Annotated in this window: 109 protein-coding genes and 1 other RNA gene (2 of these 110 only partly in view); 59 read left to right on the forward strand and 51 right to left on the reverse strand. The window is 44.3% G+C overall.

What is annotated here, in order from left to right; translation table 11 throughout:
- A protein-coding gene (locus DRW07_RS01050; RefSeq protein WP_124026034.1) for an ABC transporter substrate-binding protein crosses the window boundary here: on the forward strand, positions 1-1,023 show its 3' portion. 117 nt of this gene lie to the left of the window's left edge; only the last 1,023 of its 1,140 coding nucleotides appear in the window; the start codon falls outside the window, past its left edge; its stop codon occupies positions 1,021-1,023.
- A gap of 37 nt (positions 1,024-1,060) precedes the next feature.
- Here DRW07_RS01050 and DRW07_RS01055 read toward each other — a convergent pair whose 3' ends face one another.
- The 3 genes from DRW07_RS01055 to DRW07_RS01065 all read right to left on the reverse strand — a co-directional run bounded on the left by DRW07_RS01055 (position 1,061) and on the right by DRW07_RS01065 (position 5,489).
- Positions 1,061-2,185, reverse strand: coding sequence for a topoisomerase IV (locus DRW07_RS01055; protein WP_124026035.1), 1,125 nt, complete (start codon positions 2,183-2,185; stop codon positions 1,061-1,063).
- Positions 2,186-2,196: 11 nt separating this feature from the next.
- Complete coding sequence (locus DRW07_RS01060) at positions 2,197-2,604, reverse strand: type 2 periplasmic-binding domain-containing protein (protein WP_124026036.1); 408 nt, start codon at positions 2,602-2,604, stop codon at positions 2,197-2,199.
- A 185-nt stretch (positions 2,605-2,789) separates the two neighbouring features.
- On the reverse strand, positions 2,790-5,489 hold the full coding sequence (locus DRW07_RS01065; protein ID WP_124026037.1) for a M14 family metallopeptidase: 2,700 nt from the start codon (positions 5,487-5,489) through the stop codon (positions 2,790-2,792).
- A gap of 212 nt (positions 5,490-5,701) precedes the next feature.
- On the opposite strand from DRW07_RS01065, the gene DRW07_RS01070 reads away from it, so the two are divergent.
- Positions 5,702-6,793 carry a hypothetical protein gene (locus tag DRW07_RS01070; protein WP_124026038.1) on the forward strand — a complete coding sequence of 364 codons (1,092 nt, stop codon included), beginning with the start codon at positions 5,702-5,704 and terminating at the stop codon, positions 6,791-6,793.
- 8 nt (positions 6,794-6,801) lie between these two features.
- Here DRW07_RS01070 and DRW07_RS01075 read toward each other — a convergent pair whose 3' ends face one another.
- The 3 genes from DRW07_RS01075 to DRW07_RS01085 all read right to left on the reverse strand — a co-directional run bounded on the left by DRW07_RS01075 (position 6,802) and on the right by DRW07_RS01085 (position 10,916).
- The gene (locus tag DRW07_RS01075; protein ID WP_124026039.1) at positions 6,802-8,214 is read right to left on the reverse strand and encodes a TonB-dependent receptor; all 1,413 of its coding nucleotides are present in this window, start codon (positions 8,212-8,214) and stop codon (positions 6,802-6,804) included.
- Positions 8,215-8,351: 137 nt separating this feature from the next.
- Positions 8,352-10,424: a TonB-dependent receptor plug domain-containing protein gene (locus DRW07_RS01080; RefSeq protein WP_124026040.1), complete on the reverse strand. Its 2,073-nt coding sequence runs from the start codon at positions 10,422-10,424 to the stop codon at positions 8,352-8,354.
- 69 nt (positions 10,425-10,493) lie between these two features.
- Positions 10,494-10,916, reverse strand: coding sequence for a hypothetical protein (locus DRW07_RS01085; RefSeq protein ID WP_124026041.1), 423 nt, complete (start codon positions 10,914-10,916; stop codon positions 10,494-10,496).
- Between the two features lie 298 nt (positions 10,917-11,214).
- On the opposite strand from DRW07_RS01085, the gene DRW07_RS01090 reads away from it, so the two are divergent.
- From DRW07_RS01090 to DRW07_RS01120, 7 genes are all read left to right on the forward strand, one after another.
- Positions 11,215-13,821 carry a TonB-dependent receptor gene (locus DRW07_RS01090; protein ID WP_124026042.1) on the forward strand — a complete coding sequence of 869 codons (2,607 nt, stop codon included), beginning with the start codon at positions 11,215-11,217 and terminating at the stop codon, positions 13,819-13,821.
- 88 nt (positions 13,822-13,909) lie between these two features.
- Positions 13,910-14,965: a helix-turn-helix domain-containing protein gene (locus DRW07_RS01095; RefSeq protein ID WP_124026043.1), complete on the forward strand. Its 1,056-nt coding sequence runs from the start codon at positions 13,910-13,912 to the stop codon at positions 14,963-14,965.
- 97 nt (positions 14,966-15,062) lie between these two features.
- Positions 15,063-15,677 carry a c-type cytochrome gene (locus tag DRW07_RS01100; protein ID WP_124026044.1) on the forward strand — a complete coding sequence of 205 codons (615 nt, stop codon included), beginning with the start codon at positions 15,063-15,065 and terminating at the stop codon, positions 15,675-15,677.
- 36 nt (positions 15,678-15,713) lie between these two features.
- On the forward strand, positions 15,714-16,892 hold the full coding sequence (locus DRW07_RS01105; protein WP_124026810.1) for a cytochrome-c peroxidase: 1,179 nt from the start codon (positions 15,714-15,716) through the stop codon (positions 16,890-16,892).
- Positions 16,889-18,403, forward strand: coding sequence for a parallel beta-helix domain-containing protein (locus DRW07_RS01110; RefSeq protein WP_124026045.1), 1,515 nt, complete (start codon positions 16,889-16,891; stop codon positions 18,401-18,403). Before DRW07_RS01105 ends, DRW07_RS01110 begins: the two co-directional genes overlap by 4 nt.
- A 5-nt stretch (positions 18,404-18,408) precedes the next feature.
- A complete protein-coding gene (locus DRW07_RS01115) occupies positions 18,409-19,119 on the forward strand; it encodes an SOS response-associated peptidase family protein (protein ID WP_124026046.1) in 711 nt (236 codons plus the stop codon).
- Between the two features lie 164 nt (positions 19,120-19,283).
- Positions 19,284-20,039 (forward strand): GGDEF domain-containing protein, encoded by a 756-nt coding sequence (locus tag DRW07_RS01120; protein ID WP_124026047.1) that lies wholly within the window; start codon positions 19,284-19,286, stop codon positions 20,037-20,039.
- On the opposite strand, the gene DRW07_RS01125 is transcribed toward DRW07_RS01120, so the two are convergent.
- Positions 20,036-22,168, reverse strand: a complete 2,133-nt coding sequence (locus tag DRW07_RS01125; RefSeq protein ID WP_377923143.1) for a molybdopterin-dependent oxidoreductase — start codon at positions 22,166-22,168, stop codon at positions 20,036-20,038. The genes DRW07_RS01120 and DRW07_RS01125 overlap by 4 nt on opposite strands.
- 297 nt (positions 22,169-22,465) lie before the next feature.
- Here DRW07_RS01125 and rplM point away from each other — a divergent pair, with 297 nt between their 5' ends.
- The 7 genes from rplM to DRW07_RS01160 all read left to right on the forward strand — a co-directional run bounded on the left by rplM (position 22,466) and on the right by DRW07_RS01160 (position 27,371).
- Entirely contained in the window at positions 22,466-22,894 is a 429-nt protein-coding gene (gene rplM / locus DRW07_RS01130) for a 50S ribosomal protein L13 (RefSeq protein ID WP_124026049.1), read from the forward strand.
- Positions 22,895-22,906: 12 nt separating this feature from the next.
- Positions 22,907-23,299, forward strand: coding sequence for a 30S ribosomal protein S9 (rpsI, locus tag DRW07_RS01135; protein ID WP_124026050.1), 393 nt, complete (start codon positions 22,907-22,909; stop codon positions 23,297-23,299).
- Positions 23,300-23,576: 277 nt separating this feature from the next.
- The gene (petA, locus tag DRW07_RS01140) at positions 23,577-24,209 is read left to right on the forward strand and encodes a ubiquinol-cytochrome c reductase iron-sulfur subunit (protein ID WP_124026051.1); all 633 of its coding nucleotides are present in this window, start codon (positions 23,577-23,579) and stop codon (positions 24,207-24,209) included.
- Between the two features lie 3 nt (positions 24,210-24,212).
- The gene (locus DRW07_RS01145; RefSeq protein WP_124026052.1) at positions 24,213-25,478 is read left to right on the forward strand and encodes a cytochrome b; all 1,266 of its coding nucleotides are present in this window, start codon (positions 24,213-24,215) and stop codon (positions 25,476-25,478) included.
- Positions 25,475-26,209: a cytochrome c1 gene (locus tag DRW07_RS01150; protein WP_124026053.1), complete on the forward strand. Its 735-nt coding sequence runs from the start codon at positions 25,475-25,477 to the stop codon at positions 26,207-26,209. Before DRW07_RS01145 ends, DRW07_RS01150 begins: the two co-directional genes overlap by 4 nt.
- 71 nt (positions 26,210-26,280) lie before the next feature.
- Positions 26,281-26,913, forward strand: a complete 633-nt coding sequence (gene sspA, locus DRW07_RS01155; protein ID WP_124026054.1) for a stringent starvation protein SspA — start codon at positions 26,281-26,283, stop codon at positions 26,911-26,913.
- Complete coding sequence (locus DRW07_RS01160; RefSeq protein ID WP_205665341.1) at positions 26,910-27,371, forward strand: ClpXP protease specificity-enhancing factor; 462 nt, start codon at positions 26,910-26,912, stop codon at positions 27,369-27,371. Before sspA ends, DRW07_RS01160 begins: the two co-directional genes overlap by 4 nt.
- A gap of 6 nt (positions 27,372-27,377) precedes the next feature.
- Here DRW07_RS01160 and mgtE read toward each other — a convergent pair whose 3' ends face one another.
- The 12 genes from mgtE to DRW07_RS01220 all read right to left on the reverse strand — a co-directional run bounded on the left by mgtE (position 27,378) and on the right by DRW07_RS01220 (position 36,400).
- Positions 27,378-28,736 carry a magnesium transporter gene (gene mgtE / locus DRW07_RS01165; RefSeq protein ID WP_124026055.1) on the reverse strand — a complete coding sequence of 453 codons (1,359 nt, stop codon included), beginning with the start codon at positions 28,734-28,736 and terminating at the stop codon, positions 27,378-27,380.
- An 83-nt stretch (positions 28,737-28,819) separates the two neighbouring features.
- The gene (locus DRW07_RS01170) at positions 28,820-29,539 is read right to left on the reverse strand and encodes a hypothetical protein (RefSeq protein WP_124026056.1); all 720 of its coding nucleotides are present in this window, start codon (positions 29,537-29,539) and stop codon (positions 28,820-28,822) included.
- 29 nt (positions 29,540-29,568) lie between these two features.
- Positions 29,569-29,841 carry an HPr family phosphocarrier protein gene (locus DRW07_RS01175; RefSeq protein WP_124026057.1) on the reverse strand — a complete coding sequence of 91 codons (273 nt, stop codon included), beginning with the start codon at positions 29,839-29,841 and terminating at the stop codon, positions 29,569-29,571.
- A 10-nt stretch (positions 29,842-29,851) separates the two neighbouring features.
- Positions 29,852-30,697, reverse strand: a complete 846-nt coding sequence (rapZ, locus tag DRW07_RS01180) for an RNase adapter RapZ (protein ID WP_124026058.1) — start codon at positions 30,695-30,697, stop codon at positions 29,852-29,854.
- Positions 30,698-30,716: 19 nt separating this feature from the next.
- On the reverse strand, positions 30,717-31,160 hold the full coding sequence (gene ptsN, locus DRW07_RS01185; RefSeq protein WP_124026059.1) for a PTS IIA-like nitrogen regulatory protein PtsN: 444 nt from the start codon (positions 31,158-31,160) through the stop codon (positions 30,717-30,719).
- A gap of 9 nt (positions 31,161-31,169) precedes the next feature.
- Positions 31,170-31,457, reverse strand: a complete 288-nt coding sequence (hpf, locus tag DRW07_RS01190; RefSeq protein ID WP_124026060.1) for a ribosome hibernation promoting factor — start codon at positions 31,455-31,457, stop codon at positions 31,170-31,172.
- A gap of 25 nt (positions 31,458-31,482) precedes the next feature.
- On the reverse strand, positions 31,483-32,982 hold the full coding sequence (locus DRW07_RS01195) for an RNA polymerase factor sigma-54 (RefSeq protein WP_124026061.1): 1,500 nt from the start codon (positions 32,980-32,982) through the stop codon (positions 31,483-31,485).
- Positions 32,983-33,066: 84 nt separating this feature from the next.
- The gene (gene lptB / locus DRW07_RS01200) at positions 33,067-33,792 is read right to left on the reverse strand and encodes an LPS export ABC transporter ATP-binding protein (RefSeq protein WP_124026062.1); all 726 of its coding nucleotides are present in this window, start codon (positions 33,790-33,792) and stop codon (positions 33,067-33,069) included.
- Positions 33,789-34,334, reverse strand: coding sequence for a lipopolysaccharide transport periplasmic protein LptA (lptA, locus tag DRW07_RS01205; RefSeq protein ID WP_124026063.1), 546 nt, complete (start codon positions 34,332-34,334; stop codon positions 33,789-33,791). The genes lptB and lptA overlap by 4 nt, the downstream gene beginning before the upstream one ends.
- Positions 34,300-34,866, reverse strand: coding sequence for an LPS export ABC transporter periplasmic protein LptC (gene lptC / locus DRW07_RS01210; protein ID WP_124026064.1), 567 nt, complete (start codon positions 34,864-34,866; stop codon positions 34,300-34,302). Before lptC ends, lptA begins: the two co-directional genes overlap by 35 nt.
- On the reverse strand, positions 34,863-35,414 hold the full coding sequence (kdsC, locus tag DRW07_RS01215; RefSeq protein WP_124026065.1) for a 3-deoxy-manno-octulosonate-8-phosphatase KdsC: 552 nt from the start codon (positions 35,412-35,414) through the stop codon (positions 34,863-34,865). The genes lptC and kdsC overlap by 4 nt, the downstream gene beginning before the upstream one ends.
- Positions 35,414-36,400 (reverse strand): KpsF/GutQ family sugar-phosphate isomerase, encoded by a 987-nt coding sequence (locus tag DRW07_RS01220; RefSeq protein WP_124026066.1) that lies wholly within the window; start codon positions 36,398-36,400, stop codon positions 35,414-35,416. Before DRW07_RS01220 ends, kdsC begins: the two co-directional genes overlap by 1 nt.
- A gap of 337 nt (positions 36,401-36,737) precedes the next feature.
- Between DRW07_RS01220 and mlaF the strand changes: the two genes are divergently transcribed.
- The 7 genes from mlaF to murA are packed head-to-tail and all read left to right on the forward strand — an operon-like array spanning position 36,738 to position 41,324.
- Complete coding sequence (gene mlaF, locus DRW07_RS01225) at positions 36,738-37,538, forward strand: phospholipid ABC transporter ATP-binding protein MlaF (protein ID WP_124026067.1); 801 nt, start codon at positions 36,738-36,740, stop codon at positions 37,536-37,538.
- Positions 37,535-38,311: a lipid asymmetry maintenance ABC transporter permease subunit MlaE gene (gene mlaE / locus DRW07_RS01230; protein WP_124026068.1), complete on the forward strand. Its 777-nt coding sequence runs from the start codon at positions 37,535-37,537 to the stop codon at positions 38,309-38,311. Before mlaF ends, mlaE begins: the two co-directional genes overlap by 4 nt.
- A 12-nt stretch (positions 38,312-38,323) precedes the next feature.
- Positions 38,324-38,791: an outer membrane lipid asymmetry maintenance protein MlaD gene (mlaD, locus tag DRW07_RS01235; RefSeq protein WP_124026812.1), complete on the forward strand. Its 468-nt coding sequence runs from the start codon at positions 38,324-38,326 to the stop codon at positions 38,789-38,791.
- Positions 38,792-38,809: 18 nt separating this feature from the next.
- On the forward strand, positions 38,810-39,475 hold the full coding sequence (locus DRW07_RS01240; RefSeq protein ID WP_124026069.1) for an MlaC/ttg2D family ABC transporter substrate-binding protein: 666 nt from the start codon (positions 38,810-38,812) through the stop codon (positions 39,473-39,475).
- On the forward strand, positions 39,472-39,786 hold the full coding sequence (locus tag DRW07_RS01245; protein WP_124026070.1) for an STAS domain-containing protein: 315 nt from the start codon (positions 39,472-39,474) through the stop codon (positions 39,784-39,786). The genes DRW07_RS01240 and DRW07_RS01245 overlap by 4 nt, the downstream gene beginning before the upstream one ends.
- A gap of 2 nt (positions 39,787-39,788) precedes the next feature.
- Entirely contained in the window at positions 39,789-40,049 is a 261-nt protein-coding gene (locus DRW07_RS01250) for a BolA family protein (RefSeq protein WP_124026071.1), read from the forward strand.
- A gap of 12 nt (positions 40,050-40,061) precedes the next feature.
- Positions 40,062-41,324 (forward strand): UDP-N-acetylglucosamine 1-carboxyvinyltransferase, encoded by a 1,263-nt coding sequence (gene murA, locus DRW07_RS01255; protein ID WP_124026072.1) that lies wholly within the window; start codon positions 40,062-40,064, stop codon positions 41,322-41,324.
- 19 nt (positions 41,325-41,343) lie between these two features.
- Here the strand turns inward: murA and DRW07_RS01260 are convergent, their stop codons facing one another.
- The 3 genes from DRW07_RS01260 to DRW07_RS01270 all read right to left on the reverse strand — a co-directional run bounded on the left by DRW07_RS01260 (position 41,344) and on the right by DRW07_RS01270 (position 44,407).
- Positions 41,344-42,402 (reverse strand): trypsin-like peptidase domain-containing protein, encoded by a 1,059-nt coding sequence (locus DRW07_RS01260; protein ID WP_124026813.1) that lies wholly within the window; start codon positions 42,400-42,402, stop codon positions 41,344-41,346.
- Between the two features lie 110 nt (positions 42,403-42,512).
- Positions 42,513-43,877 carry a DegQ family serine endoprotease gene (locus tag DRW07_RS01265; RefSeq protein WP_124026073.1) on the reverse strand — a complete coding sequence of 455 codons (1,365 nt, stop codon included), beginning with the start codon at positions 43,875-43,877 and terminating at the stop codon, positions 42,513-42,515.
- 65 nt (positions 43,878-43,942) lie between these two features.
- Positions 43,943-44,407 (reverse strand): ZapG family protein, encoded by a 465-nt coding sequence (locus DRW07_RS01270; RefSeq protein WP_124026074.1) that lies wholly within the window; start codon positions 44,405-44,407, stop codon positions 43,943-43,945.
- Between the two features lie 282 nt (positions 44,408-44,689).
- On the opposite strand from DRW07_RS01270, the gene zapE reads away from it, so the two are divergent.
- On the forward strand, positions 44,690-45,787 hold the full coding sequence (zapE, locus tag DRW07_RS01275) for a cell division protein ZapE (RefSeq protein WP_124026075.1): 1,098 nt from the start codon (positions 44,690-44,692) through the stop codon (positions 45,785-45,787).
- 66 nt (positions 45,788-45,853) lie between these two features.
- Positions 45,854-46,576, forward strand: a complete 723-nt coding sequence (locus DRW07_RS01280) for a YebC/PmpR family DNA-binding transcriptional regulator (protein ID WP_124026076.1) — start codon at positions 45,854-45,856, stop codon at positions 46,574-46,576.
- 67 nt (positions 46,577-46,643) lie between these two features.
- Here DRW07_RS01280 and DRW07_RS01285 read toward each other — a convergent pair whose 3' ends face one another.
- Positions 46,644-47,510, reverse strand: coding sequence for a dienelactone hydrolase family protein (locus tag DRW07_RS01285; protein ID WP_124026077.1), 867 nt, complete (start codon positions 47,508-47,510; stop codon positions 46,644-46,646).
- 354 nt (positions 47,511-47,864) lie between these two features.
- Here DRW07_RS01285 and rnpB point away from each other — a divergent pair.
- Positions 47,865-48,213: RNase P RNA component class A (gene rnpB, locus DRW07_RS01290), an RNA gene on the forward strand.
- Between the two features lie 209 nt (positions 48,214-48,422).
- On the forward strand, positions 48,423-49,079 hold the full coding sequence (locus DRW07_RS01295) for a hypothetical protein (RefSeq protein WP_124026078.1): 657 nt from the start codon (positions 48,423-48,425) through the stop codon (positions 49,077-49,079).
- A 49-nt stretch (positions 49,080-49,128) separates the two neighbouring features.
- Here the strand turns inward: DRW07_RS01295 and DRW07_RS01300 are convergent, their stop codons facing one another.
- The 9 genes from DRW07_RS01300 to DRW07_RS01340 form a co-directional block, all read right to left on the reverse strand.
- Positions 49,129-50,073 carry a S41 family peptidase gene (locus tag DRW07_RS01300; RefSeq protein ID WP_124026079.1) on the reverse strand — a complete coding sequence of 315 codons (945 nt, stop codon included), beginning with the start codon at positions 50,071-50,073 and terminating at the stop codon, positions 49,129-49,131.
- A gap of 72 nt (positions 50,074-50,145) precedes the next feature.
- Positions 50,146-50,571 carry a hypothetical protein gene (locus DRW07_RS01305; RefSeq protein ID WP_124026080.1) on the reverse strand — a complete coding sequence of 142 codons (426 nt, stop codon included), beginning with the start codon at positions 50,569-50,571 and terminating at the stop codon, positions 50,146-50,148.
- A gap of 302 nt (positions 50,572-50,873) precedes the next feature.
- Complete coding sequence (locus tag DRW07_RS01310; protein WP_124026081.1) at positions 50,874-51,527, reverse strand: hypothetical protein; 654 nt, start codon at positions 51,525-51,527, stop codon at positions 50,874-50,876.
- 19 nt (positions 51,528-51,546) lie between these two features.
- Positions 51,547-52,038 carry an RNA polymerase sigma factor gene (locus DRW07_RS01315; RefSeq protein WP_124026082.1) on the reverse strand — a complete coding sequence of 164 codons (492 nt, stop codon included), beginning with the start codon at positions 52,036-52,038 and terminating at the stop codon, positions 51,547-51,549.
- A 368-nt stretch (positions 52,039-52,406) separates the two neighbouring features.
- On the reverse strand, positions 52,407-53,396 hold the full coding sequence (locus DRW07_RS01320; RefSeq protein ID WP_124026083.1) for a Gfo/Idh/MocA family protein: 990 nt from the start codon (positions 53,394-53,396) through the stop codon (positions 52,407-52,409).
- 357 nt (positions 53,397-53,753) lie between these two features.
- Complete coding sequence (locus tag DRW07_RS01325; RefSeq protein WP_124026084.1) at positions 53,754-54,266, reverse strand: hypothetical protein; 513 nt, start codon at positions 54,264-54,266, stop codon at positions 53,754-53,756.
- Between the two features lie 92 nt (positions 54,267-54,358).
- Positions 54,359-55,039 (reverse strand): OmpW family outer membrane protein, encoded by a 681-nt coding sequence (locus DRW07_RS01330; protein WP_124026085.1) that lies wholly within the window; start codon positions 55,037-55,039, stop codon positions 54,359-54,361.
- A 113-nt stretch (positions 55,040-55,152) separates the two neighbouring features.
- Positions 55,153-55,839, reverse strand: coding sequence for a response regulator transcription factor (locus DRW07_RS01335; RefSeq protein WP_124026086.1), 687 nt, complete (start codon positions 55,837-55,839; stop codon positions 55,153-55,155).
- The gene (locus tag DRW07_RS01340; RefSeq protein WP_124026087.1) at positions 55,836-57,401 is read right to left on the reverse strand and encodes a sensor histidine kinase; all 1,566 of its coding nucleotides are present in this window, start codon (positions 57,399-57,401) and stop codon (positions 55,836-55,838) included. The genes DRW07_RS01335 and DRW07_RS01340 overlap by 4 nt, the downstream gene beginning before the upstream one ends.
- A 178-nt stretch (positions 57,402-57,579) precedes the next feature.
- Here DRW07_RS01340 and DRW07_RS01345 point away from each other — a divergent pair, with 178 nt between their 5' ends.
- Positions 57,580-58,239 carry a class I SAM-dependent methyltransferase gene (locus DRW07_RS01345; protein WP_124026088.1) on the forward strand — a complete coding sequence of 220 codons (660 nt, stop codon included), beginning with the start codon at positions 57,580-57,582 and terminating at the stop codon, positions 58,237-58,239.
- Positions 58,240-58,279: 40 nt separating this feature from the next.
- Here the strand turns inward: DRW07_RS01345 and DRW07_RS01350 are convergent, their stop codons facing one another.
- Positions 58,280-59,158 (reverse strand): TraB/GumN family protein, encoded by an 879-nt coding sequence (locus tag DRW07_RS01350; protein WP_165870355.1) that lies wholly within the window; start codon positions 59,156-59,158, stop codon positions 58,280-58,282.
- A gap of 337 nt (positions 59,159-59,495) precedes the next feature.
- Here DRW07_RS01350 and DRW07_RS01355 point away from each other — a divergent pair, with 337 nt between their 5' ends.
- The 6 genes from DRW07_RS01355 (at position 59,496) to fghA (ending at position 66,075) form a co-directional block, all read left to right on the forward strand.
- Positions 59,496-61,034 carry a methyl-accepting chemotaxis protein gene (locus DRW07_RS01355; protein WP_124026090.1) on the forward strand — a complete coding sequence of 513 codons (1,539 nt, stop codon included), beginning with the start codon at positions 59,496-59,498 and terminating at the stop codon, positions 61,032-61,034.
- Positions 61,035-61,113: 79 nt separating this feature from the next.
- On the forward strand, positions 61,114-62,457 hold the full coding sequence (locus DRW07_RS01360; protein ID WP_165870356.1) for a serine hydrolase domain-containing protein: 1,344 nt from the start codon (positions 61,114-61,116) through the stop codon (positions 62,455-62,457).
- Positions 62,458-62,629: 172 nt separating this feature from the next.
- A complete protein-coding gene (locus DRW07_RS01365) occupies positions 62,630-63,589 on the forward strand; it encodes a GGDEF domain-containing response regulator (protein ID WP_124026092.1) in 960 nt (319 codons plus the stop codon).
- Positions 63,590-63,625: 36 nt separating this feature from the next.
- The gene (locus tag DRW07_RS01370) at positions 63,626-64,069 is read left to right on the forward strand and encodes a DUF2721 domain-containing protein (protein WP_240630473.1); all 444 of its coding nucleotides are present in this window, start codon (positions 63,626-63,628) and stop codon (positions 64,067-64,069) included.
- 12 nt (positions 64,070-64,081) lie between these two features.
- Entirely contained in the window at positions 64,082-65,236 is a 1,155-nt protein-coding gene (locus DRW07_RS01375; RefSeq protein WP_124026093.1) for an S-(hydroxymethyl)glutathione dehydrogenase/class III alcohol dehydrogenase, read from the forward strand.
- A gap of 5 nt (positions 65,237-65,241) precedes the next feature.
- Positions 65,242-66,075 (forward strand): S-formylglutathione hydrolase, encoded by an 834-nt coding sequence (gene fghA, locus DRW07_RS01380; RefSeq protein WP_124026094.1) that lies wholly within the window; start codon positions 65,242-65,244, stop codon positions 66,073-66,075.
- A gap of 44 nt (positions 66,076-66,119) precedes the next feature.
- Here the strand turns inward: fghA and DRW07_RS01385 are convergent, their stop codons facing one another.
- On the reverse strand, positions 66,120-66,728 hold the full coding sequence (locus DRW07_RS01385) for a redoxin domain-containing protein (RefSeq protein ID WP_124026095.1): 609 nt from the start codon (positions 66,726-66,728) through the stop codon (positions 66,120-66,122).
- A complete protein-coding gene (locus DRW07_RS01390) occupies positions 66,718-68,781 on the reverse strand; it encodes a protein-disulfide reductase DsbD family protein (protein ID WP_124026096.1) in 2,064 nt (687 codons plus the stop codon). The genes DRW07_RS01385 and DRW07_RS01390 overlap by 11 nt, the downstream gene beginning before the upstream one ends.
- Positions 68,782-68,841: 60 nt before the next feature.
- Between DRW07_RS01390 and DRW07_RS01395 the strand changes: the two genes are divergently transcribed.
- The 5 genes from DRW07_RS01395 to DRW07_RS01410 all read left to right on the forward strand — a co-directional run bounded on the left by DRW07_RS01395 (position 68,842) and on the right by DRW07_RS01410 (position 72,854).
- Complete coding sequence (locus tag DRW07_RS01395) at positions 68,842-69,267, forward strand: DUF4174 domain-containing protein (RefSeq protein ID WP_165870357.1); 426 nt, start codon at positions 68,842-68,844, stop codon at positions 69,265-69,267.
- On the forward strand, positions 69,264-70,052 hold the full coding sequence (locus tag DRW07_RS01400) for a ferredoxin--NADP reductase (RefSeq protein WP_124026098.1): 789 nt from the start codon (positions 69,264-69,266) through the stop codon (positions 70,050-70,052). Before DRW07_RS01395 ends, DRW07_RS01400 begins: the two co-directional genes overlap by 4 nt.
- 107 nt (positions 70,053-70,159) lie before the next feature.
- On the forward strand, positions 70,160-70,318 hold the full coding sequence (locus tag DRW07_RS18235; RefSeq protein WP_165870358.1) for a hypothetical protein: 159 nt from the start codon (positions 70,160-70,162) through the stop codon (positions 70,316-70,318).
- Between the two features lie 164 nt (positions 70,319-70,482).
- The gene (locus DRW07_RS01405) at positions 70,483-71,367 is read left to right on the forward strand and encodes a DUF6597 domain-containing transcriptional factor (RefSeq protein WP_124026099.1); all 885 of its coding nucleotides are present in this window, start codon (positions 70,483-70,485) and stop codon (positions 71,365-71,367) included.
- Between the two features lie 77 nt (positions 71,368-71,444).
- Positions 71,445-72,854 carry a S41 family peptidase gene (locus DRW07_RS01410; protein WP_124026100.1) on the forward strand — a complete coding sequence of 470 codons (1,410 nt, stop codon included), beginning with the start codon at positions 71,445-71,447 and terminating at the stop codon, positions 72,852-72,854.
- A gap of 83 nt (positions 72,855-72,937) precedes the next feature.
- Here the strand turns inward: DRW07_RS01410 and DRW07_RS01415 are convergent, their stop codons facing one another.
- Positions 72,938-73,744, reverse strand: a complete 807-nt coding sequence (locus tag DRW07_RS01415; protein ID WP_124026101.1) for an ion transporter — start codon at positions 73,742-73,744, stop codon at positions 72,938-72,940.
- Positions 73,745-73,906: 162 nt separating this feature from the next.
- Here DRW07_RS01415 and DRW07_RS01420 point away from each other — a divergent pair, with 162 nt between their 5' ends.
- Positions 73,907-74,695: a lipase family protein gene (locus DRW07_RS01420; RefSeq protein ID WP_124026102.1), complete on the forward strand. Its 789-nt coding sequence runs from the start codon at positions 73,907-73,909 to the stop codon at positions 74,693-74,695.
- Positions 74,696-74,713: 18 nt separating this feature from the next.
- Here the strand turns inward: DRW07_RS01420 and glpK are convergent, their stop codons facing one another.
- The 3 genes from glpK to DRW07_RS01435 all read right to left on the reverse strand — a co-directional run bounded on the left by glpK (position 74,714) and on the right by DRW07_RS01435 (position 80,747).
- Positions 74,714-76,195, reverse strand: a complete 1,482-nt coding sequence (glpK, locus tag DRW07_RS01425) for a glycerol kinase GlpK (RefSeq protein ID WP_124026103.1) — start codon at positions 76,193-76,195, stop codon at positions 74,714-74,716.
- Positions 76,196-76,330: 135 nt separating this feature from the next.
- Positions 76,331-79,486: an efflux RND transporter permease subunit gene (locus DRW07_RS01430; protein WP_124026104.1), complete on the reverse strand. Its 3,156-nt coding sequence runs from the start codon at positions 79,484-79,486 to the stop codon at positions 76,331-76,333.
- A gap of 1 nt (position 79,487) precedes the next feature.
- The gene (locus DRW07_RS01435; protein ID WP_124026105.1) at positions 79,488-80,747 is read right to left on the reverse strand and encodes an efflux RND transporter periplasmic adaptor subunit; all 1,260 of its coding nucleotides are present in this window, start codon (positions 80,745-80,747) and stop codon (positions 79,488-79,490) included.
- A 123-nt stretch (positions 80,748-80,870) separates the two neighbouring features.
- On the opposite strand from DRW07_RS01435, the gene DRW07_RS01440 reads away from it, so the two are divergent.
- The 4 genes from DRW07_RS01440 (at position 80,871) to DRW07_RS01455 (ending at position 84,503) form a co-directional block, all read left to right on the forward strand.
- Positions 80,871-81,824, forward strand: a complete 954-nt coding sequence (locus DRW07_RS01440) for a LysR family transcriptional regulator (protein ID WP_240630474.1) — start codon at positions 80,871-80,873, stop codon at positions 81,822-81,824.
- A gap of 12 nt (positions 81,825-81,836) precedes the next feature.
- Positions 81,837-82,676: a glutathione-dependent disulfide-bond oxidoreductase gene (yghU, locus tag DRW07_RS01445; protein ID WP_124026106.1), complete on the forward strand. Its 840-nt coding sequence runs from the start codon at positions 81,837-81,839 to the stop codon at positions 82,674-82,676.
- 68 nt (positions 82,677-82,744) lie between these two features.
- Positions 82,745-83,263, forward strand: coding sequence for a 3'-5' exonuclease family protein (locus DRW07_RS01450; RefSeq protein WP_124026107.1), 519 nt, complete (start codon positions 82,745-82,747; stop codon positions 83,261-83,263).
- 154 nt (positions 83,264-83,417) lie between these two features.
- Positions 83,418-84,503, forward strand: coding sequence for a porin (locus DRW07_RS01455; protein WP_124026108.1), 1,086 nt, complete (start codon positions 83,418-83,420; stop codon positions 84,501-84,503).
- A 48-nt stretch (positions 84,504-84,551) separates the two neighbouring features.
- On the opposite strand, the gene DRW07_RS01460 is transcribed toward DRW07_RS01455, so the two are convergent.
- The 3 genes from DRW07_RS01460 to DRW07_RS01470 all read right to left on the reverse strand — a co-directional run bounded on the left by DRW07_RS01460 (position 84,552) and on the right by DRW07_RS01470 (position 86,906).
- The gene (locus DRW07_RS01460; protein WP_124026109.1) at positions 84,552-85,064 is read right to left on the reverse strand and encodes a hypothetical protein; all 513 of its coding nucleotides are present in this window, start codon (positions 85,062-85,064) and stop codon (positions 84,552-84,554) included.
- Between the two features lie 70 nt (positions 85,065-85,134).
- Positions 85,135-85,776, reverse strand: a complete 642-nt coding sequence (locus DRW07_RS01465) for a response regulator transcription factor (RefSeq protein ID WP_124026110.1) — start codon at positions 85,774-85,776, stop codon at positions 85,135-85,137.
- Positions 85,773-86,906, reverse strand: a complete 1,134-nt coding sequence (locus DRW07_RS01470) for a sensor histidine kinase (RefSeq protein ID WP_124026111.1) — start codon at positions 86,904-86,906, stop codon at positions 85,773-85,775. The genes DRW07_RS01465 and DRW07_RS01470 overlap by 4 nt, the downstream gene beginning before the upstream one ends.
- Before the next feature lie 176 nt (positions 86,907-87,082).
- Here DRW07_RS01470 and DRW07_RS01475 point away from each other — a divergent pair, with 176 nt between their 5' ends.
- Complete coding sequence (locus tag DRW07_RS01475) at positions 87,083-87,820, forward strand: hypothetical protein (protein WP_124026112.1); 738 nt, start codon at positions 87,083-87,085, stop codon at positions 87,818-87,820.
- 76 nt (positions 87,821-87,896) lie between these two features.
- Here the strand turns inward: DRW07_RS01475 and DRW07_RS01480 are convergent, their stop codons facing one another.
- Both DRW07_RS01480 and DRW07_RS01485 read right to left on the reverse strand, forming a co-directional pair.
- Positions 87,897-88,490 (reverse strand): hypothetical protein, encoded by a 594-nt coding sequence (locus DRW07_RS01480; RefSeq protein ID WP_124026113.1) that lies wholly within the window; start codon positions 88,488-88,490, stop codon positions 87,897-87,899.
- Between the two features lie 293 nt (positions 88,491-88,783).
- Positions 88,784-89,539 (reverse strand): substrate-binding periplasmic protein, encoded by a 756-nt coding sequence (locus DRW07_RS01485; protein WP_205665342.1) that lies wholly within the window; start codon positions 89,537-89,539, stop codon positions 88,784-88,786.
- Between the two features lie 245 nt (positions 89,540-89,784).
- Between DRW07_RS01485 and DRW07_RS01490 the strand changes: the two genes are divergently transcribed.
- The 3 genes from DRW07_RS01490 (at position 89,785) to DRW07_RS01500 (ending at position 92,619) form a co-directional block, all read left to right on the forward strand.
- A complete protein-coding gene (locus DRW07_RS01490) occupies positions 89,785-90,528 on the forward strand; it encodes a substrate-binding periplasmic protein (protein WP_124026114.1) in 744 nt (247 codons plus the stop codon).
- Positions 90,529-90,555: 27 nt separating this feature from the next.
- Positions 90,556-92,052 carry a methyl-accepting chemotaxis protein gene (locus DRW07_RS01495; protein WP_124026115.1) on the forward strand — a complete coding sequence of 499 codons (1,497 nt, stop codon included), beginning with the start codon at positions 90,556-90,558 and terminating at the stop codon, positions 92,050-92,052.
- Positions 92,053-92,151: 99 nt separating this feature from the next.
- Entirely contained in the window at positions 92,152-92,619 is a 468-nt protein-coding gene (locus DRW07_RS01500) for an SRPBCC family protein (RefSeq protein WP_240630475.1), read from the forward strand.
- A 52-nt stretch (positions 92,620-92,671) separates the two neighbouring features.
- On the opposite strand, the gene metK is transcribed toward DRW07_RS01500, so the two are convergent.
- Positions 92,672-93,817, reverse strand: coding sequence for a methionine adenosyltransferase (gene metK / locus DRW07_RS01505; protein ID WP_124026817.1), 1,146 nt, complete (start codon positions 93,815-93,817; stop codon positions 92,672-92,674).
- Positions 93,818-94,173: 356 nt separating this feature from the next.
- Here metK and tkt point away from each other — a divergent pair, with 356 nt between their 5' ends.
- The 5 genes from tkt (at position 94,174) to DRW07_RS01530 (ending at position 100,695) form a co-directional block, all read left to right on the forward strand.
- Positions 94,174-96,165, forward strand: a complete 1,992-nt coding sequence (tkt, locus tag DRW07_RS01510) for a transketolase (protein ID WP_124026117.1) — start codon at positions 94,174-94,176, stop codon at positions 96,163-96,165.
- A 9-nt stretch (positions 96,166-96,174) separates the two neighbouring features.
- Positions 96,175-97,194 (forward strand): erythrose-4-phosphate dehydrogenase, encoded by a 1,020-nt coding sequence (gene epd / locus DRW07_RS01515; RefSeq protein WP_124026118.1) that lies wholly within the window; start codon positions 96,175-96,177, stop codon positions 97,192-97,194.
- Positions 97,195-97,203: 9 nt separating this feature from the next.
- Positions 97,204-98,379: a phosphoglycerate kinase gene (locus DRW07_RS01520; protein ID WP_124026119.1), complete on the forward strand. Its 1,176-nt coding sequence runs from the start codon at positions 97,204-97,206 to the stop codon at positions 98,377-98,379.
- Positions 98,380-98,424: 45 nt separating this feature from the next.
- Complete coding sequence (locus tag DRW07_RS01525) at positions 98,425-99,324, forward strand: fructose bisphosphate aldolase (protein ID WP_124026120.1); 900 nt, start codon at positions 98,425-98,427, stop codon at positions 99,322-99,324.
- Positions 99,325-99,507: 183 nt separating this feature from the next.
- A complete protein-coding gene (locus DRW07_RS01530; protein WP_124026121.1) occupies positions 99,508-100,695 on the forward strand; it encodes an HD-GYP domain-containing protein in 1,188 nt (395 codons plus the stop codon).
- 423 nt (positions 100,696-101,118) lie between these two features.
- Here DRW07_RS01530 and DRW07_RS01535 read toward each other — a convergent pair whose 3' ends face one another.
- On the reverse strand, positions 101,119-101,919 hold the full coding sequence (locus tag DRW07_RS01535) for a LytR/AlgR family response regulator transcription factor (protein ID WP_124026122.1): 801 nt from the start codon (positions 101,917-101,919) through the stop codon (positions 101,119-101,121).
- Between the two features lie 106 nt (positions 101,920-102,025).
- Between DRW07_RS01535 and DRW07_RS01540 the strand changes: the two genes are divergently transcribed.
- From DRW07_RS01540 to DRW07_RS01550, 3 genes are all read left to right on the forward strand, one after another.
- Positions 102,026-103,336 carry an alpha/beta fold hydrolase gene (locus DRW07_RS01540; RefSeq protein WP_124026123.1) on the forward strand — a complete coding sequence of 437 codons (1,311 nt, stop codon included), beginning with the start codon at positions 102,026-102,028 and terminating at the stop codon, positions 103,334-103,336.
- Positions 103,337-103,515: 179 nt separating this feature from the next.
- Positions 103,516-104,592 carry a DUF5694 domain-containing protein gene (locus DRW07_RS01545; RefSeq protein ID WP_124026124.1) on the forward strand — a complete coding sequence of 359 codons (1,077 nt, stop codon included), beginning with the start codon at positions 103,516-103,518 and terminating at the stop codon, positions 104,590-104,592.
- A 265-nt stretch (positions 104,593-104,857) separates the two neighbouring features.
- Positions 104,858-106,090 (forward strand): hypothetical protein, encoded by a 1,233-nt coding sequence (locus DRW07_RS01550; RefSeq protein WP_124026125.1) that lies wholly within the window; start codon positions 104,858-104,860, stop codon positions 106,088-106,090.
- Positions 106,091-106,639: 549 nt separating this feature from the next.
- On the opposite strand, the gene DRW07_RS01555 is transcribed toward DRW07_RS01550, so the two are convergent.
- Entirely contained in the window at positions 106,640-107,989 is a 1,350-nt protein-coding gene (locus tag DRW07_RS01555; RefSeq protein ID WP_124026126.1) for an amidohydrolase family protein, read from the reverse strand.
- A gap of 51 nt (positions 107,990-108,040) precedes the next feature.
- The gene (locus DRW07_RS01560; RefSeq protein WP_124026127.1) at positions 108,041-109,177 is read right to left on the reverse strand and encodes a 3-keto-alpha-glucoside-1,2-lyase-like domain-containing protein; all 1,137 of its coding nucleotides are present in this window, start codon (positions 109,175-109,177) and stop codon (positions 108,041-108,043) included.
- 91 nt (positions 109,178-109,268) lie between these two features.
- Between DRW07_RS01560 and DRW07_RS01565 the strand changes: the two genes are divergently transcribed.
- Entirely contained in the window at positions 109,269-110,195 is a 927-nt protein-coding gene (locus tag DRW07_RS01565; RefSeq protein WP_124026128.1) for an AraC family transcriptional regulator, read from the forward strand.
- A gap of 71 nt (positions 110,196-110,266) precedes the next feature.
- Here the strand turns inward: DRW07_RS01565 and DRW07_RS01570 are convergent, their stop codons facing one another.
- Both DRW07_RS01570 and DRW07_RS01575 read right to left on the reverse strand, forming a co-directional pair.
- Positions 110,267-111,502, reverse strand: a complete 1,236-nt coding sequence (locus DRW07_RS01570) for a TraB/GumN family protein (protein ID WP_124026129.1) — start codon at positions 111,500-111,502, stop codon at positions 110,267-110,269.
- Between the two features lie 38 nt (positions 111,503-111,540).
- Positions 111,541-112,824 carry an amidohydrolase family protein gene (locus DRW07_RS01575; protein WP_165870359.1) on the reverse strand — a complete coding sequence of 428 codons (1,284 nt, stop codon included), beginning with the start codon at positions 112,822-112,824 and terminating at the stop codon, positions 111,541-111,543.
- 354 nt (positions 112,825-113,178) lie between these two features.
- On the opposite strand from DRW07_RS01575, the gene DRW07_RS01580 reads away from it, so the two are divergent.
- Both DRW07_RS01580 and DRW07_RS01585 read left to right on the forward strand, forming a co-directional pair.
- Entirely contained in the window at positions 113,179-113,958 is a 780-nt protein-coding gene (locus tag DRW07_RS01580) for a LytR/AlgR family response regulator transcription factor (protein ID WP_124026131.1), read from the forward strand.
- A gap of 134 nt (positions 113,959-114,092) precedes the next feature.
- Positions 114,093-114,710, forward strand: a complete 618-nt coding sequence (locus DRW07_RS01585; RefSeq protein WP_124026132.1) for a hypothetical protein — start codon at positions 114,093-114,095, stop codon at positions 114,708-114,710.
- Between the two features lie 127 nt (positions 114,711-114,837).
- Here the strand turns inward: DRW07_RS01585 and DRW07_RS01590 are convergent, their stop codons facing one another.
- A protein-coding gene (locus DRW07_RS01590; protein ID WP_124026133.1) for an ankyrin repeat domain-containing protein crosses the window boundary here: on the reverse strand, positions 114,838-115,343 show its 3' portion. The gene runs 211 nt beyond the window's last position; only the last 506 of its 717 coding nucleotides appear in the window; its start codon lies off the right edge, out of view; its stop codon occupies positions 114,838-114,840.

Raw genomic sequence — 115,343 nt, forward strand, 5'->3', positions numbered from 1 at the left:
AACAAAAAAATTAATATTCTGTATTTTTACGTGAACAATCACGATGAATCATTTTGGCATCTTCACCAACAAGTCACTGAAGCAGCAGCAAAAAGTCTTGGGATTAATCTGATTAGTGTGGCGATAGAGGAAGAATACCGTCATAGAATTGCTTATTTAGACTTGGTAAAACGTCACCTTGACTCAGACAACAAGCCTGATGCTGCTATTGGTATCTTCTATGCCAAAGGCGAAGCAAATTTGCTAACGCTGTTCGAACAGTATCAAGTGCCATTTTTTTCCGTCAATACTAGCCTCGATGAGCCAACCTGGGCAGCGTTACAATTACCTCGCCAACGATATGCTCAGTGGTTGGGACACATGGCACCGGATGACTATCAGGGGGGCTATGATCTTGCCGTTCAATTAAATAGACAGCCAGGCGAACGAGCAGCCTTGGTTGCTATTGCAGGGGCTTTACAGTCTGCGGTGAGCAACAATCGTAAAGCGGGTTATTTGGCGGCCGCTGATGCCGTTGGCTTTACCATTATGCCCAGTTTTTCTACCGACTGGACGCCAGAGAACAGTCGGATGGTCGTTGATAAAGCCTTAGAACGATTACCCGATATCGATACCATTTGGACAGCTGGGCCAGATATTGCAAAAGGGGCTTTTATTGCGTTGCAGAATATCAGTGCCGCTCGACGAGAGAGTATGCGCATTGGCACATTTGACTGGTCTAAAGACGTCGTGGATATGATGCAAAAGGAGCAGGTGGTGCTCAGTTATGGCGGTCATTTTGCTGAAGGGGCGTGGGCATTGATTATGCTTGTCGATTACCTCAACGGTATTGATTTTGTTGAGGATATCGGTGTGAAGTTTAATACACAACTGGAAGCATTGACCCGTGACAATATTGACCGGTACGCTGCATTTCTAACTCAGGAAAAGTGGCAACATATTGACTTTAAAAAATACAGCAAGTGCTATACTCCTGCACTTAAGCAGTACCATTTTTCTGCAACACAGTTATTACACCACTGATTAAAAAGCCTGCTTGAAGCAGGCTTTCGCTTACTTACTAAAAAACATAATTCACGGCGAATCTCAGCAAGGTCGCATCACCTTGACTATCCAAGTCATCGTTTCGTTTAGTCAGTTCTGCTTTTAACGCGATATTTGCTTCAAGGTCATAACGCACAGAGGCAGATAAAATGTCGTACTCACTCATATTAACAACTTGTACTCCCGCTACAGCTGGCAACAAAGCCTGTTGAACCGGGGCCGGGAACGGCGTTAAAAAACTAAGGCCTTTGATATCGTTGTTCGAATCAAAAGTTTCATACGTTACAGCCGGTGTCCATTTACCCCGTCTTATCCCTGCTGTTACATAGAAGGCTGTTTGCTCCGAGAAAAAAGAATCTTCAATGTCGATGAGGGTGTACTCTGACCCAATGAACCAGGTGAAATGGTCTATATCAATGCCCACGCCAGAAAATGTACTGGTGTCATCGTCCAGCCTGAGATATTCCGCCAACGGTTGAGACGCCGTAGATATTGCCTGTAACGCCGCTTCTGCCTCTGCAATGCCGCTCAACGTGCTTTTGGCGACACCATATACACCTCGCACCTTAAACCAGTCGTAGGTGGCTTCGGCTGTCAAAACGAACGTATTTTTTCCTTCAAAATCACCGCCAAATACGGGGTTACTAAACGTGCCGTAGGCGCCCTGTAAATAAATCTCCCAATCGCCCTGAAACGTTGAGTAGTCGATTCGAATGCCGTCAAGGTTGTTGGCAGGGACGTTATACATACCATTTGGTGCAGAGATCCAGTGTTGAGAATACCCCACATCTAAGGATGCCGAATAGCGAAACAATGGAGTGCGAACCCGTCCTGCGGTTATTGCTACTTTGTCATTCACCTGATAGCTGAGGTAAGCCCATTCAAATTCAACATCAAAATCCTCGTTACCCCTAGCCAGTAATTGGGCTGTGGCCGTTAACTTGTCGCTGACATTACTGCTTACCTGAAGTGCAAACAAGCTTTGTTCGCTGAAGTCTATTTCGTCGCTAAAACCGTACAGGCTGTCATCACTGCTGGTAATACCGCCTACTAAATTTGCGAAGCCATTGATTCTCACTTCTGCGCTGGCTGGCTGCACTAATGCCATTGCTAACCCGGTCGCTAAATACAAATTTTTCATACTGGTTTTCCTTAAAATGTGGCTACCACTTTAACTGCATCAGTAACAGCGGCGACGTCGACATAGCCGATGGCATTCGGTTTACTCGTAACTTCGGCGATCACCGCGGATGCATCGTTCACTTCACTGGGTGGCACGCCTTTACCTGTAAACACCAATTTTGACCAATAGGCAGTCACCTGACTGGAGCTTCTACCAAGGACTTTGTCATCAAATTCCTCGCGCAGGGGGTCTGCTGTCACTATGTTGACAGGTGCTGCGTTACCGCCATCGGGAAAGGACTTTGCCTTGCCAAGAAAAATCCTTTGAATATCTTTATCTGTCAGAGCACTGGCATTAGACGGGTTGACTATTACCGCGACATCGGCTGATGCGACAGCAGTTATAAAAATAAAACAGAAACTGCAAAATTTCTTCATAAGCGCACACTCTCTTTGTAGAGTTTAGTTAAAAAACACACACTTTAAAGCTAGTACACTTCTGTGGATTTCGCCAAAACCAGAATGATTTTTATTTTAGCTTACAGATGGTTACGCTTACTTTTTCAAGACAGGGGCCATCAGAGAGGAGTAAGGCGGATGCTGGTACACCCGCCCTTGCGGCATTAATTCTTGGTATGGGCGCTTGCTCTAAAAATACTGTTGGTCAGTAAAACATTCATGCCTTCCAGGTACGCTCTGAATGTAGGAGACTGGGTATAGCCAATTACCATGCCGCGCCCCATTGGCTGGTGAATTAACACCGGCTTATAGGCTAATTGCGCTTTGTTTTCTGCCCATAAGTAACCGCTGGCCAACACGTCTTCCGGGCCGGAAAACCAGACCAGGTTTTTGCCAGAATCTAGCTTTATCGGTGTGTAGATATCACTGCCATAAGCGACAGTGACGAGGTTTTCGTCAACACCAGCGGTAAGCCAGTGTTCTTGATCAACCTCAACATTAGCCAAAACACCCGCAACGAAGCTAGGTGATGTTTCAGCTTCAATAATCGCATTGGATAAGTCATCTTTACTGGTAAACAACTGACCTTCCACCTTGTTATCATCACTTTCTGCATCATCAGGTGCTTTGTTGTCATCGTCGTTTCTATGCGCTAATTCACGTTTTACGTCAAGCAGAGCATACTCTTCGTCGGCTAAAAAGCGGTTAGCACTACCTAAAGCGATGAGCACCCCACCTTTGCTTACCCAATCTTGCAAGTTATCGGCACCAGCTTGACCTAGCGCTCGTCCGTAGTAGCCCTCAGGCAGAATAATTACATCGTATCCACTTAGATCGGCTCGAGCCAAAATCGGTACTCGAATGGCCGTGACTGGGTAGCCAAGCTGCCTTTCTATCACAAAACGTGTGTTGCCTGCACTTAGCGAACTGGTCGGGGTATCCCAAGCAATAGCCACTTTGGGAGCATTCATTGTAACGGTTTTATCACTGCCAAAGCTGGGTCCTTTGGTTACCCAGCTTGAGTCTGTTCCCTCGACAATAGCGCCGGTTTTTTCAGCGATAGCTTGGATCTTAAGGTTTAAATCATCTTTATTTTTACTGCGCTCGATAATCAATGAGCCGGCTGGATAAGTACGCTTACCCTCTAACACAAAGGCTTCGTCAGCACTTTTAAGTGAAATCCCCGCGCGAAGCGCGTGCGTTAGAAAACGCCCCGCTGCCATATCGCCCCATGGCACAATGAACCCGACTTTAGCATCCATATTGGTCACATTAGCGGCCAACGCATGACTGGGTGAAATAAATGTTCCTTTCGCCTTAATGGCTTTGTCGCAGGCGATGGTGTCGACATTGAACATCATCGGCAATGACCAGCCAGTCACATCGTAAATTTGGTCGCCTAAATTACGCGCTCGCCGTCTTTCCTGTTCAGCGATAAACTCAGCAGACATATCAACCTGTTCGGCAAACACGGTAGTGACAAATTTTCCTCTGGGTTGCGCTGTATCGATAACATAACTGCCAGCCTTGAAATTCCTGCCGCACGCTTTAAAAGACTCCTCCATCAGTTTGACTTCAGCGCCATGCTCAGCCATCAATGTGGCTAGCCTGTGTGTACCATGACGATTTTTTTCGTTGGTTAGAATATAGGTTCTGGCGTCGTTGTCCTTGCCTTCTTCGATCGCATCAAGCTGGTATTGATAGAAGTCGTTAAGTAATTTTTCTCTGCCTATTGCGGTACCTTCTGCAGTAGACAATGAGGCGACAAATTGCATTTGAACCGTATCTCGGTAGGTAAGTACCTCTCCATTTCGACGATGGAAAACATGCCCCCTTGCTGAGCCAACTTCATAGGTTGACGCCGATGCCCCATAGAAGGTAGGCCAGCTGTCGCCATAACCGGGGTAAAATGCATCGAATATTTCCCGGGTAAAATAGTCAAAACCCAGCGCATCGAAGTGCTTGGCGTGATTGCGACCAATCTCATCCATATTCGCAATTTGTGTCGCGGTCATGTGCGGGTTGAAAGGCTTAGCTGCCGGTGCAAAGTAATAAGTTTGATCACCGCCCATCTCGTGAACATCCACGATAACCTGCGGTTTGAAGGTGTTAATTGCCGCAATTCTGCCCTTGGTTTCTGGCTGGGTAGCGGCAAGCCAGTCTCTGTTCATGTCAAACAGATAATGGTTCGAACGTCCTCTTGGCCAAGGTTCATTTTGCTCAGCGCTCAGTCTGTCTCCGCTGTGTTCCAAGCCAACGGTTGCGTAGTAACGGGATGTAAAGCGTGCTCTGCCATCTGGGTTTTGCAGCGGATCGATGAACACAATGGTGTTGTCCATAATCTGTTGCGTAATTGCATCATTTTGAGCAGCAAGCAAGTGATAAGCTAAAAACATGGCCGCGTCAGTACTACTAATTTCATTACCATGCACGCCGTATTGTAGCCATACACCAGCAGGTAAGATGTTAATGAGCTGTTGAGCTTGTGTTTTATTGGTCTTTCTCGGGTCAGCTAACGCTTGGATGCGGGTTGAATAGGAATCCAGTGAAGCAAGATTTTCGGGTTTCCCAATTGCGACATAGATTAACGCCCTGCCTTCCCAGCTTGTGGCGTATTGTTGCAGCTTAATTCTGTCTGGTGCTGCTTCTTGTAGGGCCTCAAAATAACGTTGTATCTGATGATAATTTGAAATACGTTCGCCCGGTGAAAAACCCAATACCTTTTCAAATGTGGGTATAGCAGGGTCATAACTTGCGCCCGGCCACATCGGTTCTTGTGCAGGTGTTTCTGCGACTGCTGCGCTGGGGATGCTAATCGACATAGCGATATATAGCATCAGGTTGTTAAGAAATCTTGCCGTCATAATCTTGCCCTGTGCGAATGTAAAGATAGAGATATCAAACATTAAACTCTACACCCAAACTAACAAAGCGCAAACTATGATTACAGGTTAAGTAATGGGCACGTGGTGTAAATACAGTTTTTTATCAAAGAGATAAATTAGGCGTTAAGTCCTCAGCAAAGGTTCCGATACAAGGAAAATGAATATGCAAACAGCAAGGTTGCTGATTAACGATGGCTAAAGCCCTTTTGATTTTCGGTTCCAATCAGTACGGTGTGGTTTCACATTTTTTCGAAGGTATGGCGACAGATTTATTGGCATCGGGTGTCACTGTTGATTTATTGGACTTTTCTTCTCCGGAAACGGTTGAAGCCACTGCCACTAATATTGATAAATTAGACAACTATGACTTTATTGTATCCTTTAACGGCGTAGGTCAGGATATTAAACTGGACAACACTCGTTTGTCTGACTACGCGAAAAGACGTCCACTTTTTATCTTTTTGGTCGATCATCCTATCCACCTCATGAAGCGGTTTGTTGGCATACCTGCCACAATATTGTGTGTCGATCAGGAGCATGTGTCATTCTGCCAATTGTGTGGCTTTAACGCGCGCTTCTTCCCTCATGCTGTCAGTGCAAAGACGCTTGACCGCAAAGCCATTAAAGATAGAACCAATAAGTCGGGTGAAATCCTGTTTCCCGTCTCATATTTTGACCTGAACAATGCCTTTGAAACGCTAAAGCCGGTATGGCATCAAATAGCTGCAATAACCGAGCAGGCAACAACAGTAACGCGCTTTTTACAACTTTTGGGTGTGTTACCAATGGGAAGCCGTCCTGCCAGCATCGCTTTGGATGAAAACATTCGTAGGATTGCCGTTTGGGTTGACCATTATTTGCGAGCCAAAAGTCGCACTAAAATATTGGAAGCATGTCAGCAAAGAGGGATCAAGCTGACGGTTGTGGGAAAGGGCTCAGACAAGTATGCGGCTGATTTTCCGATGCATCATTATGAAGATGCATCAGACTACCCTATGCTGGTGGAACGTATTAGAAACGCAGATTTTGTGCTGCATAATTCCCCAGGTTTTGAACTTGGTTTACATGAAAGGGTTGTGGCCCCCCTTTCTGTTGGTACGCCAGTCATTGCCGACAGTGAGTATATTCATGGGCAATTTCCTAAAGGCATCTTAACGATGGATAATTACGCCAGCCTGACCGATGAGGCTTACCGAGAACACCAGATATCAGGGTTCGAGAGCGTGCACTCAAAGCATACCTGGCATCAACGCTGGAAAGATGTGCTGAAAGAGGTTGGCTAACTCGAGTGCTAGCCTTTATAACCAAAAAGTTTTTGTTCAACAATTTCTGATGCGACCTTCTCAGGTACCATATTCATCCAATCCTTGGAGCCGGAGGGGATTTGTTTTAGCACTTCTCTAGAGAAAATTTCGAAGAGTGCGGGGTCGCTGCAATCAATACCGGCAATAAAATCATTTTCTAACAGGTGGCGGTAAAGAAAACGCAGGTGATTGGGTACTTTCACTTCGGTAAAGTGCGTCGGCTGCCCGTCTTCAGCTTTCTCTGGATACACATACAATTGTGTGTTGTCGGGAAATAGCTTACCAAAGCCTTCAAGTATGCCGCCTTCCACACCGCGATAGAAGTTTTCATCGAAGATTTGCTTAATATTAATCATGCCAACCACAATGCCAATATGCATCTTGGTATATTGGCGGAAATAGGCTCGCAGTGAAAAGTAACGTGTATAGTCTGAAATCATCACATTGTATCCAAGACTATTAAGCAATTGCACACGTTCGATAAGATCGGCTTCCGGAAAATTGGCGTCGTTTCCATAAGCATCATTAAGCGAGATTTCTGCAATGGCTACCGTATTGGATTCATCCACGCCTTGCTGTGCAAAAAATGCCTTTTTTCCTTGCTCAATCATATCCACATTCAATTTAGTCACTGGCCTGAACGAGCCGCGAATAGTGAGCACATTTTTCTTATAGAGCATGTCTGCCGGTATAGCGACGGAGCCGTCGGGTTTAAACATTACCGCGCGTGTTTTCCAACTCCGTATTAAATGAATATTCTTTGCACGATTGTCTAAGTCATCAAAATAGGGGCCGTGGAATTCAACCGAGTCTATTTCGACCCGGTTTGGCTTCATGCCATCTGTGAGTGAATCAATGATCTTGCGGGGGTCTTCAAAGTAATAATAGGCCGCATAGATAAGGTTCACACCCAACACGCCTAACGCCTGTTGCTGAGCTTCTGCGTTGTCGTCGAACATTCGTACGTGAACCACAATATCCGACGGTTCTGCGCCCGGATACATTTGTACTCTAATACCACACCACGCATGACATTCGTTGTTCCCTTTGAAGCTTTTAGCGGCGACTGTAGCAGCATAGGAAAAGAAACGAGAAGACTTGGGCCTGACATCAGCAATGCGTTCAATCACTAAGTCAAATTCTTGTGCCATCATGGCTTGTACGCGTGATTTACTGACATAACGTCTGTCTTGCTGGACGCCGTAGATAGCGTCAGAAAACTTCATGTCATAAGCTGACATCGTTTTTGCAATCGTACCCGCCGCTGCGCCTGCGAGAAAGAACTGCCGGGCAACTTCCTGTCCGGCACCAATTTCCACAATAGTGCCGTACTTCTTTTCATCCAAATTTACCCGTAAGGCTTTGGCTCTGGTATCTCTTGAGCTAACCTGTTTTGACATAATAATTCTCGCTGTTGGCCGACGCTTTTTTATTAGTATTGCAATGGTTTAGCGCAATTTCTAGTCTGAAATAGGGTGAATGAAGAATTGACGTGGACAGGTTGTCCACGTCTGTGTTTTTAAATGGCGTATTAGCGTTAAAATTGAAGTGCTATTGTTAGGTTGATATCACGGCCTTGAGCAAAGAGCTTTTCACCAACGGGAAGCGCTTCACCAGCAACCCGGTTAATGCCGCCCAAATGTGGCTGATATTGTTTGTCAAATAAGTTGCTCACAATGCCTTTAATGGCTAGGTTTTTATTTATATTGTAGGTGAAATGCGCGTTAAATACGCCGTACCCGGCACTGCGCTGCTCATTTTGCTGTTCAGACACGCTTGACTGACGGGCGGCGAGCTCAGATTCCAGAGCAAGTTGCCACTGACCTGTCTCCCATTGCAATGTGGTTATCAATGTGGCGGGGGCGATGCGATAAAGTGGTGTATTGCTGTCGTCTCTTTCAGCTTTTACATAAGAAGCAATCATTTGCACTGACCAGTGTTTATTTATACTAGCCAATGCTTCAAGATCAGCACCATAAAGGGTGGCATCGACGTTTTGCCATTGTAATGGAATATTACCTGTCATCATGTTGGAAATCCTATTCGCGGGCATATCAGTAGAGGGATCACCCACAATAAAATCAGCAACTTGCTGATAGAACAAACGAGGAGCGATAGTCAGTTTATCGTTTGCATAGGTTACGCTTAGGTCGATTTGTGAAGCGGTCTCGTGCTGTAAATCTAGATTACCCAGATAGTTTCTACCGTCGGCACGACCAGCAGAAATGCCTAATGGAAGCCAGACAAACATCTCGGTATAACTCGGAGCCCGATTTTTTTGCGCCATACCGATTTGCCATGACCAGTTATCCGACAAAGGAGAAGTCGCATGCAAAGTCAGGTCGACAAAGTCGAAATCTTTATTGCGATCAGCGTCGTTAAAGCGGTTGACCAGAGTGGCTACCATGGGGTTCATCATTGCCATTGAGTTACTGACATTTCCAGCTGACATTTCTACGCGGGTATAACGCATGCCGCCTGAATAGGTAATGTCAGACACATTTGTGTCCCATTGAAGATAGCCACTTGCCAGTGTGCGCTCAATATTGTTGAAGTTATTGATGGTCAGGTTATTGAGCTTAGGGTTGGTGATAACCGAATTGTGTGACTGCGAATGCCAGTTGGCTCCAGCGGTTAAAACACTGCCGTCTAAGTGCTGTAGCCATTGAGCATTATACCCTCTGGAAAGACTGTCAACGGTGTTGAGTCGAGCCATGGGATCCATCCTTGACCGGAAGGAAAAGTTGTTCATGCCATGTTGATTGCTGTTGCCACTGGCTGAGAGGGTCAATTGAGAATGCAGACTAGGCTCATACTGATATTGCAGACGGTAGCTTCTACTGTCTATATAGATAATGTCCATCGCCAACGCCGCCGTACCGCTTTCCCCGGTATCGACTACCTGGTAATGCCCATTAAACTGGTGTTTGTTGGTCCGCCAGCCTGTATTTAGACCGAATGCTTGACGGTCAAAAAAACTATTGGGTATTCGCCCGTTTTCACCGTCTTCGACGTCGTCTTGTTGTTGGTCAGCAATAAAACCATGCAAATAAGTGTCGGCATTGGCATAGCCCCCCATCAGTGAAGTATTTCGTGCATTCCCTTGTTCCCCAAAACCGGCAGACAGTTTACTAAACCACTCACTCTCGGAGGTAAACGCAGCATCATCAAAAACATTGACCCTAATGTTACTGGTTAAGGTTTCTGCGCCATGACTCACAGGGGCTATTCCTCGATGTAGCGAGATACTTGTGCCCGGCATGGCAAAAACATGGGAAAGTGGAGAATCCATAGCATTTGGACCAGCCCCTGCCAGTGGCGAACCTGCGAATAATAGGGGGACTCTGTCACCAAACAGGCCTCTGTACTGAGTTACGGCGGTAACGGGGCCATTATTATTGGTGTGCACACCCGGTAGCTTTTTCATAGCGTCTCTGAAATCAACTTCGCTGGAGACCATGTCATCGAGCGATAGCTGAGCCACGGTGGCTTGCTGCGAGCCGATAACATTGATGCGTTCAATATTTTCGGAAATAGCAGTTTCAGCATCGGCGGTAAATGTAAAGTTGCAGCAGGTCACGCTAAGACCCGCAAAAAGTATTTTTTTCATCTTTGCTCTCGTAATACTTGCGCATAGGCGCACTCGATTTTCCGGCACAGCGCCGGCCCTATTTATGCTTTAAATTGCAATAGAAACAGGGGGAGAGCGAGGCTGTGATTTTCGGTAGGCAAACAGTGTGTAGGGGCGCTGGTAAAGCGACTCCACAATGGCTAAAAAAATGAGGTTAGTTATTTGAATAGTGTCAATTGTAATATTGATTTGTGACTGATTATCAGCAAGCGTAGCGACTGGGCAGGTTACGTCTAATAAAGGCGAAGGGTGATCACTGTTATCTGGTTGAAAATCAACAAAAACAAATTGTCCTGCGGCCTGTGTTTTTGAAACAGACACCCATTTCATGGTTGAGCCGGTGCATATCAGTTCTATATCTGCAGGCGCATTGTGTTGCAAATTTGCGATATGCTTATTTTGTATCAATGCAATAGCACCACTGTGCAACGCCAGCAGAAGACACAAAATGTATATGCTCTTGGTAGACAACTCGATACGTTTCCTTACTTTTTCTGATGATGAGTCTACGGTTATTTGACCTAAAAACAACGGTTTTTTTGTCTTTTGGTAAACCGAATTAACGACAGTGGTGCATTGTCAATGAGAAAGGTTTAGTTGCTGTCTTTATCGTGGAGCATTAGTGTTAACATACTGTTTACAATAATCCGTCAGTTTATTTTTAGAATCCGTCATGCATTTCCCATAATGCGTAAGTCTTGCTTTTCAACTATTTATATAGTGCTGATTAGAAAACTATAAAAAGCTGCAAACAGCAACGAGGAACGCAATGAAACCAATAACAATTGGCACACCAAGCTATGTCTGCACGGCGGTAATTGCCGCGCTCTGCTTTTCGTCTCCCCTAGTATCAGCACAGGAGTTGGCCGAAGAGAACAAAGAAAAGCAAGCATTTGAATTGATCGAGGTAACGGCGCAAAAGAGGGTGCAGAATGTGATGAAAGTGCCTGTTACTGTTAGTACTGTCAGTGCACAGTTACTAGAAGAAAGTGCGTCTATTTTACTCAGTGATGTAGACAAATTTGTTCCAGGGTTTGAGTTCTCTGACGGTAATATGACCCAGGCAGGGATTAGAATGCGCGGTATATCCAGCCCTAATATCAGTGTGGGCGGCGACCCTTCCTCCGCATCTTTTTATGATGACACCTACATGCCCCGTGCGGCTCAAAATGTACTGTTTTCAGATATTGAAAGGGTTGAGGTACTAAAAGGTCCACAAGGTACTTTGTTTGGCAGAAATGCTGCAATGGGTGTGGTAAGTGTTATTCCTGTGAGACCGCAAGAAGATTATGAGAGCTTCGTCAAAGCGTCTTTAGGTACCGATGACCTCGTTCGACTCGAAGGTATGTTCAATGCCCCGCTATCCGACTCTCTATTTATGCGTGCCAATCTACTGAGTAACAAACAAGATGGTATTGTCGAAAATATAGCCAGGCCAAAATGGAATAAGAAGAATACGATTTACGATTTAGGAGAACGTCAACACTTAGCGGCAAAAATATCCTTGTTATGGCAAGCGTCATCAGATACACAAGTTTATCTGTCTTATGATCACGATGACTTGGAACAAGGTCCTCCTATGGCGGTAGGTACGAGTGAATTCGCTTATGCTGGTGGTACTGACCCTTTTACTGCACAAGCTGAAAATGATGTGAGAGAAGGCGTCGAATCGCGCGATATGTACGGGGTGATTGGCAAGGTTCTGCACGACTTCAACGACCAGTGGTCAATGAAGTTTGTTGCCAGTAAACGAGACTGGCAAACCGTTAACCGAGAAGATGAAGATGGTACCGCTGATATTACCCGTTATTTTGATACGTCAAACAACGAAGACTCCGACATATTCTATTCGGAACTGCAATTTTCCTATGTCAGTGATCGAATAAATGCGGTTACCGGTGTGTCGTATTCAAAAGAAAACGTTTCGCAGCAAACCGAACTCAACCTAACTACAGATACGATTGCCCGTTTGGTAACGGGCGAAATCAATGGTCAGGTGCGCGGCCAGGTGGCCGCCCAGCTCGCTGCGGCGCTGGGTGGTACATCAGACGATATTGTGGCTGCCGTTTTTGGGCCTGGTGCAACGTTCGAAGGCGTAGTAGACCAACAATTTCAGGGCTTGGGTTTTCCCATGGACCATATGTGGAACGCCGATGAATGGGCGAACGCGCTGACAGCGCTTGGTGCTGCGGGCGATATTATGGCCGCTATTGGATTTCCCGATGCGCCCCTGACTGGCTTTGTCGTCAATGCACTCGGCGATTTAACCTATGATCTGGTCGCCTCAGAGCTAGGTGATCCTATTATATTTGGGCCTAGTTATGCCGGTCAGTTCTGGCAGGAGAACGTGTTTAATACCGGGACGTTTACCAATATTGGTGTGTATGCTGATATTGATTATGCTGTTACAGAGAAATGGCATGTTATTGCGGGTATTCGTTATTCATCTGACGACAAAGACTTTACCTGGTTCATACCTGAAAATTCGTTTGCGCAAACTATTCCCGGTGTGGCCAATCAATTGTTCCCACAGGTCAATATAGCTGCGTCGGATAGTTGGAGTAAAGTGACGGGGCGGCTCGTCACCAATTATCAGCTTGATAATGATCAAATGATCTTCGCCTCTTATTCTACTGGCTATAAATCGGGGGGCTTTGACTCGCTCGTTCCGGTTGATCAGTCTATTGGGCAGTCCGCCTTTGCACCGGAAGATACTACCAATTTTGAAGTCGGTTACAAAGCTACGCTGTGGGACAGTGTTAGAGTTAATCTCGCCTTTTTTGACACTCAACTTGATAACTTCCAAGTGGCTATTGAGTCTCGACAACCCGGCAGTAATCAGGCTATTCCCTCTATTATTAACGAAAACCGTGAGATTAAGGGGTTTGAGGCCGAAGTAGTATGGCAGGCAACCGATTCAGTGAGGCTGGGTTTGATTACTGAAATTCGCAGCACTGACGTTGAGACACCTGAATTCTACGATGCTTCAGGTGAGCTTGTTGCGGCGCGCAAAGAGTCATTTGACGCCGACACTAATTACACGCTGATGTTTGACTGGACGCCTGACCTCCCATGGGGAATAGTTAATGTGCACTTTAACTATCGCTTTGAGGAAAACACCAATGACCAAAATCCAGGCATTCAGGATTTCCAACTAGCAGTTCCCGCTTATTTTAAAGATATTAGAGATTTAGATGGCCGTATCTCTTGGTCTGATTTTGACGAAAAAGTGGAAGTGGGCCTGTGGGCTCGTAACATTACAGATGAGCGCTATGTACTGAGTTTGGGGGGCAGAACAGCCTCGGTGCTGGGCACGCCGTTTGCTCGCATAAATCGAGGTAGAGAACTGGGTATTGATTTTAAATACCGTTTTTAATTAAACCGTTTCAAAGCCCCGTACTATTGCGGGGCTTTTTTGTTTCAGGCTATATTGTGAAAAAGGGGAAACAACAACAAGACTATAAATGACCTCATTTAGCCAATTTCTGGCGCACTTCGCTTTTATCCAAATGGCAACCTGTTCGGTTCTTTTAGCCCCCGTGTGGCGAAAAAATCAGTCTGCGGCGTTATTTTCACTCCTGCTATTGTTGGGCTGCGGCTACCATCTCAGTGATTTGTTTGGTCCATTGAACGACATGGATTTTCTGTGGTGGGTGGATTATTTGTCAGGTAATGCCTTACCCGGTGTGTTTTGGCTAGTGTCACTGAGCATCTTTGGCGACCATAAAGTCCTCAAACCTTGGCAATACTGGTTGGCCTCATCAACGTTACTTATTCCATTCCTCACACTGATTGTCCAACTTGTGTTTGCATTTGATTTGCGCAGCTACCCTGCTTTTTACGGGTTAACCAAGTACGGTGCAATGGCATTGGAGCTGGCACTTATTTGCTATGCCATGATAGTTGCAATGAAAAACTGGCAAGACGATTTAGTACAGGAAAGACGCTACATGCGAGGGAGCATTATTGCATTAGCCGGTATTTATGTATTTGGTATCATTCTGATTGAACAGCTTTTTAATGTGGAGTGGGCTTGGTTAAGGCCATTGGAGTTTGCGCTTTTGGGCGCCATGATGATTTGGATAAATCTGCTCTTATTTACCCTTCGTCAGGGGACCTTATTTGATGAAGTTAAGTCTTCGTCGCAAGAGCAGAGCACACATCAGAGTATGTCACCTGAGTTGAAACGCATAGTCAATGCGATGACGCAGGAGCAGTTATACCGGGAAGAAGGCATGACCATCAGTGTGTTGGCAAAACATCTGGCTATTCATGAATATAAATTACGCAAGCTGATTAATGGTGAGCTTGAATACAGAAACTTTAATGATTTTTTAAACTACTATCGCATCAAAGAAGTGTCAGAAAAGTTGGAAGACACGCAGCAAAAAGACATTCCTGTGTTAACGCTGGCATTGGAAAGTGGCTTTCGAAGTTTAAGTTCATTTAATAAGGCATTTAAAGCCACACACGGCATGACACCAACCGAATACAGGCACACGCATTTGGCAAAAAGCTGATGGATTTTAGAATTCGTCAGCTTTTTTCAGTAATCAATAAGTCGCGGCACGCATTGAAGATTAAAGTTAATAGCAATTGCGTTTAAGAGACATACTAATGCTTCAATCTACACTTCGATTATGCGCCCTGTTCTTCGTAATTTTTGTTAGTCACAGCGGCTATGCCAATCAGGGAGAAGCCATCTATCAACAGTGTGTGGCGTGTCATGGTGTAAATGCCGAAGGAAATACTGCGATGAAGTCACCGGCATTGGCTGGGCAGTCAGAAGCCTACTTGTTGCGGCAATTGACACACTTTAAAACGGGTCTTCGTGGCAAGCACCCCGCAGATATTTATGGTTCACAGATGACAGCTTTGGTTGCAAATCTGGACGATAATGCACTTAAGGAAGTGAGTGCTTACTTATCATCTTTGCCTTCCTCGGTTTCGGAAGAACAGAGAAGCGGGGATGAGCGAAAAGGGTATGCTTATTATCAGGGCAAGTGTGGAGCCTGTCATGGTGGGCAAGCACAGGGCAATCCTGCATTTAAAGCGCCTCGGCTTGCTGGTTTATCCTCCGATTATATTGAGCGTCAAATGCAATATTTTAGAGAGGGCATAAGAGGTACAGACAAAACTGATAAACCTGGACGTCAGATGGCAGCCATGTCGCGAACTGTTTCAGATGAACAACTGCATGATATTTTGCTGTTTATAAGCCAACAGGATTAAGACGTGTTGCGCCTTTCCATCAAGAGAACATTGAGTATGTTAGTGCTGATGACGGTGTTCACATCTCATGCTTCTGAGTTTGTCTTGTCTGAACGTTGCCCGCCAAGTTTTGACCTGGATGAACAGGGTAAATGCAGGTTGGTCACCCGCTATCAATGGTATACCTCCGTACAGGATAGGGGAGTTGGCGGTACACGCACTGCGTTACCAGCGCATAGGGATGGTTTTACCCCGGCGCAAATTGATTTAGGGCGACTGCTGTTTTTTGACCCCATCTTATCTAAAGACGGGAGTGTATCCTGCGCCAGCTGTCATCAGCCAGAAAAAGGCTTTAGTGATGGCCTTGGTAAGAGTGTAGGCATTCAGGGCAAAAGAGGGCAGCGCTCGGCACCGACATTGTGGAACGTAGCGTTCCTTGACAGGTTTTTCTGGGATGGTCGGGCAAATACTCTGGAGGAGCAAGCGGCTGGCCCATTATTCAGTCCTGTGGAAATGGGCAATTCACCTGCTCAGCTGTTAAGCACGCTTAACCAAGATCCCATCTATGTCTCGCTGTTTAAACAGGCTTTTCCCGATACAGACGGCATTGCATTGGAAAGTGTCTACCAAGCACTTGCTGGCTTCCAGGTTTCACTGATTTCACTTAACAGCCGCTACGACAGATATGCCCACGGACATCACAACGCATTGACTCAACGTGAAATTGCAGGAATGAACGTATTTCGTTCTTTTGTGGCCCGCTGTGCTGAATGTCATCAGCCCCCTTTGTTTACCAATAATCAGATAGCGGTTATCGGCGTGCCTGAAAAAAACGGTGACCCTTTTGACGCAGGCGCCGAGGCTACGTTTAATGCCAAAAAATTGCGCGGGGGATTTAAGGTCCCAACCTTGCGCAACATCACACTAACCGAACCATACATGCATGCAGGCAATTTTGAATCGCTTGAAGAATCTGTTGAGTTTTATACCAAAGGGCGTGGCCATGCGGTACCTGAAAACGAGACACTTCAATTGCACTGGCATATCTGGGAGCCTAATTTGACCCGGGAAGAGGTGCTGCTCATTGTTGAATTTTTGGGCACATTGACAGATGAAAGTTTAATCCCCGCCATTCCTGACAAAGTGCCCTCGGGCCGCTCGGTCACGCAGGCATTACAGGTGCAATCCACCCTATTTACTGATTCGCAAGCGCGAACAGCTCAAGGAGAAGAATGATGAAAACAAAGATCTTAGCTGCGGTGCTTATTGTTGGCGCTTTTGCCGGTGGAGCCTATTATGGCGCGCAAAATCGTGCGCCAGTATTCACTTCAAGTGCGGGTGGAGCAACGTATTCCGGTGGTTACGATCAGACTGCCGATACGGCCATGTCAGACAACACGTCTGGCGTTGTTTTGGCGGGCTCGGGAAAAACCTGGGTTGTTGAAGATGGCGATGTGATCATGGATGCAGTGAAGCAGGCGGCGCCAGGAGATACCATTCAAATTATGCCCGGTACGTATCATGAAACTGTCTACATAGATAAAGACGGCATACGCATTTCTGGTGTGATTGAAGAAGGTAAACGCGCAACTTTACATGGAGAAGGGCGCTTGAATGACGCCATCTTGTATTCGGGAAATAATGTTGTGGTAGAAAACCTGCTTATCACCAAGTACAAGGGCAACGCGATCATGGGGCAGGCGGGCAATAATTTTGAAATCCGCAATAATGTCATTGTCGACACTGGCGTTTATGGTGTCTTTCCCCAACTGGGTAAAAACGGTGTGGTTGAGCACAACGTTATTTCAGGCATTGAAGATGCAGCCATTTATGTTGGCATGAGCGACAATATCCACGTTGCGCACAACGAAGTCTTTGATTCTGTTGCGGGTATTGAAATAGAAAACAGCCGTCATGCCATTGTGGAGAACAATTATGTGCATAACAATACGGGCGGATTGTTAGCTTTTATCACCCCTGGTTTGCCGATAAAAACCACGTACGACGTGATTTTTCGCAATAACTTTGTGGTCAACAATAATACGCCAAACTTCGCTGCACCGGGTTCAACCGTCGCTGGCATCCCCGCTGGAACAGGCATTTTGGTTATGGCTGCCGATCAGGTCATTGTGGAGGGCAATATCATTACGGGTAATAAAACAGCGGGTATCATTATTACTGACCACAACAACGCACCGAATACCACTATAGACCCTGAGTCTGACCCAGCCTCTGACGAAGTGATGATCTTAGATAACCTAATGATGAATAATGGGTTTGATACTATCGATGAAGTCAAAGCGTTAATGCTGACAGAATTCAAAACGCGTGATAATGCAGATATTGTTAGAGTTGGCGTGAGTAGAGGCAGTTGCATTATCAACCGGCATCGTTATGTGCATGTGGGTGTAAGTGACTGGGATGAATGTGACTTTACGAATACCGATGCCATTGACGACTATTTGCTCGATGAGCCAGTACCGCCAAGAGATATCGACCAGTCTGAACAAGGCAAGGTGACCTACTTAGGGATATGTACAGGCTGTCATACATATACCGGCAGAATGATAGGACCGCCAGTGGAAATTATACAGGCATTATACATGGATGACCCCCAGGGCTTAGCAGACTACATCGCCAATCCGGTGAAAAAGCGCGATGACTATCCGGAAATGCCACCACAGGATTATTTAAGCCCTGAAATTCGTTTAGCGGTTGCAGAATACATGCTGAAAGTAAACAATTAGAGGCTATGTGCGGAAGATTAAACGTCGTCGACAATCCGGCGCTCATTGAGCTTATAGAAGGCCTGGGCATTGCGCTTGGGCCATCGCAGCTGCGTACTGGCCGTTTTAAACGGGCGACTGACCGCATAAGTATTATTCGCAACAAAGACGGCACCCGCCGTTTAGACGATGCTATTTGGTGGTTGTTGCTTGAGCCTGCGGAACAGGGGTTTAAGCCCTCCAAATACACCTCTTTCAATACCCGCTATGACAAGCTAAATAAGCCCGGGAGTGCCGGGTTTACAGCCTTTCGGCAGTCCCGTTGCGTGATCCCCGTTATGGGCTTCGGTGAGAGTGAATTTATCAATAAAAAGCCAGTGCATTACCACGATTTTATTGCTGAGCAGGGCGCATTATTGATGGGCGGTATATATCGGGAGTGGATGAATAAGGCGACGGGAGAAATAACCTTGTCGTGTTCGGTGATCACTGTGCCACCGCATCCTAAACTCAGGCCATACCATGCAAAGTCATCGCCACTAATCATGCCGCAAGATAGCGCCCTATTAAATGCCTGGTTAAACGAAAACGAGCACAATACTGCGCAATTTGAAGTACTACTTGAACCGCACATACCTAACAATCTGCGCGTATTTCAAATTGACAAACCCAGTCTGCACAATGTGATCAAAGACAAAGAACTCGTGGCCGCCGACCCTTCGTGCAGTGCGGATTGAATTGTCAGCTTTACTTAACACACCAAAATGGTGCATAGTGCCATGCGAAATATTTATCAGAGCCGGTAGTTTGACAAGGTTAGTCAAGTTGTTGAGGGAAAAGCACGGATCTTCATTTTCGAGTGACAACGCTGTCGTTCAGCGATGCAAGGCTCAGGGAGTATATGAAGCATCTAACCAAGAATTTAATCAATAAGGTGATCAATAAACGTTTATCTACCGACGTTATATTGTTAGTGGCTGTCAATCTAGTCGCATTTTCAATATTGGCTTACCTCGATGCGTTTGAATGGTTTTATCAGTATTCGAGAAGTCACGAAAACTGGGAATTGGATGAGTTGTTGGTGCTAACCTTTACCTTATCCATTACGTCTGCATTCTTTGCCTTCAGACGCATTCGCGAGATGAAAAAGTTACAGCAACGGTTAGAGCGCTATGCACAAACAGACTTTCTGACAGGCTTGTACAACCGTCGCAAGTTGCACCAAGTAGGCAAGCATGCGCTTGATCGACTTGAAAGGGGCGAGCTATCTGCGATGTCAGTATTGTTACTTGATCTGGACAACTTCAAACAATTGAATGATTTGTATGGTCATTTAATCGGTGATGAAGTCATCAAAGAAGTGGCTCAGGTGTTGAAATCTTGTGTCGGTAAAAGTGATGCGGTCGCACGTTGGGGAGGGGAAGAGTTTTTGGTTGTGTGTCCTGCCAAGTCGGAACAGGAGGCAATGAAGCTGGCTGAGTTGATGCGAAAATCTATCGAAAGGCGAACCTTTAATATGGACCATCCTCTCTCGGTAAGTATTGGCCTGAGTAGCTGGTCGAAAGGCATGACATTCAATGATATTTTACACAAAGCAGACGATGCCCTTTTCATGGCTAAAAACCAGGGAAAAAACCAAGTGAGGGTGCTGCACTAGGCAGTAATGGGATAAATCTCAACTGGCACACCGTTAAGTACGGCGTTGCCACTGAGTTCATCCACAACGCTGGCATCGGTCAGATCGTTGCAGCTTACACCAGGGTGCGCTATTGCCACAGTTGAACTTATTTCCTGATGTGTGTGGCCCCATCCATGGGGGATAGAAACAACATTGGGCATAATGTCGTCCGTTACCTCGGCATCAATTTCTATATTTCCAACCCGAGACTTCACACCAATGCGTTGGCCATCGGTGATGTTGTGCGACGCTGCGGTAGATGAATGCAGCTGCGCAGTGCATCTGTTGCTACCTTTGAGCATTCTAGGGTTATTATGCAACCAGCTATTGTTTGATTTGATGTGCCTTCTGCCAATAAGCACCACGTGTTTTGCGGCGGGAGAAGCAAAAAAATGCGCGTTCAGCCGTGTTAAATCTGCCATAAAAAAGTCGAAACACAGATGAATTCTTTTGTCTTCGGTAAAAAGTGCTTCTGGCAATGCGGTTTGCAGGGGGCCTAAGTCTACGCCGTGAGGATGGTTGAGTAAGGTATCGATACTGAGTTTGTGGCTTTCACTATAGCGCCCCTCTTTTAAAAGGGTATCAACTACACCTCGCGGTTGCTGAGCATGCAATGATGCGTAATGTGCTGTAGGTGCGCCATAGTGACTGTCGAACTTTTCAGCCAAACGTAAATATATCTGCCAATCACTAAGTTCGTCGTCTCTGGGCGCAATGGCGGGGGGAGAAAAACTCGCGCAATTGCGCACTGCAAGCTTGTGAAAAACAATATCGTAGTGGTCTCTTTGCAGTGCGGTAACTGGGGGCAAAATGATATCTGCATGCCGGTTACTCTCATTGATGTAAAAGTCAACCGATACCATAAATGCCAGAGAGGAAAAGGCCTCGTCTAGTTGTCGACCATTAGGGGTAGACAGAACAGGGTTTCCCGCGCCGATGATCATGGCTTTTATTTGACCTTCACCTGGCGTCATAATCTCTTCAGCCAAACAGGCTACTGGCAATTCGCCACCAAAACTAGGTAGCTTTCGCACTCGTGAACAGTGATTGCCAAACCCACCCCGGCTTTTCTGGTTGCGTGTATCTGCGGCTGGCTGTGTGAACATAGCCCCTCCAGGAGCATCCAAATTGCCCGTGATAATATTAAGCAGCGTAATCAGATACTGTGACAAGGTCCCAAACTGCTGGACACTTGCGCCCATGCGACCATAGCAAACTGCTGTTTTGGCTGTAGCAAACATTTTGGCTAGGTGAATAATTTGTTCGGGCGTCATACCGACATAGCCAGCAACTTTATGAGGCGGATAGTCGTCTACCCATTGCGCTAACACAGGTAGCTCTGGAGCAAGTTCGCTCAATTTACCTGGTTTTTGTAAGTTCAAATCAAAAATCGTGTGGAGCAAGCCAAGTAATAGTAGGGCATCTGACCCTGGTCTTATGTAATAGTGATGATCACTCAAGCTGGCAGTCGCTGTTTTTTTGGGATCAACGACTACAACCTTTCCGCCTCTTGCCTGAATGGCTTTAAGACGTTGCTTTATATTCGGCGCACTCATGATGCTGCCATTTGATGCTAATGGATTACCACCAAGGATCAGGAAGAAGTCGGTACGATCAATGTCAGGAATAGGGATTTGCATTTGATGGCCGAACAATTGCCGACTCACGATATGATGAGGAAGCTGGTCAACTGATGTAGCAGAAAAGCGGTTTCTTGTTCTTAATGCGCGATAAAAAAGTGGACCATAAAGCAAGGCGCCAAGATTATGTGCATTGGGGTTACCCAAATACAAGCCTACCGCATTGAGACCAAACTCTGATTGAATGTCAGTAATCCTGTTGGCGACAGTGTCAATGGCGTGTTCCCAGCTAACAGGCACCCACTGTCCATTGGCTTTTTTTAGCGGCTGGCGAATGCGCTCTGGGTCATCGTAATAGTCTTTCAAGGTAGCGGCTTTAGGGCAAATGTAACCCTGGCTAAATGGGTTTTGCTTATCACCTCTAATGGACAAAATCGCGTCGCCATCGGTAGTGACTTCGATGCCACACATGGCTTCACAAAGTGTACAAGTGGAATAATGTGTTTGTGGCATACGGTTTGAACACATGCTGTAAGGTATTTAACAAAATAGTAACAATAAAAGTGAGTTCAGTGCCAATGTATGACAGTGGGCAATAAAAAAATGCTGCTTAATTTGAAATAAATTTTCGCTTAGAGGTTCGCTTTTCACTCAAAATCTGTATAATTCGCGCCCTGCCCAGTTACGTCCGTCTGATTTTTCCCAATCAAGGCGGCAGATCAGCATCACTCGAAGGGGTGGTATTGCGGTCATATGGCGAGTTTGACACTCGTGACGAGTGGGTAAACTCAAGTAACGACGAATTTATTTTTCGGGTATATATAAATGAAAACTTTTGTAGCCAAACCAGAAACGGTTCAGCGCGATTGGTTTGTGGTTGATGCCACTGACAAAGTACTTGGACGTTTGGCGTCTGAGATTGCGCATCGCTTACGCGGCAAGCATAAGCCAGAATACACACCTCACACAGATGCAGGTGATTATATTGTTGTTGTTAACGCTGATAAAATCCGCGTAACCGGCAACAAAGCGAAAGACAAAATGTACTACGCGCACTCTGGTTACCCAGGCGGTTTAAAAGAAACCAACTTTGAAAAACTGCTTGCTCACAAGCCTGAAATGGTGCTTGAAAAAGCAGTTAAAGGTATGTTGCCAAAAGGCCCTCTAGGGCGTGCGATGTTCCGTAAAATGAAGGTGTATGCCGGTGCTGAGCACAAGCATACTGCACAACAACCTCAAGTACTGGATATTTAAGGAACGACACTCATGGCAGATACTCAATATTACGGCACTGGCCGTCGTAAAAGCTCTACCGCACGCGTTTTCTTGCGTCCTGGTACAGGCAATATCACTGTAAACCAGCGTCCTCTTGACGAGTTCTTTGGTCGTGAAACTGCACGCATGGTTGTTCGTCAGCCTCTTGAGCTTGTAGAGATGACTGAAAAGTTTGACCTATACATCACTGTTAAAGGTGGTGGTATCAGTGGGCAAGCTGGCGCAATTCGCCACGGTATCACTCGTGCTTTGATGGAATATGACGAAGCACTTCGTTCAGACCTTCGCAAAGCTGGCTTTGTTACGCGTGATGCACGTCGCGTTGAACGTAAGAAAGTGGGTCTACACAAAGCGCGTAAGAAACCACAGTTTTCGAAACGTTAATCGTTTTATATGTGTTTTTCAAAAAGCCCGGTTTTGCACCGGGCTTTTTTTTGATCGTACATTTTACTAACACTAGCGTTCAGCTTCTGTTACATAGACTTTGATCTTCTGCACTAAAAACAGCCTTCTACACAAGTAAAACCTTGTGTTTATAAGGGGTTTTCTTTTATCATTCGCTATTGATAAACAAATATAAAAATAAGCCTGTTGGCGTTAATCAGGTGATAGTTCAAATATTGCTGTTTGCGCCCGAGAATCCAACTCTGGAGACATGTGGATGAGTAATGTGTCAGTAGATGCGAATCAATCTGCGCCTGCTAAGCAAGACCAGCCCGATAACAACAATCGTCGTAAGTTTCTGACGGTTGCCACCTCGGTTATTGGTGGTGTCGGTGCGATAGGTGCAGCCGTTCCTTTTATCGGCTCTTGGAACCCAAGTGCCAAAGCCAAAGCCGCAGGTGCTGACGTCGAAGTCGATATCAGCGCTGTTGAGCCGGGTCAGTTAATTCGAGTTATGTGGCGTAGTAAGCCTGTGTGGATAGTGCGACGCACGCCAGAAATCCTTGCCGCACTGGATAAGCATGAAGACCAGCTCCGCGACCCCAATTCGGAAATGGAGCAACAACCTACATTTGCACAAAACAGACACCGCTCATTGAAAGATGAATACCTTATCTTGGTGGGGATTTGTACGCATTTAGGGTGCTCACCACAGCATTTGAAAAACGGCGCGATGGAAGAATATGCAGAGGGCGTAACAGACGGTTTCTTCTGTCCTTGTCACGGCTCTAAGTTCGATATGGCAGGACGTGTATTCCAGAACGTTCCGGCTCCATTGAACCTGGTTGTGCCACCTTATCAATTTGTTGATGACACTACAGTCATCATCGGTTCTGAAGCGGAGGCATAGTTCATGAAAGCACTGATGGACTGGATTGAATATCGAATTCCTTTGATGCGTGTTGCAAACATGCACGCAATACAATACCCCGCGCCCATGAACATGAACTTCTGGTACGTGTTCGGTTTCTTGGCAACCATTGTTCTGGTTAACCAGATAGTTACTGGTATCTGGCTAACGATGAATTTTGTTCCGTCAGCAGAAGGTGCGTTTGCCTCTGTTGAATATATTATGCGTGAAGTGGATTATGGTTGGATTATCCGTTATATGCATAGTACCGGTGCGTCGGCCTTCTTCGTGGTTGTCTACCTTCACATGTTCAGAGGCATGATTTATGGCTCTTACCAGAAGCCCCGCGAATTGTTGTGGGTGTTTGGTATGCTTATTTATCTCGCGTTAATGGCTGAGGCCTTTATGGGGTATGTGTTGCCATGGGGACAAATGTCTTACTGGGGGGCTCAGGTAATTGTTTCATTGTTTGGGGCAATTCCTGTTATCGGCGAAGACTTGGTTATTTGGCTTCAGGGCGACTACGTTATCTCTGGCGCTACGCTTAACCGCTTCTTTGCGCTGCACGTTATTGCGCTTCCTCTGGTCATTGTTATCTTGGTGTTCTTGCACATTATTGCCTTGCATGAAGTGGGTTCAAACAACCCTGACGGTATTCCAATCAAACATCCAAAAGGTTCTTTGTCTGAAGATGAAAAAACCAAGTGGGAAATTCACGAATACTATACAAGCAAATACGACATTGCCGATGACGTTCTGCCGTTCTTCCCGCACATTGTATTGAAAGATCTAGTGGCCTTTACCATATTCCTATTCGCATTCTGCTACGTTATGTTTTTTGCGCCAGAAATGGGGGGTAAATTCCTTGAACATCCTAACTTTGAAATTGCTAATCCGCTAAAAACGCCTCAGCATATTTTCCCTGTTTGGTACTTCACGCCCTTCTACGCCATTTTGAAAGCGGTACCTGATAAGCTCTTCGGTGTTATTGCTATGTTTTCAGCTATCGCAGCGCTGTTTGCATTGCCGTGGTTAGACCGTAGTAATGTTCGCTCGTGGCGTTATCGCAGTGGTCTGCACAAAGCAAACCTGATCGTATTCGCAATTGTGTTCATTTTCTTAGGCTACCTCGGCGGCACACCGCAGGAGAACTGGAAAATTACAGCGTCGCAAATTGCCACTGTTATGTACTTTGGTTTCTTTGCTGCACTCTTCTTGTACAGCAAAAACGAAAAGACCAAGCCTGTACCTACGAGGATCCCTAAATGAAAAAATTGATATGTATTTTAGCATTTGTGTTTCCTCAGCTAGTTTTGGCTGCGGGCAGCAACTATCCGTTGGAAAAAGCCAACATTGATTTGACTGACAATGCGTCATTGCAACGCGGCGCACAGATATTTATGAACTATTGTCTGGGCTGTCACTCAATGCAGTATCAGCGTTATCAGCGCACGTTCAGCGATTTGGGCATTCCAGATGAGTTAGGTCAAGAGTATCTTCAGTTTACCGGTGAGAAGGTTACTGACTATATTACACGTGCTATGCCAGGCGAATCTGCAGCAACTTGGTTTGGTGCTCCACCACCTGATTTAACCTTGGTTGCTCGTGTACGTGGGCCAGACTGGTTATACACTTACCTTACGACTTTTTACGAAGATGAAAGCCGTCCTTTTGGTGTGAACAACAAAGTATTCCCCGATGTGGGCATGCCGCATGTGCTTGAGCCGCTGCAGGGTACACCGCGCATTTCATACACAGAAAGAATGGTAGACGGTGAAGTAATCAAAGATGTAGATGGTATTAAATCAGACGGCACAGGTTCCATGTCACCCGAGGAGTTCGACCAAGCGATGCATGACTTGGTTAACTTCTTGGAGTATACAGGCGAGCCTTCAAGGCTTCAGTCAGAGGCAATAGGTAAATGGGTTCTCGTATTTATCGTTGTGTTTGGCATCTTTGCTTATCTATTGAAGAAAGAATACTGGCGTGACGTCCACTAAATAGTTACGTCAAGATTATATTATTGCAAGGGGCGTGCTATGCCCCTTTTTTACCTTTTGGAGGTTAATACATGGCCGTTGCCGCGAATAAACGTTCTATCATGACGTTGTTCTCAGATACTATTGATATCTACAGTCATCAAGTCAGGATCGTACTTGCTGAAAAGGGTGTTGGTGTTGAAATTAGTTACACTGAACCTAGTAATTTGCCCGAGGAGTTACTTGAACTCAACCCATACGGAACCGTGCCAACATTAGTTGATCGCGAACTGGTCTTGTACAAGTCTCATATTATTATGGAATACTTGGACGAGCGATTCCCTCATCCTCCACTTATGCCGGTTTATCCTGTATCTCGTGGCCAAAGTCGCTTGATGATGCACCGTATTGAGCAGGATTGGTACTCTTTGGCTGCACGCATTTTCCGTGGTGAAGGCGATGTAGAAGCTGCACGCAATGAGTTAAGAGAAGCGCTGTTAAGTATGGCCCCGATCTTTGCTGAAACGCCATTCTTTATGAGCGAAGAATTTAGCTTGGTTGATTGTTACCTTGCGCCGTTGCTGTGGCGTTTACCTGCGCTCGGGATTACCCTGAATGGCGCTGGAAGCAAAGAGATTTTAGGCTATATGAATAATATCTTTGAACGTCCGACATTTAAGGCATCATTGACTGATCAGGAAAGGGAAATCCACAACCCGCTATGAAAGACATGACTTCTAATCAGCCCTACTTGCTGAGAGCGTTCTACGATTGGATTGTCGATAACGGTCTAACGCCTTATGTAGTGGTTGACGCAAACAAAGACGGCGTTGATGTGCCCAGAGAGTTTGTTCAGAACGGTCAGATAGTTCTGAACATCTCGCCGAGTGCGTGTGTCAGTTTGCACCTTGATTTAGAAATATTGTCTTTTCAGGCTCGGTTTGGCGGCACACCGCGATTTATATCTATGCCATGTAACGCCATTTCAGCCATTTACGCACGTGAAAATGGCGCGGGTACAGTCTTCGTGGCAGAAGGTGAGTCAGCGACTACTGATGAGTCTCAAGGCACTGCCGATACTAAACTGGAGTCGGTTGATAGTGCTTCAGAGCAAACACCTGAACAGTCAGATACTAAGCCACCAAGGCCTAGCGGGAAGCCCACGTTAAAAGTCATTAAGTAATCATACTTAAAGTAAAAACAGCGTAGCGGTTCCCAGAAACGCAAAGATCCCCACAACGTCGGTAATGGTTGTTAATATCACGCTGCCGGCGAGTGCGGGGTCTATTTTTAATTTTTTCATGATCAGAGGCAAAGTCGCTCCAGACAAGGCGGCAGCAACCATGTTCATCATCATGGCAAACGCTATAATGACGCCGAGCATATAGTCTTGTTTCCACAGCGCAATAACAGTAGCGATTAATACCGCCCAGATCACACCATTAAAAAAGCCTATCGCTAACTCTTTGCTTATTAAATAGCGAGAGTTGTCTTGGTTGACATGTCCCAGTGCCATACCGCGAATAACCAAGGTTAAGGTTTGGTTTCCAGCAACGCCACCCATACTGGGTACAATGGTATTTAGTATAGCTAATACCGCGAGCTGACTTAGGGTAGCTTCGAACATATCACTTACTGCAGCTGCCATTAGCGCGGTAATCAGGTTTACGCCTAACCATACCGACCGCCGCTTGGTACTTTGCAGTACAGGGGCAAAGGTATCTTCTTCATCGTCAAGACCGGCCATACTCATCATAGAGTGCTCAGCATCTTCGCGAATGATGTCTACAACATCGTCTATCGTTATACGACCAACTAAGCGACCCTTGTCGTCTACTACTGGCGCAGAAAGCCAATTATAACGTTCGAATAGGCTGGCCACCTCGCGCTCTGGCATATCTACAGGAATAGCCTCAGCTTCATCAACCATAACCTCTTGGATCGTTTGATCAGTGTCGGCTGTTAATAGACGAACTATGGGAATTAATCCCATCAAATTATCAGTGCGATTGACCACGTAGAGTGTATCGGTATTTTCAGGCAATTCTCCTTTAAGGCGAATATAACGAAGCACAACATCAACAGACACGTCGGCTCGCAACGTAATTGTGTCTGTGTTCATAATAAAACCGGCGGTGTCTTCTCCGTATGCCAGTGCCTGTTCTGCTCTATGCCTGTCCTGGGTATCCATTGACTGCAGGATATCCTGTAGCACTTCATCTGGTAGGGTACTTAAGGTTTCAGCCAGATCATCAGTGTCCATTTCTTCAAGGGCATCAACTACCATTGAAGGCATCATTTTACTGATAATGCCGTTTCGAACTTCCTCCGAGAGCTCTTCTATCACGTCACTGTGATAATCACTGTCCATGAGCTCCCACAACTCGTCACGGGTTTTGGTTGGGCTAGATTCGAGGAGGAGCGCCACATCACTGGGCTGCAGGCTGTGCAATAATTTGCGGACAGAGACAAACCGACCCTCGGCAAGGGCATCATTTATTGTGCGAAGTTGATTTTGCGTATGTTTTGTTGCTAGAGCTTCGGCCACAGTAAACCTTACGCAAGTACTTGAAACTAGTTAGGAATAGCCTAACTCAGATAGGTAAATTTAGCCATTGAAAAATTACTCTGTTAAGTCCGAACACCGTGGCGAAATACGCAGCCAGCGGGGAAATATCCTGTGTTTGCCGGGAATAAATCGATAAAAGAAATCTCGCCGACTATATCTTTTTCGAATGATTTCCTGATTTCAAAATACTGTGATGCATAGGTGTCACCTTCTGCCCAAAATTCAATGTAGGGAAACTGACGGTATTTCCATTTCCCTTGCAGTTTCATTGTACCGTAAGCTAACTCTGTAGAGTGGGAAAACTGATATGCGCCATTTGCCTTGAGCGTTAATGTGAGTTTAGGAGGGCACTTATGGCCCTGATATGTCTGGATCAAGTCCTCGACAAAAACATCTGTTTGGCCTGCTGGATTATCGGGAATAAGAAACACAGCAATAGCATTTGTGGTATACCAGTGATTGCCCTTTGTGAGCGCCTGGGTGTTGATAACTGGCAGATTGTTTTGGTCTGAAATACGCTCTGCAAGCGAGATAACGTCTGGATCAGATAACAATAAAGAATAAATAATCGTATTTTGATTTATTGATGATGGAAAGTCTAAGTTGTTGAAAATAATATCGTAGTTGGCATTATCAAAGCCACGTTCTAAGGTCGCTTTTTGTTCATCACTTAAATACTTGGCATATATATGTATATCGGGCTTCGACGTGCATCCAATGGTGAATAGACAACAAAAAATGGCTGTGTAAACAGCACGTAAATTACTTAACGTGATGTGCATAATAACCGTTTGTCGCTCATGGGAAAGTGTTACTCGTTTTCGTTGAATTTACCGACAATCAAGGTTTCTATTGCAGAAAGCGCATGCTCTGCGTCTTGGCCTTCACAGATTACTTTAACATCTTGCCCCTGGTGACTTTCCAGCATCATTAAACCTAAGACGCTGGACGCATCGGCCTGCTTTTCACCGTTACAAATTGTGCATTTTGCGTCGTATTTTTGCGCAACCTGTACTAGCTGAGTCGCCGCTCTGGCATGCAATCCAAGCTTATTGACTATGGTAATGTTTTTTTCTTTTCGCACGTTTCAGCCTCTACTTATGAAGTTCGCGGTGCCGAATTTGAACATCGGGGTGGATATCGCTGAATGTTTTTGACAACGACTGTGCAATAAAGACGGAACGATGCTGACCACCTGTACAGCCAATGGCTACGGTAACATAGCTACGATTATTGCGTTCTAGGTGAGGCAACCAGGTAGTGATCAGGTTTTGAATCTGCCATATAAATTTTGTGACCAGAGGCTGTGATCCCAAAAATATTTCTACCGGACTGTCGAGGCCCGTCAGGGGCTTAAGGTCGGGCTCCCAGTGTGGATTGGGTAAAAAACGGGCATCAAAAACATAGTCGGCGTCTTTTGGAATACCGTGTTTGAAGCCAAAAGATTCAAATACCAGCACTAGGCGGGAACTTTTTTTACCTAAAATACGCTCCCTGATAAGTTCAGCAAGCTGGTGTACAGAGAGGGAATCGGTATCCACATAGAGATCGGCCCGCTCTGTAATGGGCGCAAGCAAATCAGACTCTGCTTTTATGGCTTCGACCAATGACTTATTGTGTTTGGTAAGTGGATGCAGGCGTCGGGTTTCACTAAAGCGCTTCACTAAAATATCATCACTGGCATCGATGTAAACGATGGTTAGCTTCCATGATGTTGGAAGGTAATCTAGGATCTCATTAAGCTCATTCGCTTCTTTGGGTAAATTTCTAACATCAATACTTACCGCAACCTGATCATATTCATCTACCACAGTATGGGTAAGTGTCGGCAACAAATTTACCGGGATATTGTCGACACAGTAATACCCTAAGTCTTCCAATGCGCGCAAGGCGACTGACTTGCCAGAGCCGGAACGGCCACTGATGATGATTAAGTTCACGTAGTATCCCTCTAGTGCTTTACTGAAGTGCGCTTACAATATCACTACTTGTTGACGCATTGCGAATGGCTTTTACAATCGTTTTATCACTGAGTTTTTGCGCTACCATGGCCAGTGTTTGCAGGTGCCCTTCGGTTTGCGCTTCAGGCACCAACAACGTAAAGAAAATGTCCACGGGTTTATCGTCTATGGCGTCGAAATCAATGGCGGGTGTGCTGGTAACGATAATGGCGATAACTTGCTCCAGCTCGGGCAGTCTGCCATGTGGAAGCGCGATCCCGTTACCTATTCCTGTACTGCCCATCTTTTCGCGTGCCAAGAGACTGGTTAACACAGTGGCAGCTTCAATCTGTGGATTATTGCTGGCCGCTATATCACTGATAATTTCTAAAATTCTCTTTTTACTATTGCACTGGACCGCACATTCTGTGCGGTCCAGGCTGACTATTGCTTGTATGTCCATTGATTCATCTTAATGGCGTTTGAGTTTTTCCTTGTGCTTAAGGACCTGCCTGTCGAGTTTGTCTACCATACTGTCGATGGCGGCATACATGTCAGTGTTTTCTGATGAGGCAAATACTTCAGCTCCACTTAAGTGCATAGTAGCTTCTGCTTTCTGACTGAGTTTCTCGACATTTAAGATCACATGCACGTTAGATATGTGATCGAAGTGTCGTTCCAACTTGGAAAACTTAGTGTCAACGTAGTTACGTAGTGAGTCCGTGATTTCTACATGATGACCGGTCAAGTTTATTTGCATAGACGTCTTCCTTCTATATGGGAGCCTAGAGCAGGCTCTTGCGTTGGTTTGACGGTGGGATCGATAATGATTCCCGGTATTTTGCTATTGTTCGCCGAGCCACTTTAATACCTTGGTCGGCTAACAATTGGGCAATCTTACTGTCACTGAGTGGCTTGCTGGGTGTTTCTGCGGCCACCAGTTTTTTGATCAGTGCGCGAATAGCGGTCGAAGAGCACTCTCCACCTGATTCAGTAGCAACATGGCTAGAAAAGAAATACTTAAGCTCAAAGATACCACGCGGTGTATGCATATATTTTTGTGTAGTGACACGGGAAATAGTGGACTCGTGCATGTCTACCATTTCGGCTACGTCATTTAACACCATGGGTTTCATCATTTCAGGCCCATGTTCAAAAAAACCTATCTGCTGCTGAACAATGCAATTAGTAACCTTCATCAGAGTGTCGTTGCGCGATTCCAAACTTTTAATAAACCACTTTGCTTCTTGCAGGTGCGAGCGGATAAACTGACTGTCGTTACTGTTTTTAGCCTGTCTGCTCATCGCTGCATATTGTTGATTTATACTTAGTTTGGGTAAACTTTCTGGATTTAGTTCCACAACCCAGCGACCATTTTTTTTCATTACCGATACATCGGGAATAACATACTCTGGTTCTTTGGTGATCAGTGCACTGCCAGGACGTGGGTTCAGGGTTTGCAACAGACGCATCACCTCGCGTAATTCATCTTCTTTGAGACGAGACTTGCGCATCAGTGTTCTGTAATCTTTGCTGCTAAGCAGATCACTGTACTCCCTGATCAATACCTTGGCTTCTTCTATCCATGGTGTGTCAGCTGCAAACTGATTTAATTGAACTAACAGACACTCTTGCGGTGTTCTTGAGCCTGCTCCAACAGGATCGAACATTTGAATACGCTTGAGTACGCATTCAATTTCGTCCATTTCAATGCTTTCTTCTACTGGTAAATCATCGCTGTTTACGGCCTCTAAAATTTCATCTAGCGATACTGTGAGGTAACCGGATTCGTCGATGCTATCAATAATCGCAATAGCGATGGCTCTGTCCACTTCACTAAAAGGCGTTAGCCTCATCTGCCAGAGCAGGTGCTCCTGTATATCATCGGTTGTTTCACCTTGATAGATGTTGTCATCATCATTTGTGGCAGGACCGGGTGCTGGCGAAGATGATGCCGAATAATACTCATCCCAGGTACTGTCAATTGGCAATTCATCAGGTAAATCGTTTTTTTCAAGCGCATCACCTGACTCGATACTGTCAGACTGCACAGGTTCACTGTCTGGTGAGGCCTCACCGTTGGCTGTTTCTTTTATTGTATTGAGGCTCTCTTCACCAGAGGGGACATCCGCTTCGTCAACTTCAAGCAAAGGGTTTGCATCAAGCGCTTCCTGAATTTCCTGTTGCAGGTCTAACGTTGACAGCTGCAACAGTTTAATCGCCTGCTGCAACTGAGGAGTCATTGTAAGTTGTTGACTGAATTTAAGCTGTAATGATGGTTTCATCTACGTCTTGTTTTACTTGTTACGCTCTAGCTTGTGCTGTGTTGATAGTATGACATTGGTCACAAATGAAATGTCCTTCCTTAACTATAGCCTGAATTGTTCGCCTAGGTATACATCTCTTACTTTTTGATTTGCTAACACGGTTTCCGCATCGCCTTGGGCGATGAGTTCACCATGGCTGACAATGTACGCCATTTCACAAACATCTAATGTCTCTCTTACATTGTGGTCGGTGATTAAAATACCAATACCGCGGTCTCGTAAATGCGTAATGATTTTTTTGATATCGTTAACCGAAATGGGGTCTACACCCGCAAATGGCTCGTCCAGCAAGATAAACTTAGGGCTTGCGGCAAGCGCTCTGGCGATTTCTACGCGCCGCCTTTCACCCCCTGACAGCGCCATACCCAGACTATTTCTTATGTGATTGATATTGAATTCATCTAGCAGATCATCGGCTTCCTGCTCACGCTGCGTATTAGATAACTCCTTGCGGGTTTGCAAAATAGCCATGATGTTTTCATAGACGGTCAGTTTTCTAAAAATAGACGCTTCTTGGGGAAGATAGCCAATTCCATGTCGCGCCCTTTCGTGCATAGGTTGTTGAGATAACTCGGTTTGGTCAATATAAATTTCACCGTGATCAGAGGGTACGAGGCCCACTATCATATAAAACGTGGTGGTTTTACCTGCACCATTTGGACCTAGCAGGCCAACAATCTGTCCAGTAGATACCGACAAGCTTACGTCGCGTACAACCTGTCTAGATTTGTAGGATTTTGCCAGCCCAGTTGCCGATAAGGTACTCATTGTGCCGGCGGCTCCTCTTTCTCTTTTTTCTTTGAACCCGGCAAGGCACCAGGTTTAAATACTGTCGTGACCCTTCCGTCTTCATTGCCTGTGCCGTCAGCCAGAAGCTGTTCGTTTATCATATCGAAGGTAATTGCACCGCCAGACACCGAGCTGGTGTCACGGATTAACTCGGCGCTGCCAACGAGTGAAAGAATACGCGTATCCAGCTGGTAGGTGATTTCTGTCGCTTTTGCACTCACTGTCTGACCATCGTCCAGTTGTTGTGAATAACTGGCCGGAGAGCCTTTTGCTGTGAACACTTCTTTGCCTTCACCTTGGCTGGCATCAATTTCCAGCTCATCGGCTTTTATTAATAGCGAACCTTGTCTTATTACCACGTTCCCTCTCAGGAAAGACACTTTTTCTTTACCATCTGCAAACTGATGGTCAGAGCTGATTTCTACTGGTTTTTCAAAATCTTCCTCTCCTGCCAGGCTCGGCGATGCCAGCCCTATGGCCAAAAGGCTACTTAATAACAGGTGAATAGACGGTTTTAACATGGTTTTGTAACTCATAATATTCTGAACGCAAATCTGCGCTAAATCCGATACTGGTGATGGTAAACCGTGAACCAGAAAGAATAACTTCCTGATCTGACGCCATCGTTTGATTTTCTAGCTCAACATTGATGAACTCTGTCTGAATCGTTTTTACGTATTCGTCGTCACCCAAGCTGGTGATTGTGACATTATTTTCCAGTTGAATCACTTGGTTATCATACAAGGTGCCTTCTGCAGCGTTGAGCTGCCACGGCGAGGTATTTTCTCTTGAATACAGGGTATAAAGCGGTTGTTCAAATACAATGAAACCAAGCTGGTCGAAATGCTGCATTTCTCTGGCGAAAACCTGATGGGTCAAGTTGCCTTTTGCATCATACAGTTTTGTGGTCAGATTCTTTGCCTGATAAGTCGGCTCAAGGGCATCCAGGCCCGTTTTCTTCTGTTGTTCTTCTGACTCATCCATCCAGCTCGGTAGATAGAGTAACAGTGCTGCTATAAACAATGAGCCAATGCTCAAGCCAAGGCGATTCATATACTCATGCCCTGAATACCGGCCAGCTTATTGTGAACTTGCAACAGTGTATCTGCGACTTCTCTCACTGCGCCAAATCCTCCAGGCATAGTGGTGATCCAGTTAGCTTTGGCTTTTACCACAGGGTGTGCGTCAGCCACAGCGATACGCACAGAGGCCAGGTCATACATGCCTGTATCTGGCATATCATCACCAATGGCTGCAATCTGTTGTGACGTCAGTTGTTCTTGTGCCATCAAGGTCTTCAATGCATCCTTTTTGTTGTCTTCGCCTTGGACAATATGCTTCACCGAAAGTGCCCGCATTCTGTCTTCAACAATGCGCGAGCGCCTACCCGTGATGACTGCCAAGGTAAACCCATTGACTGATAATGCCTTAACACCGTAGCCATCTCTGGTGTGAAAGGCTTTGAGTTCTTCACCTTGGTTGCCTAAATAAATACGGCCATCAGAGAATACGCCGTCCACGTCACATACCAACATGCGTACCTGTTTCAGACTTTCAACCAATTCGTCACTAATCTGAGTGTAAAGCGAAGTAAAAGGCATCAGACCACTCCCGCTCTTAGCAACATATGCATGTTAAAGGCACCCAGGATCCTGCGTTGCTCGTCAATCGCAAATAAAGCATTAATTTTGTGCTTCTCCATGATATTCAGTGCGTTTACCGCCAACTCGTTTGCTGTGACGGTTATGCCATTCTTTGTCATGACATCCGACACGTGCGTCGTGTGAATATCCAACCTGTCGTCCAGTATTCTTCTGAGGTCACCATCCGTAAAAATGCCAATTAGCTCAGCCTCATGGTTGACAATGCCGGTAATGCCCAAGCCTTTTTCTGAAATCTCAAATAAGGCCTCTTTTATAGTCGCTGTGTGCGTCACCTTTGGAATGGCGTGGTCGGTTAGCATGACATCCGAGACTTTAAGCAGCAGTTTTCTACCTAAGCTACCGCCGGGATGTGATAAAGCAAAATCGTCAGAAGTAAAACCATTTGCATCTAATAGCGCAACAGCCAGCGCATCACCCAATACTAAGGTCACAGTCGTACTCGTGGTGGGGGCAAGGCCAAGCGAACAGGCTTCCTTTTCTACACTGATATCAAGGACGGTATTCGCCTGCTGCCCTAAAGAAGACAGCGTACTGTTAGTCATGGCAATGACAGGGACGCTCAGACGTTTTACAACAGGTAATAAATTGAGTACTTCGGCTGTTTCACCACTATTTGATATCGCAATTAACACATCATCCTTGGATAACATGCCTAAATCACCGTGGTTGGCCTCTCCCGGGTGCATAAAAAAAGCAGGTGTGCCGGTGCTGGCCAAAGTAGCAGCTATTTTGTTGCCCACATGACCTGACTTACCCATACCAGTTACAACAACTTTACCTTTGCACTGCATCAAAAGATTACATGCGTCTATGAACGATTGGTCGAGGCGATGAGTAAGCTGCTGAACAGCTTTAGTTTCAATTTCAATGACGCGTTTTGCCGATTGAACAAGTATGTTGTCTGTAGTTTGGTGCCCTGTCATGTGTTGCCTTATCATGCTCTTACCACCACATTATGCGTCAAACTCAAGCGCATTTACATTGCAAAAATGCTGTTTGTAGGGAAATTAAGCGCACTTTATCTCATAAAACATGAAATTAATGTCATATTCGAAACATAATAGAGAAAAAAGCGTTCTTAGTGCGTAAAATATCGAGAAATAACAATGGTTACTTCTTATTCAGATACACAATTTTACATTTCTTGATGCAATTAAACAAAGTTGGAATTGGTATAATAAGCGTAACAGGATACCGTTAGCGCTAAATATAGAGGCCAACAAAAATCCTATGACACAATTCCCTTACAGGTAATCAGATTTGGAAACACTGGTAGAAATTAACAATATGTCCTTTAGCCGAGGGAAGCGTACTATTTACGATGGCATATCCGTGAAGGTGCCGAGAGGCGGAATTACTGCGGTGATGGGACCAAGCGGCATTGGAAAAACCACACTCTTAAAGCTTATTGGTGGGCAATTGATGCCTGATTCCGGCGACATTTGTTTTGATGGGCAATCAATTCCCAAAATGTCACGAGGGCAGTTGTACAAAAATCGCAAGCGCATGAGCATGCTTTTTCAGAGTGGTGCGCTGTTTACTGATATATCGGTTTTTGACAATGTTGCTTATCCATTACGTGAGCACACTAATTTGAGCGAAAGTCTTATTGCTACAATAGTAAAGCTCAAATTGGAAGCGGTGGGCCTGCGCGGCGCGGCGTATCTTATGCCCAGTGAGCTTTCAGGCGGGATGGCCAGACGTGCGGCATTGGCCAGAGCCATTGCGTTGGACCCTGAGCTTATTATGTACGACGAGCCTTTCGCTGGGCAGGACCCCATATCCATGGGGGTGCTCGTTAAGCTTATTCGCGAACTTGGCTCAACACTGAACCTGACCAGTATTGTGGTGACCCACGACGTCAACGAAGTGCTCAGTATTGCTGATCACGTCTATATCTTAGCTGATCAACGCATTATTGGGTCGGGCACGCCAGATGAAATTATCAACTCATCGTCAGCACAAGTTCAGCAATTTCTTAAGGGGCAGGCTGATGGCCCTGTGCCTTTTCATTATCCCGCAGAGGACATTGAAGAGACATTTTTAGGGGCGAAGGCATGAACGCAATTCAAGCGATAGGTGCAAAGACACTCAGTAAAATCGCAACGTTTGGACGTGCCGGCCAAATGTTATTCGGTGCGCTAGTTGCGCTGCCTACATTAAAAAACGTGCATCTCACGGTAAAGCAAATGTACGTTGTGGGTGTACAGTCATTGTTGATCATTATCGTATCGGGATTATTTATCGGCATGGTAATGGCGCTGCAAGGTTATACTATACTGGTCGGCTATGGTGCTGAAGGCAGTTTAGGTCCGCTCGTGGCCTTGTCGTTGCTAAGGGAGCTTGGTCCTGTCGTTACCGCACTCCTCTTTGCCGGACGAGCTGGTTCAGCGCTGACTGCTGAAATTGGATTGATGAAGGCAACCGAACAGTTGAGCAGTTTAGAGATGATGGCGGTGGATCCACTCCGACGTGTAGTCTCTCCGCGCTTCTGGGCTGGTTTTATTTCTATGCCAATGCTTGCTCTGATATTCAGCGCGGTGGGCATTCTCGGTGGTTATCTGGTCGGTGTCGACTGGTTAGGCGTCGATGCAGGAAGCTACTGGTCTATCATGCAAGCAACGGTGGAATGGGACAAAGATGTAATGAATGGCGTTATTAAAAGTATCGTCTTCGCCATTGTTGTTACCTGGATTGCTATTTTTAAAGGTTATGATTGTATCCCTACCTCTGAAGGGATAAGCAAGGCCACTACACAAACTGTTGTGTACTCTTCTTTGGCCGTGTTGGGGCTAGACTTTGTGCTTACCGCCCTTATGTTTGGAATTGAATAATTGGAGTAAATGATGAATCGAGCAAAAACGGAACTGTTAGTTGGCTTGTTTGTCGTACTAACCATAGCGGCGGGATTGTTGCTGGCGTTACAAGTGGCAAACCAAAATATGTCAACCGATGGTGAAAGCTACACGCTGTATGCCAAGTTTGACAACATTGGTGGGTTGAAACCGCGCTCAGCGGTGAAAGTAGGGGGGGTTGTTGTTGGTCGCGTAGCCTCTATTTCGCTGGATAAAGAGGATTTCACACCCGTTGTTGCTTTGAGTATCTCCAGTCAATATTCAGCGTTTCCCGAAACCAGTTCGGTTTCGATATTAACGTCTGGGTTATTGGGTGAGCAATATGTAGGTTTTCAACCGGGTTTTTCAATCGACGGTATTGAAAACTTGCAAGACGGTGACTATATCGCAGATACGAAATCTGCCTTAGTACTGGAAGATTTGATTGGACAATTTCTGTTCAGTCGAGGTGATGATTAAGTTTTGACGGAGAGAGTTATGATGAAGTTTTTTACCACCCTAATCATCGCAATTGGACTGACTGCATCAAGTATGGTTGCGGCGCAGGAAAACGCTGAGAATCCCTACGAACTAGTTCAATCGGTTGCCATGAAAACCTTTGACAGAATGAAGAACGAGCAGGCAGCGATAGAGCAAGATCCAGAGCGCTTACGTCAAATAATGGAACAGGAACTATTGCCCCATATTGATTATCAATTCGCGGCATTTAAAGTGCTTGGCAAGCATTTTCGTTCAGTACCTAAAGAGAAGCTAGCTGAATATGTCAAGGTGTTTAGAGAGTACTTGATTACCACTTATGCTGTGGCCATGGGGTACTACGACAACCAAACTGTTCAGTTTGAGCCAGCTGGCAGTATTGACGGTAAAAAAGCAGTTACTGTGCGTGCTGTGGTGAAAGATCCTGTTCGTCCCGATATTAAAATTGCATTTCAGGTGAGAAAAAGTAGTAATACCAACCAATGGAAAGCCTATGACATGGTGGCAGAAGGGATCAGCCTTATCGATGCCAAGCGCAGTGAGTTTGAGTCGATATTACGTCAGGACGGTATTGACGCTGTATTGGCCATTATGCGAGACAAGATTGAACGCCCTATTGAGCTGAATGCTGACGATAAGAAGGCCAAAGCGGAAAGCGCAGAATGAAAGTAGCGTTGCAACTAGACAACACGCAACTGACGGTTAGTGGCGATTTAGATCGCAACAGCCTTAAGCAAGACGGTTGGCAAATGTTGTCGAATAGCCAACAAAACGGTCTCATTAAGGCTGGGCGGGTAGAAATTCTTTTTCAGCAAATTGAGCATGTGGATAGTGCTGGCCTAGCTTGGGTGTTAAACTGGATAAAAGACGCATCTGCAAAAGGGGTTACCCCAACCTTGAGCAAGGTGCCATCAAAACTTATCCAGTTGGCCAAACTGTCTAGTGTGGCTGAATTACTTCCAATTCAAGACGATTAAACATGACGAACGAAGAGATAAAACAAACGCTTTTAGCGGCCCTTGATTTAGACGAAGTCTACGTAAAAAATGATGGCTCACATTTTTCAATTATTGCTGTTGGCAATCTTTTTTCAGAGTTATCCCGCGTGAAACGTCAGCAAGCGGTATATGGCCCGCTGTCAGAAAAAGTCGCAGACGGTACTATGCATGCAGTATCGATTAAAACATTTACCCCTGAGGACTGGGCAAGAGAGCGTAGTTTTCACGAGCCGTTAAATTAAGGCAGCGTTGACTTGGACAAATTAGTAATTAAAAAGAGCCCGGCGTTGTCGGGCGACGTCGTTATTTCAGGTGCCAAAAATGCGGCACTTCCTCTGTTGATGACGAGCTTACTGACAGACGACTCCTGCTTGTTTAGAAATGTGCCTGCATTGAGAGATATCAACACCACTACCTCATTGTTGAGTGAATTAGGGGCGACTGTTGAAAAGCACGATGCCAATAGCTTGACTATTTGTGCCGCTACCCTGAGCAGCGTTACTGCATCTTACGACCTTGTCAGAACAATGCGGGCCTCAATTTTAGTGTTAGGCCCTTTGCTGGCAAAACAAGGCAAGGCCAATGTATCTCTGCCTGGCGGCTGTGCCATTGGTGCCAGACCAGTTAATCTCCATCTTGAGGGCTTAACCCAGATGGGCGCAGACATCACAGTTGAAGAGGGATATATACGCGCAAGTGTGAATGGACGCCTTAAAGGTGCGCATATCTTTATGGATATGGTGAGTGTAGGCGCGACAGAAAACCTTATGATGGCCGCAGCACTGGCAGAAGGCCAAACAGTGATAGAAAATGCGGCCAGAGAGCCCGAGATTGTCGACCTAGCAGATTGTCTGAATAAAATGGGCGCCAATGTAACAGGGGCGGGCACCAATACCTTAGTTATACAGGGCGTAGAACAGTTAACAGGTGTTGACCACAAGGTTTTGCCTGACAGGATAGAAACCGGCACCTTTTTGGTGGCAGCGGCTGCTTCAGGTGGTAAAGTGCGTTGTTTAAACGCTGCACCAGACACACTGGAAGCCGTGTTGAATAAACTGCGTCAGGCTGGTGCTGACATTGAGACAGGTGCAGACTGGATTACGCTGGACATGCGGGGCAAAAAACCGAAAGCCGTTAAACTTAAAACTGCACCACACCCTGGATTTCCCACGGATATGCAAGCTCAATTCGTTACGTTGAACTGCCTCGCTGAAGGAACTGGGGTTATTACCGAAACCATTTTTGAAAACCGCTTTATGCATGTCCCTGAGCTACAGCGAATGGGAGCAAAAATAGAACTGGAAGGTAACAATGCAGTGTCACCCGGCAATTCTCAATTGAAAGGCGCACCCGTGATGGCAACCGACCTTCGCGCGTCTGCGAGTTTGGTTATTGCGGGCTTAGTGGCAGAAGGTGAGACCCATGTTAATCGTATCTATCATTTAGATCGCGGTTATGAAGCTATTGAAGAAAAGCTCAGCAAACTTGGCGCAATCATTCACAGAGAGAAAGAATAGTACCTTCTCTCTGTGAGGGTTACACGTCTAATTCGGCGATCACAGCTGTCATAGTAAGCAGGTCGCCATCCCGGCTAACAACCAGTTCAATTTCCGTTCCAGGTGTCGTTTCTGCAATCATATCTTGCGTTTCTAACGCACTTTCAAGACGCACACCGTCAATAGCTAATATGATGTCTTCTGGTCGTAACCCTGCCAATGCGGCCGGACTATTTGGTGCAACGTTGGTGACTTCAATTCCCGGACGATCAGTGTGCTCTCTACCTTCGAACCCTAACTGCCCACGCGTTACTTTGCCACTGGTGATGATTTCATCCATTACGCGCTTGGCCAGTTCATAAGGTACCGCGAAGTTAATGCCATCAACGTTGCGTACACCTCTGCGGCGATCTCTGATTTGAAAGTTAGCGTTGGTGATACCTACCAAATTGCCTTTACTGTCGACTAACGCGCCGCCGGAATTACCTTGATTCAATACCGCGTCAGTCTGAATGTAGTCTACGTAGTTGGACAGTCCATTGTGCCCAGCCCGACTTACAATGCCCTGGGTAATTGTTTGTCCAAGGTCATAAGGATTACCAATGGCCATGACCATATCGCCTACCCGAATGTCTGGTGTCTCTAGCTGCGGGATGACCGTGAGGTTGTCTGCGCTAACTTTGAGGACTGCTAAATCTGTTAGCTGATCAAAACCCACTATTTGCGCTTCCATTACACGACTGTCCTGTAAGGCAACATAAATGCTGTCTGCATTTTGCACCACATGATAGCAGGTTAATAAGTAGCCTGAAGACGTCATCATTACACCTGACCCTAAGTTAGTTCTTTCCCTCGGTTGCCTTCTAAATAGGCCTGAGCCATTTTCAATGGAAATACTATAAATGTTAACCACCGCAGGCGCAGCACGGCTCAAAGCATCATGATAGGTGACTCGTCCTTCTCGAGGGTCTGGCCCGTTCAGCCACCCCTGCACCAGGCTATTGCCACTACGCAATTCAGGTATTAGTAATAGAAGTAAGGCGGCAACGATAATGCCGAGTAACGTAGAACGGATTAAAAAGCCAAGTGGTGAGCGCAATGGATTAACTACTATTTTGTGGGCCAAGATTCCTTGTCGGATAATAGCACTGGTTTTCTACATATGAAAACGCCAGCTATCGAAGCTGGCGTTTTGCTCATCCTACTTATCTATCTGATAACCAGATATAAACTCGTGCTTCCGCGGTTAACATTTAAAGCAATAACACCACTTGCACCATCCAAAGCGTTTCTGAACTCTGTAAGGTTAGTAATGCGCTGACGGTTGACAGCAACTATTACATCCTCAGGCTGTAACCCAAAACGAGCGGCAGGGCTGTTACGTTCGACGTCGGTTACCTCTATCCCTGCGTTGCCGCGAGCGTCAGTGCCTGCTGCTAGAGTCGCGCCTTCCAGTGCCGGTAGAATCTCTGCTGCCGTTATCTGCACGTCTGATGCATCATCCAGCACAACCTTAAGGTCAATACTGTCTCCCCGTCGCAATACGGTCAGCTCGACTTCTGCGCCGGCACCCATACTGGCCACTTTAGCCCGCAATTCACGGAAACTATTTAGCTCTTTGCCATTCACAGCAATAATAATATCGCCTGCTTCCAGACCACCTTTCTCTGCCGCTGAGTCAGGCTGAACTTCGCTGACAAAAGCGCCTTTATTAATGTCTGAATTCATTGCCTCTGCAAGCCCTGCATCGACATCACTGCCCAGAATACCCAACAGACCACGGCGTACTTCACCAAATTCGATGATTTGGTCCACCAGGCGCTTCATCATGTTGCTGGGAATCGCAAAACCAATCCCGACATTCCCCCCATTGGGACCAAAGATGGCGGTATTAATACCCACCAGTTCGCCTTTTAAGTTAACCAGTGCGCCCCCTGAGTTACCTCGGTTGATGGCGGCATCAGTTTGAATGAAGTCTTCAAGCCCACCGATGTTTAAGCCAGAACGGCTCAGTGCACTGACGATCCCTGATGTTACCGTTTGACTGAGACCAAAAGGATTGCCGATAGCAACAACAAAGTCGCCTACTAACAGTGCATCAGAATCAGCCAGTGGTAATTCAGTAAGATCTTCTGGATCAATTTTTAGCAGTGCAATGTCGCTCTGTTCATCAGCGCCCAGCTTTTTGGCCTTAAATTCGCGACCGTCATTTAACTTAACCGTGATTTCGTCCGCATTATCAACGACATGGTTGTTAGTGACAACGTAGCCTTCCTCTGCATCAATAATGACACCTGACCCTAACCCTCTGAATGGACGCTCCTGAACCTGCTCCTGCGGAGCGCCAAAGAAATAGCGGAACATTTCAGGTACGCGCTGACGCGAGGTCTGTGTGCCTTCTACCGCTATACTTACTACGGCTGGCGTCGCTTCTTGTAGCATTGGGGCCAGTGAAGGCACTTCATCTTTATCAGAAGAGAAAAAAGGCAGTGCTGCATAAGTTGGCGCAACCAGGGTGGCGGCACAAATTGTTAAACCTGTAGCAATTAAACCAGTACGGAAATGCTTAATCATCGACGTAACTTCTCCTGTTAGTATCGGAATCGTAATGACAACTGTGTTTTTAACAGACGCCTTATTTAGGATTTTGTTCCCTTTGCCTCATCGGTAATTGTTTCAGATTGTTTCGATGAGTCACCGGCAAACAAACCTGAACCTGCTGCGGCAAAGTCCCTCGGCTGTGTGTCTGTAGAAGACGCTTTGTGCAATTTTGCATCTCGATTTAAAGTATTACGTAAATAGGTGCTAGCATGTTCACCATAAAAAGGTACTTCGGGTGCTTGTGTTGATTCATCAGGTCGCAACAGAGATTCATAATTGTTCAACTGCTCTTTCATGGCTTCACATTGTTTTTCAACGGTGTCGATCAGCGCTCTGCTTTGATAAACGTGATGCTCGGCCTGCTGTGCCAACAGGGCCTTGAGGTTATTCTCTGCCTGTTGAACGGTTGCTTGTGATGGCCCTCTGCCATACCAGTAGCGCGCTGCGAAAAAGCCGATCACACCACCGACAATCAGTAGGGAAAGAGAGATAATAATTTCCATTGTGTTGTACTCCACAAATAACATAGGGCGATTCTACCCTGAATACGTGATAAATTAAGGCCAATCAACTTGTTTTCAAGCAGGTCGGGGCAGTATTCTAGTTATTTTAGGCCAGAAACACGAAAAGAAGTGGAAGAGGCTTTCTTTTTTACCATGCTGTGAACCCATCTATAGGGGCGCCACCTCAGCATCCGTGTCCCGGAAAGGTAAAAAAGAAAGCCTCTTCCACTTCTTTTCTAAATTGGTCAAATAAAATAACTGAACGTGGGAGATAAGAAGGCGATGACGCCGTGGGAAAAGTACCAGTCTGATTTAAAAAGAGACGATTTCAGTTACGACGAAGCGCAGGAAAATGCGGTGAAACACCTGCAGCGTTTATATGAAGATTTGAGCAAGCCGCAAGAAAAAATGGAATTTGGCGCGAAGATAAAGGCGCTGTTCGGAAAAAAAGAGAAAAGCACGCCAATTCAGGGTTTATACTTTTGGGGTGGTGTGGGACGCGGAAAAACCTATTTGGTTGATACCTTTTATACGTGCCTGCCTTTCGAGCAAAAGATGCGTGTGCACTTCCACCGTTTTATGCATCGTATTCATGACGAATTGAAACACGCCGCGGGCAGACAGGACCCGCTGCAGAGCATCGCTAAAAAAATCGCGGGGGAAGCGCGGGTTATTTGCTTTGATGAGTTTTTTGTGTCTGACATTACCGACGCAATGATCCTTGGCACTTTGCTTGAGGCATTGTTCAAATACAATATCGTGTTAGTGGCAACATCGAACATCGTACCCGATGAGCTATACAAAAACGGTTTGCAGCGCGCGCGTTTTTTACCCGCAATAGATTTACTTAATCAATATACTGATGTTGTGAATGTTGATAGCGGCGTTGACTATCGTTTGCGCACCCTTGAACAGGCTGAGATTTATCACCATCCGCTGGACGAAGTTGCTACGACTAATCTGGTCACATACTTTACACAGCTGGCGCCGGAAGAAGGCACCGTGGGCAAAGATATTGAGATCAATAACAGGCCGATTGCTACCCTACGAAATGCAGATGGTGTGCTGATGACCACCTTTGAAAGCCTATGTGACGGGCCACGTGGACAGTCTGACTACATTGAGTTGAGTCGGTTATACCATTCTGTGTTGCTGGCGAATGTGAAGCAGATGGGGCAAAAAAATGACGATGTAGCCAGACGTTTTATCGCTATGGTTGATGAATTTTACGAGCGTAATGTCAAACTCATTATGTCTGCAGAGGTGTCAATGCAATCCTTGTACACGGACGGGCGCTTGTCGTTTGAGTTCAAACGTTGCCTGAGTCGACTGCAAGAGATGCAATCAACAGAGTATTTAAAGAAAGAGCATTTGCCCTAAGGTGCCTGCACTGGGTAAAATTACGTGCTAATCGATTAACATTGCTACATAAAGAAGAGAATCCCGATGGGAAGAGCGTTTGAAGTAAGAAAAGCCGCCATGGCGAAGACCGCCGGCGCAAAAACAAAGGTCTACTCAAAGTACGGAAAAGAAATCTACGTTTGTGCAAAAAACGGCGGCACCGATCCCGATGCCAATTTAGCATTGCGTCGTTTAATGGATAAAGCTAAAAAAGATCAGGTGCCCGGTCACGTGATCGACAAAGCTATTGACAAAGCAGCGGGTGGTGCGGGTGAAGATTTTGTGCCTGCGCGCTACGAAGGGTTTGGTCCAGGCAACTGCATGGTCATCGTTGATTGCCTTACCGATAATAACAACCGCACTATTACAGATGTACGCAACTGCTTCACGAAGACTGGAGCTAAAATTGGTGCGCCAGGTGCGGTGTCACATATGTTCGATCATCAAGCGATTTTTCAGTTTGAAGGCGATGATGAAGACGGCATTCTTGAAATTCTTATGGAAGCAGATGTAGACGTAACCGATGTTGAGGTAGAAGACGGAAAAACCACCGTTTATGCACCTCACACAGAATTTTACGCGGTTAAAACTGCCCTGACAGATGCGATGGAAGATATTAAATTTGATGCTGAAGAGATTAGCTTCATTCCTCAAACCCACGTCGATATAAGCGAAGACGACATGCCCATGTTCGAAAAATTCATGGATATGCTAAATGACTGTGACGATGTTCAGGATGTATACCATAACGCCGTAGTGCCAAATTAAACGTTGTTATTTTTGCGTTCAACGATAAAAAAGCCCTCGTAGTGAGGGCTTTTTTTATTGGCACTGCTTAGTTTGTTTCGAATACTTCTGTAAAAAACTTAACCACTTTCTTACGCGATTTTCGCGCGGTTTTTTTATCTGGCGCTAACGTCACCATACCGCCAACGCCAAGATATGCTACCGGGTCAAACACCTCAATTTCTGGCTCAAGGCGATCCCAGGTATGAAACACATTTTTATATTCAATCACTTCAACCACTGCTTGGTCAGCTTCAGGTATCTGACTCACCATAAGTGGACAGGCCCCCGGAAAATCGTAGTGATCAAGCTCGGCTGACTGTATTAGCACAGGCGCGCCGGTTAGGTTTTCAAATTCAAAACCGGGTACATTGTTGTAGCCATAGCAAATGGGGTAGTGTGCCACGTGAGCGGCGAATTTGAACGGAAGACCGGCTAAATCATCATATTGCTTAGTTGCCGTTAACATAGTAACTACTGCTCCCCATGAAAACCCCATAATACCAATCTTGTTGGCATCTATGTCTGGGCGTTGTGCCAAATAAGCTAATGCCGTGTAGGCGTCGGGCAGCGTTTCCTGGGGAGCAGCAGGACGGCTTGTCGCGCCGCCACTAAGGCCTCGTCCACCCCACAAATCAAGCTCTAAAGTGGCAATGCCCGCGTTGTTCAATTTCTTGGCGTAAAAGCTGCCTGTGCTGTCGATACCTGCAGTGGTATGTAAGAGGATTACCGCCGGTACGGGCCCCTTTGCATCTCTGGGGATCCTAAGTTGGCCAGCAGTGGTGATGTTGACTCCAGGCGCGACTTCCACCGGTAAAGACACATAGTTGATAAATGGCAATTGCGCTTTTTCTATTTTGGCATGTGAAGCAAAAGCGCAGAGGGTAATGGACAAAACAAACAGGAGTTTTTTCATATTAATTCCCTTTAATGTGTGAAATGAAAGTATTTTCAAAACCACTATAGCCCAGTTGGTGATCACTGCAAGACATAATGTGATGAAATTTCGTACTTTGAAAAAAGTGTGTATAGAAAGTTAGGCACCCATAGCCACCTTCATATATAATCCACCGCGGAGTTGGCCAGGCAACCGCTGCTCCGCTACCCAAGTTGTTTTTTAATAACTCTTAACACCCGAAAGTGTGTCAGGGAGAGGCGTATACGATTTATAAGCTTCCGAGGCATGGATGCCGAGGCAGAGCCCCCATGGATGGGTTTACTGCGTCTTATAAATCGTATACGCCTCGTACTGACAAAGCGCTTTCGGTGCGATGTTGAATACAAAACAACTTGGGTAGCGGAGGGGAGGAAAGTCCGGGCTCCACAGGGCAGGGTGCCAGATAACGTCTGGGCGGCGCGAGCCGACGACAAGTGCAGCAGAGAGTAGACCGCCTAAGCGGAGCAATCCGCCGGTAAGGCTGAAAGGGTGCGGTAAGAGCGCACCGCGCAACTGGTAACAGTTTGTGGCGAGGTAAACTCCACCCGGAGCAAGACCAAATAGGCTTTCAATACGCACGGCCCGTGCGGAAAGCGGGTAGGTTGCTTGAACCAGTCAGCAATGGCTGGTCTAGAGGAATGGTTGCCCACGACAGAACCCGGCTTATCGGCCAACTCCACTATCCAATGTTGCTATGCCCCCAAAACGCGAGAGTTTTGCAGACTTAAAATATTAAGTTTTTGTCAATATTTTTTACACAGTTTTAAACCTTCTTATTTGTAAATTTTTAAGTAATTGTTTTATCTTGTTTTTTTCTGTGGCATGTAATGTGCTTATAATTATTCAAGCGATAGCCAATTTCAGCTCTTCGACTTTTATAAGAGAATTAATATGAAAAAGTTAATAGCAATGTTTGTTTTTTTACTGCTTCCAGTTTCAGCCGGCGCTTCATTGATTACTACAGAGCATATTGTTAATGGTGATTTTGAAACAGGTGATTTAACAGGGTGGACGAACGTTAACACTGGTTCAGGTGGTTGGGCTATCAACAATGGTACGTTTGACCCTACTGGGCCAGGTCTTCCATTGTCGCCTATAGACGGTGCTTTTGATGTTGTGAGCTTCCAAAGTGGAGGTGGTTTTCACAATCTGTATCAGATCGTAAATTTGCCGTCACTGTTTTCATCAGCCACACTCAGCTGGAGTGACCGCATTAGAAATGCTGCTGGAACTTATTCAGATCCTAATCAAGAGTGGCGAGTTCTTGTAGAAGACCTCAACGGTGGATTAATTGGCGAGGTATTTTCTACCAACCCAGATGATGTTCTTCTACAAACAGGCCCAAATAATAGAAGCTTTGATCTCACTGCTCTCTTACAGCCACTAGGGGGCCAAAGTGTTCGAATTAGTTTTGAACAGCAAGATAATCTGTTTTATTTCAACGCTACACTGGATAATGTAAGCTTCACAACATCGGTAGTGTCTGCCCCTGCTACTGTTGTTATGCTGGGTTTAGTCATTGCTTTAGTCAGGTTGCGGAGACGATAGTCTGCGAAGCTTCTTCAGATTAACGAAAAGGCCAAAGTGATTTTTTTGCTCAATCACATTGAGTAGGTATGGTTTGAGAAATTAATGAAAGGGTTGCTGCTATTGCCTCTTCGGCTCCACATTGGACATCCGGCACAACCCCCTCTTCCTGCCAATCAGTCTGCGTTTTAGGATTTATCATCTTCGCATATGCCATCTTTATGCTTAATTGTTCGCTCAGTGGCTTCGTAACTGTCATAAACCCCAATCCAATAGTTGGCTTTCCAACGATAGTTGCGCGACCTGCTTGCTGTAGGGTATAGGCAATAAATTCCCAAGCACCAGCCACAAAAGGTGAGGTCACAATATAGACCTCAACATTCTGATTTATCGGATTTTCGATTTCTTTTGATCGCAGTTCAATATGCTCTTGATGCGCCAGAGAAACTTTAGACAAAAACTGACTTGGTGGCAGAAAATAGCTTAGGATATGTTGAGAGAATGCTAGTGTACTCAACCCTGCATCTCTTACATCGATAACTAACGCTCTACTGTCAGACAACGCAGTCATAGCAAAATCCAGCTCTGTTTGCCAAAAATCATCGATTAAATCGCCATCGACCGCCAGATAACCAATGTTATTATCGAGCATCATTGTATGGATTGCGCCCGGTATAATTTCATCAGCCGTTACATTCGTTTTTGACAACCCGGAACGAAAGCGTAATTCAAAGTTAGAATCTCTAGTAACTTCAAACAACATAGATTCTAATTTGATTTTAAAGCGTCGATAAGGAAAGTATCCATTAAATTCACCCCTATTAAGTGCTGCCGATAATACTGTAACGGCCTTTTCACTTAGATTTTCATGAATATAATCCTGCTCAATCAAGCTGATTAAATTTTTTACAGCTGTAGTGATTTCCTGCTGTGATAATGGCTTTTCACGCACATCAGCAGCCTCGGTATTACCCAAAAGGCTCATCAATATTAGTATTGTTACCAAGACTGACATTATTTTCACATGTATTTTCCGTGTGCTATGAGTCAAGTACTTCCCCTGTAGTTAAATATCATTGTCCAGTTTCTAAACAAAAAACATTCTAGACAACTCTATAGTGAATCCCATTAAAGCCAAAACGAGTCCAACGCCGCCTATTGCGTTTCCCCTGCCTAATACAATGCCTAGTTTGACAAACACTTTACTAACAAAAAACACTGTCCCTAAAAACACAGTGAATATTGTAAACGCTACATTTGCTACGATACTCATTGAGGGCTCCATGAGGGAAACCGTGGCTACTGAAATTACCCAAATAGCGATGTATGAACCTATCGCTACCCAATTCCAGTATTGTGTTGTTGCTGGTCTACCAAATAATCGAAACTGTACACTTTCCAGGAAGGTTTTTAGGCGTTCAGCCAAAGGCGGCAAGTAGAGTTCAATAGTAATCAACAATAAGCCAACAATCTGTATCGTAAAGCTCACCCAATTTATTACATCGTTAGCCAAAATTTTCCAACCTCATCGTATAGCACATCAATTAACCCGATAGATGAAATAAATTCCAAATGACGAGCAAAGCGTGCGTGGCTAAAACCGACGGCAGTGAGGCTATGATTTAAATACCGCGATGATTTGCTAACTATTTGAATATTATAAAAAATACAGTAGATGCTATTTTTTACGTTTTGTCGCTGCAATAGCAATTATTACAACTATCATAACTACCACCACACCACCAATTACTGAACTGCTCATAAATACCTCTTCTGATAAACTATATTAAAAACCAGGTTAACTAACCTTACGATTCAGTCTTTTTCCATATTTTCGAACTGGTCTAACAAGTGTGTTAGCCTACGGCCTGATACTTCCTGATATAACCAACCAATTAACTTGTTACCCCGATTTTCTGGTTTGAGCTTGTTAATAAGAAGCACCACCAGAAGTCCAAGTAAAAGGGCAACTATTGCGAATACAATTTTTGTTTCGTTAGTCATATGAGTGAATAAATCAACACCAAAAACAAGGTCGTACCCCAAAAATACATAAGCCATGTAGAATGGTGCAGATAGAATTAGCAGTTTGAAAACGTTCAAGCTATGCGTCCTTACAGCAATAAGATCGTTTAGTGTTTCTTTAATCGGTTTGGAAAAGTCTATCTTACTTAACAGCACGATTTGACCGACGCTCCCAGCTAACCCCACTATCGCAAATACGTTGAGTACAAAGGCTGATATGACCGGTGCAGTTAAACCCCAAGACAAGGCCATGTAACTACCCAATGAAAATACAATGCAGAAAAATACAAAACCTTCAATTGCTCCTGTAAAAATCAGCTTGTTCAATTCACTTTTGTGACCTTTTGATTGTATCTTATGAAGCAGTGTTTTATTCAGACTCATACATTCATTCAGTCTTTCACTATGTACTTGCCACATAGATTGCATTTGATCTAAATTCATACCAGATTTCCTCTTGTCACTAAGCCTTTTTCTGACTTAACTTTTGTTTAATTCGACTGATTTTGGTGGAGACATTAGAAGTAGTAATATTTAGGTTTGTCCCAATTTCAGACTGGCTTTCACCTTCTAAATACATCATTAATATTGCTTTATCTATGTCGTTTAGTCCGTTAATGAATTCGTATAATTCACTCAAATTCTGCTCATGCTCACTCTCCTTATTCATGTCGTAACTTAGCAATTTGTCTTCCATTTCTGTGTGTTTGTATGCGGACGACTTGTCTTTTCTGTAAAAGGAAATGGCAACGTTTAGCGCTACTCGATACAGCCAGGTCGTAATTTTAAAGTTGTCATTATAGGTGTCTAACGAGCGCCAAATTTGAGCGAGAATTTCTTGTACTAAATCTTCTCTGTCAAATTCATTGCTGCAATATGATCGAGCGACTTTAAACACAATGCCCTTGTGCTTTTCTAAGATGTCCAAGTACATCTTATGCCGATCAATGTTCATTTAACTTGTCTCAATTGTTTGGCCCTGTTCATAGTTCAAGTCTAAATGCCTTATTCGCCTGTTAAATGATTGCAGTATCCATATTCATCACCGGCGCTTACTTATTCCCAAATTAATGTAGTTAACCAATGATTCGCAATCTCGACAAAAACCTCACACAATTTTTTTAATTAATTTAAAAAATTGTTTAGTGTGAACTTATATCTTCAATATAAAAATATTTTCTAAGGTGTTGAAAAGAGGGGGGCAAGACAAAAACTAATGAAAACGGGATGCCGCGTATTGGACCTTCAGCAGCGCAGCTAACTCCACTTTTCAAACACTTTAATCAAAGCATTTGAAACTTAGCTATAGCCAAAAAGCGCTGTTCACTCGCTATCTGAAGGGTAAATTACGCCAATTTGGGCGCGTGCATCATCTAGTATTGCGATTACTTGGCGAGATAATTCAAAGGTATTTATTGGAGACTGTGTTTTTCCGGCGGCAACCAGCGCTATAAAGTGCTCTACCTCATGAGCCATGAAATGGTCATTGCATTGTTCTGATAACCGTTCATGTGTACCGTCATTGAGGTACAGGTCTACTTGTTCAAGTAGTGAAGGCCCGCTAATTTGGATACGTCCAAGTTCTCCCTGAATTTCTGATATGTTATCGCCATTGTTTATTTTTGAATAGCTGATCACTGCCTGTTTATCTGGATAGTGCAGGATCAGATCGCCTGCTCCATCGACACCGCTATCCAGCATTAGACCGCTGGCTAATACGCTTTCCGGTTTTCCAAACAAGGCCACTGCGGTATACAGCGGATAGATGCCTATATCTACTAGCGCGCCATTGGCATAGTCTGGTAGAAACGTATTGACCTTTTCTCCCCGCTTATGTTTGTCGTAACGGGAACTGTATTGGCTGAATTGCCCAATGTATTTGCGCACTTTACCTATCTTAACAATGGCCTCTTCGATGCGCCTAAAATTAGGAAGATGTGTTGTCATTAAGGCTTCCATATACAGACAATTATTGGATTCAGAAGCCTTGATGATATTCTCCAGTTGACGGCTATTGGCGGCAGACGGCTTTTCACCAAGAACATGCTTGCCACTTGATAAACACATCACAGCTTGGTGTTCATGAAAACTATTGGGCGAGGCAATATACACGCATTGAACATTCGGGTCGGCACAAACCTGTTCAACGGAAGTAAAAACTTTTGCATGTTCGCAATTGTGCTTAGCCAAAAAAGACTGGCCCGTTTCCCGCTGGCGAGAGCAGACGCCATATAGATGGAAATCTGAAAGCGTGTTAGCTGCCTCTAGAAAGGTATCGCTTATGAAATTGGTTCCGACAATAACAAAATTCATGAATGCTCCGAGCTTTTAGAAAACGCAATATCCAAAACCAATGGCTAAGGTTTATGGAAGTACATGTTGAGACTTACCCTTGTCCTTGTAAAGACTGTTTTTTACCGGCAGAAAGTAGGGTGTTGAGAGCGACTAACAACGATGAAGTCTTTCAATCGCTTGCAATTGTCTGAATAGGAGAAGTCAATGTCAAAAAGAAAGAGTTGCAACCCTGTGTTTAGGTAATTTGGGGCCCGCTTCCAAGTCACTTTTTGTCAGTAACTTTTATAGTAAAAAGGCGCCTAATCTCTATTGAGCGCCTTTGAATATATCGGGATTTTTTCAAAATTTGTGTAACTTTATGCTGTTTGTCTGTCCCTAGTTGACCGCGAATGGTAATGATGAGTGGTGAACATTAATCTTAACGTTTCCTTCGTCATCTCTTGTGTAGGCAAATGTGTACTCAACCTTCACTACGTCACCATTTGTCTTGGTAAAGAAGTAGTTCCCCATTGCTTTGGCAGAATCACCATCAGTAATGATGCCTTCGTTTTCCCAACGAACATTCGTGTACGGCGCCAGGGCAAAGCCCTTGTCTTCAGCCATATCCTGACCGATGAAATAAGACAATGCTTCCTTTTTAGTTCCTCGGAACTGGTCTACGGAAGCCAGTGTTGGCTTAAATAAAACCTGACCATGGTCGAAGTTGTAAAACTCGTCGATGTGTGCGATTGCCGCTTTTTTGGCGTCTCGCGCTTTACCAATTTTGACAATACCTTCACCCCAGGCCTTTTGCGCAGCTTCAACTTCAGCCGTAGTAATGGGGGTGGCGAATACGCTGCTGGCTGCGAAAGAAGACGCGACCAATGTGCTAAGAGCTAGTTTTTTCATGATAGTCTCCAATGACTGAATTAAATACTTTAATTTATGTTTTATTGATAAATCACCCCGCAACCCTAATCGGCGGGGCGAGTGAGAATCCGCTAGAAGCGGTATCCTACAGACAAGGTGTACACCATAGGGTCGATTTGAATATCATCCACTCTGCCCGGTGTGCCACTTAGGTTGAACTCTGCTTGAGTATCAATGTCTATCCAGCGAATAGCACCGTTGATAAACCAGGTTTTATCGATTTTGTAGTCGGCTCCCAGCTGAAAAGCCAAACCCAATGAATCGTCCAGTGATAAGTCCTGCAGGCCTGCACCGCTGTTTGTGTCAGTGAATTCTTCATCGAAGAAAATGGTGTAGTTTATGCCTGCACCTACATAGGGCTGAAACGCACTTGTGGAACCCATGAAGTAATAGTTAACGGTAACCGTTGGCGGCAAATGGGTAACTTCCCCGAGCTGATTGCCTGTACCAAGTGGGTCTGCTACTGCAAAGTTAACATCGTGTTTGAACGGTGTAGCCGCCAAAACTTCCACATTCCAGTTATCTTTGAAAAAGTAGGCGAACGTAAGTCCCAACTGTGTATTGTTATCAACAGAAAGACCGAATCCTAGATCACTGCCAACGAAAACATTAGATGTAGCGTCATCGGGTACCACGGTAGCGAGGCCTGCTCTAACAAGTATATCGCCTTCTTGAAAGGCCTGAGCGAAAGGGGCAACTGTGAATGACGCTGCAAGCAGCGCAGATATATACCGTTTCTTGAATGTGTTCATTAATACAACCTTTCTCGTTTTCTTAAGACGGAAAAGATTGTATTGATGTCTTCTGAAAAAGACTTTAACCCAACATTAAAAGAACATTAAAATTTGCAAATAAAGCACCCTGATCATTGGATCAGCGCACAGTCAAGTCTATAACCGTTACCTCGAAGCGTTTGAACATTCAAGTTTGTATCATTTGCGAGCTTTTTTCGTAATCTACTTATGTATACATCCACGATGTTAGTGTGTGGGTCACTCTGCGTGCTCCAAACCCGACTCAATATTCGTTCTCGTGACAATACTTTGTTTTGGTTTTCTGCCAGATAAAGCAGCAATTCGAACTCTATCCTGGTAAGGGGCAGTTCTTTATTAAACAAGTGTGCGACACGCTCTTCGGTCATAAGTGTTAAGTTGCTGACACTAATCGACTTGTCATGAAGAGTTGGTGCTGCCCTCAAACGGCGCCCAAGTGCGGTGATCCTCGCCAATAATTCGTCGAAATCAAATGGTTTACACAAATAGTCATCAGCGCCATCTTGTAATCCTTTAACGCGCTCATTTACTTCGTCTAACGCTGTTAACATCAGCACTAGTGGGGGAGAGGGTAAAGATTTTATTGAAGGTAATATTGTTACGCTGTCTTCATTGCCGAACAGTCGGTCAAGTACAAGGATGTCTGGAGTATGTTTTCGAACAAAAGGAAGTACTTCATGCAACATCGTCAAAGTGGTACATGTATAGCCTTCAGCGACCAACCCTTTATTGAGGAATTTTAATAGTGGTTCTTCATCATCTGCAAGCAGTATATTCATTGCTGTTCTCCTTCAAAAACAGGCAGCCGAATAGAAAAAGTGGAACCTGATCCCTGAGTAGAATCAACATGAATATAACCGTCATGCGCTTCAACAATAGCTTTCGCAATAGGTAGCCCCAACCCCAGACCATCGTTATGTTTACTAAAGCGAACAAAGCGTTCGAATACGTTTTCGATTTCTGTGGCAGAAATACCGCACCCTTTATCGTGTATAGCAATCGTGCACCAGCTATTTTCTTGATTCACTGTTAATAACACAGGTTGGCCCGCCGCTGAATATTTAACAGCGTTATCAATTAATATAGACAGGACCTGCTGAATACGAAGCTTATCAATAGAAATGCTAATTGAAGCATGGCCTGTCTGATCAATAAGTCTGATATCTCTGTCTGTGTATAATTTTTGCCATTTACTTGTTTCGGCTTCAAGCATAGGAATAATTGGTTCCGGTATGATGGCCAGTTGCAATTGATTCATTTCTGCCCGAGCAAGTAAGAGCAAATCATCGACCAAACGGGTAAGGTTTACCGACTGCTCTAAAATCGATGTTAGAGTTTCCTTATAGTCATCGATATCAGGAGACTTAAGTCGTAGTGTTACCTGAGCTTCCCCTCGAATGATAGTTAACGGCGTTCTTAGTTCATGAGAAATATCGGCAAGAAACTGCTTTCTTCTGACATCAATTGTAGTCAGTTGTTGATTGGCTCTAGTCAGTTCACTCGTGCGTTGTTCAACCTCATACTTCAACATTTTTCGGGATTTTTCAGCTTCAAATTCATGTTGTCTAAGTCGCTTGGCAAGCTGGTTGATCGCGGATGATAACTCTTGGAATTCCTGGTCCAAATTCTCTGAAATTGGCTGTTCATAGTCGCCCGCGGCGACAGCGTTAGTGGCATTTTTTAACACTACAAGTGGGTGATAAAGCTGGTTAAACAACCAGTAACAGCCATAAGTTAGAAGTGGTAAAGCGATACAGCCTAACCCAAATGCAAACCATACAATACTGCTATTTACCGCGGCGATACGCGCATTGATTGCGGCAACAACACTACTTTGTCTGGCTACAGCCGTATTGATTGACTCCCTAAATTCATTATCTATAGTTACTTCTAATAAACTGCGCAGACGATCTTGTTTACTGAGTGGCGCAGAACCATTGAGTTTTAACACTTCTTGAAACTCATCGATAATATTATTAATTAAGCTCTCAAGCTCATCAGTATCTTCAACGCTGCCCTGAGTAAATTGCTTTCCCAAGGCTAGCCTTTGTTCGATCTCTAACTGGCGGATGTTCTCCATCGACTGTTTTATAAGGGCTTGCTTGTTGCGCACATGTGCCTGATTAGCTGTATCGCCGAATATGACTTCATCAGTTAGCTGTTTAAACAGCCGGTAGGAAATGCTGGATATTTGCTGATGTTCTAATAGCAAGCGTTGCGCGATACTACTTTGCTGCAGATTTTCACGAATTAGGTGCGCCGAGGCCGCAGTAGAAATAAGTACAATAAAAAGAATAAGCGCAGTTGTGGCACCAAAGAAAAACAGTTTTCGTTTGTACATTTTTGATTGCATTGAAAGAGAACAAGAATTAATAATCTAATACGTTGATATCTTTAATAAGTTTTAAATTATTTAGAGTATAGTCGATATGCACTTTGACAGTGTTTAGTGGAGCTTGCAGCTTGATTTTCAACGCTTTATCATTTCAACAAATTTTTCATCAAAAAGAAAAGCATCTATGCGTACATGTCCGATATGCGGCTGGCAAGGCGATCAGTTTTTACCTCAAAATCTAAAGTTTAAAGATGATCCTTCCCGCCAATTGCACAAAGACTGCACTTGTCCTAGCTGCAAAAGCCATCACCGCCATAGAAGTGCTTGGTTAACGCTTGACCACTTTAACTTACCGGCACCAAATCAGGCTATTTTGCATGTTGCGCCCGAGCCTTTTTTAGTATCTCGAATGAGAGAAAACGCGCAATCGTACACAGCAATAGACATTTACATTGATGCTAGATTTGAAGGTATTGAAGTAAAAAAAATGAGTTTAACGGAGCTTGAATTCAAGGATGATACTTTTGACTTTATTTATTGTGCACATGTTTTAGAGCATATTCCTGATGATCGCAAAGCTATCGGTGAAATATTCAGGGTACTCAAATCAGGGGCTAAGGCAGCGCTTAGTGTCCCCATTTATCCAATAGAAAAAACGGCTGATTTGTACCCTCTCTCTCCAGACAAAATGAATCACGTACATCAGCCGGGCAAAGACTATTTTGATCGCTATCGCGAGGCGGGATTTAATACTGAGGTGTACTATCCTGAGGACTTGTTTGATGTTGATAAGTACGGTTTGCGCAAAATATGGGACCCGATGGCAATAGTCACCAAGCCCTGAATAGCCAGCGCAGTATTGCACTGGCGTCATGTGGGTTAGCTTACAACTGCTCTACGGTATAGCCTTTATTAATAAGCTGTTGCAATACGCCCTCTTCGCCTGCAAGGTGGCCAGCACCAACCAAGATAAATTCCACTTCTTTTGTGGTTAACATATCACTTATTTTGGGAACCCAATCGTTGTTACGCTTGACCAAAAGGTTGTAATAAAGCTCTTCACTGTAACCTAACATGGCTTCGCCCATAATGGCATGGAGTGAATCCATGTCACCGGCGCGCCAGGCTTTTATCAGGCCGCCAAACATTTCCTTGGTTTTAGGCAAATCTGCTAACGTTTTCTTGACAAAATCTTCCTCAACACCTTCACCAAAGCTGCTAATCACAGAAATTTGATAATCGATGGTCTCTAGCCCACTGCGTGCTTTGTTGTCTGATTTGGCTTTTTCTTCAAAAAACTTATCAACACCTTCACCCGCCATGCCCAAATTGGTGAATTCCGCCATGGTTAGCATAATGCTGATTAGTGCGGGTTTAAACATAGTAAGGTTTTCTATAGGCATGCCATATTCAGCACAGACTTTGGCCAGTTGCTGGTAGGTTTCTTCAGACAGTACAGACTGTAAAGTACGACCATCCTGGTACATCATATTAGCCATTATCTTTTGCTGAATTTCAGGCGATTGCGGGTCAAGGTCGATGACCTCAAGTACAATTGATTCAGATGCTTTATAGGCTTTTTCAAATTCTTCAGGCAGAGGAAACTGATCGGCCGGCAATAGGTGAACTGTACCGCCCACAAACAAATGTGCATCGCCCTTACTGACTTTCCACACTGATGAATCTGCCCAAACAGCATTGCTCACAGTGAGAGCGATAGGCAGAGCTGCCAGTTTGAATGCTTTTTTGATATTAGATAACACGCTGAATTCCTTTTTTATCAAATGTTTTGTGAGGGCGCAGTGTAATGCATGAGACTGACAAATGAAAATCCCACAAGAAGCAATTTCCATTTACAGCAGTACATCTTTGCTTACCCATGTTGTATATAGAATATCAATCTACGCTGTGGTCATAAAAAGCTGGCTTTATGTCAATTAAAAGCGTTGTTTTTGTTTGCTTTTTTAAAGAAGTAGCACTAACTAATTTATTTTTTCATTTATAATTATCACAACAATATTACACCTATCTATTCTCTAAAGATTATTCACATCTATCAGTAGATAATAGAGACCTTTTGCCACTCGATGGAGGAACACAGTGCGGCGCAATCAGCAGATTATTAATGAAGAAGTCACCTTCAGTGAACATGAAGAGTTAGTGTCTGTTACCGATACTCGGGGCGTTATTCAATACGCAAATCCCGAGTTTTGTCGTGTTGCTGGCTTTACAGAGTGTGAATTGATTGGCAAAAACCACAATATTGTTCGGCACCCAGATATGCCTAAAGCGGCATTTGCTGATATGTGGGAAAAGCTCAAAGCAGGCAAGTCTTGGCGTGGCGCCGTTAAGAACCGTTGCAAAGACGGTCGCTACTACTGGGTCGATGCCTTTGTTACCCCTGTATTTAAAAATGGAGAACTCACAGGTTATCAGTCGGTCAGGGCGGTTTTTCCACCAGAAACTAAGCAACGTGCACAAACATTATATGCCTCTATAAACAGCAAAGGCTTGCCGAAGCAGCCTATTTGGCAGCAAATGCAGTTTCGCCGTGCAGGGTTCATTGTACTTTCTATGCTGGTGGCATTTTCTGCTCTTTATTATCCACTGATGAGTTTTTTCATTCCGCTACTGGCGTTGCTTTGTTTTGCGGAAGAGCTGTTTATCCTGCCCAGAGCGCTTAACGGAAAAAAAGAAAAATACGACAGCGTGTCCCGCCTAGTCTACTCAGGCACTGATGCAGTGAGCATCATGGCGTTTCATGAATCGCTTCATCAAGGGCGCACAAAAACCATTTTGGGGAGAGTGGCGGATGGTGCAAAGCTTTTGCTCAGTAGTTCAGAAGAGCTTGATGATGTCTCTGCTAAAACCCTGGATGGCGTACAGCAGCAAACTAACGAGCTACATCAGCTGGCAACAGCCATGGAGGAAATGTCCGTCACGATAAAAGAAGTGGCAGCAAATACTTCTGATACGGCAGCAAAGGTGGAAGGGGTGCACCAGGATTGTCGTGGAGCCACAGAGTCTATGGAACAAACACGACAAGCTGTAGCGACCTTAGCTGATGATGTTGCACAGTCTTCCATTGCTGCCAATGAACTGTCTGCGGAAGCTGAACAAATTGGCACCATAACTGAAGAGATTCAAGGTATTGCAGACCAAACCAACTTGCTGGCATTGAATGCTGCTATTGAGGCGGCCAGAGCAGGTGAGCATGGCAGAGGTTTTGCCGTAGTTGCTGAAGAAGTAAGAGCGCTGTCGTCCAGGACTCATGCAGCGACTGAGCAAATACAATCATCGATGAACGATATTCGCTCAACACTTATGAGCTGGTCTGAGACTATGCGGGAAAGCAAGCTTAAAGCCGACGAATGTGTCTCTGAAACGGGTGCCACCCTGGTAAAAATCGAGAAGATTTACAATGATGTCTCTCACATTTCAGACCTAACCATACAAATTTCGAGCGCAGCAGAAGAGCAAGGTGTAGTGGCAGCTGAAATTGCCAAAAATGTTGAGTCGATCAATGAAGTGTCAAATGCTAATCAGCAATTAGCACATAGAGTGGCGACGCAATCAGGAGCAATCAATTCTCGCGCGTCAGCCCTGGCTTCTATGCCGTTGAGCTTTGCTGAAAAATAGCCCCTTGGTAGCCTAGTTGCTGGGTTCTGACTCCCAGTGGTATGGTAGGGTTAAACCTTGAAGTTAGAATGTGATGAAAATGCGATTACTCACCACCATAGTGTCTTTGAGCATGATTTTTTCAGCCTTTGCTGGTAACCATGATTCAGCAACCCAGCAATTGGATGAGGTACTGTTAGGTTGGAATAACCCAGATGCGGCGATCGCAGGACTGGTCGCCCTAAAGTTGTCAGACGGCGAGGTGGAGTACGTATATGCCAAAAGACACCCCGACATCGCTCATGACAAAGGCTACACAGAACACAGTAAATTTCGCATTGCATCTATATCCAAATTAGTCACCGCGATTGGCGTAATGCAATTAGTTGAGCAAGGTATACTGGGCTTAGATACCGACGTAAGCGAGTACTTAGGGTTTGCATTGCGAAATCCGCATTATCCGCAACAACAGATTACTACACGAATGTTGCTGTCTCATACTTCTGGGATCCTTGACGGCCAACAGTATTCTATTGGGCCAAACCATACTATTCAGTCATTTTTTGAGCCATCAGGTAAATACTGGGATAACGGCGCTCACTTTGCCGATTCGACTCAGCAAAATGGCTTGCCTTTGGGAGCTTATTTTCATTATTCAAATTTAAACTTTGGAGTGTTGGGTACCTTAATTGAACGTGTGAGCGGTCAGCGGTTTGACCTTTATATGGACGAATACCTTTTTAAACCGCTATCTATTGACGCTGCATTTAACGTTCGCTTGATGTCAGATGAGGGCTTTAATGAAGTGCACCCTCTTTACCGGAAGCAAGATAATCAATGGGTTGCTCAGGTTGATAATTATCACGGAGTCAGGCCTGACAATACTATTCAAACTGAAAACCCAGACACTAAAAGCACCGCTGATACGGAACATTTTGATTTGGCGGACTACAAAATAGGCACAAACGGAACCTTCTTTTCACCCCAAGGAGGACTGCGCATCTCAATAGCAGATTTGGCTAAGTTGGCAAAAGTGCTGATTAATAAAGGTAGTTATAATGGTGTGCAGATACTGAAACCTGAAACTGTGTCGGCGATGGAGAAGGTGAATTGGCGGTTCAATGGGCATGAAGGCTTACAAGCCAATGGCGACACCTATTATGGGTTGATGCAGTCCTATGGATTGTCTGTGCATCATTTAATCGGGCGTAATACAAAGCAAGGCGGAGACATGCCATTTGAGGGGTACAATGGCGGCCTTAAAGGCCATACTGGTGAAGCATATGGGCTGTTATCAGGCTTTTTTTATCACCGGGAAACGGGCGACGCATATTTATATTTCATCACGGGCACCCCAGAACTTGAGCACGGTATTGGTCGGTACTCATCCTTTTATAGATGGGAAGAAGCGATTCTCACTGTGTTAACAAATATCAAAAATTGAAAATATATTGTATTTTTTCGTTTACAGCCGATATAAGTACTATACTTAAACACAATTGTATAGTGAACAAGCGGGCAGCGTGAAAACGCTTTGTTCAGACCTCTATGATGTGTAGGTAATTGGCCCAGCAGCGGGTGAATAAAACGGTATTTTTCACCCTAAAAATATAACCATGAATAATTTAAAAGAACTCGACACACTACTCATCAGGCAGCTCAGTGCCAAACTTACCCAACGCGTCAAAAAGGCAACCGTTTTGTTGGTTGATGACGACTCGATCACAAGAGAGCTTATTGCTCATCAGCTAAGTCATTGTTTTGAGGTGGACCAAGCCTACTCAGGGCTTGAAGCCATTGAATACTGTAATGTCTATAAGCCCGATATTGTGTTGTTGGATGTCGAGATGCCAGGTATAGACGGACTGGAAGTCTGCCGAAAAATTCGCACCAGTCTCAGTACCCATGCGGTGCCTGTCGTCTTTATCACGGCGCATACCGGAATCGAAGCTGAAAATGCTTGTTGGGACGCTGGTGGGTCTGATTTTGTGACAAAGCCTATCAATACCCAAACATTGATAAGACGCCTTCAATCTCACTTGTCCTCAAAGTTTAGCAATGAAATGCTTGAGGATTTGGCCTTCAGAGATGGATTAACAGGGGTATACAACAAACGCTACTTCAATGAAGTCATGCCGTCTTTACTTAGTTTTTCTCAACGGTCAAACACCGAAATGGCCTTGATCATGATTGATGTAGACAATTTTAAGCATTACAACGACCGTTATGGCCACTTGGCTGGGGACCGCTGCCTGCAGGAGGTAAGCAAGGTGGTAACCCACTGTCTAAAACGCCCCACTGATATAGTGGCAAGATTTGGTGGTGAGGAATTCGTATGTATTATGCCAAATACTAACAAAATGTCAGCACTCGCCATGTGTCAACACATACTTACTGGCGTTGAACACATGGCGAACGGGCCAGACAAAACACTTAAAGAAAAGGTGACCGTCAGTATTGGTCTCGCCCTGAATCACCAGTTCGATCAGTATCCCGCCGGAGAGGAATTGCTCAACACGGCCGATGCTAACCTTTATCAGGCTAAATCCATGGGAAAAAACCGCGTAGTGTTGTAATGTTTCAGGCATGACCATTGAACCTGGACAGCGCATTTGGCTTTAGAAAATACCCAAAACATAGTTGAGATTATTCAATTGGCATTAACACCAGTATTCCTGCTGGTGGCCATTGGTACCATGATTAATGTGGTAACTGGACGTGTTGCCAGAGTCATTGATCGCGCTCGTTGGTACGAAAACGAAATATCACACCATAATCTTCAGCTGTCTTCGCAAAACAAAAAAGAGCTCAGTTCGTTGGACAAACGTTTGAAAATGGCCAATTGGTCCATTAGCTTTCTAACAACGGCTGCCGTGATCGTGTGTATGGACATTATTTTACTCATGTTAAGTGGCTTGGTTAGCTATAACCTGGAAACCGTTCTCATGGTTATGTTTATGTTAAGTATTTCATTTATTACCGGCGGGTTAGTGGCCTTTTTAATGGAAGTCAGCGTAGCAACAGCTACATTAAAAATTCCCAAGAATCTGCAATAATCAGGAGACCCTATGACACTATCATTGCAACCAGGACAAACATCTATTCGCTGCAAGGCTGCCGTGGCCTGGAAAGCAGGCGCACCATTATCCATTGAAGATGTTGATGTTGAACTGCCTAAGAAAGGTGAGGTGTTAGTTCGCATCGTGGCATCGGGAGTGTGTCATACTGATGCGTTTACGCTTTCAGGGGACGATCCAGAGGGGGTTTTCCCTAGCATATTGGGCCATGAAGGTGGTGGCATTGTTGAGATGGTAGGCGAGGGCGTGACCAGTGTCGCTGTGGGCGACCATGTGATCCCTTTGTATACCGCTGAATGTCGGGAGTGCAAATTTTGTCAGTCAGGCAAAACCAATCTTTGTCAGGCAGTAAGGGAAACTCAGGGCAAGGGCCTGATGCCAGATGGTACCAGCCGGTTTAGCCAAAACGGCAAGCCCATTTATCACTACATGGGCTGTTCAACCTTTTCTGAATATACTGTGTTGCCAGAAATATCTCTGGCCAAAGTGAATAAGACGGCACCGTTGGAAGAAGTGTGCTTGTTAGGTTGCGGCGTGACCACAGGCATGGGTGCTGTATTGAATACCGCTAAAGTACAACCGGGCGATTCTGTTGCGATTTTTGGCTTGGGTGGCATTGGTTTATCTGCCATTATCGGAGCCAAAATGGCGGGTGCCGGTCGCATCATCGGTGTAGACATTAATACCAGTAAATTTGAGTTAGCCAAGCAACTTGGTGCAACCGACACTATTAACCCTAAAGACTTTGAGCAGTCAATTACAGACGTCATCATTGATATGACCGATGGTGGCGTAGATTTTTCTTTCGAATGTATTGGCAATGTCGATGTTATGCGCCAAGCACTTGAATGCTGCCATAAAGGCTGGGGTGAATCAGTAATTATAGGCGTAGCGGGAGCGGGGCAAGAAATCTCAACCCGACCTTTTCAGTTGGTAACCGGTCGCGTATGGCGCGGAACGGCTTTTGGTGGCGTGAAAGGAAGAACCGAACTACCGGGCATTGTTGAACAGTACCTAGCCGGTGACTTCGACCTGCATCCGTTTATTACCCATACCATGTCCCTTGGGCAGATCAATGATGCTTTTGACCTGATGCATGAAGGTAAAAGTATTCGTTCAGTCGTGCATTTACAGCAGGGAGACTAGTAGCGATGGAAATGGTGAGCGAAACAAAAGTATGGGATGGGCTGCATCAGCAATTCACACATAGCTCATCCCGGTGTCAATGTGACATGCGGTTTGCGGTATTTTTACCGCCGCAGGCCAGCCAAAATAATCGTGTGCCCGTGGTGTACTGGCTGTCAGGTCTTACCTGTACAGACGAAAACTTTATGCAAAAAGCAGGTGCATTTCGTACGGCAGCTGAATTGGGAATTGCGATAGTCGCACCTGATACCAGCCCCCGAGGCGAGAGCGTTGCAGATGATGAAAGCTATGATTTGGGTCAGGGCGCTGGGTTTTATGTCAATGCGACACAAGCGCCTTGGTCACAGCACTTTCAGATGTATGATTACATTACCCATGAACTTCCGGCTTTGATTGAAGCCAATTTTCCGGTATCGAACAGAAAATCACTGGCTGGGCACAGCATGGGTGGGCACGGTGCTTTAGTTATTGGTTTGAGTAATATGAGCCAGTATCAAAGCATTTCTGCATTTAGTCCCATCAGTAATCCAACGCAGTGCCCATGGGGAAAAAAAGCATTTACTGCATACCTCGGGGCTAACCAAAGTGAGTGGCAAGAGTATGACGCTAGTCATTTGCTGGCAAATTGCCACCTTGCGCCGCCCATATTGATTGATCAGGGAGACAGGGATACGTTTTTAAAAGAGCAACTAAAGCCAGAGACGTTGCAGAGTGCGGCAACTAAGAGTGGTGTGAACATCACTCTAAGAATGCAACCTGGCTACGACCATAGTTACTACTTTATTCAAACATTTATTGATGAACATTTGCGCTTTCACTATCAATACCTAAGACAGTAAGTTGATAGGGCAGGCCTAGTGAGCTCTCCAAGCCTGCCTATTCGCTAGCTTTTGTATTTAATCGAACAACCGTAAGGGATTGTAAGGTCAGGATCAGGTGACAGGCCTTTTTCAAGAGCCATCATGCCTGCTGTTACATAGTTAACAGCCTTGGGGATGTCTTTCGGATTAGTTGACTTAATGCTGTCAATGGCGCCTGCATATTGCAAGACTCCTTGTGGGTCAATAATATACATATGCGGCGTCGTTTTTGCTGCATATTGTTTGCCTACTGTGCCTTCAGGGTCAAACAGTACATGGGTGGGAGCGGCACCACGAGATGAGGTTAGCGCGTTAGCTTTATCAGCACTCACATGACCTTGCTTACCGGGTGCAGAAGAAATAATGGATAACCATACAACGTCTTGGCTCGTATAATCTCGCTGCAAAGACTGCATGTTGTCACTGCCGTAGTGTTTAACAACGTAAGGGCACTGATGATTAGTCCATTCCAGTACAACGTGCTTGCCCGCAAAATCTGATAAAGTCACAGTATTGCCATGGCTATCCTTCAGTGTGAAATTAGGGGCCGTGGAACCCACTTTTGCACTGGCAAATACCTGGGCACTGATTAACAACGCGCAGCAAGCGCCGAGTAGAGTTTTAATTGACATTGTTTAGCTCCTGTTTGGCTGTCGTTAGGGCATCAACAACTAGCCCTGGGGTCAATATTTGCGGTAACACCCGCCCTTTATTGCTTCCTGCATAGACAACATACAAAGGCACGCCGGCCCTATCGTATTGTTGCAGGTACTCTAAAATCTGTTGGTTGCGGTTAGTCCAATCACCTACCATGTAATGAACATTTTCTGCATCTAACGCTAATTTTACCTGTTGCGTCGTCAACGCTACTTGCTCGTTGACTTTACACGTAATGCACCAATCCGCTGTCATGTTAACTAAAACAATATCGTTTTTACTTCTTAGCCTTTGCAACAAATCAGGATCAAAAGCCTGTGCGGAGGTGGGGGCTAACTTGTCAATATTGGTGGACGAATACAAGGATATTGGTGCTAGGACACAAGCCAGCATGACACACCCACATACTATTTTGCCGAGAGTTTTAAGCTGTGCTAGCAGATAACCGCACATCGCAAAAACCACTAGACAAACCAACAAGATGAACTGCGCTTGGTTGCCTTGTTGACCAGCATACACCCAACACAACCAGGCAACCGTGGCGAGCATTGGAAAAGCCAAAAGGTGCTTGAACGTTTGCATCCACGCTCCGGGTTTAGGTAGCCAGCCACGTATGTTGGACGACATAAAGAGCAAGGTCATCGGCAAAGCAAACCCGACTGCAAGGGCATTAAAAATAACAAGCGTGGTAAGTGTGTCGCTGACCATGGCAACGCCAAGCGCTGAGGCCATAAAAGGCGCAGTACAGGGTGAGGCAACCACAACAGCCAGTAAACCAGTAAAAAAATGGCTTTTTGCAGAGTGTCCTGTCACTAAGGTTTCGCCAATATCAGACATTGTAGTGCCTACGGTAAATACGTCCCACAAAATAAGCGCAATAAAGGTAAACAAAAAGGCAAGCAGAATAATGACTGATGGAGATTGCATGTGAAAGCCCCATCCGAGTTGTTCACCAGATTGCTGAAGAACAATTACCGTGAGCGCAAACAGATTGAAACAGAGCAACACCCCTACCAAGTAGGCAATTTGCTGTATACGCGAGCTAGCCTCTTGATTTAGCGCCATGGCCTTTATTGAAATTACAGGTAATACACAGGGCATAATATTTAATATTAGCCCCCCTACAAATGCCATTGCCGCCAACAATAAAAGTTGCGAAAGGGTGAGAGAAGAATGTCTGGATGAATTCTCAACATTACTTTCATCAACGTTTGCCTGGGATACATCGAGGTAAAACCCTTTATTCCCTTGCTTTACAAGAAAACGGGCCTGGTTGAGCTTGCTGGGGAAATAGTCTGATTTTGGTATCGCTAGACTGATTTTCCCCTCGCTGCTGACCTGGCTTTGTGGGGCCGCGTGGTCAATGACATCTCCACGGAATGGCAGTACTGTCCAACGCTCGGGAGATGCCGCATATCCAGACGGCGCATTGAAACTGATCGCTATGTTGTCCCGGTTTATTTCTAACGTACCTTGCAACGTGACCTCATGCGGCAAGTCCTTGCGCGCCTGTTCAAATAAATCAGCGTGAACTGATTTTGCCAACTCCGCTGTGACAGGCAGCGATAACCGTAGTTGCGCCGAACCAGGGATACAGTCTTCTTTACAAACCAGCCAAGTCAGGTCTGCTGTCAAGGTAACAACTTCACCCACTGTGAGTGTGTTTGGCACAGTGATTGGCACCATCAGCAAGTGCGCATTGCTATACCCGTAATTCACAAGATGCGCGACTGGGATAGGTGCCGGGACTGGCCACAGAATGTCGCCGAACGTGATTGCTTCAGATGACTGCCACTGTATTGCAGGTGGCTCGCCACTGTCACCGGGATTCAACCAATATGTATGCCATTCTGGATCAGGCCGCATTTCTATGGCCAGTGTTTGAACACTACCAGGCTTGAGGCCACTGTGTTCTGCAAGCAAGCGAACTTGAATGTGAGGTCCTTCTGCTTCGTAATCGCTTGCTAGTGACATTGAAGAAAAACACACACTAAAAAGCAGCCATGTGATAACAAAAAATTTATTCATCAAGGTACTTTCATCAACTATCAACAATCTAAGTATCTTATGTTTACGTATCAAATCAACATGAAGAACATCGCACTAATTCTATTATTGAACGTATTGACTTTGCCGCTTTCCGCAACGCCCTTTTGGGCGCAATATAAATGGCAGTCACGCATTGTTGTTTATTATGCCGAAAGTGAGAGTGATATGTCTGCATCCATTGTTAACGCGCACCAATATGAATGGGCGTTTAGTGAGAGGCGGTTGCGGTTTATCGTTGTTTTTGAAGAGACAGTGAGGCGATTTCCCGATAACGGTGATAACGTTACACTTCAACCTGACAACGCGTATGCTGTCTCCCCTGGTGAAAGTCTGCTGATAGGCTTAGACGGTGGAATTAAGCACCACTACACTGATTTAGTGTGGCAGGAAATATTCCGCGATATCGATAGGATGCCGATGCGGCGTGCTGAAATAGAACAAAGGAAACAGAGTAAGGATTCATGAGAAAAACCAATACTGAGACGGTCACATACGTCCACCACTGGAATGACACGTTGTTTAGCTTTCGCACCACCCGTTCGCAAACGCTGACCTTTGAAAATGGTCAATTTATTATGATCGGCCTAGAAGTGGATGGAAAACCACTATTACGTGCATACAGTATTGCCAGTCCAAACTATGCAGAAGAACTCGAGTTTTTCAGCATTAAGGTACCTGACGGCGCCCTGACGTCAAAGCTACAAAATATTAAGGTGGGAGACAAGATACTAATTGGTTCAAGGCCCACAGGCACATTGGTTCCTGGACACCTAATCCCAGGAAAGAGATTGTACCTGTTGTCTACGGGAACAGGGCTAGCCCCTTTCATGAGTGTCATTCAGGATCCTGATGTTTACGAGCAGTATGAAAAAGTCATTTTGGTTCACGGTACGCGCTGGCGATCTGAGTTGGCCTATGAACAACTGATCAGAGATAGATTGCCCAACAATGAATATTTTGGTGACTTGGTGCGGGAAAAGCTAAAATATTACCCAACCGTTACCAGAGAACCTTATCAGTATGAAGGGGTTGTGCATGAAGGGCGGATAACCGATTTATTGACGAGCGGCAAACTGCTGAGTGACTTAGTCCTGCCTTCCCTTTCGCCAGAAGAAGACAGGTTTATGTTATGTGGCAACGACAATATGCTGCAAGACCTAATGATGTTGTTAAATGATTGGGGTTTTACAAAAGCAAACAGTCGTCGGTTGGGCCACTATGTTATTGAACAGGCCTTCTTAGAAAAGTAAATAAAGCTGGTAACGCAAACACATTTCGCCTATTCTTGCCCTGTCCGTTTTTTGGTCTATACTTTAAGGCGGAAAGGGAGTATTCCAGTTTTTAGAGGAGAAGGCTTATGTTTGGTTATTGGGTTCCAGAGCCAGTTTATCGTTCAAAACCATATTTATTGCTTGCAGGCGGAGCTTGGGCGTTTATTGCAACTAATCCGCTCGGGGCTGCATCAGGGGCTTTGTTGATTGGTGTCGGTGCTTTGATATGGAAGATGCGCCACTGATATAAGCTACTCTAATTCAAATTTTTGAAAACGCCCTTACGTGGGCGTTTTTTGTGTCTGCTGGGCATGAAATGTTACATATTGGTATAGTAAAAAGCTGGTAACTTGTTTGATGTCAATTATGATAAGGCTCTGGATGAAGGATTAGTAAGGAGTAAGCAATTATGTATGTGGAGCAGCTTCCCAGTGCTGAGTTGTCTTCTCATATAGAGTGCTTCTGGTCTAAACAGATTTCACCCACATGTCACACGCCAGCTATTCAGCCGCCGCAAGGCACCTTTGAACTTATTTTCACTAAAGAAGCGTTAGTTTTTTCTGCATTCAATGGACAGGCTTTTATAAATCAAATATTGCCACCCGGAGTATGGTTGATTGGACAGCAAACTCGATGCTTTTTTTGGCAATGTGATAAAAAAACGGAAGTGTGGGGAGCACGTATCAAGCCCTTTGCCCTGTTTTCATGTTTAAATGCCTCTCCCAATGAACTAAAAAATAAGGTTGTAGAGCTGAAAGAACTGACTAGGTCTCCCTGCGCAAATAGTTCAAAACTATTGGAGTATTTGTTTGATAGGCACGTTGAAGAGCGGCTGTACTTTAAAACACGTTTAATGCTGTTGGAGCGTTTTATTCGAGACCTATTTATGGATGATTTTCAGGTCGCAAAAAGAGTGAGATCCATCAGCAATATGATTATGAGGCAAAGAGGAAATTTAAAGCTTGCTGATTTATGCCAGCAATTTGAAGTCAGTAAAGTGACCCTGCGTAATCATTTTTTATCTACCATTGGAATATTACCAAAGGAGCTATCAAAGCTTTGGCGGTTAAATTACTGTTTACTATTACAATATCAGTATCCTCATTACAGTCTCACAGACATTGGTTTGCTTAGCGGATACTATGATCAAGCACATCTAATAAAGGAGTTTAAGTCGGTTTTTCCTCTGACACCTTCGCAATTGATTAAGCGAGATTCTCTGCTTGAAATAGATTCTGTCCATCAAATTAATCGGCGTTTAAATGCCGGTTATGTCCCCCGAACTGCAAGCTGAACACGTTAACTTTTTTACAATTTTTATCAATCATATATTGCTATCTTTTATCTGTTCATGGCTTATTGAGGTTAATTATGAAGAAGTTTATTTCTCTGACAGGTGTTGGTATGTTGCTAATAGCACAGTGCAATATGGCGACGGCAAAGGAAATTGATCAATCGGTAATAGAGGATACCGTTCATCAAGTGGGCAAATTAATGGAAAACAATTATGTGTCTGCTGAACAAGGTAAGCAAACTGCAGAGCTTCTCATCAATAAGTTAGGTGAAGGCGCATTCAATAATATTACAGATAGTAAGGTACTTGCAGACACCATTACTGACACATTAAGAGAAGTCACCGGTGACAAACATCTTAGGGTCAGAGCTGCTAGGTCTGGTGGTAAACATCATACGGAAGAAGACCTAATTAATGAGCAGCTTGATAGACAGGAACGAGACAGATACAGAAATAACGGCGTTCATCAGGTTCGCAAACTTGAAGGGAATGTTGGCTATCTTGAATTAACCGGTTTTCAGCACCTTTCGAATGCAAAGGCACCAATTGATGCAGCAATGAGTCTGCTTGCATCTTCTGATGCCTTAATCATTGATTTACGTAAAAATGGCGGCGGTTCACCTTCTACAGTGCAGTATCTATGCAGCTATTTCTTTGATGAAAAATTACTCCTTAATAGCTTGTACTGGCGGGAGGGTGACGTTACTGATGAGTTTTGGACGCTAGAGAGTGTCAATGGTCAAAAATTGCCAGAAATACCACTGTATGTGCTTACCAGTCGTCGAACGTTTTCTGGTGCAGAGGAATTCAGTTACAACATGAAAACTCGTGAACGGGCTGTCCTTATTGGCGAAACTACGGGAGGCGGCGCCAATCCTGGAGGCATGTTTCGAGTCAATGACCATTTTGGTGTTTTCATCGCGACGGGTAAAGCTATTAACCCGGTTACTGGCACAAATTGGGAAGGTACAGGTGTGGTCCCTGATATTAGCGTCAGCAAGGATGAAGCTTTTGACAAAGCTGTGGCATTGGCCTCTGAGCAAGCTAGCATAGTCAGAGAAAAACGACGCACGGTATTTAAGGCCGCTATGACTGAAATGACCCGTATGCTAGATAATGTTGGTGAGAAAGTCTCTGTGGAATCGCTGAAAGCACATCAATCAACATTCTTTTCCCAGATGACAGCGTTTGCGCGCACCTTGTCACTTTCCGAAGGACAAATAAATGGGATGGGGTATGATTATCTCATGCAGAAACAGCAGCCTGCAACAGCACTGTTAATCATGCAGTTCAATGTGCATCTGCATCCAAACTCCGCCAACGCGCTAGATAGTTTGGGGGAAGTCTGGTTAAAGTTAGACAGGCCCAAAGAGGCTAAAGCGAACTTTTTAGCTGGACTATCTTTGGTCGGCGAGGACAATCATAGGCTAAGAGATATACTTCAAAAAAATCTACAAAAAGCAGATGACAAACTCAATGCAACATAAAAAAACAAGCTAAATAACTCAGCTAATTTTAGACTAAGGCCAGCGGTGTAGGGTCACCGGTGGCCACATCTCAAATCAATGCGCTAACTTGCTTTGTTTTTTTGTTGCTCAACCAAGGTTGTTAAATGTTCAATTTGTCTTTGCAGCATATGGATGTCTTCTTGCGTTGCATGTGCGGGTTTGGCCTTATCTTCCTCTTCATGCATGATCTGCATTGCATCGACAATAATCCCGATAAATAAATTCAGCACCGCAAAGCTGGTAATAATAATGAAGGGTACAAAGAACACCCAGCTCCAGGGAAAGATCTCCATAGTAGGGCGCACAATGCCCATAGACCAACTTTCCAGTGTCATCACCTGAAAAAGGGTATATGCAGAGCTGCCAATACTGCCAAACCACTCTTGCATATTGGGGTCGCTATGGGTGCCAAATAGTTTTGTTACCAGTACAGCTGAGACATAAAAAATAATCCCTAACACGCCAACGACTGACGCCATGCCAGGTAATGAGTGTCCGAGCGCACCTATCACTCGGCGCATCTGCGGAACCACAGAGAACAGTCGCAATACACGTAATATACGGAAAGCCCGTAATACCGATAAGGCACCACTCGTGGGCATCCAAGAAATGGTGACAATAATGAAGTCAAACCAATTCCATCCCCCACTGAAGAAGCTTTTGCGGTAAACAATAAGCTTAAGAATCAGCTCAATAGTGAAAACGCACAGGATAACCACATCCACAATATGCAAGGTAGCCATATGTTGCTTACCTAACGCCGTAGTTTCTAAACCCAGCGTTACGGCGTTAAATAAAATCAACCCAATGATAGTGTTTTGGAACAGGGTTGATTCCACAATAGCTTTTAATTTGCTTGCCAAAGTCATAGTTGCACGACGAATAAGGTTTTTTTTGAAAAGTGGGGGCAAATTTTCAAAAGCCAATTGGGTATATGATAAGAATGTGACACTTTTATAAATATGCAATACAACGCGCGTAGACTTAATTTACACCAATTTATAAAACCTATGTTCACAGCCCAATTGTTGATGAAAAAGCTCAAACGTTATCAATACGAGCGGTATGCCATACTTTGCCAACTGGCCTACCCAGATGCAGAGGCGCATTATCAAAAAGTGCTTACACCCTTTCATGAGCGTCAGTTGGTCGATAAATATGGTCGAAAGAGTGTCAGAATTTTATGGATGGAGGATAAAAAGGAAGTCATCGTGGTTTTCAGAGGCTCCTTAGGCGTAAAAGATTGGTTGGCAAACCTGATTTTTTTACCGGCTAAAATTCAGCAGGTAGATTGCCATTTTCATGTGCATTGGGGGTTTCGTCGTTTTCTTAATCTGCCGATGTATTCCAGTACAAAAACAATTGATGAAGCATTGCCTTTGCGAGAGTTGTTGTGCAAAGTTCTTGAACCGCTTAGAGCGAAGGGCAAGCGATTTACTTTTATTGGCCATTCTTCAGGAGGCGCAGTTGCTGTGCTGTTGGCGGACTATTACGAAAGGACACACAAAAAAGCGGTCAAACGAGTGGTGACCTTTGGCCAGCCCGCCGTTGGAAGTCGTGCCTGGTATAAAAACTACCTACTCCATCATAAAACGTACCGCATTTGTTGTGACTTAGATATAGTGACTTTTATGCCGCCTTTTCCCTTCTACTTTTGGCATGTTGGAAAGATGTTATGGCTGCACGATGATCAAATTTATGAGAATACGCCCACTCACGAGCGCTTTCTGAAGTCATTACAAAGCTGGCTAATGCGACCGATTACCTACCATTACATGCGAAAGTACATTCGCAATAAGTCGCTATTTGACGAGCACTAGCTAAGGGGCTCATCCAGGCTAATGTTGCCTCACTCGTTCAACCGCCTGGCACCATCCTGAATATGCCGCATCCCGCTCTGCTTTGGTTAATTTAGGCGTGAACGATTTATCAATTTTCCACAGTGAGGTGAGTGCGGAAAAATTCTCAAAAATACCCGCTTGCAGTCCAGCGAGATAGGCGACACCTAATGCAGTGGTTTCTGTAATCTTCGGCCTGTCTACTTGTGCACCTAGCACATCAGCCAAGTAGGCCATCACCCAATCATTATTGCTCATGCCTCCGTCGACGCGCAGCGTGATTGGCCTGGCACCATCACTTTCCATTGCCTTTTGCAGGTCTTTAGTTTGATAGCAAACCGACTGTAGTCCGGCAGCGACGATTTCGGCAATACCAGTGTCTCTGGTTAACCCCATGATGGCACCTCTGGCGTCAGGGTCCCAATAGGGTGCTCCTAACCCTGTGAAAGCCGGTACTAGGAATACGCCATTATTCTTACTGGCTTTTTTAGCCAGCGCTTCACTTTCAGAGGCATGAGAGATCAGTTGCAGCCCATCTCGCAACCATTGCACAGTCGCGCCAGCCATGAATATGCTGCCTTCTAGTGCATAGGTAGGTTGCCCATTGAGCCGATAGGCAACGGTAGTTAGCAATTTGTGGTTTGACCGAAGTGGTGTTTCACCTGTGTTTAGCATCATAAAACAGCCTGTCCCGTAGGTGCTTTTTGCCATGCCCTTTTCAAAACAGGTCTGCCCAAACAGCGCGGCCTGCTGATCACCGGCAACGGCCTGAATGGGAATGGGGGCGCCGAGCAGTGTGGGGTCGACGAGGCCAAACTCATCGGCACTGTCTTTGACCTCGGGAAGCAAAGTCTGAGGGACTGAAAATGTTTCAAGTAAGTGTGGGTCCCATTGTTGTTTTTCCAGGTCAAATAATAAGGTTCTTGATGCATTAGTCGCGTCAGTATAGTGACAGCGTCCTCCGGTGAGCTTCCAAATAAGATAAGTGTCTATGGTACCAAAGGCTAATCCCCCATTTTCAGCCCTTGTTCTTGCATCAGTAACATTATCGAGGATCCATTTGATTTTGGTGGCAGAAAAATAAGGGTCGAGCAGTAAACCTGTTTTTTGGCGCAGGTACTCGTCGAGTTCAGCATCCTGACTCAATGATTCACAATAGGGGGCTGTGCGCCTGTCTTGCCATACGATCGCAGGGTATATGGGCACAGAAGTGCTTTTGTCCCATATGACGGTTGTTTCCCGCTGGTTGGTGATCCCCAGAGTATTGATTTGATTCGCAGAAATACCTGACTTTGCCAATACTTCGCGGCACGTGTTAAGTACAGATTGCCAAATTTGCTCGGGGTCGTGTTCCACCCAGCCGTCACAAGGAAAAGCTTGTGGAAATTCCTGCTGCGCAGTGTGTAAAGGCTCCCCTTTGGAAGAGAATATAATGGCACGGGTACTGGTAGTGCCCTGATCAATAGCGAGAATGAACGACATATTCGTTTCCATCTTGAAACAAGTATGGAAAGCATAGTGCAGCATTTACATTAAATTAACAATGAAGAGAGGCACCTTACACTTGTCGAGGAGACAATGTTTGAGCAAGTTTCATGTGTAAGGGCCTCTAAACCCCTAGGCAGGTAAGGCTTGCTTAACTGCCTTTTTTATCCGCTTTCTGCGTAATAAGTAATAAAAAACGGGGGTCAACAGCAAACCAAATACCGTGACACCTATCATGCCAGAGAACACGGCAATGCCCATTGCTTGACGCATCTCTGCGCCCGCGCCTGAAGATATAGCCATAGGCAATACGCCCATAATAAAGGCGAAGGACGTCATCAGAATTGGACGCAATCGCAACCTGCCTGCTTCTTTTATCGCTGCCAAGGCAGCCATGCCTTTGTCTTCAAGTTCTTTGGCAAACTCTACCATTAATATTGCATTTTTCATGGCAAGACCAACCAGAACGATAAACCCAATTTGGGTGAAGACATTGTTATCACCGCCAGTCAGAATAACGCCTGTCATCGCTGACAATAGAGTCATAGGTACAATTAGAATAATCGCAACGGGCATAGACAAGCTCTCGTATTGAGCAGCTAACACAAGAAATACCAATAGGACCACGAGCGGAAAAATAAGAAGAGCACTATTGCCAGCGAGGATCTGCTGGTAGGTAAGTTCTGTCCACTCATAGTCCATGCCTATGGGGAGCGTTTCTTCAAGTATCTCGGCCATTTTTGCCTGTGCCTGACCAGAGCTAAAGCCCGCTGCGGGTGAACCGTTAATTTCGGCTGTTGTGTAACCGTTATAGTGCATAACGCGGTCTGGACCAGCACTTTGTACAACATTAACAAAGGAACCCAGCGGGATCATTTCACCATAAGCGTTTCTTACTTTAATCTGGGTAATTTGTTCAGGTTCTTGCCTGAAACTGTCTTCCGCCTGGACGTTGACCTGATAAGTACGGCCAAACTGATTGAAGTCGTTGACGTAGAGTGAGCCTAAGTAGGCCTGCATTGTGGTGAACACATCATCAATGTTAACCCCCTGGCTCTTGGCCTTGGTGCGGTCAAGGTCTACGTCAAGTTGTGGCACATTCACCTGATAACTGCTGAATACACCCGTCAGCTCAGGTGTCATCCAGGCTTTTTGCATGACCTGCTGCGTAACCTGATAAAGCGATTCATACCCTAAGTTTCCTCTGTCCTGAATTTGCAGACGGAAGCCGCCAATTGTCCCGAGGCCTTGCACGGGCGGCGGTGGAAAAATAGCGATGAAAGCACCCTGAATACTGCCAAATTGCTGGTTTAGTGATTGCGCGATGGCATTGGCAGAAAGGTCCGGACTTTGCCGTTTATCAAAATCATCCAGTGACACAAATACAATGCCACTGCTTGAGCTGTTAGTGAAACCATTTATGTTGAGACCAGGAAAAGCAACGGCCGAACGGACACCTGGATGTTTGAGTATGATAGATGACATATCTCGAATGACGGCCTCAGTTCTGTCCAACGATGCAGCATCAGGCAGTTGGGCAAAAGACACCAAGTACATTTTGTCCTGACTGGGCACATAGCCAGTCGGCGTGCTGGCAAATTGCTGATAGGTTAATCCCATAAGCCCGGCATACAAGACCAGAATGATGGCACTCGTGCGAGCCAATTTTTCAATACCATTTTTGTAGCCTTCAGCAGAACGTTTGAACAAGCGATTGAAGGGCGTAAAAATGTACCGTCCAAATGCCTTGTCGATAATCCGAGTCAGCCAGTCTTTAGGTGCATCATGGGGTTTCAGCAACAACGCTGAAAGTGCAGGACTAAGCGTGAGTGAATTCACAGCAGAAATCACCGTTGAAATCGTAATCGTTAGCGCAAACTGCTTGTAAAATTGACCGGTCAATCCAGACATAAAAGCAGTAGGCACAAAAACAGCAATCAGGACTAAGGTAATGGCGAAAATGGGGCCGGTCACTTCAGACATGGCCTTTCGCGTGGCTGCGATAGGGGTCAGCCCCTCTTGAATGTTGCGCTCGACATTTTCTACCACCACTATGGCATCATCCACAACTATCCCTATTGCCAGAACCAAGCCAAACAAGGAAAGCGCATTCAAAGAAAAGCCCAATAAGTGCATGACAGCCAGCGTGCCAACCAATGACACGGGCACTGCGACAAGGGGAATGATTGATGCGCGCCACGTTTGCAGAAAAAGTACGACGACGAGAACAACCAGTAGCACGGCTTCAAGTAACGTTGTGAGTACCGCATCGATTGAACCGCGAACAAACACTGTGGGGTCATACACAATACTGTAGTCTATGCCAGCAGGAAAACGCTGCTTCAGCAGGCGCATTTGCTCACGCACGTCGTCTGATATTTGGATCGCATTTGAGCCAGGTGCTTGAAATATAGGCAGCGCAACGGCGGGTTTGTTGTCTAATAAGGAACGCAGAGAGTAATTGTTGGCACCCAGTTCAATACGGGCAACATCACGCAGGCGTGAAAGACCGCCGTTTTCATTTACTTTGATAATAATGTCGCCAAATTCCTGCTCACTTGCCAGGCGGCCCTTCATGTTGATTAGCAACTGAAAATCGTTATTACCAGAGGGTTGAGCACCTAAAGAACCTGCCGCTGCTTGCTGGTTTTGTTCCCTGATTGCGGCAACAATATCACTAGGATTCAAGCCCAAGTTGGCGACTTTTTCGGGATCCAGCCAAATGCGCATAGAAAATTCACCAGCACCGAACAGCTGAACGTCACCGACTCCTTCAATGCGGGCCAGTTCGTCTTTGACATTTAGTCGGGCATAGTTTGAAAGGTAAAGCATGTCGTATGCGTCATCAGGTGACGTAACGTGAACCACCATGGTTAAATCGGGCGATGACTTTTGGGTTACCACGCCAAGTCTTTGCACTTCCTGTGGTAAACGTGGTAGGGCACGATCAACACGGTTTTGAACAAGCGTTGTCGCGCGGTCTGGATCTGTACCAATGGCAAACGTTAATGTTAACGTCATACGACCGTCAGACGTTGCCTGAGACGACATATAAAGTAAGTCTTCAACGCCATTGATTTCTTGTTCAAGTGGTGAGGCTACAGTATCTGCTATGACGTTGGGATTTGCGCCTGGATAGCTGGCTGTGACAACAACAGTGGGAGGCACCACGTCAGGGTACTCGGTGATTGGTAACTTGTTTAGTGCCAACGCGCCAGCAATAAATATCAGTAGTGATAATACACCCGCAAAAATAGGCCGGCTAATGAAGAAGTTTGAAAAATTCATGTTAGCCTCCAACTACGCTATCTGGGGCTTGTTGTGTCGCGGCTATTTTTGACTTGTCTTTTGCAGTTACTGCAAACGTATCGAGCAAATGCTGAGCATGCCTAATGGCGGTCAGTTTGGCGTCTGTCGTCATAGTAACGATTTTTGGGGTAACGGGTGTACCCGGGCGCACGCGTTGCAGGCCATTTACGACAATTTTATCGTCTATAGATAACCCTGATTTGACGATTCTTAAGCCATTAAATTTATCACCCAGTGTGATGGCACGATATTGCACAGTATTGTCTTCAGACAATACCAGCACAAACTTGTTGTTTAAGTCTGTGCCGATGGCTTTATCGTCTATTAGAATGCCCTGATAAGCCGCACTGCCAACGAGCTTAAGTCGTGCAAATAGGCCGGGAATAAGATCGCCTTGCTCATTGTCAAACACCGCCCGGCCACGGATGGTTCCGCTGGAAGGGTTTATCTGGTTGTCTACAAAGTCAATGTGGCCCTGATAGGGGAAATTTTGATCGGAAGCTAAGCCCATGAGAACAGGGTTTTTATGGTTACGAGAGCTCGGACGTGCTCCTTCTTTATTAAGCTTTGCATAATTCAGGTAGGTTCGTTCATCAGCATCAAAGTAAGCGTACACTTTGCCAACTGAGACAAGGTTGGTCAGAACTGATTGACCGGCATTGACATAGTTGCCCTTAGTCACCAAAGCCCGAGATACTCGCCCGGCAATTGGCGCTTCAACACGCGTATAGCTGAGCTCAAGGCGAGCAAGCTCCAGTGAAGCTTGGGTGGCAGCAATATTGGCTTCTGCCTCCTGATATTGTGCTAAGCGTTGATCTAGCTGTTCTATCGAGATGGCGTTTTGCGTGACCAGATCCTGTGCACGTGCAAACTCGGATTCAGCCAAAACGAAGCGTGCTTTAGCGGTTTTCAAAGCAGCTTCAAGCCTTTTGACTTCGGCTTTGTAGGCTCTGTTATCAATGAAAAAAAGCGGGTCACCGGCTTTGACGATGGCACCCTCTTCGTAAGCCACAATATCTACATATCCTGATACACGTGGTCGCAGTTCCACGCTTTGAGGCGCCTCAAGACGGCCCGTAAAAGTATCCCATTCAGTAAGCCTTTCACTCACCACTTGTGCGACTGACACTTCTGGAGCTGGTGGCATCTGCGTTGACTCTGTCTGTGAACCACAGGCAGAGAGTAAAAGGGTCATAGATGCCCACGTGGCCACTTTAATAGCATGGGAAAGTGAATTCATGGTTTGCTCCTCAACAAGTCCAATTTGATTTGACGGCGGCAAGTATGAGGGCTAAATTAAAATAAATATAATTATATTAAAGTATGTAACTCATCACTTTTTAGAATGTATCGGGGAGGTCCTATGCGGACTCAGGAATTAAACTTACTGATGGTATTTGATGCTGTCATGACCGAAGGGTCTATCACCCGAGCGGCCGAACGCTTGGCGATGACACAGCCTGCCGTATCTAATGCCGTTTCGCGCATGCGAATGGTTTGGAAAGATGAACTATTTGTGAAGGAAGGCAGACGTATCCAGCCCACGTTGTTTGCGCAAAATTTATGGACGCAAGTTCGTACTCCATTGCAAGCGTTAAGTGAAGCTGTTGATCCGCAAGATTTTGACCCTGCAACGTCAACGCGAACTTTCAGGATAGCAGTCGCAAGCGCTGGTGTAGATATTGCCTGGAAACCGTTGCGTGCGATTATTGAAGCACAGGCGCAGAATGTGAATATCCACGCCATACCCTACACCATTGCTAATGGCGAAAAAGTGCTCATTGATGCCGAAGTCGATTTAGTTATCGGTACCATGGGTAACATGATGTCGCCCGTTATTCATAGCGAATTCCTTTTTAACCCCTGCTATGTTTGCATCATGCGGCCAGGTCACCCCTTGGCTAAAAAAGATCTTACACTGGAAGAGTTTGCCAGTGCTCCGCATTTATTGGTTTCTCTCTCTGGTGACGTAACCGGGTATACAGATCAGGTACTGGCTCAGCATGGCTTAAAACGACGAATTGCAATGTCGGTGAATCATTTTTCGGCGGTTCCCGGTCTTATCGAAAGCAGTGATTTGATTGCTGTGGTTCCACCCACTGCGTTAGAAGAATCTATCTTCAGTGGTCGAGTAGCCGTAACAGAGCCACCATTACCTATTCCTGGTTCACATATAGGTAGTTTTTGGCACAAACGCCAAGAAACTGATGCAGGTTTATGCTGGCTGCGCTCACATTTAAGTCAAATAATGAAACAGCACGCAGAGAAACATTTTGCAGAGCTTGAAAAAAGGTTCTGTGGTGCCTGCGCTGCGTAAACAGGAGACACAATGTCAGATTCAACATACACCCCTCCAGAAATTTGGGCGTTTGATTCAGAGAATGGCGGTACTTTTGGTGCGATAAATCGCCCGACAGCCGGTGCGCGGTTTGAAAAGGGGTTACCACGAGGCAAGCATCCGTTTCAGCTTTATTCCATGGCGACGCCAAATGGGGTGAAGGTAACGTTAATGTTTGAAGAGTTGCTTGAGAAGGGTTTTAGCGATGCTGAGTACGATGCCTTTCCCATCAATATCGGTGAGGGTGATCAGTTTGGCAGTGGTTTTGTCAGTATTAACCCCAATTCAAAGATTCCAGCCCTTGTTGATACCACCAAGGATCCCGAAACCCGCCTATTCGAGTCGGGTGCTATTTTAGTGTACTTAGCAGAGAAATTTTCGGCCTTTTTGCCACGCGATCACGCGGGAAGAACAGAAACGCTAAACTGGTTATTTTGGCAAATGGGCAGTGCCCCTTTCCTAGGAGGTGGGTTTGGTCATTTTTATAACTACGCACCTGAAAAATATGAATATCCTATTAACCGATATGCCATGGAGACAAAAAGGCAGCTTGATGTACTCGACAGAATACTCGCGACGCGTCCGTTTATTGCTGGTGATGATTATAGTATTGCTGACATGGCTATTTGGCCTTGGTACGGTGCTCTGGTATTAGGCAGGCTATACGATGCAGCCACATTTTTGCAGGTTGAGAGTTATAGCCATGTGGTTCGCTGGGCAAAAGAGATCGATGCAAGACCCGCAGCGAAAAGAGGACTAAGAGTGAATAAAACCTGGGGTGATGAATCTGAACAGCTGCCTGAGCGCCACAGCAAAGCGGATTTTGATTGATCCTTTTGCAAAGCCTGCTACTGTAATAAATTGTTAACACTTTGGTAACATTGGTAGGTGTTTAATTCATGTCAATAATGACGCCAACGATCATCGATATTGAAGCTAGCGGTTTTGGTAGTCAAAGCTATCCGATTGAAGTGGGCGTTATTACGGCAGACGGCAGACGATTTTGTCGTTTGATAAAGCCGCTACCACATTGGTCTCATTGGGATCCTCAAGCTGAGGGACTACATGGAATTTCAAAACAAGACCTCGTTCAGCATGGTGAAGATCCGCGCCGAGTTTGTCATCAATTAAATGCTTTTTTAAATACAACTACGGTCTACTCTGATGGGTGGACCGTAGATTCAAGCTGGATAAATCGCTTGTTCGGTGATGTTGGCGTCAATATGGTATTTCATGTGAGCCCGCTGGAGTTAATTCTCAGTGAGGCCCAAATGTCGATATGGCATAGGGTTAAGGAAAGTATGCTAAAACGCCAAGACTGTCGCCGACACCGAGCGAGTAACGACGCCAAACTGGTTCAGTCAACCTACAGCAAAACCAAAGAAATGCTAGAGGCTGCACTTACTGACTGCCAGTAATTCTCTTCAGTAATAACGCTCCGGCACTTACCTGATCCTGCTCATGGATGCTGCTTTATGTAAAGATTCATGACCAAAATTAGCTTTCTGTCGTTCATTTACTAAACTAATGTTTGTAAAAACAAAAGCTCACATTCAGGTTCGGGACAAAAAAATGAAAAAACGCATCATAATTTTTGCCTTATGCAGTTTGTTTATTTCAGCCTCATCATTTGCTGAAGTGCGATTCAGTGGTTTTGCCAGTATTAATGCCGGTAAGGTACTAAGCGGGTCTGGTGTCCCCCAATTTGGTCTTGAACCTACATTTTTGGCGGATTATCCAATTGTGTCAGCCTACGATGAAGACATCTCTTTTAGTCCAGAGAGTCTGTTTGGGTTACAAGTTTATGCCGATATCGGAGAAGGGCTATCTGCCACTGCTCAAATTGTTGCTAGGGGTGCTGATGACTATGATGCGCAATTCGAGTGGGCGTATCTGAGTTATGTTATCAATGACGCCTGGACAGTTCAGGCAGGCAAAAAACGATTACCACTTTTTTACTATTCAGATTTTTATGATGTGGGCTATGCATATGTTTGGATGCGTCCGCCCGCAGACAATTACACGTGGCAGATTTTTAACTATGAAGGCGTTAATTTCTTGTATAACGGGCAATGGGGAGACTGGTCGGTCACTGGAAATCTGTATACAGGTAAAGAAGACAGCAAAGAAAACCGCTTACTTAGTGAGTTTTTCTTCCAAGAGCCAACGCGTGAAATTTGGAAGGATATTATGGGGGGAGTTCTCGGCCTCAGCAAAGACTGGTTAGAACTAAGACTGACGCATATGCGCTATACTAACGAACGCTTCAGAAGCGGTGAACAAACCTTGTTCGATGGTAGCACAGAGCGCGATGGCAAGTTTTATGGTCTTGCGGCAAATGCTGACTGGGGTACTTGGTTTGTCCTTACTGAATTTAACCGTCTGGACCTAGGCGGTAATTTAGATACTGCCATGGTGAGTGTGGGCTATCGTCATGATGATTTAACCCCCTATATTGGCTATTCCACCTTTGAGCAAAAAGACGCCGATGACGGTGATGGAGAAGATCACAACACCACATTTATTGGATTACGCTGGGATTTTGTGCCGTCGGCCGCTTTCAAAGTGCAGTTTGATAAAGTAAAAGACAATTCTTTTAACTTGGCTGTGGCGGGTGACAGCGAATCTATTACGCTGGGAGTTGATTTAGTTTTCTAACTCAGTGAAAGTTAACCTATAGGGGCGCTAAGAACTTCAGCGCCCTTTTTATTCCTCAACGGTAAGTACCTTGTTAACTTGTTGGCGGGCCAGCTTCCTTGACCATTCGCACACATAATAAGTAACCACAATAAACAGCGCGGCTTGAAGCAAAGAAAAGCGTCCTATCAGATTGACCGGCCAGATGATAGCGGACACGAAGTTTGTAATTTGCTCGATGAAAAAACTAATTATTGTTCCAATACCTAGGCTTTGCAAAAATGCTACGATACCTGGCCCTTCAAGTATAAACTCGCGCACTTGTGCAATCTCAATAAAAATAAGCTTAATGAAGGCCACAATGCCGTAATAACCACCGCCAAAATCCAACCACTTATCAAGCAACGCATTGCCCGTTTTAAATTTGCGTTTTTTTCCGTTTTCATCGCGCTTTAAGTACTTGGCAGAGACGATGTCTGCTTCATTACCCAGGTTTTTCATGTAGGCGATGTAATGAAGACCATAGCCCAACACAAACACCAGTGCGCTCATATACGCTATATCCCACAAAAGACTCAGCATTTGTGACCTTCCTTCAAAAGTGATAACGAGGTGAACGTGTACTCAACATCATAACCCTTTTTGCAGTTAATTAAATTAACCCTAACTCAAGGGCTTTAATAACGGCACGGGTGCGATCCCGTGTACCCAGTTTGGCAAGAATGCTTGAGACCTGATTTTTAATAGTGCCCGTTGAGCGAAATAAAGTATCAGCGATTTCCTGATTGCTAAACCCGGAAGACATAAGTCGCAATACTTCCAATTCCTTTGGCGTGAGCGGCTCTATGACGGGTTCATGCGTAACAGGCGTATTGAGCTGCTGTAAGCCTTGGGTAATTTTTTCTTTAGCCAGTGGAGCAATTAGGGTGTGCCCGGCGCATACGCGTTTGATAGCGTCAGTCAGGTCTTCCAGTGAGGCATCTTTCAATAAATAGCCTTTTGCACCGGCTTGTATAGCCGCATTCACTTGTGATTTATCATCAAACGTTGTCAGCATAATAACCGGAATATCAGGGTAGTGTTCTTTGATAACCTGAGTGGCTGAAATGCCGTCCATTTTGGGCATTTGTATGTCCATAAGCACGATGTCAACCTTGTGCTCATCCAGCTGTGCAATAGCACTCTCACCATCACAGGCCTGATGGGCGACAACAATGTCGTCCGTGAGTGATAGCAAACTGCAAATTCCGGTTCTTACAAGTTGTTGGTCATCAACCAATAATACAGATATCACGAGACCTCCAATGGAAAGCGCAAGTGTGTTTTAAAACCGGTTTGCGTTATTTCAAAGTTTGTTTGCCCGCCAATTTGCGCCAGCCGTTCACGCATTCCAGTAAGTCCGTTACCTTCCGTGTAGTCTTTGGTCGCAGCACCATTGTCCTCGAGTATCAGCGTTATATGTGTTGCGTCGCTCGTCACTTGTATGGTCATTTTATCGGCTCGACTGTGTTTGAGCGTATTGGTGATGCTCTCCTGTACACTACGGACTATGCATTGGGCCACCGCAGGATCAGGAGTATTGATATCAGTTTGCATCGACAAATCAATCTTAAGACGCGGCGTCGTAGCAATCATTTCATTGAGTGTTTTGTAAAGGTCAATCGGTTGAAGTTCACGCATGTCGCTCACGGCTTCGCGTACATCGCTTAATAAAAGGCGTGAAATTTGTAAGCACTCATCAATGGTGGCTTTGGTTTCCATGTCGGTTTTATGGCTGGCATATTGTAACTTTATCGTGAGAGCGGTGAGATGATGGCCAAGCAAGTCATGGATATTCCTTGCGATCCGGATCCTCTCTGTTTGTTCAGAGGTTTGTTGCAGTATTTTTTGGGTAGCTGTGAGTTCGGCGTTCAGCAATTCTGCAAGTTCTCTCGCTTGTTTTTCTTTTTCACTGACTTGCAGCGTGACAATCACAAATATGTTGAAGGTGAAAAAAAGTATTGCATTGATAAAGACCCAGCTGTGGCCCCAATGTAGGGAATAAATCAAGGTAAAAGGTACGTAAATAGCCACGATACTGATGATCAGTGCGCGGTGCAGAGATACCAAATAAGCAACCACCGCTGACCATAAAATACTTAAAATAACGACGTATGCATTGGGTAAGAGAAAAAAGAGCGTAGTAAAACAACCCCACTGTACAACCAAGTAGATGTACATTTTTTTATCACTGACTTGGGTGTCTTCAGTCGCCAATAGCCAGGTTATGATGAAAATGACAAACAAGCATCCGGCAAGCAGGATTTCAGGCGAAGAGGTTTCACTAGGATGAGAAACAAAAAATAAGCTAGTGACAGCCACCACAGCCCAGGTCAAAAAAGCTACGGCATGTAAAAAGCTAAAGTTTTTAAGGCGGTTATGCATATTCTATTTCATCTCTCGTTAGCCAACTCATGATCTCTGAGTTTGCCTTTTCCCACAATAGGACAAAAGTCACCTTTTTAAACGAGCATCATGTCCATGACTTTTGGCACTATTGACGACATGCCATCCTGCTTATTATTTGCTCATTATCAAACCTCAATGAAAGAGTGACTGACATGTTGGGCATAAATCGACTTTTATTAATCACACACATTGCAGCAGGTGTGGTGTCGCTGTTGTTATTCTGGCTACCGATTATCACCCAAAAGGGAGGGATTAATCACAGACGAACTGGGACACTGTATAGCAAGGCGATGTATCTGGCTATTGGCACAGGTGCAGTACTAGCTATCGGCAACATACTCTTGCCCCAAACTTTTAAACCCACATTGTTTGATACCACTATGAGTACTCAAGCAGTCTATGAAATTGAATGGCAACTTAGACGCTTTTGGGCGTTTATCCTTTACCTTGGCTTATTTACTTGGCTGTTAATTAAACATGGCAATGCGGTACTTCATAGTAAGACACACAACGTGTTAAACACTTGGACGTATTTACTTCCTATCGTTGTCGTTCTGCTTTTGGGAATTGGTATTTTTGCCATTGGCGTTGCGTATGAAAGGTGGCTGTCGATGATATTCGGCATTCTGGGTATTTCCATTGCTTTGGGGCAGTTACGGTTTTGTTTGCGAGGAAACTCAACAAAGCGTGAGCGAATTGTTGAGCATATTGGCGCCATGATTGGCTCTGGTATTGGCGCACACACCGCATTTTTAACCTTTGGTGCACGGTCTATGCTTCAACTAGAAGGTTATTGGCAGCTAGCGGTTTGGATTGCACCCGGTGTGATGGGGGGATTAGCTATTTATTATGCGAGTAAGCCTTATGAACAAAAAAGGAAGGCCTGCTAGTAGGCAGTAGCCTTCCAATCCATTAATCACATTTCATATTATTACAATGATGCCATACAAGGCTTATTTTGCGGCATCATTGACCTTTTCTCTCGTTATAGGCTTTTTTGGCATCGCCGAATTCAACTAGCTTTGCCAACAGCTCTGGATGCTTTTTGACCAACTCTTCAGAATACTTTGCAAATTCTGCTTTTTCGTTAGTGGTCACTATGTCTGTTTCAGACGCAGAAGGCGTACGTAAGCCGGCCTGCAGCGCAAAGTTAGAGTCTTTTGCCAACTTTGATAACAGATATTGAGGGTAACAAACAGTGTGTTGTACACGACTGCCCAGTGGCGACTCTTTGCGGCATTTCACTTTAAATTTGTCTACATCTACGTAGTCATTAAATGCTTGATAGAATTCAAGTTCAGCAAGCTGGGATTTTCTCTTAAAATACCCGAGAGGTCTTGAGCCCGTAACCTCGATAACTTCAATGTCTTTGGCAAGTTCAGCGGCAAGTTCTTCGTGCGAAAGCTCTTCATTAACCTGCATTTGTTCAGATTGTAATGCCTTTTCATTTTGAACCTGACTCGTTGCGTCTGAAGCAAAAGCATTGAGTGCAATGAGACTGCTCATCAGCGTTGCGGCAGAAAACATTTTTACGGTGTGTGTAAAGTGACGACTGTTCATATCTGTGATCCCTCTATTCATAATAACAATATTTGGACGAATACCATTAAGTCCAATTTAAGCAACTGTGTTTGTTGCTAGGCTTCATGCCTGTTGCGTGATACTGCAACGTCCACATTAATTGTTTCAGAGTTTTTTGCATTTGTTAAAAAAACAAATGTAATGAAGTATGAAAACTGTGTCTGAACAGACACAAGGCATCAGTGTTAGTTATTCAAATGGTAGGTATGTAAAAGCCGGTACAGGGGGCGTACCGGCCTTTAATATTTTCACTTAATCTGTCAGGAACTTAGCTATTCCCAGTCGGACATACCATACCGCGCTAATATTTCACTCAGTTTCCCTGAGGCTCGAAGTGCGTCTGTCCCCTTGTCTATTAACTCAACATAATTGCTTGAACTTGGCTTAGCCGGACTGCATGCAATGTACATGGGGGAGGCTTCACCCAACGTACCAGCTTGCTTAACATTGCTTAATTTCAGCTCTTCTAATTTTGCGCGCATAACATTGGGCGACTCAATAATGATATCAATGCGTCCAGCGGTGAGCTTTTTGATATTTTTTTCCAGCGCGTCATTTCCTCCTAACCCACTGAAAACCGAGGGGTTGTTTGAAATCAGCTCATCTAACTCTTCGCCGTAGGCATACCCATTTATCACCCCAACTTTCTTTGTTAACAGTGAATTCAGAGAATCAAATTTCCAATCACTGTCGTTGTTCACAAAAAAACCTGTACTGTCTAATCCCCAGTGATTTTTGGGGAAAACAAAATCAGGGGCATCTTCTTTATAGGCACCTACAACGCAGTCATGCGACCCTTTTCTCACAGAATCAAGCGCTCTTTCCCATGGCATGACTTGATAATCGACTGAATGACCAGCTGGCTCCAATACGGCTTTCGCTAATTCAATCATAAAACCAGGTTTATTAGAATTCGGATCTCCATTAATCGGGTACCACTCATCTGCCCGAATGGTGACAGTGTCGCTGAGTACACTCTTAGATACGAGCGCTAAAATAAATACAAATATCATCTTAGATCTGTTCATTTGTCTCTCACAATTTATGGCCATTCAATGGCATCATCACGCCTGTTTAGATAAGACCTTAACAAGGTGTTATCACTGAAAGACAATAGTTGAATAAACGCGACTTTTCCAAAATCTCACTCTTTTTTCGCCATAGGGCTAATAAAAACGGTCTTTTCTTACCAAGTGTCTATACTCAAGCTAGACCTTTAAATATAAAACCGTGCCGACTCAATGTACGCAAAATTGACGTGTGAGGAATAGCAATGAAATTCAGAATGATTTTAACGGTGTTAACAGTCATGTTTGTGATGCCTGCTCAAAAAATCAACGCCGAAACGGTTTACCTGACATCGCTGGCGTGGCCTCCCTATTCTGAACCAAAACTGGCAGAGCAAGGGGCTTCGGTTGCGGTTGCAAAGGCTGCTTTTGCCGAAATGGGACACGAGTTGGTAGTCGATTTTTTTCCATGGACCCGAGCCGTCAAATTAGCTGAGGACCCAAAAAGCAAATACATTGGTTACATGCCCGAGTATTTGTACGAAAGTGACACTTTTGTTTTTTCCTCACCAATGGGTACTGGGCCTTTGGGGTTGGTTGAATCGACTGACAAACCAATTTCTTGGGCATCATATGATGACCTTTCACAGTACACCATTGGGGTAGTTCAGGATTACGTCAATACGGAAGAGTTAGATGAAAGAATAGCGTCTGGAGCAATTTCGTCCCAGACGGTGACGTCTGACGACAAAAATTTACTCAAGGTAGCCGCTGGGCGAATAGATGCCGCGGTCATCGACGCTAATGTTTTTAAGTATTTGGTCGAAAACCAACCTGGGCTTTCCAAAGTAGCGAACAAGCTTCAAATGAACGAAAAATTGTTGGTTGAAAAAGAGTTGTATATCGCCTTTAAAAATACGCCCGAAGGTCAAAAATGGCTATCCATATTTAATCAAGGTTTGAGCAAAGTAGATATTGAAGCCGTTATGACTGAATATTTGAACCGCTAGTTGTTTGCAGTTGGGAGTTGTTGATTAATGAAAGTGACAAATTCAATATCCTTCAAACTGATCACCGCTATTTTAGCGGTGATTGTTATTGTGATTGTTGTGTCAGGTGTTTTTGAGTATACGTCGCAAAAAAGCCGTCTCAACGAACGATTAGAAACGCAAATTGCAATGACCGGAGCCAGACTTCAGCTAAATCTGCCGGGTGCTATTTGGAATTTCGAAGAGCAGCAGATTGCGCGTATTCTTGATGCAGAACTCAAATCTGAAAACATCTCGAAACTAGAGTTATTCAACGATTCGGGTGAAAGTGTTAATGCCACACAAGGTACTGTCAGTAAGGATATACGCACTTTCAATTTACGCTTTGACGATGGTGGTTCAGAAACGGATGTTGGAGAAATTAACATTCATGTTGACCACTCTCCTGTTGAATCAGATCTAAGTAGTCTTGCTGCTATCACAGTGTTCAAAGGGTTGATATTGTCTGTTCTTTTAATCGTATCCTTATATTTGTTGTTTGAATATCTCGTGCGAAGACCTCTTGCTGAAGTTGCTGATGCACTTGAGAACATTGCCAGAGGGGAAGGTGATTTAACCCGGCGTATTGTGGTCAAGAAATCAGATGAAATCGGTAAAGTTGCCCATTCTTTTAATGACTTTGTTTCCAAAATCCAGGATCTTGTCATCGCGATACAAGGGTCAATATCTGAAGCTTGTGACAATGCATTGTCAGTAGAAAATGGCACTACCATCGGGAAAGGTCACATTGAAAAGCAACAAATTGAAACAGACCAAGTGGCCGCTGCTATTACCCAAATGTCTTCAGCCTCACGTGAGATTGCACAAAACATTCAAAATACCGCTGACGCAGCTGAACAAGTGAGTAACGATGCTCAACAGGTGTCCAATGTTATCGGTGAATCAGTCTCATCAATCAACGAACTATCAGCCCAGTTGGACAAAGCAACAGAGGTAATACAGTCGCTAGAAACTGATGTGGAAGGCATTGTTAGCGTACTAGAGGTGATAATTAGTATAGCTGAACAAACTAATTTGTTAGCTCTCAACGCTGCAATAGAGGCAGCCCGTGCAGGTGAGCAGGGAAGAGGTTTTGCAGTAGTTGCCGATGAAGTCAGAGCGCTTGCCAGCAGAACGCAGGAAAGCACAACTCAAATTCAAAGCACCATAAGCAAACTTCAGTCGAGCGCAAAGTCTGCTGTTAATGTCATGTCAGACAGCCAGCATCAAAGTAAGCGTTCTGTAGAGTCGGCGTCGAGCTCCAGTGAATCTATCAGTGGTATTCTCCATTCAACACAAAATATCACAGGCATGGCTGCACAGATTGCGACAGCGGTAGAGCAGCAAAGTACAGTGTCAGAGGAACTTAGCCATAATATCAACCGTATTGTTAGTGCAGGTCAAGATAGCTTGGCACAGTTATCTTCAATGACTACATCAGCAGGGAATATGAGAACAACCGCTGATAAATTAGAGCAGTTGGCCAATCAGTTTAAAGTTAAATAAGCCGGTCGTTTTTCTATGATAGGTATGTGCGAGACTTGGATAAAAACGTGTTTAGTTATTGGTTGTCTGTTTTTTCATTCTGCTGCAAACACTGAGGTTATGTATATCTCAGAACAGGGCTTTGTAGTGAAAAATGAGGTTGAAACACACGCCGACCCGCACTTGGTGTGGCAAGCGTTAGTGAATGATGTGGATCGCTGGTGGCCTAAAGATCATTCTTGGTGGGGAAAGGAAGGTACATTCAGTATTGAACCCAATGCGGGGGGATGCTTTTGTGAAAGTGCGCCGAACAATAGGTCTGCCGAACACATGCGCATTACCTTTGTTGAGCCGAACAAACTACTGAGAATGACAGGTGGATTGGGACCGCTGCAAAGCATGGGAATGTATGGTGCGCTTGATTGGACATTTAGCCGTGAAGATGACAAAACAACCATCACATTAACTTACACAGTTCAAGGCTTCAATGCAGAGGGGTTTGAAAAGCTTGCGCCTGTAGTGGCTAAAGTACAGGGACAGCAGTTACAGGGGTTAAAGACCTTTGTAGAGAACACCCCGCCAATGTAAACACAAAAAGCCGGTGGTGGTGGCCAACCGGCTTTTTATAATAATGCGCCAATTACAGTGCTGCTTTTAATGCAGCCGCTTTATCCGTTGCTTCCCAAGGAAACTCTTCACGACCAAAGTGGCCATACGCCGCCGTTTTTTTGTAGATGGGACGTTCCAGGTCGAGCATCTTGATCAAGCCATAGGGGCGTAAATCAAAATGTTCTCTGATAAGACCGACCAAGGTGGCATTATCGACAACACCTGTACCGAACGTTTCGACGCTGATCGACGTCGGTTCGGCAACACCAATGGCATAAGACACTTGAATTTCACAGCGCTTAGCAAGACCTGCTGCAACAATGTTTTTGGCAACATAACGACCAGCATAGGCCGCCGAGCGGTCAACTTTTGAAGGGTCCTTACCAGAGAAAGCACCACCACCGTGGCGTGCCATGCCGCCGTATGTATCAACGATAATTTTACGGCCGGTAAGGCCGCAATCACCCATGGGCCCGCCAATAACGAAACGCCCGGTTGGATTAATGTGATACTGAGTATCTGCGTTTAACCATTCCGCTGGTAGTACAGGTTTAATGATCTCTTCCATTACCGCTTCGCGTAGTGTCTCAGTGCTCACTGAATCACAATGCTGTGTTGACAGAACAATCGCATCGATACCCACAGGCTGTCCATTTTCATAGACAAAGGTAACCTGACTTTTTGCGTCAGGACGCAAGAAATCCAGTTTACCTTCACGACGCACTTCTGCTTGTTTCTGTACTAAGCGATGCGCATAGGTAATAGGGGCAGGCATCAATACATCAGTTTCATCACTGGCGTAACCAAACATCAGCCCTTGATCGCCGGCACCTTGGTCTTCTGGACGTTCGCGATCAACGCCTTGATTTATGTCTGAGGACTGTTTGCCAATGGCGTTTAATACTGCACAGGAATCGCCATCGAAGCCCATGTCTGAATGGGTATAGCCTATCTCTTTGACTGTGTCTCTGGTTAATTCTTCTATATCAACCCAGGCAGACGTTGTGATTTCACCACCAACGAGTACCATACCGGTTTTCACATAAGTCTCACAAGCAACACGGGCTTGAGGATCTTGCTCAAGAATTGCATCTAAGACGGCGTCAGAAATCTGGTCGGCGATCTTATCCGGATGTCCCTCTGATACTGATTCAGAAGTAAATAGCTGTTTTGCCATCATCTCTCCACGTAAAAATTCTGTCGTTTGTGCGTGTTTATAACCGTCGTAGTGTAATCCAGAATACCATTAAATACCAGTCTTTACTTCTGGACGTCTAAATGGCTATATTGTTTCGTGACTTCAATGCAACAATTGGCTCACTTAAACGCGCTAGGACTGCTTTTGGATTATATTACTCAGCTAAATAAAAAGCTGGACTGCATAACTAAATAGCATAACGGCAGTTGCGTGAAGTTATTTAATCATTGATTGGAAACTGAGCATGAAAACCATTGCACTAGCCCAGTGAGTGCGTAAGAATAGCCAGCCCAGTTGGCCAGCCAATCAACAACAAAATAGTAGCAGGAGATAACATGCCATCGCGTCGAGTTTTAGCCAATGCCATCCGAGCATTAAGTATGGATGCCGTTCAACAAGCAAAATCAGGTCATCCTGGTGCCCCTATGGGAATGGCAGATATTGCACAAGTATTGTGGTGCGACCATCTGCAGCACAACCCGGCAAACCCGAATTGGGCAAACCGCGATCGCTTTGTGTTATCTAACGGTCATGGATCAATGCTACTTTATTCACTGCTACATTTGTCAGGCTACGACTTGCCGATTGAAGAGTTAAAAAACTTTCGACAATTGCATTCAAAAACGCCGGGCCACCCTGAATATGGTTACGCACCGGGTGTTGAAACCACTACCGGACCACTCGGACAGGGAATAAGCAACGCAGTAGGAATGGCGCTGGCGGAAAAAGTACTCGCGGCGCAGTTTAACCGTGACAACTTCGACCTTGTTGATCATTACACTTACACCTTCTTGGGCGATGGCTGTTTAATGGAAGGTATTTCCCACGAAACCTGTTCTTTAGCAGGCACCCTTGGATTGAATAAACTCATTGCATTCTGGGATGACAATGGCATTTCAATTGACGGCGAAGTCGAAGGTTGGTTTAGCGACGATACCCCAAAAAGGTTTGAATCTTATGGTTGGCAAGTCATTACGGGCGTAGATGGTCACGACCCAGAGCAAGTCGAAAAGGCAATTGCGGCGGCTAAGGCCAACAAGGACCAACCAACGCTGATTTGTTGTAAAACAGTGATTGGGTTTGGCTCACCCAATAAGCAAGGTACTGAGTCTTGTCATGGGGCCCCGCTGGGCGAAGACGAAATCGCTAAAACGAGAGACGCATTAAACTGGACTCATCCTGCCTTTGAAGTTCCAGAAGACGTCTATGCCGAGTGGGATGGTAAAGCAAAAGGTCAGGCACTTGAGTCTGAATGGAATACATTATTTGACGGATACAAAGCGGCATACCCTGAATTGGCTGAAGAATTTTTGCGTCGTGTTGCTGGCGATTTGCCTGAAAACTTTTCTGACCAAGCTGACAAGATCATCGCCGACTTACAGGCTAATCCACAGAACATAGCAACGCGCAAAGCGTCACAAAATGCACTTAACGCTTTCGGTCCTTTATTACCTGAACTGTTAGGTGGCTCCGCTGACCTCGCAGGCTCTAACTTGACTATCTGGTCTGGCAGCAAAGGTGTCGAGAAAGACGACGCCAGTGGTAACTACATCTATTACGGCGTACGTGAATTTGGCATGTCGGCGATGATGAACGGTATCACGCTGCACGGAGGTTTTAAAGCCTATGGCGCCACTTTCCTGATGTTCATGGAATACGCCCGTAATGCAGTAAGAATGGCTGCACTAATGAAGCAGCCTGCTATATTTGTCTACACACACGATTCTATTGGTTTGGGTGAAGATGGTCCGACGCACCAACCGGTTGAGCAGCTGGTTGCACTTCGTGCTACCCCTAATTTGGATAACTGGCGGCCCTGTGATCAGGTAGAGTCGGCCGTTGCGTGGAAAGCTGCATTGGAAAGGAAAGACGGGCCATCAACACTTATTTTCACCCGTCAAGGATGTCCACAACAGACGCGAACTGCACAGCAAGTCTCAGATGTTGAAAAAGGGGGCTATGTGCTTATCGACAGTGACGGTCAGCCAGAGGTGATTTTGATTGCTACAGGCTCTGAGGTGAGTCTTGCGGTGGAAGCCGCACAGACATTATCGGCATCTGGAATTGCCACGCGTGTGGTATCAATGCCAAGCACTGATGTTTTTGATAGGCAATCAGCGGATTACAAGGCATCTGTTTTGCCTGCTACTGTGACCAAACGGGTTGCGGTTGAAGCGCTGGCAAAAGATAGTTGGTACAAGTACGTCGGCTTAGCAGGTACTGTGGTGGGCATGGAAACATTTGGTGAATCTGCACCAGCGGGTGATTTGTTTGCCCACTTCAATATTACGGCGCAAGCCGTGGTTGACGCTGCGAAAGGGTTATAACCAGGCGGAATGATAAGACTAGCAATTAATGGTTTCGGTCGCATTGGCCGAAACGTACTTCGCGCGCTGTATGAAACCGGGCGCGAGTCCTCAATGAAAGTGGTTGCCATCAATGAAGTTGCCGATGCAAAGGGTATGGCACATTTATTAAAATATGACACGACCCATGGTCGATTTGCTTTTCCGGTTTCCCACCAAGGTGATGTGCTTAACGTTGCGGGTGACGCGATACAGCTGACACATCATCAGAACATTCAAGACCTGCCATGGGCAGTCCATGACGTGGATATTGTGTTGGAATGCACGGGCATATACGGTGATCGGGAGAGCGGGCAACGGCATCTTGAGGCGGGAGCAAAAAAAATGCTTTTTTCTCAGCCTGGCCCTGCAGATGTCGACAACACTATTATTTTCGGTATCAATGAAGACAGCCTCGCACCTGAACATAAGATAGTGTCAGCCGGTTCGTGCACAACTAACTGTATTGTACCTGTGATTAAAGCCCTTGATGAGGCCTTTAACGTCTTAAGCGGCACCATTACCACTATCCATTCATCCATGCACGATCAGCAGGTTATTGACGCATTTCACCCCGACCTGAGAAGAACGCGTGCGGCCAGTCAATCGATTATTCCTGTCGACACGAAGTTGGCGGCAGGTATTGAGCGTATTTTGCCAAAGTTTGCGGGTAAGTTTGAAGCCATTGCAGTGCGCGTGCCAACGGTTAACGTAACTGCCATGGATTTAAGCGTTACCATTGCAGATAATGTTGACATAGCAAAAGTGAATCAGGCATTCGAGCAGGCAGGGAAGGGGCGGCTAGCCGGTATTTTAGGTTACACCGAAGAGCCGTTGGTCTCGGTAGATTTCAATCACGATCCCCATTCTTGTATTGTAGATGGTACCCAAACGCGGGTCAGTCACGGCCAGCTGGTAAAAACATTAGTATGGTGTGACAACGAGTGGGGGTTTGCAAACCGTATGCTGGATACTGCCTATGCGATGGCAGCGACACAATTTAACAATTAAGGAATTTTTATGGCTATCCCAAGTATTTACGATGTGTCAATTAATGCGAAACGTGTACTTATCAGGCAAGACTTAAATGTACCTGTGAAAGACGGCAAAGTGACGTCTGATGCTCGGATAAAGGCGTCGCTCCCCACCATTAAATACGCGTTGGAGCAGGGGGCTGCGGTAATGTTAATGTCGCATTTGGGGCGTCCTACGGAAGGTGAATATGACGAGGCCTTCTCTTTATCCCCAGTGGTTGATTATTTAAATGATTGCCTGGATGGTGAGGTCAGACTGGTTAACGACTATCTGAATGGGGTTGAAGTTGCTGCGGGTGAGTGTGTTGTGCTTGAAAACGTGCGTTTCAACACCGGCGAAAAGAAAGACGATGACACACTATCACAGCAGTACGCTGCCTTATGTGATGTGTTCGTGATGGATGCGTTTGGTACAGCCCATCGTGCACAGGCATCTACACACGGTGTTGCTAAATATGCACCTCGGGCTGTCGCTGGACCATTGCTCGCGGCAGAATTGGATGCTTTGGGTAAAGCACTGGACAATCCTGCCCGTCCTATGGTGGCCATTGTTGGTGGATCAAAAGTGTCGACCAAACTGACGGTACTGAAATCACTGGCAGAAAAAGTCGACCAGCTGATCGTTGGTGGTGGTATAGCCAATACCTTTATTGCAGCTCAGGGCCACAATGTGGGTAAATCACTCTATGAAGCCGAGCTGGTAGAAGAAGCAACAAGACTGCAGCAACAAGCACAGTCCCGTGGCGGTAATATTCCTGTACCAACTGATGTAGTGGTAGGCGAAGCATTTGATGAAAATACCCCGGCAACATTAAAGAATGTGGCGGATGTGTCCGACAGTGACATGATTTTCGATGTTGGCCCAGAAACCAGTGAAGCACTGAATGAAATACTAAAAAATGCGGGTACGATTGTATGGAATGGCCCCGTGGGTGTATTTGAATTTGAGCAGTTCAGTGCAGGTACCAAAGCGCTTTCCGTGGCGATTGCGCAAAGCAATGCATTCTCAATTGCCGGCGGTGGCGACACACTGGCGGCCGTTGACAAGTATGGTATTGCTGACAAAATTTCTTATATTTCTACAGGCGGTGGTGCCTTTCTAGAGTTTTTAGAAGGTAAAACGCTACCCGCTGTGGCAATATTAGAAGAGAAAAACCAATAATAATAAAAACACAATCTTTAGTTTAACCCTACTCAGGAGAATAAAATGGCATCGCAAGCTCTAGAAGCCATGTTAGGTAAAATCAAAACCGAAAATGGATTTATCGCTGCTTTGGATCAAAGTGGTGGAAGTACACCAAAAGCACTGCGTTTATACGGTGTAGAGGAAAGCGAATATGCAAATGATGACGAGATGTTTGCCATGGTTCACGCCATGCGTACGCGTATAGTTACCAGTGCTGCATTTAATGGTGATCGCATTTTGGGTGCCATCCTGTTTGAAAATACACTGGATCGCGAGATTGATGGCTTACCTTCCTCTCAATACCTGTGGCAGAAGAAAAACGTAGTGCCTTTCTTGAAGGTAGACAAAGGCCTGGCAGACGAGGAAAACGGTGTTCAGGTAATGAAACCTATGCCTGGTCTTGACGAATTGCTGGCCAAAGCGGTCGCAAAAGACGTGTTTGGTACCAAAATGCGCTCGGTGATTAAATTGGCTAATGTTGACGGAATTAAAGCCGTTGTGGCCCAGCAGTTTGAAGTGGGTAAGCAAATACTTGCTGCTGGATTAGTACCGATTATCGAACCTGAAGTAGACATTAACAGTCCGGAAAAGTCTCAGGCTGAAGCCTTGCTAAAAGCAGAGCTCATAAGCCAGCTAAACCAACTTGAGGCGGGTGTACAGGTAATGCTTAAACTTACTTTACCTGACACAGCTAACTTTTATAAAGAACTGGTTGATCATCCTGCGGTGTTGAAAGTAGTGGCGCTTTCCGGTGGTTACAGTCGTGCTGACGCTAATCAAAAGTTGTCTGAAAACAATGGTATGATTGCTAGCTTCTCACGTGCGCTTACTGAAGGTGTGTCAGCCAAGCAATCAGACGCCGAGTTTGATGCTACGCTCAATGAGGCGATTGAAGGTATTTATCAGGCTTCATTGAGCTAAATTTGCCGTTACATTTACGTTATGCCTTAAATTAAAGCCAGTCTTTTCAGGAGACCGGCTTTTTCATATCGTGTAGATGATCTTGGCTAACACGCATGGAAACCTGTTTTATATGCTGACTGTATTTGTGCAATGGCCAGAACTGTTCATACTTACAAATACGAGTCTCAAACATTATCCGGTATGACTTCATCATTTCAAACGTTCAAAATCGATGAGCTTCAACTTGGCATGTACGTACACCAAATAGCCGAGCAAAAACATGATGTCTCTATCAAAGCGCAGGGGCTATTACTTAAAGAGGAGACTATTGCGGGCCTAAAAGAGAAAGGCGTAAGCAAAGTTGTTGTTGACCTATCCAAATCTCAGCACGAAATAGCTCCTATAAAGCAAGTTCAAGAAAGCGAAACGGCCAAGGTCCTTGCTAAAACATCATTTGAAAATGAAATAGCCAAAGCGAGCAGGCTTCACGACGAAGGCAAGCGCATACAGCAAACGCTACTCGACCTGATCCAAGAAAATGCGTTATTGGGGAAGCACGTACCAAAAGATTTCTCTAAAGACATTGTTGACTCAATATACAGAAACCCCAATGCATTGCTTTGCATGACAAAAATTCGGGAAAAGGATGAATATCTCATCGAGCATTCTTTGAATGTCTCGATTTTGCTTGCGCATTTTGGTCGAGAATTTGGGATGGACAGAGCTGATATCGATGAGTTGGCATACGCGGGTTTTCTTCATGACTTGGGTAAAATAAAAGTGCCCGACAATATCTTACATAAACCTGGCCAGCTGACAGATGATGAGATGGAAATCATGAAGCTTCATGTTACTTACGGTGCAGAAACCCTTCAGGATATAGGTGTTGATTCAGGTATTGTTCAAACTGTCTGTGAGCATCATGAGCGCCTGGATGGCAAGGGGTATCCTGCTGGAAAACCAGACAATGAGATAAGCTTACATGGACGTATGATTGCGATTGTTGATGTGTATGACGCGCTCACTGCAGACAGAGTTTATAAAGCGGGTATGTCATCACAAAAAGCATTAAAAATAATACTGGAAGGTTGCCCGCACAAGTATGACGAATATTTGGTCAATTTATTTATTAAGTGTGTTGGCATATTTCCGGTTGGCAGTTTAGTGCTGTTATCAAATCAGCGCATCGCGTTTGTATTGCAACAAAACGAGGGCAATCCTACGAAACCCAGAGTGAGGGTTTTTTATTCTGCAAACCATCGCCATTACTTGGAAAGTAAAGACATTAACTTAGCAACAGAGCGAAATGTAGAGGTTGTGAAGCCAGTGATGCCAAGGGAGTATGGGATAGATGTGAAGGCTCTCTTTGAACGATCCATTAAGCAATAAAGATATCGCCGGGTTGTTAAAATATGCCCTTACATTTCCATTCGGTAATATCAATATCAAAGACTCACCTAAGACATTGAACCCGACCTATCTACTTCTTCTATTCTTGTGAATCAAAAAACAGTTTGGGTAATTTTGCGGTATATTTCAAAGGTTCCTGAGCCATGGTATTGCAATAACTGACCGTAAAATGTGTTTTTCAGGGGGCGGTCACAATAGGTTTATGCCCCTAACTAGCCGCCTTAGAAGCACGTATTGATCCCATTACTTTGCCGACCATCTGGCCCTTGGCGTACTTGCTATATCTGGAATCAATAGCGCTGGTGGGTTTGTTGAAACCTGCCATTAGTTTTTTAGCAGTTAGCAAAAAAACGATAATTCTGAAAATTAGTCGGACGAAAAACGGCGAGTGAGTTGTGTTGACTAATCGACAATCCGCAAATCTTCATCTGAAGTATCTTTACCTCTTGGAATAGTTTGCTCCCCAATAAATATCTCGTCTTGATTATAAGAATCAATTTTTCGTTTATTGACGACATACGAACGATGGACCCGAATAAATGTTTTTGGCAGTGAATCGAGAGCTTGTTTAAGTGACATATAAACAATGTGCTTTTGTCTACCTTCTAAATGATAGGTAACGTAATTGCCCATGCCCTGTAGGAAAAGAATATCGTTGATTTTCAGACGATACATTTTTCTGTTGGATTTTACTTCTATATACTCTGATGTTGACGCACTCTTGTTCTTAATTCGAGCTAGCTCTTCTTGCAGTTGCATATTCATTTGCAAAATTTTTAAGGACCCTAAAAGAATCACAGTGGTATTAATCAACATACAACTGCGAAACCATCCACTTAAAGAAAGCATAGTTTGAGCACTTAATTCTGGCATTAGTTGGTTATAGAAAAAGTAGCTAAAGAACATTTGCAACAAACCTGACATTGCAATGACAACTGCATAATTCAAAACAAAAATTTTGTATTGTCGCTGAGCCAGAAAATTAGGAATTAGCCAATAGAGCATACAGTACACGGCAAAGATACGAACCGGCATTAGAATAAATTCTAAGTAAAATGAAGCAAAATATCCTTGCTCAGGTGTGGCCCAAATGAGGCTGAATAATACGTAATAACTAAGCCAAAATGCTGCGTGATTCAAAATTTTTGACTTAAAAAAATAAAGCATGAGTATACAAACGAGTGTGTAACGAGCCACCATCATATCAAAACGATTGTCGACATTGAAATTACCGTCATTCGCATAAATTCAGCCAATTCACTCTAATTGGAACTTAATATTTGCAAAAAACAATGAGTAAGGAAGTGTGATGAAGATTACATTTGTAATTTTAGGTGTGTGTTTGTATTTTTGTTTTACTATTGAACTGATGGCTGACGATTCCGAAAGACGTGCAAGATGGCATGCAAGCTTTCAATCAGCTCAACCCCTTGGACGTGAGATAACAGAAATCACACCAGAGTCTCCTCTTGGTGTTTCTGGTTTGAAGGTCGGTGATATCATCATTGGGATTAATAACGAAGTTGTGCGCGACGGAAATCACTGGTGGGATTTGACTAATAGCTTAAGAGCTGAAACTAAATACCTAATTACGTACAAAAGAAACAATAAAGTTGACTCTACCACGGTGGTATTTAAACCAGAGCCCAAAGAATCGTATGAAGATTTAAATGTTGAATACGGTTTTATCACGAGCGACTTCGGAATTAAGCAACGTCTGATTACAACGCTCCCAAATGATGTAGCAAGTAATCTGTCTGCCATTTTTGTTGTTGGAGGCTTAAGTTGCTCAAGTATGGAATATTTACCTGGAAGAACCTCAAAGTTTATTCGTGGATTACGCGATTTAGCCCAGCAGTCTGGAATGTTAATGATGAGAATCGAAAAACCAGGCGTTGGAGACAGTGAGGGGCGATGCTCAGATACGGATTTCGTTACGGAATTGAATGGGTACGAAGTGGCTCTGCAATTACTGTTAACAGATAAGCGTATAGATCCTGAAAAAGTGATTATTTACGGCAACAGTATGGGAGCTGCTCTAGCACCTTATTTAGCGAACAAATACGGATTGAATGGCGTGATTTCAGATGGTCCTTTTTATCGCAGTTGGTTTGAGCATATGTTAGAAATTGAGCGCCGAATTCAAGCTATGAACGGACACGACCAAACCGAAGTAAACAGGCGACTAATTGAAGCTTATATTCCACTTTACTATGGCATGTTGATTGAGAAAAAAAGCTATCAAGACATGATTGATGAAAATCCACTATTGGGAAATTATAACTATCACTCAAGCCATCACATGTATGGAAGGCCAATGGCGTTTTATCATCAAATGCAAGATTTCAACTTTGCAGGTGAATGGTCAAAGTTAACCATGCCTACGAGAGTTAGGTGGGGAAGTAACGATTGGATAATGTCTGAGTATGATATTGATATGATAGAACAAGCACTGACCGAAAATGGAAATAAAGATATAGAAATCCTTAAAGTTTCTGGTCTTGATCATTGGTTCGCTATTCATGAAAGTGCCCTAGATTCTTACCAGGGAAAGCCTGGAGAATGGGATGATGCAACGAGTAAAACTCTAGTCACTTGGGCAAAAGAAATTAACAAGTAATATCGGTTGGGTTCTATATAAGGTGATTGGGTTGAAGTAATTCTTCCCTAATTTCTAACATATAACTTTAGGTTTTTTATGGTATACCGGTCTCCTAACCATTGAAGGATGATCATATTTATAGGTCTATGATTCTTATGCTAAATATCACGCGCGTAACAACAACCTTGGTTATTGTCATGAGCCTCCAAAATTGTTCAATACATAAGACTGATTCACCATCGTCATCGATTATTCAGGAAGTCTATTCCGAGGCCTATGAGCAAGTTTCACAACATGTTGATACTGCTACTGACGTGCTAGTTTTAGGAACCAATCACCTTTCTGGATGGCCAGAAATTGAAAAGGATTGGCTAAACCCTATCAACCAAACGCTTTTGGAATGGGAACCTGAAATAATTTTGATAGAAAAACCTACTGTGTGGCAGGTCGAGATATACTCTCGTCAGTCTGATTACTTTGAAAGCATCCTGGATAGAGTTGTGGGTGAAGGCTTTAAGATTGCCCAAGCTGTACAAACGCATTTATCAATGTCTTCTATACAAGCTGACGCAAATGTTACTTCACTCATGAAGAAGTCTAAACATGACTTAATCTGGAGAAGTAACATGGTTTTATCTCTCGCTGCGTCGTATGACTTTGAGTCTGCGGCCATGCAATGGCTTCAACTAGACCAAGCTACACGTAATCAATTAAAGGCAGACCTTGAAGGTCTTGCGCGCTACCTCAACGCGATTGCAAAATCCCGCAACGAGACACAGTGGATTGGTGCAGAGCTTGCCAGAAAACTGGAACACCCCCGACTATATCCTTTTGATGACCAAATCGAAAAGGCTGCAATGAACAGGGGCAACATAATTAACCAAATTGTTGAGAATGGTACCATGGACCAATTCATGCAGTCGCCCATGATTGCAAACTTGAGAGAGGTTCAGGGTCAAAAAGCCAAAGAGAGTGGAGCCGTGCTTGATTGGTACTTATTCTTAAATTCGCCGCAATTTTGGTCGGTTGATGTCGATGGCCAATGGAGCAGCTTTGCTCAAGAAGCGGGGAGACTAGGCCAAAGTAGGGTCGCACTTTGGGAGGCTAGAAATTTACGTATGACCGCTAATATTAGAGAGATTATGGCACTTAAACGAGTTGATCGTGTACTTATCATTGTTGGTTCAGCCCACAAACCCTGGTTAGACACATACCTGAAACGCCAAAGTGGAATAAATATCATGCAGTTCAATGAATTGGTCACTAAGCAATGAAGCCGACATGACGATTTTAAACAAAAAAGAAAGGTGTTATTTTCATGGCCCATTTGAAAAAAATAAAAGTTTTCTCGTGTTTTGCGCGGGAAAATCAGACCTCGCTATTTATCCTAAAAGTGCCATTTTGTACCTGAATATTTAATTTTATTTCCATTGCAAAATGCCTATATTCACCAAATTGGTTGTCGACATCATTGTGGGTAACTTTGTTGTCGAAAGTACAGTTTTTTCCCATTTTCTCTATTTCCTAAGGTAGACAGATATGCGCAGATTTTCTATTACTCTACTATTTTTTTACTTTACAGCAATTCTCAATAACTCAATGGTGGAGGCTAGAACAAATACCGAGTCTATTGACATAGAAATTTTAGAAGAGCTGACTTCTTTTTTTTCAATAAATCAAGGAGTTTTTGAGGGGGCAGGCAGATTTCTCAAAGAAGTTGAAAACAGTCAATTTGTTGTTCTTGGTGAACTTCACAATCGTCAACAAATAAGCGTTTTTACGGTAGCTTTACTTGCAGAGGCGTCTAAATACGGTTATCAACACTTCGCTGTTGAGACGGGGCCCTATTCAGCTCAGAAATTACATGAATTATCGTCAAACTCTTTAACTGCCGTGACACATTTTTACGATGAATATTCAAATAAAATGTTTGGCATATATCCAATTCCTTTTTTTGGAGGCCAAGCAGACCTTAAGATTTTGGAAGAAGTTCATAAGCGAAAATTTAAACTTTGGGGCCTTGATCAAGAATTTGTATTTGCATTGCCTTTCATCATTGACGATCTTTATGAGCAATACAGAGAAAAAATTAGTGAACGTGAAAGAGAAATATATAGAAGATTAAAGAGGTCGCTATTTTGGAAGAATTTGCGAGCTCAACTATTCAGTTCGTATGCATTGTCTTGCGAGATTCTGCAATCTGGTGAGTTTCTAGCGTTTATAGAAATATTTAAAGTCAAAGACAGAAGTTCTTCGTCCATTGTAGATGCAATATCGAGCAGCCTCAATATTTACTGTCTTTTCGAAAGCGGAAGTAGTAAAGAAAGCAATCAAATTCGAATAAACAACTTTAAACAACAGTTTGACAAGGAATTTGATAGATACAGAAGAGAGCAAGAAAATGAGCCGAAAGTGATTGTGAAAATGGGTAGCTATCACTCTGGACGCGATCGTAGTCCATTAAATTTTCATGATATCGGTCATCACTTAGCAGAAAAAGCTAGTCAAATGAAGGGCAGAACGCTTCATGTTCGTTTTTTAAACAGGTTTGTGGAGGGCAAAGATATGTATTTGAATAAACAACATTCTAAATACCATAGCTTTATAAAGATGGGAACAACAAACCAATGGTCAATGATTGACTTGCGTCCACTCAGAAAGAAAATTGAACTAGGTGAGTTAGTCGCCAATAAGGCAGAAACTCAAGTAATCAAAAACTATGACATAATTTTGATTACACCTAACGATCGAAAAGTAGCAACACATTACTGAAATGGGTGACTATTGAACACGGTGGATAAACGTAACCAATTGGATTTGCAAGAAATAAAACGCATACTTAGACCAAAAGGTGAACGATAGTTTTCACACAGCCAGTATGTGAACCGGAAGTTGGTTATAAGGTAACTAAGGGTCTGCAACGAGTCTTGAGAAGCGGATCGTCAAAACTATTGCCCTAACAGTTGGCTAAACGGACCAAAGCTTGAACTAAGGGGCACAAACATGGGGGGATAATAGCCGAAGGCGCGCCATGTTTGTGTCCCAGTGAGCGACAGCGAACGGAACGACTTGAGCGTTTTGGACTTCCCATACTTTACTAGACAGTCTGTTGTGCCAAAAAATACGCTTCTTTGAATTTACCAGGTGACACACTGCCTGTATGCGAATGGCGTTTTTTCGGATTGTAAAACAGCTGTTAGAATCTGACGTATATGACAACGCATAGCTTGCGTAAATTAAAATTCGTCAACGAAAATTATCTTTCATACAATGCTAACTCTTGAAAATAGCGAGGTGATGACTTGAATGGTTCTCTTCCAATCAATTTTCAGCATTAAATGCTTCTCTCCCCTTGATATATGTAGACCTTAGGTGATTTATAGCATTTAACTTTTCAGCGGGGTTTTCTTCGAATACTAAAAAACTCGCTTCGAATCCAGTTTTTATTGCGCCAATTTTCCTATCGCTGAAAATAAACTGTCCGCTATTAATCCAAACTGCCAGAAGCTCTCGTGAATTAAGAAAATTATTTTCATACCAGTATTGATACTCAGAGGATGAATTCTTAGAGTAATTGTCTACACCTAAATTAATATCAACACCTGCTCTGTATAGTTTTTGTACGAGGGCTCTTTGCATGTTAATCAGTTCATCTCGCAATTCACCATTTGTATATTCTGGCCTGGCAGCAAAAGTGGGTGTAATACTTAATCCCTTTTTACTAACTAATAACTCGATATCTGTTCTTCTAAGTCTTTTACTATCGAGGTCTTTCCTATCGACGGCATACGCACCCGGCAAATGACCTAAAGCGTCCACATTCCCCCTTATCGCAATCCGAAGATCTTCTGCTGTTGAAACATGTGCAATTACCTTCATGTGGCGTCGGTGTGCCTCCTCAACCAGTGGTTTAAATAATTTAGGATTAAGTCCAAACATGTATTCACCTTTAGAATATCTTAAACCATCTTCTACTGCCTGAGTTGATACTAAACGTTTGCGTTGGTCATATTCCTCTGATTTGTGTAAATAAACCTTGACCCACTTTGCTCCTTGGTCATGTAGCCTATCTATTGTCGAAGATATTTGCTGCATAGAGTCAACCGAATGAAAAACATATCCATCCATTTGGTCGCGTGTTTGATTTGGATATAAGAATTTTGCTACCTCTAGCGACAATCCGCCCTGAGGGTGACCATATTTCGAAGTAATTCCGCCATATGTAGTTCTGACATCAACGGTACCAGGCTCGCTCGCGAGTGAGAGTATCTTTGACATTAAGCGTGGATCAGCGTTGGGGTTAAAAACGTAGAGAATACCTGTTGCAATCAACTCTTGGTTGAACCTTGGAAACATAAACACGCTTTCAAGTTGATGGCTATGAGCATCTCCAAACGGAGGTGTTACCCAAGCGCCATCAAGATTTACAATTTCATTAGGTTGTCCACATACATCTGTTTTTATGAAGACGCCATTGTTGACATCAAAGCTACCAACATTAAATTCTTTGTTATGCCAGATTTTTGCATTTTCAAACCTTTTAGTCTCTCCTATACAATCAGAATTCACTACATCGACAGACTTTTCGATGCTTGTGCAACTTACACTAGTTGTAAGACTTATTAAAAATGTAAGGCAAAAGCACGACTTATTTGTAAATGATAAACTCATCTTGTTACCTTCATAAACCCTTTGTTGAATCGAGCAAAAATTGATATTTTGCTACAACAATCGAACTTCAGCATCACAATCTTCTAACGTCGGTTTTAATCCCCAACCTCCAAAACTGTCCGAGACGACCATCTGCAGCGTGTTGGAACCTTTTTTTATAGGTAAGAAAATGGTAAGTTGCCTATCGTGAAGAACACCTTGCTGACGATTGTTCGCGTATCGAAAACTAGCGTCAGAGTGTGCAATTATCTGCTCGTTTAAGAGCACGCTTATTGCATCGCTGTAACCTAGATGAAGGACGCAAGTCTGCGGCTTTGCTGAATCTAAGAATACCTGTGCAACGACACTGTAACTGCGTAAACCTTGTGGTATTGCTCGGTGCCGTAAAAACTCAAAAATACCATCATCTTGAGCTGTTACCTGTGTCCACTTTCCGTTTCTTATAGCATCGGGTATTTGAATCATTGGCTCCTTGGTCGATGCAGAAATTTGCGAAAGATTGACTTTTTCTAGGCGCGAATTATGTTGATTAATCTTCTCGTCAATTTGTTCATTAGAAATTTTTTTATGAATGACTTTTATGTTTTTGAAGATGGCACTGTAGCTGGCTGTGCTGCCATTTGGAATTAATCCACGTAGTGAAATCTTGCCTGGTTGTCTGTCTCCGGTGAGTAAAAGTCCTTCAAATGCTGGTTCTTTTTGATCATTTATCCACATGTCAAGGCGATTATTTATTATTCGCAGTTTTACTTTTATCCAAGTATTTTCGGGAAGACTTTGCGCAGTGGTTCCCTTATCGCCATGGTATATTTGCCAAGCGCTTCTATCTTGGAATTCCGGTGAATATTGCACAGCGTCTGGAGCATTAGACTTATGTGTCCGAAAGTAGACGGTTTCTGATTTGCCATTGCCTTGTCGAAAATAAACAAAAGCAAAAGCACGTTTGCCCTCATGTTTGAACTCGAACTCAATTGTTCCATTTAAAAACTGGTCAAAAACTGAAGATATTTGTCCTGAAGTCATCTTAACCCAAGATTGATTTTCACTTTCAAGGACTTCTGCACCCAACTCTGAAAAAGTCCATTCACTACTATCAAATAGTTCCTCTGCATAAATATATTGCTGCATCAAACAGAGCATAAGTAAAATTAAAGCTTGTAAATACCTGAACATATTGTCTCGCGTCATTTAATTGATAGCTTGGCAGGGCTTTCTGCTAGGCTATTGAAAATCAAATCTTCTGGCTAGGGAATATTTGTGCAAATTATGATACTTTTCGATGATTCAAAGAAAGGAAGAAATTGACAAGAAGTACATGTTTGGACCAAATCTACTGACATTCGATTTTAGAACCAATAAATACTCAAGAGAAGTATTGGTAGACGTTGCAACGACTGATTCAATGTCGTCTTTTATCAAAAGTTCACTGCCACATATTTTAAACTTTTATGACATTACTCTTATTACTGGCGGCAGCGGGTGTTTCTGGCTTGATTCGACCAGATATCAAGTGCGTCCCAATCAACTGTTGTTTACTACACCTGGTCAAATTAGGCGGTGGTACGCAAAAGACCTACAGGCAATTTGTTTTTTCTTTTCTGCCAAATTTTTTTTGAACGCTTTTAATGACCCCCTCTTACTGCATCGTTTACAATATTTCCATACCAAGGTAGGGCCGGGCGAACTCCTGCTAAATGAGAATGATGCGGAATTAATTCTTGGTCTATTGGGTGACATGCAAAAGGAACTGAATAGGTTGCAGCCGGATAGTCAAAAAATTCTTCTAGCGAGTGCATATTATTTGTTACTGCGCTTGGAGCGATTTTATATTCAAAGTTGGGGTAAGACACAAGTCAATTACGTAGATAAGAGAATTGGCAAATTCAGGCAATTATTGGAAAAGTACTATTCTACTCATCACAAAGTGGCTAGTTATGCAGATATGCTGGCAGTTACGCCCGGACATTTGAATTATCTGTGTAAGAGAAATCTAGGGTGTAATGCTAGTGAATTAGTTACTTCTCGAATCTTTACTGAAGCCAAGATACGACTGACACACACTAACACACTTATTGAGACTATTGCGTACGATTTAGGCTTTGAAAATACTTCCTATTTTTGTAGAGCATTTAAAAAGATAACTGGATGTACTCCTTCTCAATACAGAAAACTTCATATTGAAGAATCATACACAGATACATATTGATTGCACTAATCGAATTGTTCTGCACAATTTTTTCAAAACTCGTAAACCGCAAGTAACTAGCGTTTGTTTCTCTAGTCAGTCACATTAAGTGGGTTACTGGGACTAGACCCTGTCATGATTAAGAGCGCATCAAACTGCAAAGCTAGCTTCCTCATATTCTCTTTGTCAGCATATTGAGGCTTAAAAAGCGTCTGTCTCAACGATGCCAAGTCAAAAACTGTAAAGCCCTCTATATTGAGGTGCTTATAGAAGCTTTCAGCCATTTCGCTATATCCGTCTTTTGCCGATACGGCTTTATATTCCCAAGCGGAGGGGTCCAGAATCGCTACTTTACTATCGATGCCAGGAAGAACCAGTATACTAAATGACTGGTTGTTATTTACCATTGCCAATGATGGAACCAAGCTCCCTACATCGAAGGTGTTATTTGAGCTCACTCCGCGCATCAAATGAGATGCACCTAACTTAATCATAACTTTTGCAGTTGGCTTATCACGCCAATAGTGTAAAAAGTTATTCTTGAGCAAGTGCGCTCTTCGCACGTTTGATTCATAACCCCTTCCACTAACCCAAAGACGATTGATAGCGAGTGTTTCATACAGAGTATTCAATATTACGTCCGTATCAGGGGTGCGGTCGGGCCAGCTATCCATCAAAGCCTTCACTTGTGAAGGTGCACCCGAAAATGAATAGATATACTGAGGTCCTCTTGTGTTTAGGTATTTTTCCCAAGCATTGTCAGAAGCCTTGACGATTACCTCAAAATTTTTCTGTGCAGCATTGGGCATACTATATTGGCTGAGTTTGTCTAGCAGTAGGCGATCACCCGCGACTTCATAATCAAGCCCCCATAGCGCCCGCGAATTCAGAGAAGCCTTTTGTGCTCTAAATATTAATTCAGCCTCTTCAGCCATACCAAAAAAAGCAGGCTCGTACCCATATCTATAAGATGCTTTTAACGCTTCTAATCCACCCCTTTCTAATACTTGATTTAGGTGGGTTGCCATTGGTGGAGATACTTCAATAGCAAGGTGTTGATAACCTTGCTGTACTAAAGACTCGAATAGTTGAGCCATAAGTAATGGGTTTTCTGCAATACCGTGCGTTTCCCCGATCATGAAGAACTGCGCCGCAGACGCTTTGTTCAATAGAAAATTTACGCCTTTCCCTCCAAACTCTCCTTGTTCATTGATCACAATAGTATGTTGGAACTCTTGTAGCGCATTTGTCAATTCATCTGCCATTGAAACCGGCATGAAGACAAAACAAAGGTAAAAAACAATCGGGGTAGCGTTTCTTAATAACATAGGTTTGCCTCAGATTATTTGGTTAGCTGTCTAGCCGTTTATAATTTCCAAGCACCATTCAGCATAACTGCATGAACGTCGCGTAATGCACGAATATCTGCCATCGGATTATTGCTTAACAATACAATATCTGCTTTTTTTCCAACAGATATACTGCCTTGGTCTGCCGCGCCCGCCATATCGGCAGCGTTAAGTGTTGCTGTTTGTAAAGCCTCAAAAGGCGAAAGCCCCAAGCTTACAAATAGTTCTAACGTGGATACAAGAGATCGGCCAAACCCCATGCAATCATTCGGAGCGTCACTGCCGGCAACTAACTTCATTCCAGCATCAATGAGTTCACGATAATGTTCAACTAGGTCTGCTGTTCGCGATGCTATTATCGATTGATTGACCTTTGATTGCTGCATAAGCGTTACACTGCAACCCTGCTTGAGTTTTGCACTCATGGTCTCCAAGGCCCACTCTTCGGCAACCATATAAAGAGGTAAGTCAAGCTGAGGTGTAGCGACTAAATAGACGTCATTTGACGACAATTCACGATAGAGGTTTGTGCATTTGGTTTTATCTCTACCTCGATATATTTCAGATGACACTTGCCACCTTCCTCCGTATCCATCTTTCATCCAGGCTGAAAGAGGAGCAAGAGAGGCTTCGTTCCCCAAGTCGGTACAGTCTTTTACTAACTGCAAATACGTGTGTTGGATAGAACGAATTCCATTTTTTATCGCGTTCTTTGTCGTAACTTTAAAAGGAATATGTCCTGCAATGTTCAAATTTAGGCGTTTTGCATGACGAGCCACTTCAAACAATAAGCTTTCCGATATTCCATCATATACTTTTAAGAAATCTACACCTTGAAGATGAAGTGATTCAACAATAGTCTTTGCATCGTCTGCGTTTGCTAGATGTGTTTCTATTGGCTTTGACCAAGGGCTCTTAGGTCCGGTGATTAAAGGGCCCGAAAAGGTCAAATGAGGAAGGTCCGGTCTTTTTCGAAGTTTTTTCGCTGTAGGAATTAAACTCGCATCCATTCCCATATCAACGACTGACGTAATGCCTGCTGACAACATTTGTTCTAGGTTCGCAATAGCTTGCGCTTCAATATCTGTAAACTGAGTATTTTCTATATTTTCTTTTTGGCTTGCGTCAAACGCCATCAGATGAACATGTGAGTCCCATAAGCCGGGAATGGCATACATACCTGTCGCATCATATGTGGTAGTGGCCTGGTATTGTTGGCTAGTCGTTGTCGGCTGAATCGAGATAATGACTCCATCTTCTATATAGATGTCCACGTTATTCAGCTGATTGGGCTCCTGCATTGAAATAGCAGTGACATTTCGTATGAGACTGGTTTTTGCGCAAACGGTATTTGGCAGAAAAAATAATGTGGCTATGAAGGCCAATAAACATATAAAGAAATTCATTGTCTGCATTTGGATACTCGCTTGTGATTTCTTAGTTTTCGAACTGTTCTCATATCCATTAGTATGAATACAAGTGATGAATAAATGAAAAATTTCCGTGAAATGACATTGATTTACTTTAATGAACAACTGTCGATATACCTTGTTTAGGTCAACGAACCAAATATACGACAATTCAATATTACAGATTGCGCACGAACGTGCTTGCCTTTAATCTTCAAGTAAAAGAGATAACGATACTAACTAAAAATGACATACCTCAAACAGCTATCAGTACAAATTGGCGTTTCCGTTAGTGCATTCTTCCTCTTTGCGTACACATTGTTGTTCATGCTGTCTAACAACTTATCGTTTATTTCTGCGTTTATTGGTGCATTCATTAACACTGCAACATTACTTTTTTGGAGTATCGGAGCGATAGCGATTTTAAAGCGCTTAATAAATCATGTTCATTTTTGGAAACAAGTTCCATTGCACATTTTGCTTTCCTTTTTATTTTCGATGCTTTGGTATTTTTCCATTACCGTAATCTTCGGATGGAAAAACGGAAATTTTATGGGGGCATTCTCAGTGGAACCATTTTCTACTGTCGCCTTTATTTGGCAGTTTTTTCAAGGGCTGGTGATTTATCTTTTGTTGTTAAGCGTCACTATTTCTTGGCAAAACTGGTTGTCCAGCCAATCTCAAAAGAAAGATCCACATCAGAATATATCGAAGCTATTGGTCAAAGAAGGTGAAGAGATTCTTGCTGTTCCTATTGACTCAATTATTTGCATTAGCGGGGCTGGAGACTATTCTGAAATAGTCACGCCAGAAAAGACCTATCTCACCAGAAAACGTTTAAATGAATTTGAAAAGTTGCTCCCATCAGAGTTTATTAGGGTGCACCGTTCCCACCTCATCAATATTAATAAAATGACAAAAGCACAGCCTATTGGCGGAGGCCGGTTACGTATCTATCAACAAAATAATGTTACTGTGGATACTAGCCGCACTGGGTCACGTTTGCTTCGAGATGTCGCCAGTTGAAAGAATGCGTGATGGTGTGCTGTTTGTACTTGGTAAATAGCAATGGGGTCAGACTGACCTGCCCCCGGTAATTTTGACAGATAAGGATTAGCCTAGATATTATCAACTAAGAAACAACAGAGTCGTTGACCAAAATGAGATTAATTAATAAAACAACAAAAGAAAAGTGGACCGACTGGTTGATAGAGTCGTTATTAATTTGCGCCAGTATTTTGCTTGCGTTCTGGCTTAACGAGTGGGAAGAGCAACATAAAATCGAGAATAGAACTCAAGTGATGATGTGCAATGTCAAAAAGGAACTCGTTTCTAATTTGACCCTTGTAGAATCGGATTATTTGCCTAGACATAGAAAGATACTTTCGTATTTAGAAAGCGCTATTCAAGAATTAGAAAATGTTGGCGAGTCAGACACAATGCAGTACATTGACCGTCCTCTTTATATGGTGACATTAGATAATACTGCATGGTCTTTAGCAGTCGAAACAGGAAATTTGTCCCATTTGGATTTCAGTTTGGCTGCAACAATCTCACGAGTCTACAAATTACAAGAAGAAAGTCTCAAGCAAGTGTTTCCACGTATCATAGACAAACTATTTTTCTATCAGACCAATGATGGTAAACCAACGTTGCAGTCTCAAAAAGCTCTTCGATTGATGGTTAAGGAATTGATATCTCAAGAAGTGTATATTTTGTCTGCTTACAATAAAGCTGTTTCAGCAATAAATGAGACTGAATATATCTGTAAAACCTGAGTGCTGATAGTAACGTGTTGAGTTTCGCCCTACTGTTTCCCTCATTGGCAAATTTTTTTTAGGCTATTATATTATTGGCGCGTTTCACAACATTTAGCACTATTTCACAGACTGAGGAAAGTTACGTTTAGTCAGAAAATTCAGCTCTATGTATTAAGGATTTAAGCGCATATAAAGACTCCTGCTCTTGGGCTGTTTTGCCTTGTGCTTCTTTGATTCGACTGTATGTCCATTCGCGATTTGCTCTTCCGCCAGCTAAATATATCAAGTACGCTATTTCATAATTCTTATTGACGACTGCTAAGTCAAGCGGTGTCGAACCATTGTTTCTGTGAAAATTGATTTGTTCTTGTAGCCATAGGGTATTTGCTTCAAGGGTCAACAGCTTTCGAATAAATTCAAAGTGACGCTTTTCCAACGCCATATGTAAACAGCCATAACCTTTGTCATCAAATGCGGTCGAAAGCACAAGTGGCTTAAATTCTTGAAATAGTTTGATATCGCCTCGATAACAAGCCCCATTGAGTATTTGTGAGTTGTGAAGTTCGGCCCCAGCTTCAATTAATAACTGGGTACTCGCAAGCGGTTCGCCAATACTAGAAAACAAGGTTAGATCAATAGGATTAGCGTGAA

Source organism: Paralteromonas sediminis, from assembly GCF_003820355.1.
Classification (GTDB): Bacteria; Pseudomonadota; Gammaproteobacteria; order Enterobacterales; family Alteromonadaceae; genus Alteromonas_F; species Alteromonas_F sediminis.

Coding starts and splice junctions, on each gene's coding strand:
- tkt (WP_124026117.1), top strand. CDS start 94,174: ATGCCATCGCGTCGAGTTTTAGCCAATGCCATCCGAGCATTAAGTATG.
- DRW07_RS01480 (WP_124026113.1), bottom strand. CDS start 88,490: ATGAACAGTCGTCACTTTACACACACCGTAAAAATGTTTTCTGCCGCA.
- DRW07_RS01070 (WP_124026038.1), top strand. CDS start 5,702: ATGGCTAAAGCCCTTTTGATTTTCGGTTCCAATCAGTACGGTGTGGTT.
- DRW07_RS01120 (WP_124026047.1), top strand. CDS start 19,284: ATGAAGCATCTAACCAAGAATTTAATCAATAAGGTGATCAATAAACGT.
- DRW07_RS01565 (WP_124026128.1), top strand. CDS start 109,269: ATGATTCAAAGAAAGGAAGAAATTGACAAGAAGTACATGTTTGGACCA.
- DRW07_RS01400 (WP_124026098.1), top strand. CDS start 69,264: ATGAGAAAAACCAATACTGAGACGGTCACATACGTCCACCACTGGAAT.
- DRW07_RS01125 (WP_377923143.1), bottom strand. CDS start 22,168: ATGTGTTCAAACCGTATGCCACAAACACATTATTCCACTTGTACACTT.
- DRW07_RS01080 (WP_124026040.1), bottom strand. CDS start 10,424: ATGAAAAAAATACTTTTTGCGGGTCTTAGCGTGACCTGCTGCAACTTT.
- DRW07_RS01340 (WP_124026087.1), bottom strand. CDS start 57,401: ATGTACAAACGAAAACTGTTTTTCTTTGGTGCCACAACTGCGCTTATT.
- yghU (WP_124026106.1), top strand. CDS start 81,837: ATGTCAGATTCAACATACACCCCTCCAGAAATTTGGGCGTTTGATTCA.
- DRW07_RS01500 (WP_240630475.1), top strand. CDS start 92,152: ATGTATATCTCAGAACAGGGCTTTGTAGTGAAAAATGAGGTTGAAACA.
- DRW07_RS01440 (WP_240630474.1), top strand. CDS start 80,871: ATGCGGACTCAGGAATTAAACTTACTGATGGTATTTGATGCTGTCATG.
- DRW07_RS01325 (WP_124026084.1), bottom strand. CDS start 54,266: ATGAAAAAACTAGCTCTTAGCACATTGGTCGCGTCTTCTTTCGCAGCC.
- DRW07_RS01530 (WP_124026121.1), top strand. CDS start 99,508: ATGACTTCATCATTTCAAACGTTCAAAATCGATGAGCTTCAACTTGGC.
- DRW07_RS01485 (WP_205665342.1), bottom strand. CDS start 89,539: ATGAACAGATCTAAGATGATATTTGTATTTATTTTAGCGCTCGTATCT.
- hpf (WP_124026060.1), bottom strand. CDS start 31,457: ATGCAAATAAACTTGACCGGTCATCATGTAGAAATCACGGACTCACTA.
- mlaD (WP_124026812.1), top strand. CDS start 38,324: ATGAATCGAGCAAAAACGGAACTGTTAGTTGGCTTGTTTGTCGTACTA.
- DRW07_RS01490 (WP_124026114.1), top strand. CDS start 89,785: ATGAAATTCAGAATGATTTTAACGGTGTTAACAGTCATGTTTGTGATG.
- DRW07_RS01560 (WP_124026127.1), bottom strand. CDS start 109,177: ATGACGCGAGACAATATGTTCAGGTATTTACAAGCTTTAATTTTACTT.
- DRW07_RS01455 (WP_124026108.1), top strand. CDS start 83,418: ATGAAAAAACGCATCATAATTTTTGCCTTATGCAGTTTGTTTATTTCA.
- lptC (WP_124026064.1), bottom strand. CDS start 34,866: ATGAATCGCCTTGGCTTGAGCATTGGCTCATTGTTTATAGCAGCACTG.
- DRW07_RS01280 (WP_124026076.1), top strand. CDS start 45,854: ATGGGAAGAGCGTTTGAAGTAAGAAAAGCCGCCATGGCGAAGACCGCC.
- DRW07_RS01495 (WP_124026115.1), top strand. CDS start 90,556: ATGAAAGTGACAAATTCAATATCCTTCAAACTGATCACCGCTATTTTA.
- epd (WP_124026118.1), top strand. CDS start 96,175: ATGATAAGACTAGCAATTAATGGTTTCGGTCGCATTGGCCGAAACGTA.
- DRW07_RS01385 (WP_124026095.1), bottom strand. CDS start 66,728: ATGTCAATTAAAACTCTACTCGGCGCTTGCTGCGCGTTGTTAATCAGT.
- DRW07_RS01470 (WP_124026111.1), bottom strand. CDS start 86,906: ATGCATAACCGCCTTAAAAACTTTAGCTTTTTACATGCCGTAGCTTTT.
- DRW07_RS01345 (WP_124026088.1), top strand. CDS start 57,580: ATGCGTACATGTCCGATATGCGGCTGGCAAGGCGATCAGTTTTTACCT.
- metK (WP_124026817.1), bottom strand. CDS start 93,817: ATGGCAAAACAGCTATTTACTTCTGAATCAGTATCAGAGGGACATCCG.
- DRW07_RS01460 (WP_124026109.1), bottom strand. CDS start 85,064: ATGCTGAGTCTTTTGTGGGATATAGCGTATATGAGCGCACTGGTGTTT.
- lptB (WP_124026062.1), bottom strand. CDS start 33,792: ATGAGTACCTTATCGGCAACTGGGCTGGCAAAATCCTACAAATCTAGA.
- glpK (WP_124026103.1), bottom strand. CDS start 76,195: ATGTCGTTCATTCTCGCTATTGATCAGGGCACTACCAGTACCCGTGCC.
- DRW07_RS01295 (WP_124026078.1), top strand. CDS start 48,423: ATGAAAAAGTTAATAGCAATGTTTGTTTTTTTACTGCTTCCAGTTTCA.
- lptA (WP_124026063.1), bottom strand. CDS start 34,334: ATGTTAAAACCGTCTATTCACCTGTTATTAAGTAGCCTTTTGGCCATA.
- DRW07_RS01450 (WP_124026107.1), top strand. CDS start 82,745: ATGTCAATAATGACGCCAACGATCATCGATATTGAAGCTAGCGGTTTT.
- DRW07_RS01055 (WP_124026035.1), bottom strand. CDS start 2,185: ATGAAAAATTTGTATTTAGCGACCGGGTTAGCAATGGCATTAGTGCAG.
- DRW07_RS01245 (WP_124026070.1), top strand. CDS start 39,472: ATGAAAGTAGCGTTGCAACTAGACAACACGCAACTGACGGTTAGTGGC.
- DRW07_RS01310 (WP_124026081.1), bottom strand. CDS start 51,527: ATGAATTTAGATCAAATGCAATCTATGTGGCAAGTACATAGTGAAAGA.
- DRW07_RS01570 (WP_124026129.1), bottom strand. CDS start 111,502: ATGTTATTAAGAAACGCTACCCCGATTGTTTTTTACCTTTGTTTTGTC.
- DRW07_RS01540 (WP_124026123.1), top strand. CDS start 102,026: ATGAAGATTACATTTGTAATTTTAGGTGTGTGTTTGTATTTTTGTTTT.
- DRW07_RS01065 (WP_124026037.1), bottom strand. CDS start 5,489: ATGACGGCAAGATTTCTTAACAACCTGATGCTATATATCGCTATGTCG.
- petA (WP_124026051.1), top strand. CDS start 23,577: ATGAGTAATGTGTCAGTAGATGCGAATCAATCTGCGCCTGCTAAGCAA.
- DRW07_RS01365 (WP_124026092.1), top strand. CDS start 62,630: ATGAATAATTTAAAAGAACTCGACACACTACTCATCAGGCAGCTCAGT.
- DRW07_RS01375 (WP_124026093.1), top strand. CDS start 64,082: ATGACACTATCATTGCAACCAGGACAAACATCTATTCGCTGCAAGGCT.
- DRW07_RS01160 (WP_205665341.1), top strand. CDS start 26,910: ATGAAAGACATGACTTCTAATCAGCCCTACTTGCTGAGAGCGTTCTAC.
- DRW07_RS01320 (WP_124026083.1), bottom strand. CDS start 53,396: ATGAATTTTGTTATTGTCGGAACCAATTTCATAAGCGATACCTTTCTA.
- DRW07_RS01395 (WP_165870357.1), top strand. CDS start 68,842: ATGAAGAACATCGCACTAATTCTATTATTGAACGTATTGACTTTGCCG.
- DRW07_RS01550 (WP_124026125.1), top strand. CDS start 104,858: ATGCGCAGATTTTCTATTACTCTACTATTTTTTTACTTTACAGCAATT.
- DRW07_RS01585 (WP_124026132.1), top strand. CDS start 114,093: ATGAGATTAATTAATAAAACAACAAAAGAAAAGTGGACCGACTGGTTG.
- DRW07_RS01525 (WP_124026120.1), top strand. CDS start 98,425: ATGGCATCGCAAGCTCTAGAAGCCATGTTAGGTAAAATCAAAACCGAA.
- DRW07_RS01270 (WP_124026074.1), bottom strand. CDS start 44,407: ATGGAAATTATTATCTCTCTTTCCCTACTGATTGTCGGTGGTGTGATC.
- DRW07_RS01410 (WP_124026100.1), top strand. CDS start 71,445: ATGAAGAAGTTTATTTCTCTGACAGGTGTTGGTATGTTGCTAATAGCA.
- rplM (WP_124026049.1), top strand. CDS start 22,466: ATGAAAACTTTTGTAGCCAAACCAGAAACGGTTCAGCGCGATTGGTTT.
- DRW07_RS01060 (WP_124026036.1), bottom strand. CDS start 2,604: ATGAAGAAATTTTGCAGTTTCTGTTTTATTTTTATAACTGCTGTCGCA.
- ptsN (WP_124026059.1), bottom strand. CDS start 31,160: ATGGACATACAAGCAATAGTCAGCCTGGACCGCACAGAATGTGCGGTC.
- DRW07_RS01285 (WP_124026077.1), bottom strand. CDS start 47,510: ATGAAAAAACTCCTGTTTGTTTTGTCCATTACCCTCTGCGCTTTTGCT.
- DRW07_RS01390 (WP_124026096.1), bottom strand. CDS start 68,781: ATGAATAAATTTTTTGTTATCACATGGCTGCTTTTTAGTGTGTGTTTT.
- DRW07_RS01545 (WP_124026124.1), top strand. CDS start 103,516: ATGAGCCTCCAAAATTGTTCAATACATAAGACTGATTCACCATCGTCA.
- DRW07_RS01170 (WP_124026056.1), bottom strand. CDS start 29,539: ATGCACATCACGTTAAGTAATTTACGTGCTGTTTACACAGCCATTTTT.
- DRW07_RS01575 (WP_165870359.1), bottom strand. CDS start 112,824: ATGCAGGAGCCCAATCAGCTGAATAACGTGGACATCTATATAGAAGAT.
- DRW07_RS01105 (WP_124026810.1), top strand. CDS start 15,714: ATGTTAGTGCTGATGACGGTGTTCACATCTCATGCTTCTGAGTTTGTC.
- DRW07_RS01520 (WP_124026119.1), top strand. CDS start 97,204: ATGGCTATCCCAAGTATTTACGATGTGTCAATTAATGCGAAACGTGTA.
- DRW07_RS01100 (WP_124026044.1), top strand. CDS start 15,063: ATGCTTCAATCTACACTTCGATTATGCGCCCTGTTCTTCGTAATTTTT.
- DRW07_RS01090 (WP_124026042.1), top strand. CDS start 11,215: ATGAAACCAATAACAATTGGCACACCAAGCTATGTCTGCACGGCGGTA.
- DRW07_RS01150 (WP_124026053.1), top strand. CDS start 25,475: ATGAAAAAATTGATATGTATTTTAGCATTTGTGTTTCCTCAGCTAGTT.
- DRW07_RS01315 (WP_124026082.1), bottom strand. CDS start 52,038: ATGAACATTGATCGGCATAAGATGTACTTGGACATCTTAGAAAAGCAC.
- DRW07_RS01075 (WP_124026039.1), bottom strand. CDS start 8,214: ATGTCAAAACAGGTTAGCTCAAGAGATACCAGAGCCAAAGCCTTACGG.
- DRW07_RS01535 (WP_124026122.1), bottom strand. CDS start 101,919: ATGATGGTGGCTCGTTACACACTCGTTTGTATACTCATGCTTTATTTT.
- kdsC (WP_124026065.1), bottom strand. CDS start 35,414: ATGCCTTTTACTTCGCTTTACACTCAGATTAGTGACGAATTGGTTGAA.
- DRW07_RS01405 (WP_124026099.1), top strand. CDS start 70,483: ATGTATGTGGAGCAGCTTCCCAGTGCTGAGTTGTCTTCTCATATAGAG.
- DRW07_RS01330 (WP_124026085.1), bottom strand. CDS start 55,039: ATGAACACATTCAAGAAACGGTATATATCTGCGCTGCTTGCAGCGTCA.
- DRW07_RS01095 (WP_124026043.1), top strand. CDS start 13,910: ATGACCTCATTTAGCCAATTTCTGGCGCACTTCGCTTTTATCCAAATG.
- DRW07_RS01250 (WP_124026071.1), top strand. CDS start 39,789: ATGACGAACGAAGAGATAAAACAAACGCTTTTAGCGGCCCTTGATTTA.
- DRW07_RS01420 (WP_124026102.1), top strand. CDS start 73,907: ATGAAAAAGCTCAAACGTTATCAATACGAGCGGTATGCCATACTTTGC.
- DRW07_RS01415 (WP_124026101.1), bottom strand. CDS start 73,744: ATGACTTTGGCAAGCAAATTAAAAGCTATTGTGGAATCAACCCTGTTC.
- DRW07_RS01580 (WP_124026131.1), top strand. CDS start 113,179: ATGACATACCTCAAACAGCTATCAGTACAAATTGGCGTTTCCGTTAGT.
- DRW07_RS01300 (WP_124026079.1), bottom strand. CDS start 50,073: ATGTCAGTCTTGGTAACAATACTAATATTGATGAGCCTTTTGGGTAAT.
- sspA (WP_124026054.1), top strand. CDS start 26,281: ATGGCCGTTGCCGCGAATAAACGTTCTATCATGACGTTGTTCTCAGAT.
- DRW07_RS01435 (WP_124026105.1), bottom strand. CDS start 80,747: ATGAATTCACTTTCCCATGCTATTAAAGTGGCCACGTGGGCATCTATG.
- DRW07_RS01265 (WP_124026073.1), bottom strand. CDS start 43,877: ATGATTAAGCATTTCCGTACTGGTTTAATTGCTACAGGTTTAACAATT.
- DRW07_RS01430 (WP_124026104.1), bottom strand. CDS start 79,486: ATGAATTTTTCAAACTTCTTCATTAGCCGGCCTATTTTTGCGGGTGTA.
- DRW07_RS01220 (WP_124026066.1), bottom strand. CDS start 36,400: ATGACAGGGCACCAAACTACAGACAACATACTTGTTCAATCGGCAAAA.
- zapE (WP_124026075.1), top strand. CDS start 44,690: ATGACGCCGTGGGAAAAGTACCAGTCTGATTTAAAAAGAGACGATTTC.
- rpsI (WP_124026050.1), top strand. CDS start 22,907: ATGGCAGATACTCAATATTACGGCACTGGCCGTCGTAAAAGCTCTACC.
- DRW07_RS01360 (WP_165870356.1), top strand. CDS start 61,114: ATGCGATTACTCACCACCATAGTGTCTTTGAGCATGATTTTTTCAGCC.
- DRW07_RS01115 (WP_124026046.1), top strand. CDS start 18,409: ATGTGCGGAAGATTAAACGTCGTCGACAATCCGGCGCTCATTGAGCTT.
- DRW07_RS01555 (WP_124026126.1), bottom strand. CDS start 107,989: ATGAGTTTATCATTTACAAATAAGTCGTGCTTTTGCCTTACATTTTTA.
- DRW07_RS01475 (WP_124026112.1), top strand. CDS start 87,083: ATGTTGGGCATAAATCGACTTTTATTAATCACACACATTGCAGCAGGT.
- DRW07_RS01145 (WP_124026052.1), top strand. CDS start 24,213: ATGAAAGCACTGATGGACTGGATTGAATATCGAATTCCTTTGATGCGT.
- DRW07_RS01240 (WP_124026069.1), top strand. CDS start 38,810: ATGATGAAGTTTTTTACCACCCTAATCATCGCAATTGGACTGACTGCA.
- mlaE (WP_124026068.1), top strand. CDS start 37,535: ATGAACGCAATTCAAGCGATAGGTGCAAAGACACTCAGTAAAATCGCA.
- fghA (WP_124026094.1), top strand. CDS start 65,242: ATGGAAATGGTGAGCGAAACAAAAGTATGGGATGGGCTGCATCAGCAA.
- DRW07_RS01335 (WP_124026086.1), bottom strand. CDS start 55,839: ATGAATATACTGCTTGCAGATGATGAAGAACCACTATTAAAATTCCTC.
- DRW07_RS01195 (WP_124026061.1), bottom strand. CDS start 32,982: ATGAAACCATCATTACAGCTTAAATTCAGTCAACAACTTACAATGACT.
- DRW07_RS01110 (WP_124026045.1), top strand. CDS start 16,889: ATGATGAAAACAAAGATCTTAGCTGCGGTGCTTATTGTTGGCGCTTTT.
- DRW07_RS18235 (WP_165870358.1), top strand. CDS start 70,160: ATGTTTGGTTATTGGGTTCCAGAGCCAGTTTATCGTTCAAAACCATAT.